The 114542-nt window shown below is 72.4% G+C and carries 97 protein-coding genes, 1 tRNA gene, 4 pseudogenes and 1 riboswitch (2 of these 103 cut by a window edge); of the genes and pseudogenes, 51 read left to right on the forward strand and 51 right to left on the reverse strand.

Annotated elements, in window-relative coordinates; all coding sequences use genetic code 11:
• Positions 1–270, reverse strand: partial view of a PAS domain-containing protein gene (locus tag ABEB03_RS12540; RefSeq protein WP_345646446.1) — the 5' portion only. 1113 nt of this gene lie to the left of the window's left edge; 270 of the gene's 1383 nt are visible here — the first part of the coding sequence; it begins with the start codon at positions 268–270; the stop codon falls past the left edge of the window.
• An 813-nt stretch (positions 271–1083) separates the two neighbouring features.
• On the opposite strand from ABEB03_RS12540, the gene ABEB03_RS12545 reads away from it, so the two are divergent.
• The gene (locus ABEB03_RS12545) at positions 1084–2139 is read left to right on the forward strand and encodes an isopenicillin N synthase family dioxygenase (protein ID WP_345646449.1); all 1056 of its coding nucleotides are present in this window, start codon (positions 1084–1086) and stop codon (positions 2137–2139) included.
• 31 nt (positions 2140–2170) lie between these two features.
• Here ABEB03_RS12545 and ABEB03_RS12550 read toward each other — a convergent pair whose 3' ends face one another.
• Positions 2171–3271, reverse strand: coding sequence for a citrate synthase 2 (locus ABEB03_RS12550; protein ID WP_345646453.1), 1101 nt, complete (start codon positions 3269–3271; stop codon positions 2171–2173).
• 502 nt (positions 3272–3773) lie between these two features.
• Between ABEB03_RS12550 and pdxH the strand changes: the two genes are divergently transcribed.
• Entirely contained in the window at positions 3774–4412 is a 639-nt protein-coding gene (pdxH, locus tag ABEB03_RS12555; RefSeq protein ID WP_345647003.1) for a pyridoxamine 5'-phosphate oxidase, read from the forward strand.
• A gap of 36 nt (positions 4413–4448) precedes the next feature.
• Here pdxH and ABEB03_RS12560 read toward each other — a convergent pair whose 3' ends face one another.
• The 8 genes from ABEB03_RS12560 to ABEB03_RS12595 all read right to left on the reverse strand — a co-directional run bounded on the left by ABEB03_RS12560 (position 4449) and on the right by ABEB03_RS12595 (position 14585).
• The gene (locus tag ABEB03_RS12560) at positions 4449–5066 is read right to left on the reverse strand and encodes a TetR/AcrR family transcriptional regulator (protein ID WP_345646458.1); all 618 of its coding nucleotides are present in this window, start codon (positions 5064–5066) and stop codon (positions 4449–4451) included.
• Positions 5054–5788: an enoyl-CoA hydratase family protein gene (locus ABEB03_RS12565; protein WP_345646461.1), complete on the reverse strand. Its 735-nt coding sequence runs from the start codon at positions 5786–5788 to the stop codon at positions 5054–5056. Before ABEB03_RS12565 ends, ABEB03_RS12560 begins: the two co-directional genes overlap by 13 nt.
• On the reverse strand, positions 5785–7350 hold the full coding sequence (locus tag ABEB03_RS12570) for a 4-coumarate--CoA ligase family protein (RefSeq protein WP_345646464.1): 1566 nt from the start codon (positions 7348–7350) through the stop codon (positions 5785–5787). Before ABEB03_RS12570 ends, ABEB03_RS12565 begins: the two co-directional genes overlap by 4 nt.
• A gap of 28 nt (positions 7351–7378) precedes the next feature.
• Positions 7379–8539, reverse strand: coding sequence for an acyl-CoA dehydrogenase family protein (locus ABEB03_RS12575; RefSeq protein ID WP_345646467.1), 1161 nt, complete (start codon positions 8537–8539; stop codon positions 7379–7381).
• A gap of 101 nt (positions 8540–8640) precedes the next feature.
• The gene (locus ABEB03_RS12580) at positions 8641–10500 is read right to left on the reverse strand and encodes an acetyl/propionyl/methylcrotonyl-CoA carboxylase subunit alpha (RefSeq protein WP_345646470.1); all 1860 of its coding nucleotides are present in this window, start codon (positions 10498–10500) and stop codon (positions 8641–8643) included.
• 10 nt (positions 10501–10510) lie between these two features.
• Complete coding sequence (locus tag ABEB03_RS12585) at positions 10511–12109, reverse strand: acyl-CoA carboxylase subunit beta (protein ID WP_095935063.1); 1599 nt, start codon at positions 12107–12109, stop codon at positions 10511–10513.
• Complete coding sequence (locus ABEB03_RS12590) at positions 12106–13794, reverse strand: acyclic terpene utilization AtuA family protein (protein ID WP_345646477.1); 1689 nt, start codon at positions 13792–13794, stop codon at positions 12106–12108. Before ABEB03_RS12590 ends, ABEB03_RS12585 begins: the two co-directional genes overlap by 4 nt.
• The gene (locus ABEB03_RS12595; protein ID WP_345646480.1) at positions 13791–14585 is read right to left on the reverse strand and encodes a TIGR03084 family metal-binding protein; all 795 of its coding nucleotides are present in this window, start codon (positions 14583–14585) and stop codon (positions 13791–13793) included. The genes ABEB03_RS12590 and ABEB03_RS12595 overlap by 4 nt, the downstream gene beginning before the upstream one ends.
• Positions 14586–14767: 182 nt before the next feature.
• On the opposite strand from ABEB03_RS12595, the gene ABEB03_RS12600 reads away from it, so the two are divergent.
• Entirely contained in the window at positions 14768–15397 is a 630-nt protein-coding gene (locus ABEB03_RS12600) for a hypothetical protein (RefSeq protein ID WP_345646483.1), read from the forward strand.
• Between the two features lie 20 nt (positions 15398–15417).
• Here the strand turns inward: ABEB03_RS12600 and ABEB03_RS12605 are convergent, their stop codons facing one another.
• Both ABEB03_RS12605 and ABEB03_RS12610 read right to left on the reverse strand, forming a co-directional pair.
• Positions 15418–16413 carry an EamA family transporter gene (locus ABEB03_RS12605; protein ID WP_345646485.1) on the reverse strand — a complete coding sequence of 332 codons (996 nt, stop codon included), beginning with the start codon at positions 16411–16413 and terminating at the stop codon, positions 15418–15420.
• A gap of 546 nt (positions 16414–16959) precedes the next feature.
• Positions 16960–20271, reverse strand: coding sequence for an FAD-binding and (Fe-S)-binding domain-containing protein (locus ABEB03_RS12610; protein WP_425589224.1), 3312 nt, complete (start codon positions 20269–20271; stop codon positions 16960–16962).
• Between the two features lie 207 nt (positions 20272–20478).
• Between ABEB03_RS12610 and ABEB03_RS12615 the strand changes: the two genes are divergently transcribed.
• The 7 genes from ABEB03_RS12615 to serC all read left to right on the forward strand — a co-directional run bounded on the left by ABEB03_RS12615 (position 20479) and on the right by serC (position 27348).
• A complete protein-coding gene (locus tag ABEB03_RS12615) occupies positions 20479–22173 on the forward strand; it encodes a sensor histidine kinase (RefSeq protein WP_345647009.1) in 1695 nt (564 codons plus the stop codon).
• A complete protein-coding gene (locus ABEB03_RS12620) occupies positions 22170–22577 on the forward strand; it encodes a roadblock/LC7 domain-containing protein (RefSeq protein ID WP_028802828.1) in 408 nt (135 codons plus the stop codon). Before ABEB03_RS12615 ends, ABEB03_RS12620 begins: the two co-directional genes overlap by 4 nt.
• Positions 22574–22930 (forward strand): DUF742 domain-containing protein, encoded by a 357-nt coding sequence (locus tag ABEB03_RS12625; protein WP_028802893.1) that lies wholly within the window; start codon positions 22574–22576, stop codon positions 22928–22930. Before ABEB03_RS12620 ends, ABEB03_RS12625 begins: the two co-directional genes overlap by 4 nt.
• A complete protein-coding gene (locus ABEB03_RS12630; protein ID WP_095935068.1) occupies positions 22911–23564 on the forward strand; it encodes a GTP-binding protein in 654 nt (217 codons plus the stop codon). Before ABEB03_RS12625 ends, ABEB03_RS12630 begins: the two co-directional genes overlap by 20 nt.
• Positions 23561–24769, forward strand: coding sequence for a cytochrome P450 (locus tag ABEB03_RS12635; protein WP_345646493.1), 1209 nt, complete (start codon positions 23561–23563; stop codon positions 24767–24769). The genes ABEB03_RS12630 and ABEB03_RS12635 overlap by 4 nt, the downstream gene beginning before the upstream one ends.
• A gap of 101 nt (positions 24770–24870) precedes the next feature.
• The gene (locus ABEB03_RS12640) at positions 24871–26091 is read left to right on the forward strand and encodes a cytochrome P450 family protein (RefSeq protein WP_345646496.1); all 1221 of its coding nucleotides are present in this window, start codon (positions 24871–24873) and stop codon (positions 26089–26091) included.
• A 138-nt stretch (positions 26092–26229) separates the two neighbouring features.
• The gene (gene serC, locus ABEB03_RS12645; RefSeq protein ID WP_345646499.1) at positions 26230–27348 is read left to right on the forward strand and encodes a phosphoserine transaminase; all 1119 of its coding nucleotides are present in this window, start codon (positions 26230–26232) and stop codon (positions 27346–27348) included.
• Between the two features lie 165 nt (positions 27349–27513).
• On the opposite strand, the gene ABEB03_RS12650 is transcribed toward serC, so the two are convergent.
• Both ABEB03_RS12650 and ABEB03_RS12655 read right to left on the reverse strand, forming a co-directional pair.
• Positions 27514–29010 carry a cellulase family glycosylhydrolase gene (locus ABEB03_RS12650; protein ID WP_345646502.1) on the reverse strand — a complete coding sequence of 499 codons (1497 nt, stop codon included), beginning with the start codon at positions 29008–29010 and terminating at the stop codon, positions 27514–27516.
• Positions 29011–29147: 137 nt separating this feature from the next.
• A complete protein-coding gene (locus tag ABEB03_RS12655) occupies positions 29148–30128 on the reverse strand; it encodes a WD40 repeat domain-containing protein (protein WP_345646505.1) in 981 nt (326 codons plus the stop codon).
• Positions 30129–30257: 129 nt separating this feature from the next.
• Between ABEB03_RS12655 and ABEB03_RS12660 the strand changes: the two genes are divergently transcribed.
• The 3 genes and pseudogenes from ABEB03_RS12660 to ABEB03_RS12670 all read left to right on the forward strand — a co-directional run bounded on the left by ABEB03_RS12660 (position 30258) and on the right by ABEB03_RS12670 (position 32690).
• On the forward strand, positions 30258–30941 hold the full coding sequence (locus tag ABEB03_RS12660) for a GDSL-type esterase/lipase family protein (protein ID WP_345646508.1): 684 nt from the start codon (positions 30258–30260) through the stop codon (positions 30939–30941).
• 113 nt (positions 30942–31054) lie between these two features.
• Positions 31055–31639, forward strand: a pseudogene (locus tag ABEB03_RS12665) (Uma2 family endonuclease).
• Between the two features lie 58 nt (positions 31640–31697).
• Entirely contained in the window at positions 31698–32690 is a 993-nt protein-coding gene (locus ABEB03_RS12670) for an aldo/keto reductase (RefSeq protein ID WP_345646511.1), read from the forward strand.
• Positions 32691–32822: 132 nt separating this feature from the next.
• Here ABEB03_RS12670 and thpR read toward each other — a convergent pair whose 3' ends face one another.
• The 3 genes from thpR to ABEB03_RS12685 all read right to left on the reverse strand — a co-directional run bounded on the left by thpR (position 32823) and on the right by ABEB03_RS12685 (position 35487).
• Complete coding sequence (gene thpR, locus ABEB03_RS12675) at positions 32823–33413, reverse strand: RNA 2',3'-cyclic phosphodiesterase (protein WP_345646514.1); 591 nt, start codon at positions 33411–33413, stop codon at positions 32823–32825.
• Positions 33414–33477: 64 nt separating this feature from the next.
• A complete protein-coding gene (locus ABEB03_RS12680) occupies positions 33478–34764 on the reverse strand; it encodes an MFS transporter (protein WP_345646516.1) in 1287 nt (428 codons plus the stop codon).
• Between the two features lie 285 nt (positions 34765–35049).
• Positions 35050–35487: a MarR family winged helix-turn-helix transcriptional regulator gene (locus tag ABEB03_RS12685; RefSeq protein WP_095935079.1), complete on the reverse strand. Its 438-nt coding sequence runs from the start codon at positions 35485–35487 to the stop codon at positions 35050–35052.
• A gap of 144 nt (positions 35488–35631) precedes the next feature.
• On the opposite strand from ABEB03_RS12685, the gene ABEB03_RS12690 reads away from it, so the two are divergent.
• Positions 35632–35814, forward strand: coding sequence for a hypothetical protein (locus ABEB03_RS12690; RefSeq protein WP_028802841.1), 183 nt, complete (start codon positions 35632–35634; stop codon positions 35812–35814).
• 48 nt (positions 35815–35862) lie between these two features.
• Here the strand turns inward: ABEB03_RS12690 and ABEB03_RS12695 are convergent, their stop codons facing one another.
• On the reverse strand, positions 35863–37314 hold the full coding sequence (locus tag ABEB03_RS12695) for an NCS2 family permease (RefSeq protein ID WP_345646526.1): 1452 nt from the start codon (positions 37312–37314) through the stop codon (positions 35863–35865).
• Between the two features lie 312 nt (positions 37315–37626).
• Between ABEB03_RS12695 and ABEB03_RS12700 the strand changes: the two genes are divergently transcribed.
• Together ABEB03_RS12700 and ABEB03_RS12705 are read left to right on the forward strand one after the other, a co-directional pair.
• The gene (locus tag ABEB03_RS12700; protein ID WP_345646529.1) at positions 37627–37926 is read left to right on the forward strand and encodes a DUF2530 domain-containing protein; all 300 of its coding nucleotides are present in this window, start codon (positions 37627–37629) and stop codon (positions 37924–37926) included.
• A 143-nt stretch (positions 37927–38069) separates the two neighbouring features.
• On the forward strand, positions 38070–40469 hold the full coding sequence (locus tag ABEB03_RS12705; protein WP_345646532.1) for a cation-translocating P-type ATPase: 2400 nt from the start codon (positions 38070–38072) through the stop codon (positions 40467–40469).
• A gap of 25 nt (positions 40470–40494) precedes the next feature.
• On the opposite strand, the pseudogene ABEB03_RS12710 reads toward ABEB03_RS12705, so the two are convergent.
• The 4 genes and pseudogenes from ABEB03_RS12710 to ABEB03_RS12725 form a co-directional block, all read right to left on the reverse strand.
• Positions 40495–40974 (reverse strand): annotated as a pseudogene (locus ABEB03_RS12710) (calcium-binding protein); the annotation flags it as partial.
• Between the two features lie 98 nt (positions 40975–41072).
• Positions 41073–42005, reverse strand: coding sequence for a hypothetical protein (locus tag ABEB03_RS12715; RefSeq protein ID WP_345646535.1), 933 nt, complete (start codon positions 42003–42005; stop codon positions 41073–41075).
• A gap of 221 nt (positions 42006–42226) precedes the next feature.
• A complete protein-coding gene (locus tag ABEB03_RS12720; protein ID WP_345646538.1) occupies positions 42227–45385 on the reverse strand; it encodes a sacsin N-terminal ATP-binding-like domain-containing protein in 3159 nt (1052 codons plus the stop codon).
• 722 nt (positions 45386–46107) lie between these two features.
• Entirely contained in the window at positions 46108–47034 is a 927-nt protein-coding gene (locus ABEB03_RS12725; protein ID WP_345646541.1) for a DUF3027 domain-containing protein, read from the reverse strand.
• A 530-nt stretch (positions 47035–47564) separates the two neighbouring features.
• Between ABEB03_RS12725 and ABEB03_RS12730 the strand changes: the two genes are divergently transcribed.
• The 4 genes from ABEB03_RS12730 to ABEB03_RS12745 all read left to right on the forward strand — a co-directional run bounded on the left by ABEB03_RS12730 (position 47565) and on the right by ABEB03_RS12745 (position 51160).
• Complete coding sequence (locus ABEB03_RS12730) at positions 47565–48989, forward strand: MFS transporter (protein WP_345646543.1); 1425 nt, start codon at positions 47565–47567, stop codon at positions 48987–48989.
• A gap of 83 nt (positions 48990–49072) precedes the next feature.
• Complete coding sequence (locus tag ABEB03_RS12735) at positions 49073–49564, forward strand: hypothetical protein (protein WP_051370938.1); 492 nt, start codon at positions 49073–49075, stop codon at positions 49562–49564.
• Positions 49528–50322: a futalosine hydrolase gene (locus tag ABEB03_RS12740; RefSeq protein WP_345646547.1), complete on the forward strand. Its 795-nt coding sequence runs from the start codon at positions 49528–49530 to the stop codon at positions 50320–50322. The genes ABEB03_RS12735 and ABEB03_RS12740 overlap by 37 nt, the downstream gene beginning before the upstream one ends.
• On the forward strand, positions 50306–51160 hold the full coding sequence (locus ABEB03_RS12745; protein ID WP_345646550.1) for a 1,4-dihydroxy-6-naphthoate synthase: 855 nt from the start codon (positions 50306–50308) through the stop codon (positions 51158–51160). The genes ABEB03_RS12740 and ABEB03_RS12745 overlap by 17 nt, the downstream gene beginning before the upstream one ends.
• Positions 51161–51197: 37 nt before the next feature.
• Here ABEB03_RS12745 and ABEB03_RS12750 read toward each other — a convergent pair whose 3' ends face one another.
• Complete coding sequence (locus ABEB03_RS12750) at positions 51198–51581, reverse strand: cold-shock protein (RefSeq protein ID WP_028802852.1); 384 nt, start codon at positions 51579–51581, stop codon at positions 51198–51200.
• Positions 51582–51777: 196 nt separating this feature from the next.
• Between ABEB03_RS12750 and ABEB03_RS12755 the strand changes: the two genes are divergently transcribed.
• Positions 51778–52029 carry a hypothetical protein gene (locus ABEB03_RS12755; RefSeq protein ID WP_028802853.1) on the forward strand — a complete coding sequence of 84 codons (252 nt, stop codon included), beginning with the start codon at positions 51778–51780 and terminating at the stop codon, positions 52027–52029.
• Positions 52030–52086: 57 nt separating this feature from the next.
• Here the strand turns inward: ABEB03_RS12755 and ABEB03_RS12760 are convergent, their stop codons facing one another.
• Both ABEB03_RS12760 and ABEB03_RS12765 read right to left on the reverse strand, forming a co-directional pair.
• Positions 52087–52713, reverse strand: a complete 627-nt coding sequence (locus ABEB03_RS12760; RefSeq protein ID WP_345646557.1) for an HAD family hydrolase — start codon at positions 52711–52713, stop codon at positions 52087–52089.
• 29 nt (positions 52714–52742) lie between these two features.
• Positions 52743–53750, reverse strand: a complete 1008-nt coding sequence (locus ABEB03_RS12765; protein ID WP_345646561.1) for a hypothetical protein — start codon at positions 53748–53750, stop codon at positions 52743–52745.
• A 300-nt stretch (positions 53751–54050) separates the two neighbouring features.
• On the opposite strand from ABEB03_RS12765, the gene ABEB03_RS12770 reads away from it, so the two are divergent.
• A complete protein-coding gene (locus tag ABEB03_RS12770; protein ID WP_345646564.1) occupies positions 54051–56594 on the forward strand; it encodes a helicase-associated domain-containing protein in 2544 nt (847 codons plus the stop codon).
• 92 nt (positions 56595–56686) lie between these two features.
• The gene (locus ABEB03_RS12775) at positions 56687–58330 is read left to right on the forward strand and encodes a DNA repair helicase XPB (RefSeq protein WP_095935095.1); all 1644 of its coding nucleotides are present in this window, start codon (positions 56687–56689) and stop codon (positions 58328–58330) included.
• Here the strand turns inward: ABEB03_RS12775 and ABEB03_RS12780 are convergent.
• Positions 58288–59343, reverse strand: coding sequence for a glycosyltransferase 87 family protein (locus tag ABEB03_RS12780; protein ID WP_345647012.1), 1056 nt, complete (start codon positions 59341–59343; stop codon positions 58288–58290). The genes ABEB03_RS12775 and ABEB03_RS12780 overlap by 43 nt on opposite strands.
• 515 nt (positions 59344–59858) lie before the next feature.
• Complete coding sequence (locus ABEB03_RS12785; RefSeq protein WP_028802859.1) at positions 59859–60053, reverse strand: hypothetical protein; 195 nt, start codon at positions 60051–60053, stop codon at positions 59859–59861.
• A 338-nt stretch (positions 60054–60391) separates the two neighbouring features.
• Here ABEB03_RS12785 and ABEB03_RS12790 point away from each other — a divergent pair, with 338 nt between their 5' ends.
• Positions 60392–62449 carry a HelD family protein gene (locus ABEB03_RS12790; RefSeq protein ID WP_345646570.1) on the forward strand — a complete coding sequence of 686 codons (2058 nt, stop codon included), beginning with the start codon at positions 60392–60394 and terminating at the stop codon, positions 62447–62449.
• 108 nt (positions 62450–62557) lie between these two features.
• Here ABEB03_RS12790 and ABEB03_RS12795 read toward each other — a convergent pair whose 3' ends face one another.
• The 3 genes from ABEB03_RS12795 to ABEB03_RS12805 form a co-directional block, all read right to left on the reverse strand.
• Entirely contained in the window at positions 62558–63772 is a 1215-nt protein-coding gene (locus ABEB03_RS12795) for a trypsin-like serine peptidase (RefSeq protein WP_345646572.1), read from the reverse strand.
• Positions 63773–63989: 217 nt separating this feature from the next.
• Positions 63990–64685 carry a copper homeostasis protein CutC gene (locus tag ABEB03_RS12800; protein ID WP_345646574.1) on the reverse strand — a complete coding sequence of 232 codons (696 nt, stop codon included), beginning with the start codon at positions 64683–64685 and terminating at the stop codon, positions 63990–63992.
• A 207-nt stretch (positions 64686–64892) separates the two neighbouring features.
• Complete coding sequence (locus ABEB03_RS12805; RefSeq protein ID WP_345646577.1) at positions 64893–65567, reverse strand: maleylpyruvate isomerase family mycothiol-dependent enzyme; 675 nt, start codon at positions 65565–65567, stop codon at positions 64893–64895.
• 123 nt (positions 65568–65690) lie between these two features.
• Between ABEB03_RS12805 and ABEB03_RS12810 the strand changes: the two genes are divergently transcribed.
• The 4 genes from ABEB03_RS12810 to ABEB03_RS12825 all read left to right on the forward strand — a co-directional run bounded on the left by ABEB03_RS12810 (position 65691) and on the right by ABEB03_RS12825 (position 69863).
• Complete coding sequence (locus tag ABEB03_RS12810; protein WP_345647015.1) at positions 65691–66380, forward strand: HD domain-containing protein; 690 nt, start codon at positions 65691–65693, stop codon at positions 66378–66380.
• A gap of 200 nt (positions 66381–66580) precedes the next feature.
• Positions 66581–67795, forward strand: coding sequence for a Cmx/CmrA family chloramphenicol efflux MFS transporter (locus ABEB03_RS12815; protein WP_345647018.1), 1215 nt, complete (start codon positions 66581–66583; stop codon positions 67793–67795).
• Positions 67796–67815: 20 nt separating this feature from the next.
• Positions 67816–68919, forward strand: coding sequence for a GNAT family N-acetyltransferase (locus ABEB03_RS12820; protein WP_345646580.1), 1104 nt, complete (start codon positions 67816–67818; stop codon positions 68917–68919).
• Positions 68920–69122: 203 nt separating this feature from the next.
• Positions 69123–69863: a hypothetical protein gene (locus ABEB03_RS12825; RefSeq protein ID WP_345646583.1), complete on the forward strand. Its 741-nt coding sequence runs from the start codon at positions 69123–69125 to the stop codon at positions 69861–69863.
• 36 nt (positions 69864–69899) lie between these two features.
• Here the strand turns inward: ABEB03_RS12825 and ABEB03_RS12830 are convergent, their stop codons facing one another.
• Both ABEB03_RS12830 and ABEB03_RS12835 read right to left on the reverse strand, forming a co-directional pair.
• Positions 69900–70163 (reverse strand): DUF4031 domain-containing protein, encoded by a 264-nt coding sequence (locus ABEB03_RS12830; protein WP_345646585.1) that lies wholly within the window; start codon positions 70161–70163, stop codon positions 69900–69902.
• Entirely contained in the window at positions 70160–70543 is a 384-nt protein-coding gene (locus ABEB03_RS12835; RefSeq protein ID WP_345646588.1) for a hypothetical protein, read from the reverse strand. Before ABEB03_RS12835 ends, ABEB03_RS12830 begins: the two co-directional genes overlap by 4 nt.
• Before the next feature lie 56 nt (positions 70544–70599).
• Here ABEB03_RS12835 and ABEB03_RS12840 point away from each other — a divergent pair, with 56 nt between their 5' ends.
• From ABEB03_RS12840 to ABEB03_RS12865, 6 genes are all read left to right on the forward strand, one after another.
• Positions 70600–71526 (forward strand): MurR/RpiR family transcriptional regulator, encoded by a 927-nt coding sequence (locus ABEB03_RS12840; protein ID WP_095935107.1) that lies wholly within the window; start codon positions 70600–70602, stop codon positions 71524–71526.
• Between the two features lie 116 nt (positions 71527–71642).
• The gene (gene murQ / locus ABEB03_RS12845) at positions 71643–72590 is read left to right on the forward strand and encodes an N-acetylmuramic acid 6-phosphate etherase (protein WP_345646594.1); all 948 of its coding nucleotides are present in this window, start codon (positions 71643–71645) and stop codon (positions 72588–72590) included.
• 16 nt (positions 72591–72606) lie between these two features.
• Positions 72607–74061 carry a PTS transporter subunit EIIC gene (locus ABEB03_RS12850; protein WP_345646597.1) on the forward strand — a complete coding sequence of 485 codons (1455 nt, stop codon included), beginning with the start codon at positions 72607–72609 and terminating at the stop codon, positions 74059–74061.
• Positions 74058–74645 carry a hypothetical protein gene (locus tag ABEB03_RS12855; RefSeq protein WP_345646600.1) on the forward strand — a complete coding sequence of 196 codons (588 nt, stop codon included), beginning with the start codon at positions 74058–74060 and terminating at the stop codon, positions 74643–74645. Before ABEB03_RS12850 ends, ABEB03_RS12855 begins: the two co-directional genes overlap by 4 nt.
• Before the next feature lie 128 nt (positions 74646–74773).
• The gene (locus tag ABEB03_RS12860) at positions 74774–75616 is read left to right on the forward strand and encodes a helix-turn-helix domain-containing protein (RefSeq protein ID WP_345646603.1); all 843 of its coding nucleotides are present in this window, start codon (positions 74774–74776) and stop codon (positions 75614–75616) included.
• Between the two features lie 13 nt (positions 75617–75629).
• Positions 75630–75809, forward strand: coding sequence for a DUF397 domain-containing protein (locus tag ABEB03_RS12865; RefSeq protein ID WP_425589225.1), 180 nt, complete (start codon positions 75630–75632; stop codon positions 75807–75809).
• 66 nt (positions 75810–75875) lie between these two features.
• Here ABEB03_RS12865 and ABEB03_RS12870 read toward each other — a convergent pair whose 3' ends face one another.
• The 5 genes from ABEB03_RS12870 to thrC all read right to left on the reverse strand — a co-directional run bounded on the left by ABEB03_RS12870 (position 75876) and on the right by thrC (position 81481).
• Entirely contained in the window at positions 75876–76997 is a 1122-nt protein-coding gene (locus ABEB03_RS12870) for an NADH:flavin oxidoreductase (protein ID WP_345646609.1), read from the reverse strand.
• A gap of 266 nt (positions 76998–77263) precedes the next feature.
• On the reverse strand, positions 77264–78886 hold the full coding sequence (groL, locus tag ABEB03_RS12875) for a chaperonin GroEL (RefSeq protein ID WP_345646612.1): 1623 nt from the start codon (positions 78884–78886) through the stop codon (positions 77264–77266).
• Positions 78887–79221: 335 nt separating this feature from the next.
• Entirely contained in the window at positions 79222–79428 is a 207-nt protein-coding gene (locus ABEB03_RS12880; RefSeq protein ID WP_005486335.1) for a cold-shock protein, read from the reverse strand.
• A gap of 494 nt (positions 79429–79922) precedes the next feature.
• Positions 79923–80198 carry a MoaD/ThiS family protein gene (locus ABEB03_RS12885; RefSeq protein ID WP_095935114.1) on the reverse strand — a complete coding sequence of 92 codons (276 nt, stop codon included), beginning with the start codon at positions 80196–80198 and terminating at the stop codon, positions 79923–79925.
• Complete coding sequence (gene thrC, locus ABEB03_RS12890) at positions 80195–81481, reverse strand: threonine synthase (protein WP_095935115.1); 1287 nt, start codon at positions 81479–81481, stop codon at positions 80195–80197. The genes ABEB03_RS12885 and thrC overlap by 4 nt, the downstream gene beginning before the upstream one ends.
• 17 nt (positions 81482–81498) lie before the next feature.
• A riboswitch (SAM riboswitch) is annotated at positions 81499–81657 on the reverse strand.
• 204 nt (positions 81658–81861) lie between these two features.
• Between thrC and ABEB03_RS12895 the strand changes: the two genes are divergently transcribed.
• Together ABEB03_RS12895 and ABEB03_RS12900 are read left to right on the forward strand one after the other, a co-directional pair.
• Positions 81862–82836: a glucosyl-3-phosphoglycerate synthase gene (locus ABEB03_RS12895; protein WP_345646619.1), complete on the forward strand. Its 975-nt coding sequence runs from the start codon at positions 81862–81864 to the stop codon at positions 82834–82836.
• A 108-nt stretch (positions 82837–82944) separates the two neighbouring features.
• Entirely contained in the window at positions 82945–84438 is a 1494-nt protein-coding gene (locus ABEB03_RS12900) for an alpha,alpha-trehalose-phosphate synthase (UDP-forming) (protein ID WP_345646622.1), read from the forward strand.
• Here the strand turns inward: ABEB03_RS12900 and otsB are convergent.
• The 3 genes from otsB to ABEB03_RS12915 all read right to left on the reverse strand — a co-directional run bounded on the left by otsB (position 84426) and on the right by ABEB03_RS12915 (position 87012).
• Positions 84426–85280 (reverse strand): trehalose-phosphatase, encoded by an 855-nt coding sequence (gene otsB, locus ABEB03_RS12905; RefSeq protein ID WP_345646625.1) that lies wholly within the window; start codon positions 85278–85280, stop codon positions 84426–84428. The genes ABEB03_RS12900 and otsB overlap by 13 nt on opposite strands.
• A 147-nt stretch (positions 85281–85427) precedes the next feature.
• The gene (locus ABEB03_RS12910; RefSeq protein ID WP_095935276.1) at positions 85428–85655 is read right to left on the reverse strand and encodes a DUF3263 domain-containing protein; all 228 of its coding nucleotides are present in this window, start codon (positions 85653–85655) and stop codon (positions 85428–85430) included.
• Positions 85656–85734: 79 nt separating this feature from the next.
• Positions 85735–87012 carry an ABC transporter substrate-binding protein gene (locus tag ABEB03_RS12915; protein ID WP_459115351.1) on the reverse strand — a complete coding sequence of 426 codons (1278 nt, stop codon included), beginning with the start codon at positions 87010–87012 and terminating at the stop codon, positions 85735–85737.
• 145 nt (positions 87013–87157) lie between these two features.
• On the opposite strand from ABEB03_RS12915, the gene ABEB03_RS12920 reads away from it, so the two are divergent.
• The 4 genes from ABEB03_RS12920 (at position 87158) to ABEB03_RS12935 (ending at position 90818) form a co-directional block, all read left to right on the forward strand.
• Entirely contained in the window at positions 87158–88117 is a 960-nt protein-coding gene (locus ABEB03_RS12920) for an ROK family protein (RefSeq protein ID WP_345646628.1), read from the forward strand.
• Complete coding sequence (gene nagA, locus ABEB03_RS12925) at positions 88117–89262, forward strand: N-acetylglucosamine-6-phosphate deacetylase (RefSeq protein WP_345646631.1); 1146 nt, start codon at positions 88117–88119, stop codon at positions 89260–89262. Before ABEB03_RS12920 ends, nagA begins: the two co-directional genes overlap by 1 nt.
• A 144-nt stretch (positions 89263–89406) precedes the next feature.
• Entirely contained in the window at positions 89407–90336 is a 930-nt protein-coding gene (locus ABEB03_RS12930) for a 1-phosphofructokinase family hexose kinase (protein ID WP_345646634.1), read from the forward strand.
• A 95-nt stretch (positions 90337–90431) separates the two neighbouring features.
• A complete protein-coding gene (locus ABEB03_RS12935) occupies positions 90432–90818 on the forward strand; it encodes an SH3 domain-containing protein (RefSeq protein WP_345646637.1) in 387 nt (128 codons plus the stop codon).
• A gap of 83 nt (positions 90819–90901) precedes the next feature.
• Here the strand turns inward: ABEB03_RS12935 and ABEB03_RS12940 are convergent, their stop codons facing one another.
• Together ABEB03_RS12940 and cdgB are read right to left on the reverse strand one after the other, a co-directional pair.
• On the reverse strand, positions 90902–91864 hold the full coding sequence (locus ABEB03_RS12940; protein WP_345646640.1) for a CBM35 domain-containing protein: 963 nt from the start codon (positions 91862–91864) through the stop codon (positions 90902–90904).
• Between the two features lie 105 nt (positions 91865–91969).
• Positions 91970–93706 carry a diguanylate cyclase CdgB gene (gene cdgB, locus ABEB03_RS12945; protein WP_345646643.1) on the reverse strand — a complete coding sequence of 579 codons (1737 nt, stop codon included), beginning with the start codon at positions 93704–93706 and terminating at the stop codon, positions 91970–91972.
• A 518-nt stretch (positions 93707–94224) separates the two neighbouring features.
• On the opposite strand from cdgB, the gene ABEB03_RS12950 reads away from it, so the two are divergent.
• Positions 94225–94707 (forward strand): flavin reductase family protein, encoded by a 483-nt coding sequence (locus tag ABEB03_RS12950; RefSeq protein ID WP_345647026.1) that lies wholly within the window; start codon positions 94225–94227, stop codon positions 94705–94707.
• Positions 94708–94754: 47 nt separating this feature from the next.
• Here ABEB03_RS12950 and ABEB03_RS12955 read toward each other — a convergent pair whose 3' ends face one another.
• Positions 94755–95678 (reverse strand): sigma-70 family RNA polymerase sigma factor, encoded by a 924-nt coding sequence (locus ABEB03_RS12955; RefSeq protein WP_345646646.1) that lies wholly within the window; start codon positions 95676–95678, stop codon positions 94755–94757.
• 101 nt (positions 95679–95779) lie between these two features.
• Positions 95780–96217, reverse strand: coding sequence for an alternative ribosome rescue aminoacyl-tRNA hydrolase ArfB (arfB, locus tag ABEB03_RS12960; RefSeq protein ID WP_028802890.1), 438 nt, complete (start codon positions 96215–96217; stop codon positions 95780–95782).
• A 217-nt stretch (positions 96218–96434) separates the two neighbouring features.
• Between arfB and ABEB03_RS12965 the strand changes: the two genes are divergently transcribed.
• Positions 96435–97010 carry a TerD family protein gene (locus ABEB03_RS12965; RefSeq protein ID WP_095935127.1) on the forward strand — a complete coding sequence of 192 codons (576 nt, stop codon included), beginning with the start codon at positions 96435–96437 and terminating at the stop codon, positions 97008–97010.
• A gap of 102 nt (positions 97011–97112) precedes the next feature.
• On the opposite strand, the gene ABEB03_RS12970 is transcribed toward ABEB03_RS12965, so the two are convergent.
• Entirely contained in the window at positions 97113–98627 is a 1515-nt protein-coding gene (locus ABEB03_RS12970; RefSeq protein WP_345646653.1) for an MFS transporter, read from the reverse strand.
• Positions 98628–98769: 142 nt separating this feature from the next.
• Here ABEB03_RS12970 and ABEB03_RS12975 point away from each other — a divergent pair, with 142 nt between their 5' ends.
• On the forward strand, positions 98770–99498 hold the full coding sequence (locus ABEB03_RS12975) for a TetR/AcrR family transcriptional regulator (RefSeq protein WP_345646656.1): 729 nt from the start codon (positions 98770–98772) through the stop codon (positions 99496–99498).
• Positions 99499–99578: 80 nt separating this feature from the next.
• On the opposite strand, the gene ABEB03_RS12980 is transcribed toward ABEB03_RS12975, so the two are convergent.
• A complete protein-coding gene (locus ABEB03_RS12980) occupies positions 99579–100985 on the reverse strand; it encodes a M1 family metallopeptidase (protein ID WP_345646659.1) in 1407 nt (468 codons plus the stop codon).
• Positions 100986–101284: 299 nt separating this feature from the next.
• Between ABEB03_RS12980 and ABEB03_RS12985 the strand changes: the two genes are divergently transcribed.
• Entirely contained in the window at positions 101285–101785 is a 501-nt protein-coding gene (locus ABEB03_RS12985; RefSeq protein ID WP_345646662.1) for a hypothetical protein, read from the forward strand.
• An 84-nt stretch (positions 101786–101869) separates the two neighbouring features.
• Here the strand turns inward: ABEB03_RS12985 and ABEB03_RS12990 are convergent, their stop codons facing one another.
• Complete coding sequence (locus ABEB03_RS12990; protein ID WP_345646664.1) at positions 101870–102592, reverse strand: pentapeptide repeat-containing protein; 723 nt, start codon at positions 102590–102592, stop codon at positions 101870–101872.
• 149 nt (positions 102593–102741) lie between these two features.
• Between ABEB03_RS12990 and ABEB03_RS12995 the strand changes: the two genes are divergently transcribed.
• The 3 genes from ABEB03_RS12995 to ABEB03_RS13005 all read left to right on the forward strand — a co-directional run bounded on the left by ABEB03_RS12995 (position 102742) and on the right by ABEB03_RS13005 (position 106521).
• Positions 102742–103908: an FAD-dependent oxidoreductase gene (locus ABEB03_RS12995; protein ID WP_345646667.1), complete on the forward strand. Its 1167-nt coding sequence runs from the start codon at positions 102742–102744 to the stop codon at positions 103906–103908.
• A gap of 70 nt (positions 103909–103978) precedes the next feature.
• Positions 103979–104959, forward strand: coding sequence for a zinc-binding dehydrogenase (locus ABEB03_RS13000; RefSeq protein ID WP_345646670.1), 981 nt, complete (start codon positions 103979–103981; stop codon positions 104957–104959).
• 53 nt (positions 104960–105012) lie between these two features.
• Complete coding sequence (locus ABEB03_RS13005; RefSeq protein WP_345646673.1) at positions 105013–106521, forward strand: MFS transporter; 1509 nt, start codon at positions 105013–105015, stop codon at positions 106519–106521.
• Between the two features lie 40 nt (positions 106522–106561).
• On the opposite strand, the gene ABEB03_RS13010 is transcribed toward ABEB03_RS13005, so the two are convergent.
• Both ABEB03_RS13010 and ABEB03_RS13015 read right to left on the reverse strand, forming a co-directional pair.
• Positions 106562–107968 (reverse strand): NAD(P)/FAD-dependent oxidoreductase, encoded by a 1407-nt coding sequence (locus tag ABEB03_RS13010; protein ID WP_345646676.1) that lies wholly within the window; start codon positions 107966–107968, stop codon positions 106562–106564.
• Positions 107969–107978: 10 nt separating this feature from the next.
• Positions 107979–108614 carry a rhomboid-like protein gene (locus ABEB03_RS13015; protein WP_345647029.1) on the reverse strand — a complete coding sequence of 212 codons (636 nt, stop codon included), beginning with the start codon at positions 108612–108614 and terminating at the stop codon, positions 107979–107981.
• 130 nt (positions 108615–108744) lie between these two features.
• On the opposite strand from ABEB03_RS13015, the pseudogene ABEB03_RS13020 reads away from it, so the two are divergent.
• Both ABEB03_RS13020 and ABEB03_RS13025 read left to right on the forward strand, forming a co-directional pair.
• Positions 108745–109672: pseudogene (locus ABEB03_RS13020) on the forward strand (aminoglycoside phosphotransferase family protein).
• 407 nt (positions 109673–110079) lie between these two features.
• Entirely contained in the window at positions 110080–110883 is an 804-nt protein-coding gene (locus tag ABEB03_RS13025) for a calcium-binding protein (RefSeq protein WP_345646679.1), read from the forward strand.
• 171 nt (positions 110884–111054) lie between these two features.
• Here the strand turns inward: ABEB03_RS13025 and ABEB03_RS13030 are convergent, their stop codons facing one another.
• Positions 111055–112311: a glycosyltransferase family 39 protein gene (locus ABEB03_RS13030; RefSeq protein ID WP_345646682.1), complete on the reverse strand. Its 1257-nt coding sequence runs from the start codon at positions 112309–112311 to the stop codon at positions 111055–111057.
• 807 nt (positions 112312–113118) lie between these two features.
• On the opposite strand from ABEB03_RS13030, the pseudogene ABEB03_RS13035 reads away from it, so the two are divergent.
• Positions 113119–113727 (forward strand): annotated as a pseudogene (locus tag ABEB03_RS13035) (site-specific integrase); the annotation flags it as partial.
• 78 nt (positions 113728–113805) lie between these two features.
• Here ABEB03_RS13035 and ABEB03_RS13040 read toward each other — a convergent pair.
• Positions 113806–113882, reverse strand: a tRNA-Thr gene (locus ABEB03_RS13040).
• 216 nt (positions 113883–114098) lie between these two features.
• Here ABEB03_RS13040 and ABEB03_RS13045 point away from each other — a divergent pair.
• Positions 114099–114542, forward strand: partial view of an ABC transporter ATP-binding protein gene (locus ABEB03_RS13045; RefSeq protein WP_345646685.1) — the 5' end (the start) only. Its footprint extends 693 nt past the window's final position; only the first 444 of its 1137 coding nucleotides appear in the window; it begins with the start codon at positions 114099–114101; its stop codon lies off the right edge, out of view.

Consider the following 114542-nt stretch of genomic DNA (forward strand, 5'->3'; position numbering starts at 1 on the left):
GGCGGACAGCAGCCGCGCCTCGACCTCCTCGGCGTCCGCGGTGCGCACGGCCCATCCGGCGAACCCGTGCCGGCCGACGGCTTCGGCGGCGGTCCAGCCCAGGATGCGCTCGGCCTCGCGGTTCCAGTGGGTGACGACGCCGTCGGCGTCGAAGGCACACAGCGCCGCGTCCATCCCGTCCAACAGCGCGGCAAGCAGATCCGAACCGTCCCGCTCGGGCTCGTCGGGCCCCAGCTCGTCGGTGGTCCCACTACGCCGGGAAGCACTCACCTGGACCCCCTGCAGGCTGTGTGTCCGCACGTACGGCGCGACAGTTCACTCACTGGCAATCATTCAACTCGAACGTGACCCAGCCCACATCGCCTTCCCCAAAGATTGGACGAAATCGTTGTACGCCGGATTTCCGTCCCGCCCGCCCCAGAAACCCATGACTTTCCCGGCCACCGCGCCAGGGCCTGCGGGAACACCCCGCACGGGCGCCGCGGATACTTTCCAAAAAAACGGTTGAAGCGTGCGGGATCGGTTCCTAGTGTGTGGTGCACACGAGAAGGGAGGTGGTTCGGCAGATGTATGGAAACCGGACGCGTGAGGTGGCTGCGGGCTAGCGGCCCGTCACCACATCCAGTGCGGTGCCGGACCAGCACGTGAATCGAGCGTGCAGCCGGCCCCAATCCCAAGCAGTCACCCGACCTGTGGGCTCGCCGGTACGTCCGGCCGGCTCCTCCGCCGCGAGGCGGAGGGACCCGAGCCCACAGGTCGTCTGCGTTTCACGGGGCGTTCCGCGCCCCGGCACCCGCGTCCGCCGGGTCGCCGGAGCCGCACTCCGCAGCCGCCCGCGGGCGATTGCACGGGGTGTGAGGCGGGACACACCCGTATCCGAAGGCCCGCAGTACTCTTGGGCCATGCTTCCGATGCTCGTTCGACGCCGCCACGTGGACTTCGTGCGCGTCACGAGCATGGGCTGTCGGCGCTCTGCCTGACCCAGCCCCTCTTCGCACGGCCTCCTCTTCCATTTGGCACCCGTGGCCCCCGCCCCACCCCCGGCGGCCGCCCGGGCACCCGTACACCCTGCGGACGCACCTCATGACGACGTACACGTCTTCCCCGAACCACCGCCTGCCCGGGCCGCAGCACGGCTCCCGGCAGCTCCCGATCATCGATCTGTCCGCGGCCGACCGCGGACCCCAGGCCCGTGCCCTGCTGCACGCGCAGCTGCACAGCGCAGCACACGACGTGGGCTTCTTCCAGCTCGTCGGGCACGGGGTGAGCGAGGAGGAGACCGGCGCGCTGCTGCGGGCGATGCACCGGTTCTTCGCCCTCCCCGAGGCCGACCGGCTCGCCCTCGACAACGTGAACTCGCCGCACTTCCGCGGCTACACCCGCACCGGCGACGAGCGCACGGGCGGCAGCCGGGACTGGCGCGACCAGCTGGACATAGGGGCTGAGCGGGCCCCGCACGTGCCGGGCCCCGGCGAGCCCGCCTACTGGTGGCTTCAGGGCCCGAACCAGTGGCCCGCCGCGCTGCCCGAGCTGCGCACCGCGGCGCTCGCCTGGATCGACCGGCTCAGCTCGGTCGCCGAGCGGCTGCTGCACGAGCTGCTGACCGCGATCGGGGCTCCGGCCTGCTTCTACGACCCGGTCTTCGGGGAGCGGGCGCATCCGCACCTGAAGCTCGTGCGCTACCCCGGGAGCGCCGGGGACGGTGCCGATCAGGGGGTCGGCGCGCACAAGGACTACGGCTTCCTGACGCTGCTGCTCCAGGACCAGGTCGGCGGGCTCCAGGTGCAGCGGGAGGACGGGCTGTTCCACGACGTGCCGCCGCTGCCGGGTGCCTTCGTCGTCAACCTCGGCGAGCTGCTGGAGGTGGCCACGAACGGGTACCTGCTGGCCACCAACCACCGGGTGGTGAGTCCCGCCGGGGCCACCGAGCGGTTCTCGGTGCCGTTCTTCTACAACCCCCGGCTGGACGCCCGGGTCGAGCCGCTGCACTTCCCGTACGCGTCCGCCGCCCCCGGTGTGACGACGGACCCGGACAACCCGCTCTTCGCGGAGTACGGCTTCAACGAGCTGAAGGGGAAGCTGCGCGCCCACCCGCTGGTCGCCGCCCGTCATCACGCGGAGCTGCTCAGCCCCGCGTGACGACCGGCGTGCGAGTGGGGCCCGGAGCCCCTCAGTGCGCGATGTCCTCGTACCCGACGATCTCCTGCGGGCCGCGCGCGGCGGGGCCCACGTAGCGCGCGGAGGGGCGTACCAGGCGGCCCGTGCGCTTCTGCTCCAGGATGTGCGCCGACCAGCCGGCGGTACGGGCGCACGTGAACATCGAGGTGAACATGTGCGCCGGGACCTCGGCGAAGTCGAGCATGATGGCCGCCCAGAACTCGACGTTCGTCGCCAGGACACGGTCCGGTCGGCGGGCGTGGAGCTCGGCGAGGGCGGCCTTCTCCAGAGCCTCGGCGATCTCGAAGCGCGGGGCACCGAGGTCGCGGGCGGTACGCCGGAGCACCCGCGCACGGGGGTCCTCGGCGCGGTACACCCGGTGGCCGAAGCCCATCAGGCGCTCGCCCTTGTCGAGGGCCCGCTTGACGTAGGCCTCGGCGTCCCCGGTGCGTTCGATCTCCTCGATCATGCCGAGGACGCGGGAGGGCGCGCCGCCGTGCAGCGGTCCGGACATCGCGCCGACCGCTCCGGAGAGCGCCGCCGCCACGTCCGCGCCGGTGGACGCGATGACGCGGGCCGTGAAGGTGGAGGCGTTCATGCCGTGCTCCGCCGCCGACGTCCAGTAGGCGTCCACGGCCGCGACGTGCTTGGGGTCGGGCTCGCCGCGCCAGCGGATCATGAACCGCTCGACCACGGAGTGCGCCTTGTCGATCTCGCTCTGCGGGACCATGGGCAGTCCCTGGCCGCGGGCGGACTGGGCGACGTACGACAGCGCCATGACGGCGGCGCGGGCGAGGTCGTCGCGGGCCTGCTCCTCGTCGATGTCGAGGAGGGGTTTGAGGCCCCAGACGGGGGCGAGCATCGCGAGCGCGGACTGCACGTCGACGCGGATGTCGCCGGAGTGGACGGGGATGGGGAACGGCTCGGCGGGCGGCAGGCCGGGGTTGAAGGCGCCGTCGACGAGGAGACCCCACACGTTCCCGAACGAGACGTGGCCGACCAGGTCCTCGATGTCGACGCCCCGGTACCGGAGTGCGCCGCCCTCCTTGTCCGGTTCGGCGATCTCCGTTTCGAACGCGACGACTCCTTCGAGTCCGGGTACGAAGTCGGACATCAGGCGGCTCCTCGTGACGTGTGCGACAGATGGCGTTGTGGGGGTGTACGGCACGTACGGGGTGTACGTGGGTTCGCGCGACCATGTGTCAGGCGTGGACGACAGGGCGACGGTCGATGGTCGTTCGACCGGCCGGTCCGGTTCCACGGTCGGCGGCGAAGACTCCGGGCAATTCCCGAAAGATCTCGGAAGTCGTCCGAACAGCCCTCTGCGACTCGCGGTCCGAAGCGGTCTCACCCCGGTGATGCCCCGTGCGGCTGGCGGTCATCCAACCGGAACGGCAGCAGCACGATATCCCCGGGTGCCACCTTTGGGGAGAGCGTGCGGCACTCAGTGCCACGCAGTGATGAACCACACTCCTCTCCGGGGAGGGCCGCGTATACGGCAAGATGACCGCGTGAACGATCGTTTCCCGGACGACTCCGCCGCCGAACCCCTCGTCCAGCGTGCCGCCGAAGCCGCAGATGCCGCCGAGGAGGAGCTGGCCGTCGATCCCGCCGCGATGCGCGCGCACTACCGCGCCGAGGGCCTTTTGGAGGACGGTCTCGCGGCGCACCCCATGGATCAGTTCGGCCACTGGTTCCGGCAGGCCGCGCAGGCGGCGGTGCACGGCTTCGTGCACGAACCGAACGCCATGGTCGTCTCCACGGCGGACGCCGACGGCCGGCCGAGCTCCCGCACCGTGCTGCTCAAGCAGTACGACGAGCAGGGCTTCGTCTTCTACACCAACTACGACTCGCGCAAGGCCCGCGAGCTGGCCGAGAACCCGTACGTCTCGCTGCTCTTCCCGTGGCACCCCATGGCGCGGCAGGTGATCGTCACCGGTACGGCGCGGCGCACCGCCCGGGACGAGACCGCGGCGTACTTCCGCACCCGCCCGCACGGCTCGCAGCTCGGCGCCTGGGCCAGCGAGCAGTCCTCGGTCATCGCCTCGCGGGACGAACTGGAGTCCTCCTACGCGCAGTTGAGCGCCCGGTACCCGGAGGGCGAACAGGTCCCGGTGCCGCCGAACTGGGGCGGTTTCCGCGTCGCCCCGCAGGCCGTCGAGTTCTGGCAGGGCCGTGAGAACCGGCTCCACGACCGGCTCCGCTACGTGGCCGAACCGGACGGCAGCTGGCGGGTGGAGCGCCTGAGCCCCTGAAGGGCGGGCCGGGGCCCGGCGCTCCGGCCCACGGCCTCAGTCCAGCGCCTCCTCCATCAGTGCTCCCCACTGCTCCACCACCCGCGCCCGCCGCGTCCCGTCGTCGGTGAGGAGATTGGCGAGGCCGAGACCGCGGGCCATGTCGAGCAGGCCCTGCACCGTCTCGCGCACGCCCGGCCGGGACTCGTCGGCGCCCAGCAGGTCGACCGCGATGCGATGGCTCTCACGGCCGACGCGGGCCTCCAGCTCGGTGACCCGCGTCCGCAGCTGGTCCTCGTTCGAGGCGGCGACCCACAGGTGCAGGGCGGCCCGGAAGAGCGGCCCGGTGTAGAGGTCGACGAGGGCGGCCACCACGACCCGGCGGTCGGCGGCGCCGTCCGGGAAGAGGGCGCGCAGGGCGGTGGATCGTTCCTCGGCGACGTACTCGACGGCCGCGGTGAACAGGTCCTCACGGGTGGGGAAGTGGTGCTGGGCGGCGCCCCGGGAGACACCGGCGCGCTCGGCGACGACGGAGACCGTCGAGCCCGCCCAGCCGTGTTCGGCGAGGCAGGCCACGGCGGCTTCCAGGAGCCGCTGCCGGGTGGCCCGGCTGCGGTCCTGCTTGGGGACATGCGGAAGACGCCCGACGTGCTCCGTCGTGCTCACACCACCCATGCGGCATCCCGTCGTTCGAGGAAGGCGGTCATCCCCTCGGCGGCCTGCGCGGAGGAGAACAGCCGGGCCGAGAGCGCGGTCAGCCCGGCCGCGTCCCGGTCGAAGGTCTCCAGCACCTTAGCCGTGAGCAGCGCCTTGGTCTCGGCGAGAGCCTGGGGCGAGGACCGGCGCACCCCGTCGAGGACCGGGGCGAGCACCTCGTCGGCGTCGGGGCCGGCGGCCGTCAGCAGACCGGTGCGGACCGCCTCGGCGGCGTCGAAGCGTTCGCCGGTGAGGTAGTGGCGGGCGAGGGCGCGCGGGTCGGTGCGGGGCAGCAGGGTGAGGGAGATCACGGCGGGCGCGACGCCGATGCGCACCTCCGTGAAGGCGAAGCTCGCCCCCTCCCCCGCGACCGCGATGTCGCAGGCCCCGAGCAGGCCCAGCCCGCCCGCCCGCACATGACCGGTCACCCGGGCCACCACGGGCTTGCGCAGCTCGACGATCTGCCGCAGCAGTCCGACCAGGGCGTCCGGGTGGGGCGGGTCGCGCAGGTCGGCGCCCGCGCAGAAGGTGTTCCCGGTGTGGGTGAGGACGACGGCGCGCACGCCGTCGTCCTTGCCGCACCGGGTGAGCGCGTCGGCGAGTTCGCCCACGAGGACGGCCGACAGGGCGTTGCGGTTGGCGGGCGAGTCGAGCGTCAGCGTGGTGACGGCGCGGTCGTGTGCCGCGTGCACGACGGTCATGAAAGGCTCCGCAGCTGACGGCGCAGGATCTTCCCGGAGGCGGCCCGGGGGACCCCGTGGACGAAGGTGACCATGCGGATCCGCTTGTACGGGGCGACGCGTTCGGCGACGTGCATCATGACCTCGCCCTCGGTGAGGTCCGGTGCGGACGGCTGGCGCACCACGAAGGCGTGCGGGACTTCGTTGTTGTCTTCGTTGTAGACCCCTATGACGGCGGCATCGGCGATGCCGGGGTGGGTGAGCAGCAGCGCCTCCAGTTCGGCGGGCGCGACCTGGAAGCCCTTGTACTTGATGAGTTCCTTGACACGGTCGACGACGAAGAGCCAGCCGTCGGCGTCGACATGGCCGACGTCCCCGGTGTGCAGCCAGCCGTCCGTGTCGATCATCGCGGCGGTGGCGTCGGGGCGCCCGAGGTAGCCCTTCATGACCTGGGGTCCGCGGATGGTGATCTCGCCGGCCTCGCCGACGCCCAGGTCCTTGGCGGGGTCGTCCAGGGAGACGATCCGCATCTCGGTGCCGGCTATCAGCTTGCCGACGGTCCCGGGCGGCGGGTTCTCGGCGTCCAGGGGGACGACGTGCGTGCCGGGCGACAGTTCCGTCATGCCGTACGCCTGGCCGACGGGCGGCAGTCCGAGCCGCTGCGAACAGGCGGCGGCCAGGGCGGCGTCCAGCGGCGCGGCCGAGCAGATGATGTATTTCAGGGACGACAGGTCGTACTGCGCGACGGCCGGGTGCTTGGCGAGGGCCAGGACGATCGGCGGGGCCACGTACAGACCGGTGATGTGGTGCTTCTGGATCGCCGCGAGGAAGGTGTCCAGGTCGAAGCGCGGCAGCACGACGACGGTGGCGCCCTGCCTCAGGGGCGCGTTCATGAGGGCGGTCAGCCCGTAGATGTGGAAGAAGGGCAGCACGGCGAGGATGCGGTCACCGGAGCCCATCGGCATGCACGGCGAGAGCTGCGCGAGGTTGGTGGCGATGGACCGGTGGGTGAGCATCACGCCCTTGGGGACACCCGTCGTGCCCGAGGAGTACGGCAGTGCCGCGACGTCCTCGACGGGGTCGATGTCCACCTGGGGCTCGGGCGCCGTGCTGCCGAGCAGCTCGATCAGCGAACGGTGCCCCGGCGCCTGGTCGCAGACGAAGATCTCCCTGACCCCGCCCGCGAGTTCGGCCGCCTGGCGGGCGGCCTGAAGGAGCGGGGACACGGTCACGATCCAGCTCGCCGCGCTGTCCCGCAGCTGCTTGGCGAACTCCTCGGCCGTGGCGAGCGGGTGCACGGTGGTGACCGAGGCCCCCGCCCGCGTGGCCGCGTAGAACGCCGTCGGGAAGGCGATGGTGTTGGGGCTGTGCAGGGCCAGCACGTCGCCCTTGCGGACGCCGGCCTCGGCGAACGCGGCGGCCAGTCGGCGGTGGAAGTGGTCGAGTTGGCCGTAGGTGAGCGTGGTGCCGTCGACGCCGTCGACGAGCGCGGGCGTGTCGCCGCGCTCGGCGGCCCCGCCGAGGACGGCCTCGTGGATGGGTTGCTCGACGGCCGGGACGTCTGCGTACTCGCTGCGGAACACGGTTCCTCCTAGAGCGGCTCGCCAGGTCCTAGTACGACTTGGGCAGACCCAGGGTCTGGTGGGAGATGTAGTTGAGAATCATCTCCCTGCTCACCGGCGCGATACGAGACACGCGCGAGGCCGTAATCAGGGAGGCGAGGCCGAACTCACGGGTGAGGCCGTTGCCGCCGAGGGTGTGCACGGCCTGGTCGACGGCCCGTACGCAGGCCTCACCGGCGGCGTACTTGGCCATGTTCGCCGCCTCTCCGGCCGCCACGTCGTCCCCGCGGTCGTAGAGGTGGGCCGCCTTCTGCATCATCAGGCGGGCCAGTTCGAGTTCGATGTGGGACTGCGCCAGGGGGTGTGCGATGGCCTGGTGGGCGCCGATGGGCGCCTTCCACACGGTGCGCTCGCGGGCGTACCCGACGGCCTTGGCGAGGGCGTACCGGCCCATGCCGATCGCGAACGCGGCCGTCATCACCCGCTCGGGGTTGAGGCCGGCGAAGAGCTGGAGCAGGCCGGCGTCCTCGTCACCGACGAGTGCGTCGGCGGGCAGCCGCACGTCGTCCAGGGTCAGCTCGAACTGCTTCTCCGCGCCGTGCAGTTCCATGTCGATGGGACGGCGGCCGAAGCCCTCGGCGTCCCGCGGCACGATGAACAGGCAGGGTTTCAGGCTGCCCGTCCGCGCGTCCTCCGTGCGGCCCACGATGAGCGTCGCGTCGGCGATGTCGACGCCCGAGATGAACACCTTCCGGCCGGTGAGGACCCAGTCGGTGCCGTCCCGGCGGGCCGTGGTGGTGATCCGGTGCGAGTTGGAGCCCGCGTCGGGCTCGGTGATGCCGAAGGCCATCGTGCGGGTGCCGTCGGCGAGTCCGGGCAGCCACTGCCGCTTCTGCTCCTCGGTGCCGAACCGTGCGATGACGGTGCCGCAGATGGCGGGCGAGACGACCATCATCAGCAGGGGGCAGCCGGCGGCGCCCAGCTCCTCCAGGACGATGGAGAGTTCGGCTATGCCACCGCCTCCGCCGCCGTACTCCTCGGGCAGGTTCACGCCGAGGTAGCCGAGCTTGGCCGCCTCGGACCAGAGTTCGTCCGGGTGCCCCCCGTCGGCGACGACCTTGGCAAGGTAGTCGCGGCCGTAGCGCGCGCCCAGGGCGGCGACGGCGGAACGGAGTGCCTTGTGCTCTTCGGTCTCGACGGCGGAACTCATGGAGCCTCCTGAAGACGGAAAGTACGGCTGGTTCATGACGGGTCGCGCGGTCCGGCCGGGGTCGCGCGCGGTGCGGCGGCACGGGCCGCCGCACCGGGGCGTTACGGGGTGTCGTCCTGCGGGGCCGGCTGCACGACCGCGAGCAGCGCGCCCACCTCGACCTGCCGGCCGGGGGCCGCGTGCAGGGCCGTGAGCGTGCCCGCGGCGGGCGCGGAGATCTTGTGCTCCATCTTCATCGCCTCCAGCCACAGCAGCGGCTCCCCGGCCCGTACAAAGGCGCCGACGGCCAGTCCCTCGGCGACGCGTACGACGGTTCCGGGCATGGGTGCGAGCAGCGATCCCGGGTCCTGCTGGGCGGTGGGGTCACCGAAGCGCGGCAGCGCGGTCAGCGCGGTGGCGTTCACGAAGACCTGGTCGCCGTGGCGCGCGATCGCGAAGTCGCGCCGCACGCCGTCGACTTCGAGGACGACGAGACAGGCGTCGGCGCGCACCACGCGCACCCCGTCGGCCGCGAGGCCCTCGCGGGTGTGGCGGTAGCGCGCCTCGTGCTCGGTGCCGGCCATCAGGTAGCGCTTGACCTGCGGCTGCGAGGCCACGTTGCGCCAGCCGCCGAACCGGGACCGGCCGTGCGCGTCGGCGAGGGCCGCGGCGAGCGGCGCGTACGGGTCGGGGGTGGGCTCGGTCAGCTCGTCCAGGTGACGGTCGTAGAACCCGGTGTCCATGCGGGCCTCGGCGAACTCCGGGTGCCGCAGGGAGCGGACGAGGAGGTCCCGGTTGGTGACCGGGCCGTGCACGGTCGCCCGCTCCAGGGCGCCCGCCAGTTTCCGCACGGCCTCGGCGCGCGTGGGGGCGTGGGCGACCGCCTTGGCGAGCATCGGGTCGTAGTGGATGCCGATCTCGGCGCCGTCGGCGTACCCGGTGTCCAGGCGGATGCCGTCCGGGACGGCGAGGCGGTGCAGGACCCCGGTCTGCGGGGCCCAGGAGCGTGCCGGGTCCTCCGCGTACAGGCGGGCCTCGACCGCGTGTCCCCGCGCCCGGGGCGGCTCGACCTCCAGGGCGCCGCCCTCGGCGACCCGGATCTGCAGCGCCACCAGGTCGATGCCGAACACGGCCTCCGTCACCGGGTGTTCCACCTGGAGGCGGGTGTTCATCTCCAGGAAGTGCGCCCGGCCGTCCGCGACCAGGAACTCGACCGTCCCGGCGCCCACGTAGTCGACGGCGCGGGCGGCGCGCACGGCCGAGGCGTGCAGCTCGGCGGCGAGCTCGTCGCCCAGGCCCGGCGCCGGCGCCTCCTCGACGACCTTCTGGTGACGGCGCTGGAGGGAGCAGTCGCGGGTGCCGAGCGCCCACACCGTGCCGTGCGTGTCGGCGAGGACCTGCACCTCGACGTGCCGGCCGCCCTCCACGTACGGCTCGACGAAGACCTCGCCGTCGCCGAACGCGCTCAGCGCCTCGGCGCGTGCCGCCGCCAGCTCGGCGTCCAGGTCGGCCAGGTCCCGCACGATCCGCATGCCGCGTCCGCCGCCGCCCGCGGCGGCCTTCACCAGCACGGGCAGGTCGCCGTCCGTCACCGACGCGAGGGGTTCGATGCCCATCAGCTGCTTGGCGCGGGTCTTGGAGGCCATCGCCTCGATCGCCCCGGGCGGCGGCCCGATCCACACGAGGCCGGCGTCGAGAACGGCGCGCGCGAAGTCGGCGTTCTCGGAGAGGAAGCCGTAGCCGGGGTGCACGGCGTCCGCGCCCGCGTTCAGCGCCGCCTTCACGATCAGGTCGGCGCGCAGATACGTCTCCGCCGGGGCGGCGCCCGGCAGCCGCACCGCCGCGTCCGCCATGCGTGTGTGCAGGGCGTTCTCGTCGGCGTCCGAGTACACGGCGACGGTCCGGATCCCGAGTTCGCCGCAGGTGCGGAAGACACGGCAGGCGATCTCGCCCCGGTTGGCGACAAGGACTGAGCTGATCACTGGAGGGACCTCACATCCGGAAGACGCCGAAACCACCGCGCACGCCCTCGTAGGGCGCCGTGTGGATCGCGGACAGGCACATGCCGAGGACGGTGCGGGTGTCGCGCGGGTCGATGACCCCGTCGTCGTACAGCCGGCCGGACAGGAACATCGGCAGCGACTCGGACTCGATCTGCTGCTCCACCATGGCGCGCAGCGCCGCGTCGGCCTCGTCGTCGTAGGGCCGTCCCTTCGCCGCGGCCGACTGCCGGGCGACGATGGACAGGACGCCCGCGAGCTGCTGCGGGCCCATGACCGCCGACTTGGCGCTCGGCCAGGCGAACAGGAAGCGCGGGTCGTAGGCGCGCCCGCACATGCCGTAGTGCCCGGCTCCGTACGACGCCCCCATGAGCACCGACAGGTGCGGGACCCGGGAGTTGCTCACCGCGTTGATCATCATGGCGCCGTGCTTGATGATGCCGCCCTGCTCGTACTCCTTGCCGACCATGTAGCCGGTGGTGTTGTGCAGGAACAGCAGCGGGATGTCGCGCTGGTTGGCGAGCTGGATGAACTGGGCGGCCTTCTGGGACTCGGCGCTGAAGAGCACGCCCTGGGCGTTGGCGAGGATGCCGACGGGGTACCCGTGCAGGGCGGCCCAGCCGGTCGTCAGGCTGGTCCCGTAGCGCGGCTTGAACTCGTCGAAGTCCGAGCCGTCGACGATCCGGGCGATCACCTCGCGCGGGTCGAAGGGGTGCTTGAGGTCGCCGGGGACGATCCCGAGCAGTTCGTCCTCGTCGTACTTGGGCGGGGCGGCCGGGCCCGGGTCGCCGTACGCCTTGCGGTGGTTGAGGCGGGCGACCACGCGCCGGGCCTGCCGCAGCGCGTCCTCCTCGTCGACCGCGAAGTAGTCCGCGAGTCCCGACACGCGCGCGTGCATCTCGGCGCCGCCCAGGGACTCGTCGTCGCTCTCCTCGCCCGTGGCCATCTTCACCAGCGGCGGCCCGCCGAGGAAGACCTTGGCCCGCTCCTTCACCATGATCACGTGGTCGGACATGCCGGGGACGTACGCGCCGCCCGCGGTGGAGTTCCCGAAGACGACCGCCACGGTGGGGATCCCCGCCGCCGACAGCCGGGTGAGGTCGCGGAAGATCGCGCCCCCGGGGATGAAGATCTCCTTCTGCGAGGGCAGATCGGCGCCGCCCGACTCGACGAGGCTGATGCAGGGCAGCCGGTTGGCGAGCGCGATGTCGTTGGCCCGCAGGGCCTTCTTCAGGCTCCACGGGTTGCTGGCGCCGCCGCGCACCGTCGGGTCGTTCGCCGTGATCAGGCACTCGACCCCCTCGACCACGCCGATGCCGGTGACGAGGGAGGCACCGACCGTGTACTCGCTGCCCCAGGCCGCCAGCGGCGACAGCTCCAGGAAGGGTGTGTCCGGGTCCAGCAGCAGTTCGATGCGCTCGCGTGCGAGCAGCTTGCCGCGCGCGCGGTGCCGGGCGACGTACTTCTCGCCCCCGCCGGCGAGGGCCTTGGCGTGCTCGCCCTCGAGTTCGGCGAGCTTGGCGGCCATCGTCTCGCGATGGGCCGCGTACTCGGGGCTCTTGGTGTCGAGCGCGGTGGGAAGGACGGTCACAGGAGGCTCTCCGGAATGTCCAGGTGACGGGAGCGGAGCCATTCGCCCAGGGCCTTGGCCTGGGGGTCGAAGCGGGCCTGGGAGGCGACGCCCTCGCCGAGGATCCCCTCGACGACGAAGTTGAGGGCGCGCAGGTTGGGCAGGACGTGCCGGACGACGGTCAGCGGGGCGCTCTCGGGCATCAGCTCCCGGAACCGGTCGGCCGTCAGCTCGTGGGCCAGCCAGCGCCAGGCGTCGTCCGTGCGGGCCCACACGCCCACGTTGGCGTTGCCGCCCTTGTCCCCGCTGCGGGCGCCCGCGACCCGGCCGAGCGGCGCGCGGCGCGTCGGCCCCGGCGGCAGGGGGTCGGGCAGGACGGGGTCCGGGACGTCGTCGAGGACGCGGGTGTCCGGCGCCCCGGGCACCGGGATCCTGCGTCCGTCGTCCAGGACGGCCGCGTGGGCGACAGCCGCCTGGGGGACGTGCACGGCCTCGAACACGCCGTAGGGCGCGCCCTTGCCGGGGGGCGCCACCACGTGGAAGCCGGGGTAGCTGGCGAGTGCCAGCTCGATGGCCGCGCCGCTCAGCGCGCGCCCGACGGTCTGCTGGTCGGGGTCCCGCACGACGAGCCGCAGCAGCGCGCTCGCCGTCTCCTCGGTGTCCGCGTCGGACCGGTCGGTGCGGGCCAGTTCCCACCGCACCTGGGCGGGCGGCGACTTGGCGAGCGCGTCCGTCATCTGCTCGCGGACCAGCGCGGCCTTGTCCTCGACGTCGAGTCCGGTGAGGACGAAGACGACCTCGTTGCGGAAGCCGCCGAGCTTGTTGAGGCCGACCTTGAGGGTCGGTGGCGGCGCCTCGCCGCGCACACCCTCGATCCGGACGCGGTCGGGGCCCTGACGGCCGAGCCGTACGGTGTCCAGCCGGGCCGTGACGTCGGGTCCCGCGTACCGGGCGCCGCCCGTCTCGTAGAGCAGTTGCGCGGTGACCGTGCCGACGTCGACGAAGCCGCCGGTGCCGTCGTGCTTGGTGATGACGCAGCTGCCGTCCTCGTGGAGTTCCGCCAGCGGGAAGCCGGGCCGGCGCACGTCGCCGTCCCGGAAGAACGCGTAGTTGCCGCCGGTGGCCTGGGTCCCGCACTCCAGCACGTGTCCGGCGACGACGGCGCCCGCGAGCCGGTCGTGGTCCGTGGGCCCCCACCCGAAGTGGGCGGCGGCGGGCCCGGTGACCAGGGCCGCGTCGGTCACCCGTCCGGTGACCACGACGTCCGCGCCCTCCCGCAGGCAGGCGGTGATGCCGAAGCCGCCGAGGTAGGCGTGCGCGGCCAGACTGCCGGGGTGTTCCGCGGTGAGGTCGTCGCCCTCGACGTGGGCGACGCGCACCGGGATGCCGAGCCGTTCCGCCAGCTTGCGCACGGCGGCGGCGAGTCCGGCGGGGTTGAGCCCTCCGGCGTTGGTGACGATGCGCACGCCGCGCTCGTGGGCGAGGCCGAGGCAGTCCTCCAACTGCCGCAGGAACGTGCGGGCATAGCCGGCGGCGGGGTCCTTGAGGCGGTCCCTGCCCAGGATGAGCATGGTCAGCTCGGCGAGGTAGTCGCCGGTCAGGACGTCCAGTTCGCCGCCGGTGAGCATCTCGCGCACGGCGTCGAAGCGGTCGCCGTAGAAGCCGGAGGCGTTGCCGATGCGGAGCGGGGCTGCCGGGGCGCTCACCGGGCCGTCTCCCGCGGCACGCGGCCGGTGCCGGGCGGGCCCGCGAAGGCCTGGGCGATGTCGAGCCAGCGGTCGGCGTCGGTGCCGTCGGCGCGCACGGCGAGGTCGGCGCGGTGGGCGCGCTGGGTGACCAGGAGGCAGAAGTCGAGCGCGGGACCGGTGACGCGCTGGGCCGCGTCCTCGGGGCCGTAGGTCCACAAGGCGCCGGAGGGGGCGGTGACTTCCACCCGGAACTCCTCGGCGGGTGCGGGGAGTCCGTGGGCGCCGAACGCGAAGTTCCGTGCCCGGACGCCGATGCGGACCACGTGCCGCAGCCGGTCGGTGGGGGCGCGGACCACGCCGAGCGCGTCGGAGACGTCCTGGCCGTGGGCCCAGGTCTCCATGAGCCGCCCGGTGGCCATGGAGGCGGTGGACATGGGTGGCCCGTACCAGGGGAAGCGGGCGCCGGCCGGGGCCTCGCGCAGGGCGCGGTCGAGCGCGGTCCGGCCGTCCCGCCACCGTGCGAGCAGGTCGGCGGGCGCGAGCCGGGCGCCGTCCTCGGCCCCCTGGTCCACGAACGAGTCGGGGGCCGCGAGCGCCTTCTCGACCAGGGCGTGGAAGGCGTCCGCGTCCGTGACGGCGAGCAGTGCGGAGTGGTCGGTCCAGGCGAGGTGGGCGATCTGGTGGGCGACGGTCCACCCTGCGGCGGGCGTGTCGAGCGCCCACCGATCCGCTTCCAACTCCCCGACCAGCCGGTCGAGTTCCTCGCTCTCCTGCTGCAGATCGTCGATCACTGACGACGCGTCGGACACGATGCGCTCCCTCGGGGCACGACGTTGTGTGCCCCGGAGCATGTCAGCGACCGCAGAAACAAGCAAGCATGCTTGCATTAATTCTCACGGCCACGGCCGGCGGACGCCCGAAGGGTGCGCGGGAATCCGCCACGAAGCGGGGAGTTTGTCGTGATCAGGTCACACGGTTAGGCTCTGCCGCCATGCCTTCCGCCCCCTCCCGTCCCGGTCCCGACGCCACCGTCCACCGCTTCGGCATGCGGCGGCTGCGGACCGGACTGCCCGGCACGCTGATCGCTCTCTGCCTCGCCCCGCTCCCCCTGGCCGTCACCGCGGCGCAGGACGGGGCGGGCGCCGGACGGTGGGTCTTCGCCGTGGTGTGGCTGCTGTTCTGGGGCGGCCTGGGGGCGCTGATGTCCTACGCGCTGTGGACGGGGCGCCGGACCCTGCTCGCCTTCGACGCCTACGGCGTCTGGTGGTGGCACAGTCCCGAGCGCTACGCGGCGGTGCCGTGGCAGTCGCTCGCCGGCGTCGGCCTCCACTGGGCGCACCAGGGCAGCGCGAGGGCGGGCCGGAAGGTCATGAGCCTCGAACTGTGCCCGTACGGCGACGTCGACGCCGACGACCCCGTGCTCCGGCCGCTCGTCGTGCGGGACGAGCCGCTGCGGCCAGGGCTGCCCGAGCGCCGCTACCGGATCGGGATCCCGACGTACCCCGGCCGCCGTTGGGGACGCGAACTGGCCGCGTCGGCCCATGCGCGGGCGCCGCACCTGTGGTTCGGCGAGCACGAGCGGCCGTACGGCCGTCCCGGTCCGGTGCGGCGCACCGGCTGAAGCGGCGCGCCGCGGGACGCTCAGCCCGCGGAACCCTCGGCCGCCGGCAGCGGCTCCCGCTCCAGCCCCTTGGCCCTGCCGCGGCCCACCTGCGTCCGTACCGCTCCCATGCTCGCCGCGATGACCAGGGCGATCGCCAGCGCCTGGGTGACCGACAGCGCCTGACCGAGGACGAGGAAGCCCGCGGTGGCGGCGACGGCCGGTTCGAGGCTCATGAGGATGGCGAAGGTGGAGGCGGGCAGCCGCCGCAGGGCGAGGAGTTCGAGGGTGTAGGGCAGGACCGAGGAGAGGACGGCCACCGCCGCGCCCAGCACCACCGTGGTGGGGACGAGGAGTTTCGAGCCGGACTCGGCGATACCCAGCGGCAGGAAGGCCACCGCCGCGACCACCATGGCGAGGGCGAGCCCGTCGGCCTGGGGGAAGCGCCTGCCCGTACGGGCGCTGAAGACGATGTACGCCGCCCACATGGCGCCGGCGCCGAGCGCGAAGGCCACACCGGCCGGGTCGAGGCTGCTGAACCCTCCGCCGCCGAGCAGGAAGACCCCGCCGAGCGCGAGGCCGGCCCAGACCAGGTTCACGGAGCGCCTGGAGGCGAGCACGGAGAGCGCGAGGGGGCCGAGCACTTCGAGCGTGACGGCGGGGCCCAGCGGGATCCGGTCGACCGCCTGGTAGAAGAGGCCGTTCATCGCGGCCATCGTCAGACCGAAGACGACGACGGTGCCCCAGTCGGCGCGCGAGTGCCCGCGCGTCCTGGGGCGGCAGACCGCGAGCAGCACGACCGCCGCCACCAGCAGCCGGAGGGTCACCACGCCGAGCGCGCCGGCCCGCGGCATCAGACTCACCGCGAGGGCGCCGCCGAACTGCACGGAGATTCCGCCGGCGAGGACCAGTCCCACGGGCCCGAGAGCGCCGCGTCGGCCCGGTCCGCCCGCCGTGGGCGCACCCGGCGCGGGGGCGGGAGCCATCGCGGGGGCGACCGAGGCCGGGGAGGACGGGACGGCGCTGGGGGTGTTCACGGGACCTTCCAGGGGATCGACGCGGAATTCGTTCATCATGCTGCACTTGCCAGTCCAGAGTAATGGACTTGGTCAGGCGTGTGAACCCATGACGGAACTGTCCCACGGTGCGGACGGCGACGCCCACCGGGCCCCGTGTCGGGCCGCGGACAGCGCCCGGCCGCGCCCCGGCCGCCGTCCGGTCCGGGGCGGCCCGGGGCGGCCCGGGGCGGGTTCGAAGGTGCCGGCATCGGGCCTCCGGGCGCGGGGGCCGAGCGGCCCGGGTCGGGAACCCGGGCCACTCGTAGCGGGATCAGGCCGACTCGGGTCGCGATCCGAGCGGCCCGCACGGGATCGCGGGTGCACAGGACCGGATCCTGGCCGACGCCGTTCCGCCCGTCCCCCGCCCTGGTCGGATCCGCGGTGGCCCGGGTCGGCTCCCCGCCGACCGGCGCCGGGTCCCGGCCGACCCGCGTCGGCCCGGATCCCGGCCGGCCCGCGTCGGGCTCCGGCGGCCCGCGTCGCCACCCGGACGACCCTCGTCGGATCCCGGGCGCCCGGGCCGGGTCACGGGTGGCCCGCGTCGGGCCCCGGGCCGCCCAGGTCTGGAGGAAACGCTGCGGCCGCGGGATCTCGGCCGGGGTCGGGCAGTGCGTCCGCCAGTGCCTCGGCGAGGTGCCGTGCCCCGCTGCCGGCCAGTTGGCGCATCTGGGTGCGGCAGGAGAAGCCGTCCGCGAGGAGCAGCGTGTCGTCCGTGGCCGCGCGCACCGCCGGGAGGAGCTGTTCCTCCGCGCAGGCCCTGGACACCTCGTAGTGGCCCTTCTCGAAGCCGAAGTTGCCGGCCAGGCCGCAGCAGCCGCCCGCGAGGGTGCCGGTCAGTCCGGCCGCCTCGCGCAGCCGGCGGTCGGCGGCGTCGCCGAGCACCGCGTGCTGGTGGCAATGGGTCTGGCCGGCGACCGGGCGGTCCAGCCGGGGCGGGGTCCAGTCCGGGGCGTGGCGCTCCAGGGCCTCGGCGAACGTCACCACCGCCGCCGCGAGCCGCGCCGCGCGGGGGTCGTCGTGCAGCAGTTCCGGGAGGTCGGTGCGCAGGGCGGCGGCGCAGCTGGGCTCCAGGACGACGACCGGGATGCCCTCCGCCTCCAGGTACGGCTCCATCAGGTCGAGGGAGCGGCGCATCACGGCACGGGCCCGGTCGAGCTGTCCGGTGGAGACGTACGTCAGCCCGCAGCAGACGCGGCTGCGGCGGCGTGCGAGGAGCAGCGCGAGGGCGGCCGGGCCGCGCGTCACCCCGTCGCCGACCGGCCCCCACCGGGTCCGGAGCCCGTCTCCGCTCGCGCCGGAACCGCCGGTCCACGGCCGGCCTCCGCTCCCGTTGGACTCCCCGGTCCCGAACCCACCGGCCCGCTCACTCCCACTGGTCTCCCCGGTCCCGAACCCTCCGGCCGGATCGCTGCCGCCGGACTCACCGTTCCCCCACCCTCCGGCCCGATCACTCCCACCGGACGCCACGGTCCTCGGCCCCCCGGGCCGACCGCTCGCGTCCGGCCGGTGCGGTCGGCGCATCCCGGCCGGACCGGGAGTCATCCGCTTCGTCGGTGGCAGCAGGACGGTCAGCCCGGCCGCCTCCAGGACACGGACGGCCGCCCGCCCCACGGACGGCGACAGGTGCTCGGTGAACGTGTCCGGCCAGAGCACCACGACGGTGCCGCCGAACCCCGGGAAGGCCGGTCGCGCCCCCGGCCGCCGCCGCGCGCGCACGAACGCCTTCACCCGGCCCCGGAACCGGCGTGTCCACCAGCGGCTGAACGTCTCCGCCGCCAGCCGCGGGATCTCCCGCTCGGGCGCGATCCCGGCCAGCCGCTTGGCGACGGCGGCCAGCGGGCGTACGGAGGCGAGGCCGTTGACCAGCCGGGCGGAACGCGTACGGGACACCGCGGCGAGCCACACGGGCAACCGGCCCATCGCGTAGTGCGCGGCGGGCCGGCGGCGCCCGGCGTAGTGGTGGTGGAGGAACTCCGCCTTGTACGTGGCCATGTCGACGCCGACCGGGCAGTCCGACCGGCAGCCCTTGCAGGACAGGCACAGGTCCAGCGCGTCGCGGACCTCCGTGGAACGCCATCCGTCGGTCACGACCTCGCCGGCGAGCATCTCGTGCAGCAGCCGGGCACGCCCGCGCGTCGAGTGCTCCTCCTCGCCGGTCGCCCGGAAGGAGGGGCACATGACGCCGGTCGCCGACGCCCCGGTCGTACGGCATTTGGCGACGCCCACGCAGCGGCGCACCGCCGCCGAGAAGTCCCCGCCGTCGGCCGGATAGCCGAACTCCACGTCCACGGGCCGGCCCGGCAGCGCCGCGAACCGCAGGTTCTCGTCGAGGCGGTGCGGCCGTACGAGCATGCCGGGGTTGAGCAGGCCGTCCGGGTCCCAGAGGTCCTTCGCCCGCTCGAAGAGACCGACCATGCCGGCGCCGTACATCCGGGGCAGCAGCTCCGCCCGCGCCTGTCCGTCGCCGTGCTCGCCGGAGAGGGAACCGCCGTGCGAGACGACCACCTCGGCCAGTTCCTGCGAGAAGCTCCGGAAGCGGGCCACCCCCGCCGTGCTGACGAGGTCGAAGTCGATGCGCACATGGATGCAGCCGTCGCCGAAGTGCCCGTACGGTGTGCCGCGCAGTCCGTACGCCGTCAGCAGGGCGCGGAAGTCGCGCAGGTACGCCCCGAGCCGGGCGGGCGGCACCGCGCAGTCCTCCCAGCCGGGCCAGGCCTCGCTGCCGTCCGGCATCCGGGTCGCGGTGCCGCTGGCGTCCTCGCGGATGCGCCACAGGGCACGCTGCCCGGCCGGGTCGGTGACCACGACGGCGTCCGTCACGTCGGCGGCCCGCACGATCGCGTCCGCCCGCGCGCGGGCCTCGCCGCCGGACACCCCGCCCGTCTCCACGAACAGCCAGGCCCCGCCGCGCGGCAGCCCGGCCCCGGCCGGCACCAGATCGGCGGCCATCCCCTCCACGGTCAGCGGCCCGTGCGGCAACAGCCCGGCCGCCGCCTCTGCGGCCGCGCTCTCGTCCGGGTAGGCGAGCACGGCCAGCGCCCGCGCGGGCGGGTCCTCCACGAGCCGTACGACGGCTTCGGTCAGCACCCCCCAGGTGCCCTCGGAGCCGCAGAAGGCGCGGGCGACGTCCGCGCCGCGCTCCGGCAGGAGGGCGTCCAGCGCGTAGCCGGAGATGCGGCGCGGCAGGTCCGGGAAGCCGGTGCGCAGGCGCGCGAGTTCACCGTCCACCAGGTCCCGGAGCCCGTCCGGCGCGCCCGCCCAGTCCCGGCCCAGCCTCAGGCGCGCGCCTCGCGCGGTGACCACCGACAGGTCCCGCACGCTGTCCGCGGTCGTGCCCCAGGCCACCGAGTGCGATCCGCACGAGTTGTTGCCGATCATTCCGCCGAGCGTGCAGCGGCCGTGCGTCGACGGGTCGGGGCCGAAGCGCAGGCCGTGCGGGGCGGCGGCCTCCTGGAGGCGGTCGAGGACGGCGCCGGGCTGGACCACGGCGGTCCGGGAGTCCGGGTCGAGCGAGACGATCGCGTTCATGTGCCGGGTGAAGTCGAGGACGACGCCGGTGCCCGTGGCCTGCCCTGCGATCGACGTGCCACCGCCGCGGGCCACGACGGGCACGCCGTGCGCGCGGCAGACGGCGAGCGCCGCCGTCACGTCGTCGGCGTCGCGCGGGGACACGACGCCGAGCGGGACGCGGCGGTAGTTGGACGCGTCCATGGTGGTCAGCGCCCGCGCGGTGGTGCCGAAGTCGACCTCGCCGCGGACCGCCCGGCGCAGCCCTTCCCGCAGTGCCCGGGCGTCGGTCGCCGGTACCGGTGTCCCCTGCTTCCCGAGATCCGTCATGCCTCCCAGGATGCCGCCGCACGTCGGTGCCACCGGCGCTCCCGGCAACCCGTTTTGCGCCCGGATCCTGAAACCGCTTCCAGAACCTTCCCAATGCGATCACGAACTCTCATATAGTGATCGCAAGTTGAGCACCAGGTGTCGCTTCTCGCCCAGGACACGACCGAGGACACGTTCTCGCCCCAGAAGACGACCGAGGACCGATTGATGACCCCGCCTCTCCCCCACGGCGAACGACCCACCTTCCGCGCCGTCGCGCCCGCTCCACTGATCACCGCCGTCCCGGCCGCCCTCGCGGTGGCCTGCGCGGTCGCCCTGGCACCCGACTCGGCACGCGCACCGCTCGCCTGGGGCACGGGCGCCGCCGCGATCCTGCTCTGCGCGGCCGTCGCGGTGGCCTCGTACGCCGTGCGGAGCGCGAAACTGGCACGCCGTCGCCTCGGCACCGTCACCGAGGACGCCGGACGGCTCCTCCAGGAAAGGGCCCGGCTGACCGAGGAGTTCAACCAGGAGCGGGCCCGCCTCGCCGACGACGCCGCACGCGAGCGGACCCGTCTCGCCGAGGCCGCCGCCCGCGAACGCGTCCGGCTGACCGAGGAGTTCGCGTCCGAGCGCGAGCAACTCGCCGAGCAGTTCGCCGCGGAACGCCGGCAACTGGCCGACGAGCAGGAACGGCTCACCGGCGAACGGGCCCGTCTCACCGAGGAGAACGCGCGGCTGGCGCAGCGCGCCCGGCAGGCCTCGGGCGACCGGGCCGCCGCGATCTCGGCGACCGCCAACGCGGCGGGCCGCATGCAGGCGCTGGCCACCGGCATGCTCGCCGACCTGCGCGGCATGGAGGAGAGGCACTCCGACGAGGACGTCCTCGCCGACCTCCTCCACCTCGACCACCGCACCGCCCAGGCGGGCCGGCTCGCCGACTCGGTCGCCGTCCTGACCGGCGCGCGCTCCGGCCGCCGCTGGGCCCGTCCGATCGTCATGGAGTCGATCCTGCGCGGCGCGATGGGCCGCATCAGCGGCTACCAGCGGGTGCGCGTGCACTCCGCGAGCGAGGCCGCCGTCGCCGGACACGCCGCCGAGGGCGTGATGCACGCACTCGCCGAACTCCTCGACAACGCGGCGAACTTCTCGCCGCCGACCGCAGAGGTCCATGTGTACGTCGAGGAGGTCCCGGCCGGCGTCATCGTCTCCGTCGAGGACAGCGGCCTGATCATGGGCGACGTCCAGCTGCGCCGCGCCGAACGCGCCGTGTCCGGCGACGTCGCCGAGCTCGGCGGCCTCACCGGTACCCGGCTCGGCCTCGCCGTGGTCGGCCGGCTCGCCCGCAAGCACGGCCTGACGGTGTCCTTCCGGCCCTCCGCGCGCGGCGGCACCGGCGTCCTGGTGCTCATCCCCCAGGACCTGCTGACCCAGCCGCCCGCACCGCTGCCCGCCGAACCCGCGCCGGCGTCGCGCCCCGCCGTCACCGCGCGCACCGAGGTGTCGTACGCCGCCGCCCGCGCCGTCGAGGACCTCGACCCGGACCCGGTCCCCACCCACGACTCGCCCCGGCACGAAGCGGCGGCCCCGTCGACCGGCGGCCTGCCCAAGCGCCGCCGCGGCCGGACCCTCGCGCACGCCGAGCGCAGCCGCTCGCACGCCACGCCCCCGGCCGCCGAGCCGAAGCCCCCTACCCCCGACGAGGCCAAGGCGCGGGCCGTCGCCCGCTTCGGCAGCTTCCGCGACGCGGTGCGCGGTGCGGCGGCAGGCGCCGCGGAGGCCGCCCGGCAGGACGACCCCGCGGCCGACGCACCGCCCGACGGGCCCGAGAACGCCGCACGCGACGAGACGGTCGCACCGACGGCGTCCCCCACCACTCACTCGACCCCGCACTCGCACCCGGAAGGCGACACCACCCCATGACCGGCACCACCACCGCCGACGAGAAGCTCTCCTGGCTCATCGAGGGCCTCCTTGAGCGCACCCCGGGCGCGCGGCACGCGCTCGTGCTCTCCCGCGACGGCCTGAAGCTGTGCCGCACCCCCGAGCTCTCGGTCGACCAGGCCGACCAGCTCGCCGCGATCGCCGCCGGCATCCAGTCGCTGTCCCACGGGGCGTCCGTCGAGTTCGGCGACGGCAGCGGCGGCGTGCGCTCGGCGATGGCCGAGTTCTACGGCGGGGTCCTGTTCATCGTGGAGGCGGGCGACGGCGCGCACCTCGCCGTGGTCACCGCCGAGGACGCCGACGCGGGTCTGGTCGGGCACAACATGAGCGAACTCGTGGAGCAACTCGGCGAACACCTGAGCGCGCAGCCCCGTACGTCATGAGCCGGCCCGGCAGGGACGACGCGCCCGACCGGCTGTACACCCTCACGGGAGGGCGCAGCCGGTCCGGGCCCGACACCCCCTTCGACCTCGTGACCCTGGTGGTCGCCGAGTGCGACCCGGTGGCGGGCATGCAGTCCGAGCACGCCGCGATCCTGCGGCTGTGCGAGCGGCCGACGGCGGTCGTCGAGATCGCCGCCGAGCTGCGGCTGCCGGTGTCCATCACCCGCATCCTGCTCGCCGACCTGCTCGCCGCGGGCCGGGTCAGCGCCCGCCATCCGCACGCGGCGGTCCCCTCAGGCCTCCCCGATCCCGACATCCTGGAGCAGGTGCTCGTTGGACTCCGTAACCTCTGACGCCCTCGCGCCCGCGAGCGCCCGTACACCCCTTCAGGCGTCGGCCGACAACGGCCTGAAGATCGTGATCGTCGGCGGCTTCGGCGTCGGCAAGACGACCCTGGTCCGCTCCGTCAGCGAGATCCGTCCCCTCAACACCGAGGAGACGATGACGCAGGCCGGTGCCGCCGTGGACGACATCAGCGAGGTGCGCGGCAAGTCCGCCACGACCGTCGCCTTCGACTTCGGCCGTATCACCCTGGACGCCCACAACGTGCTGTACCTGTTCGGCGCGCCCGGGCAGGAGCGCTTCTGGTTCCTCTGGGACCGGCTGTTCTCCGGCACGCTCGGCGCGGTCGTCCTCGTCGACACCAGGCGCATCGACGACTCCTGGTACGCCATCGACCGGCTGGAGCACCACGGCACCCCGTTCATCGTGGCCTGCAACGACTTCGGCGGGCCCACCCACACCCCCGCGCAGATCCGCGAGGCGCTCGACCTCGACCCGCACGTGCCGCTGATCGACTGCGACGCCCGCTCCCGGGAGTCCGCCAAGCGGGTGCTGATCACCCTGGTCGAGCACCTCGCCTCCCTGTACGCCCCTCACGGCGCCGCCGCGCAAGGCGCCCCGAACTCACCGGAGCCGGCACTGTGACCTCCGCCCCCGTGCCGCTGAGCGGCCCCCGGTTCCAGACCGAACCGGCCGAGCTGTACCGGGAGATGCGGCGCGACCACGGCGCGGTCGTACCCGTCGTGCTCGACGGCGACATCCCGGCGTGGCTGGTGCTGGGCTACCGCGAGCTGCACCAGGTCACCGGCGACCCGCAGCTGTTCAGCCGGGACTCCGAGCTGTGGAACCAGTGGGACCGCATCCCCGACGACTGGCCGCTGCTCCCGATGATCGGCCGCAGGCAGCCCTCCATCCTGTACACCGTCGGCGAGCGCCATCGCGAACGCGCCGCGATGATCAGCAACGCGCTCGAAGCCGTCGACGCCTTCGAACTGCGCAGCCACGCGGAGAAGTTCGCCGACGAGCTCATCGACGCGGTGTGCACGAAGGGCGAGACCGACATCGTCGAGGACTACGCCGCCCTGCTGCCGGTACGCGTCCTCGCGCGCCTGTACGGCTTCTCCGACGAACAGGGCCCCGGCCTCGTCACCGCCCTCAACGACATGGTCAACGGACGTGAGGGCGCACTCGCCGGACAGCAGCACCTGGCCACGTCGATGGCGCAGTTGCTGGCCGACCGCAAGGACGAGCCCGCGGACGACGTCGTCTCCCGGATGCTCGCCGACCCGTCCGGCTTCACGGACGAGGAGATCGTCCAGGACCTCATGGTCATGATGGCCGCGGGCCACCAGCCGACCGCCGACTGGATCGGCAACTCGCTGCGTCTGATGCTCACGGACGAACGTTTCGCAGCCTCCCTGTTCGGCGGCCGGCACAGCGTCGGCGAGGCCATGAACGAGGTCCTGTGGGAGGACACCCCGACCCAGAACGTGGCGGGCCGCTGGACCTCCCGCGACACCCAGCTCGGCGGCCGCCGGGTCCGCGCCGGCGACCTGCTGCTGCTCGGCCTGCAGGGCGCCAACGCCGACCCCCAGGTCCGCACCGACGGCTCCGCCCTCACCGGCGGCAACAGCGCCCACTTCTCCTTCGGCCACGGCGAGCACCGCTGCCCGTTCCCGGCTCAGGAGGTCGCCGAGGTCATCGCGCGGACCGGCATCGAGGTCGTGCTGGACCGGCTGCCGGACATCGACCTGGCCGTACCCGCCGAGTCGCTGACCAGGCGCCCCTCCCCCTGGCTGCGGGGCCTGACTCGGCTGCCGGTGACGTTCACCCCCGTACCCGCGCGCTGACACCTCGCGCGCACCCGGCCGACCTGCTCCCTCCGGCCGGGGTCCGGGGGCTGTCCCCGGGCACCACCGCATCCCACCCCGCCCCCTGGAGGCACCCCCGCATGACCACCGGCACCGAAGAGACCCGCATAGCCCTGGACCCCTTCGTCACCGACCTGGAGGCCGAGAGCGCCGCGCTGCGCGCCGCGGGCCCGCTCGCCGCCGTCGAACTGCCCGGCGGCGTACCGGTGTGGGCGGTCACGCACCACGCCGAGGCCAAGAAGCTGCTGACCGACCCCCGGCTGGTGAAGGACATCAACGTCTGGGGCGCCTGGCAGCGCGGCGAGATCGCCCCGGACTGGCCGCTGATCGGGCTCGCCAACCCCGGCCGTTCGATGCTCACCGTGGACGGCGCCGACCACCGGCGGATGCGCACGCTGGTCGCGCAGGCCCTCACCCCGCGCCGCGTGGAGCAGATGCGGGAGCGGATCACCAAGCTGACCGAAGGGCTGCTCGACGGGCTGGAGGGCGAGGTCGTCGACCTCAAGGCCGACTTCGCCTACCCGCTGCCGATGTACGTCGTGGCCGACCTCATGGGCATCGCGGAGGACCGGCTGCCGCGCCTGAAGGAGCTCTTCGAGAAGTTCTTCTCGACGCAGACCCCGCCCGCGGAGGTCATCGCCACGCTCACCGAGCTGGCCGGGATCATGGCGGACACGGTCGCCGCGAAGCGCGCCGAGCCGGGCGACGACCTCACCTCGGCGCTGATCCTCGCCTCCGAGGACGGCGACCACCTGACCGACGAGGAGATCGTCTCCACGCTCCAGCTGATGGTCGCGGCCGGCCACGAGACGACGATCTCGCTGATCGTCAACGCGGTGGTCAACCTCTCCACCCACCCGGAGCAGCGCGCCCTCGTCCTGTCGGGTGAGGCCGACTGGTCGGCGGTCGTCGAGGAGACGCTCCGCTGGTCCACCCCGACCTCCCACGTCCTGATCCGCTTCGCCACGGAGGACGTCCCGGTCGGCGACAAGGTCATTCCGGCAGGGGACGCGCTGATCGTCTCCTACGGCGCCCTCGGCCGCGACGAGCAGGCCCACGGTCCGACGGCGGGCGACTTCGACATCACCCGCACGGTCCAGAACCGGCACATCTCCTTCGGCCACGGCCCGCACGTGTGCCCCGGAGCGGCCCTGTCCCGTCTGGAGGCGGGCGTCGCCCTGCCCGCCCTGTACGCCCGTTTCCCGTCCCTCGACCTGGCCGTCCCCGCCGCCGACCTGCGCAACAAGCCGGTGGTCACCCAGAACGACCTGTTCGAGCTGCCGGTGCGGCTGAACCCGTAGGCCCCGTGGTCCCGGCCCCGCACGACCACGCGGGGCCGGGCCGTCTCGTAGGTCTCCACAAGTCCGCGGGCCGACGGGGTCGTCTCATCGAACGGACACGTTTCCGTCCGGTTTCTCCGAAGGGATACGCTCCGGCTCGTGGCTGACATCCAGATCCCCGCTGACATCAAGCCCGCCGACGGACGATTCGGCGCGGGCCCCTCCAAGGTGCGTACGGAGGCGCTGGACGCGCTGGCCGCGACCGGCAGCTCCCTGCTCGGCACGTCCCACCGCCAGGCCCCGGTCAAGAACCTGGTCGGCAAGGTGCGCGAAGGCGTGCGCGAGCTGTTCTCCCTGCCCGACGGGTACGAGGTCGTCCTCGGCAACGGCGGCTCCACCGCGTTCTGGGACGTCGCCACCCACGGCCTGATCGAGAACAAGTCGCAGCACCTCAACTTCGGCGAGTTCAGCTCGAAGTTCGCCAAGGCCGCCAAGCTCGCGCCCTGGCTGGCCGAGCCGACCGTCATCGCGAGCGACCCGGGCACCCACCCGGAGCCGCGGGCCGAGGCGGGCGTCGACGTGTACGCCTTCACCCACAACGAGACCTCCACCGGTGTCGCCGCCCCCGTCCGCCGGGTGCGGGGCGCCGACGAGGGCTCCCTCGTGCTGGTGGACGCCACCTCCGGCGCCGGCGGCCTCCCGGTCGACATCGCCGAGACCGACGTCTACTACTTCGCCCCGCAGAAGTCCTTCGCCTCCGACGGCGGCCTGTGGATCGGCGTCTTCTCACCGGCCGCTATCGAGCGGGCCGAGCGGATCCACGCCTCCGGCCGTCACGTCCCGGAGTTCTTCTCGCTGCCCACGGCGATCGACAACTCCCGCAAGAACCAGACGTACAACACCCCGGCCCTCGCCACGCTCTTCCTGCTCAACGAGCAGCTGGAGTGGATCAACGGCCAGGGCGGACTCGCCTGGTCCACGGCCCGCACCAAGGACTCGTCGACCCGCCTGTACGGCTGGGCCGAGGAGTCCAAGTACGCGACGCCGTTCGTCACCGACGCGGCGAAGCGGTCCCAGGTCATCGGCACGATCGACTTCGCCGACGAGATCGACGCCGCCGCCGTCGCCAAGGTGCTGCGCGCCAACGGCATCGTCGACACCGAGCCCTACCGCAAGCTCGGCCGCAACCAGCTGCGCATCGCGATGTTCCCGGCGATCGACCCGGCGGACGTCGAGGCGCTGACGAAGTGCATCGACCACGTCATCGAGAAGCTCTGACCGCTTCCCGCCCGTGAGCGGACAGGGAGCCCGGCGCGATGGACCGCGCCGGGCTCCTTCTCGTCCGCGGTCACGACGGCACGCCGGTCACGACGGCACGCCGGTCACGACGGCGCGCGGGTCACGACAGCGCGCCCCGGTCCGTGGACCGGTGCCGCCGTGCCTTCAGGTCGCCGTGCACGTGACCGCGGGCGTGCCACCGCCTCCCGGTGCCCCGCCGAAGCCGAAGCCCGCCGAACCGCCCACCGGGATCGCCCCGTTGTGGGCCGCGTTGACGGCACTCACGGTGGCCCCGTTCTGTGTGTACGTGGCGTTCCACATGCTGGTGACCCGCTGGCTGCCGCTCCATGTCCAGGTCACCTTCCAGGACGTGAGCGCGGTGGTGCCGGTGTTGGTCACCTTGACGTCGGCGTTGAAGCCGCCGCCCCAGTCGCTGCTGACCGTGTAGGCGGCGGCGCAGGCGGCCGTACCGCCACCGCCGCCCCCGCCGCCGTCCCCGGTCGACGGGAATCCCGGCGCCTTGACGCTCGCGAGGTAGCCGTCCTTCACGGTGTCCACGGTCGTCCAGTCGTCCTTGAGGATGCCGCCCGTGTCACCGGAGTTGGGGTTCCACGACCAGAAGGTCCAGGAGATGCTGTCGGCACCGTAGGTGCCGGTCGGGCGCAGGTAGGAGACGAGCGCGGCCAGCCACTTCTGGTCCACCGACGACTGGAGCGTCGTGCCGAACTCGCCGACCCACACCGGCGCGATGTTCTGCTTGAAGAGGTAGCCCCAGTACCTGTCCCACACCCCCGGCATGTTGGCCGGGAAGGACGGGTCGCTGAACCAGCTCTGCTGGGCCACGCTGGTGGCGTAGTCGTGGGCGGAGTAGACGACCCGGTTCGCCACGTCCAGCTGGACCGGGTACTGCCCGGCCCCCATCAGGTTGCCGCCCCACCAGCCCGAGACGCCGTTGTACGTCTGCACACCCTCGACGAAGACCAGCAGCCGTGAGTTGACGGACAGGACCGCGTTCCCGGCCCGCTGTGCGGCCAGCCGCCAGTCGACGGCCGTGTCGCCGCAGCCCCAGCAGGCCGGATCGTGCGGCTCGTTGTGCAGGTCGATCCCGATGACGGTGTCCTGACCCGCGTAACGCGCCGCCAGCGTCTTGAGGCCGGCGATCCACGTCGACTCGGGGACGGCCGCGGTGTACCAGAGGGCGGACTGCCCTCCCGAGTCGGGCCGGTGCCGGTCGAGGATCACCTTGAGGCCGTCCTGGCCGGCGTACGACACGATCCTGTCCATGACCTGGAGGGAGTCGAGCCCCTGGAGGTCGGCGTTCTTGCCACCGGAGAAGTCGATGCTGTCGGGCACGGTGCCCTTGAACAGGTCGTCGCTGTAGGGGAGCCGGACGGTGTTGTAGCCCAGCGACTTCATCTGGTCGATCATGCTCTTGTAGTCGCGCGACCAGAGGCCGTGGACGACGTGGTTGCCGGTCTCGAAGCCGAACCAGTTGATCCCGGCGATCCGGACGGGCCGGTCGGCGGAGTCGAGGATCTGCCGGCCGCTGGTGTGCCAGTACCCGGCGCCGGGGTCCGCCGCGCGGGCGGTCTGCGCACCCGCCAGCGGTAACAGCAGTGCGGCCGTCACGGCGCACAGCGCTCTTCGCAGGCTGCGGAACATAGGGATGGTTCCTCTCGGGGGGAGGCGCGGCCCCGGAACAGGATGGGAGCGCTCCCATGCGCCGCGCACCCCCCATGGAACGGATAGACCATGGACACGTCAATAGGCGCGACAGGGGTCGCGTCCCGCCGGGCCGCTCAGCTGCGGCGCAGCAGCCGCCTGAGCCCGAAGAGCACCGCGCAGGCCGCCGCGACCGCGAGGGCGCCGACCTTGAAGCCGCCGCCCAGCCCGCCGCCGTCACCCCCTCCGGCGGACGAACCCCCGCCGTTCGACGGGGACTTGGAATCGGACCCCGCGGAGCCGGGCGCGTCCTCCGGCTGCACGGCGCTGTCCGCGCCCTCGCTGCCGTACATGAGCTTCGAACCGTCCGGGCTGTACGTGACCGACTCGCCCTGCCCCTGGAGCGGGACGTTCAGCCGTCCCTCACGCTTGATCTTTCCGCCGTTCCACTCGTACGCGATCCCGCCGAAGTAGCCGCGGACGGCGAGCTGCCGGCCGTCGGGCGAGAAGGCGGCGTCGGTGGCCCACAGGTCGACGGGGGCGACGGGCCGGAAGACGTTCGTGCCGGACGCGGAGAGCCGGGAGGGGCCCTCGTAGAGGTGACCGCCGTCCTCGTTCTTGTCGACGACGTAGACCCGCCCGGTCTTCGGGTGCACCATCAGCGCCTCCGCGTTGCGGGGCCCGTCCGCGTACTTCACGACGTACTGCGTGGCGCGGACCGTCTGGTCCTTCAGCACTTTCGGCTCGGGCAGCCGGTAGATCCACACGTGGTCCCACTTGCCGCCGAGGTTGTCACCGATGTCGCCGACGTAGAGGTCGCCGTCGGGCCCGATGGAGATCGCCTCGACGTCCCGGGGAGCTCCGACCCCCGTCATGGTGACGGTGGCGACGGTCCGTCCCGTCCTGCTGTCGACCGCGTACAGGTACGCCCCGTCGTCGCTGTCGTTGTGGGTCCAGTAGACGCCCGGGTGCAGGTGCGAGGCGGCGAGGCCGCTGGACTCGGTGATCCGGGGGTCCTTGATCGTGAAGCCGTCGTCGCCACCGCTGTCGGCGACGGCCGGCGCCGACAGCACGACGACGAGGGCGGCTCCGGCGAGGAACGGAAGCGATCGGCGCATGGCCCCAAGCCTGCCATCCCGGCGGGCGGTTCAGGGCCGTCGGCACCACCGCCGGGCGTCCGGGACGGCGTGTCCAGCCTCACACCCGCACGGCCCGTGGCGGCACGGCCGATCGTCCATGATGAGCGGATGCTCAGGTTCATGCCCGTCGGCGACTCCATGACGATCGGTAGCGCGGGCGAACACACATGGCGGTACCGAATGTGGCGGCATCTGCGCGCGACGTACGGGGGCCCCTTCCAGATCGTCGGTCCGCGCGAGACGCTCTACGACAAGGCGACGGGCTCCCCCGACTCGTACGAGTACGCGGACCCGGAGTTCCCCCGCGCCCACCTGGCGGGCTGGGGCGAGGGCTGGCAGCACATGGCCCCCGTGATCCGCGAGGCGGTCCGTGCGCACCGGGTCGACGTGCTGCTGGTGTCGCTGGGCCTGATCGACCTCGGCTTCTACACGAACGCGGCGCAGACGGCCGCCAACGCCCGCGCCTTCGTCGCCGAGGCCCGCGCCGCCAACCCCCGCATACGCATGGCCCTGCTCCCGGTCATCCCGAACGTCCGCGCCGAGTCCGACGCCCCCTTCGCCGCCGACGTCGCCGCCTTCAACGAGCTCCTCGCCAAGGCCGTCGCCGACCTCGACGAGCCCCGCTCGCCGCTCCTGCTGGCCTCGCCGCCCGCCTCGTACGACATCCACCTCGACACCTACGACGGCACGCACCCGAACGCGAGCGGCGAGCACAAGATCGCCGAGGCCTTCGCGGAGGCCATGCACCAGGCCTGGGACCTGGGCTCCCCCTACCTGGCGGAATCCGCCTGACCGATTCCGGGCGCATCCCGGTCACCGTGCGTATCGTTGAACCGCGCGGCTGCGCTCGACCGGGGCACGACCGGGGAAGCTCGACCGGGGCACGACCGGGGAAGAGCGCCACGATGACCGTCCTCGAAGACAGGATCGCGATGGCCGACGACAACGGCGAGCTGACGCTGGACGCCCTGTTCGGGTCGCTCGAGCGGACCACCCCCGAGGGATACAAGGTCGACATCGTCGAGGGGACCGTCTTCATGTCGCCGCAGCGGGACACCCACTGGGAGATCATCCTGGACATCGTCGAGCAGCTGCGCACCAAGTACCCGCGCAGGCACGTGAAGTCCGACGTGCGCATCGACTACCCGGGCCACCTCAACGGGTTCGCCACCGACGTGACCCTCGTGTCGGAAGCGGCCGCGAAGGACTCCAAAGGCCTGTGGAGCTGCCGGGACGTCGAGTTCGTGGCGGAGGTCATCTCCAAAGGGACGGCGGCCAACTACTACGGCCCCAAGAAGACGGCGTAAGCGGACGCCGAGGTGCCCGTCTACCTGGTCGCCGACCCCTACCAGGGCAAGTGCCATCTCTTCACCCGGCCCAAGGCCGGCGACTACCTCACCGAGACCACCGTCGTCTTCGGCGGGGACGTCGACATGACGAACACCCTCGTCGGCCTGGTCCTGAAGACCGGCGAGTTCCCCCGCGACTAGGGCCTGTCGCCGGGCCGCCCTTGCCTAGAGCGCACTCCACGCCGTTGGCTGGGCAGTCATGAAGTACACGCAGCTCGGACGCACGGGACTCAAGGTCAGCCGCCTCGTCCTCGGCACCATGAACTTCGGTCCGCAGACCGACGAGACCGCCAGCCACGCCATCATGGACGCGGCACTGGACGCGGGGATCAACTACTTCGACACGGCGAACGTGTACGGCTGGGGCGAGAACAAGGGCCGTACCGAGGAGATCATCGGAAACTGGTTCGCCCGCGGTGGCGACCGCCGCGACAAGGTCGTCCTCGCCACCAAGGTGTACGGGAACATGGCCGCCGACGGCGAGGTGTGGCCCAACCACGACAAGCTTTCCGCGCTGAACATCCGGCGCGCGGTCGACGCCAGCCTCAAGCGCCTGCAGACCGACTACATCGACGTCTACCAGTTCCACCACATCGACCGCTCCACTCCCTTCGAGGAGATCTGGCAGGCGATCGACGTGCTGGTCCAGCAGGGCAAGATCCTCTACGCCGGGTCCAGCAACTTCCCCGGATACAAGATCGCCCAGGCCAACGAGACCGCCGCCCGGCGCGGCGGCACGATCGGCCTCGTCAGTGAGCAGTGCCTCTACAACCTGGCCGAGCGGCGCGCCGAGATGGAGGTCATCCCGGCCGCGCAGGAGTACGGGCTCGGGGTCATCCCCTGGTCGCCGCTGCACGGCGGCCTGCTGGGCGGTGTGATCAAGAAGGAGGTCGAGGGCGGCCGCCGGGCGAGCGGCCGGTCCGCCGACGCCCTCGCCAACACCAGCGTGCGCGCCCAGATCCAGGCGTACGAGGATCTGCTCGACAAGCACGGCCTGGAGCCCGGCGAGGCGGCGCTGGCGTGGCTGCTGACCCGGCCCGGCGTCACGGGCCCCATCGTCGGCCCGCGCACCGCACAGCAGCTGGAGTCGGCGCTGCGCGCCGTCGAGCTGGAACTGTCGGAGGAGGTTCTCGCCTCGCTCGACGAGATCTTCCCCGGTCCGGGGCCTTCCCCGGAGGCGTTCGCCTGGTAGCCCGCGAGGGCACGGCGGCGCGCGGCGGCGGTCGGCTACCTGACCGCCGCCGACAGCGCCACCACGACGAACATCAGCACGAGCACACCGGCCATGATCCGGTTACGGGTCTTCGGGTCCACGCATTCGAGGTTAACCGGCCTCGTCCCCGGCCCCGTCGCCCACCCCCAGCGGCCAGCTCGCCACCGTCTCGTAACGGGGCTGCTCACCCGGCACTCCGGACTTCGGCAGATTGCTGCGGACGAGACACAGCTCACCCACGGTCCACTCCCGCCCGGCGAAGCCGTCCAGGGCGGTGACGTACGGCGCGAAGCGCGCGGAGGTGCGGCTGCGGGCCACCGTCAGGTGCGGGTGGTAGGGGCGGTGCTCGTCCATGGGGATGCCCGCCCTGCGCGCCGCCGCCTCCGACCGGTCGGCCAGCAGCCGCATGGTGCGCAGGTCGCCGGCCACGCCCACCCACAGGGCTCGCCCGCCGAAGTGGCCGCCGCCGCGCAGGGACAGGGCGAAGGGGTCGGTGCGGCGGGCCCCCCGGGCCAGCCGTTCCGACAGGTCGGGGACGGTCTCCTCGGCCACCTCGCCGTAGAACGCGAGGGTGAAGTGCCAGCCGGGCCGGCCCGTCCAGCGCAGGGCGTCCGCCCCGGCCATCCGCTCCAACTCGTCCACTTCGACGGCGAGTTCACGGATCACGGGCTCCGGAGGCAGTACCGCCGCGAAAAGTCTCATGCCGTCACCCTCCCAGGGAACGGATCATCGGGCGACCCTCCCCGGAAGGGCGACGGAGGCGGCGTCAGGCCGCCGTGGCCAGTTGTTCCTCGCGCTGCTCCGTGCGCTCCTTCGGCACGAAGCGGACCCGGGGGTGGCCGTGGTGCCAGCCGAGGGCGAGGCGCAGGCCGCCGATCCGGGCCAGGATCAGCCCGATCGTGGTGGCGGCCACCACCGACACCAGGCCGCCGAGGGCGAAGCCGACGCGCGGGCCGTAGGCGTCGGTGACCCAGCCGACCAGCGGCGCGCCCAGCGGTGAGCCGCCCATGAAGACCATCATGAACAGCGCCATGACCCGGCCGCGCATGGCGGGGTCGGTGGCCATCTGGACCGAGGTGTTCGCGGTGACGTTCACGGTGAGGCCGAAGATGCCGATCGGCACCATGAGGAGCGCGAAGAGCCACAGGGACGGCGCCGTCGCCGCGACCACCTCCAGGGCGCCGAAGCCGATGGCCGCCGCGATCAGGACGCGCAGCCGGGCCGTGCCGCGGCGGGCGGCGAGCAGCGCACCGGCCAGCGAACCGATCGCCATCAGCGTGTTGAACAGGCTGTACGCGCCGGCGCCCGCGTGGAAGACGTCGTCCGCGTAGGCCGAGAGCCACACCGGGAAGTTGAAGCCGAAGGTGCCGATGAAGCCGACGAGGACGATCGGCCAGATCAGCTCGGGGCGGCCGGCGACATAGTTCAGCCCCTCACGGAGCTGGCCCTTGCCGCGCGGCGCCCGCTCGACCATGTGCAGTTCTCGGGCCCGCATCAGCAGCAGGCCGACGATGGGCGCCACGAACGACAGGCCGTTGAAGAGGAACGCCCAGCCCGTGCCGACCCCGGTGATCAGCACGCCCGCGACGGCAGGGCCGACCAGACGGGCCGACTGGAAGTTCGCCGAGTTCAGGCTGACCGCGTTCTGGAGCTGGCCCGGGCCGACCATCTCGGACACGAAGGACTGCCGGGCGGGGTTGTCGACGACCGTGGCGAGACCGACGGCGAAGGCCGCGAGGTAGACGTGCCAGACCTGGACGTGACCGGAGAGGGTCAGGAAGGCGAGCGCGAGGCCGGTGAGGCCCATGGCGGTCTGGGTGGCGAGAAGCGTCGGACGCTTGGGCAGCCGGTCGACGAGGACACCGCCGTACAGCCCGAACAGCAGCATCGGCAGGAACTGCAGGGCGGTCGTGATGCCGACCGCGGCGGACGAGCCGGTCAGGCTGAGCACCAGCCAGTCCTGGGCGATGCGCTGCATCCAGGTGCCGGTGTTGGAGACGACCTGGCCCAGGAAGAAGAGCCGGTAGTTGCGGATCCTCAGCGAGCTGAACATGGAGGAACGGGAGGATCCGGAGGGGCGCCGGGCGCCGGACGGGCGCTGCTCGACGGGCGTGCCCTGCGGGCCGGCCGGTTTCCGCGCGGCGGCCGGGTCCAAGGGACCGGACGCGTCGCTGCGGGGGGTGGACGGGGAGTCGTGGGTGGCTGGTGCGGGGGCGGAGTCTGCTCCGGATCCCGTACTCAAAAGGGCTCGCCTCCTCGGCATTCGTGGACGTCGGCGTCACGGGAGGGCGTCGGCGGTCTCTCGGGAGCGGCCCTCCGGAAGGAGGGCCGCGGATGGTCACAGGTGTGCGAGCTTTTCCAGCACGGGGGCGGCCTCGCGGAGCTTGGCCCACTCGTCCTCGTCGAGGGACTCGACCAGCCCGGCCAGGAACGCGTTCCGTTTGCGGCGGCTCTCTTCGAGCATCGTCTCCGCCTTGTCGGTCTGCGTCACGACCTTCTGGCGCCGGTCCTCGGGGTGCGGCTCCAGCCTGACCAGCCCCTTCGCTTCGAGCAGCGCGACGATGCGGGTCATCGAGGGCGGCTGCACATGCTCCTTGCGGGCGAGCTCGCCGGGCGTGGCGGTGCCACAGCGGGCGAGGGTGCCGAGCACCGACATCTCGGTGGGGCTCAGCGACTCGTCGACCCGCTGGTGCTTGAGTCGACGCGACAGGCGCATCACTGCGGAGCGCAAGGCGTTCACGGCGGCTTCGTCGTCGCCATGGGTGAGGTCAGGCATGTTCTTTAGCGTAACTCATTACTCTCGCTAAGGACCACCGGGGTGCCCGTGAACCGCGCCACTGAATCACGACATCACTCATATGAGTGAGCCCGCTGCGGAAAGTGACCCATCGCCCGCCCGGCTGCCGCGACCCTCGACTGCATGGGGACCAGCGTGCTCAGCCTGCGGATAGACGGGGAGCTGCTCAACCGGCTCCGGCATCACGCCGCCAAACGCGGAATGAGCGTCCAGGACTATGTCGTCCGGACGCTCATTCGCGATGACTTCGACGAGCGGTTCCAGACCGCGGTCGAGGAGACGGAGAAGTTCTACGGGGTCACATGAGCCCCCGCACGGCGGTACGCGACCCGGCGGGCCCCGTACATCGGACGCCTACGTCAGGCCCAGCGCCGGCATCAGGTAGTAGAAGGCGAAGACCGCCGACACCACGTACATCGCGACCGGGACCTCGCGGCCGCGGCCCGCGGCCAGGCGCAGCACCACGAAGGTGATGAAGCCCATCCCGATGCCGTTGGTGATCGAGTAGGTGAACGGCATCATCAGCATCGTCACGAAGGCCGGGATGGCGATCGTGTAGTCCGCCCAGTCGATCTCCTTGACCGAGCCGGACATGATCAGGAAGCCGACCGCGAGGAGCGCGGGCGTGGCGGCCTGGGACGGGACCATCGTGGCGACGGGCGTCAGGAACAGGGCCACGGCGAACAGCGCGCCCGTGACGACGTTCGCGAAGCCGGTGCGCGCACCCTCGCCGACGCCCGCCGTGGACTCCACGAAGCAGGTGGTGGCCGAGGAGGAGGTGGCACCGCCCGCGGCGACCGCGATGCCGTCGACGAAGAGAACCTTGTTGATGCCGGGCATGTTGCCCTGCGCGTCGGTCAGCTTGGCCTCGTCACTGATGCCCATGATCGTGCCCATCGCGTCGAAGAAGCACGACAGCAGGACCGTGAAGACGAAGAGCACGCCGGTCAGCACGCCGACCTTCTCGAAGCCGCCGAACAGGCTGACCTTGCCGACCAGGCCGAAGTCCGGGGTGGCGAGCGGGTTGCCCGGCCACTTCGGGGTGGTCAGACCCCAGGACGGGATCGTCGCGACGGAGTTGATGATCACCGCGACGACCGTCATCGCGACGATCGAGATCAGGATCGCGCCCGGCACCTTGCGCACGATCAGCGCGAGGGTGAGCAGCGTGCCGAGGATGAAGACCAGGACGGGCCAGCCGTTGAGGTGACCGTCGGCGCCGAGCTGGAGCGGGACCGTGGTCTGGGCGGCGTCCGGGATACGGGAGACGAAGCCGGAGTCGACCAGACCGATCAGCATGATGAACAGGCCGATGCCGATCGCGATGCCCTTGCGCAGCCCCAGCGGCACGGCGTTCATGACGCGCTCGCGCAGGCCGGTGGCGACCAGCAGCATCACCACGAAGCCGGCCAGCACCACCATGCCCATGGCGTCGGGCCACGACATCCGGGGGGCGAGCTGGAGGGCGACGACGGTGTTCACGCCGAGCCCGGCCGCCAGCGCGATCGGGACGTTGCCGATGACGCCCATGAGGAGCGTCGTGAAGGCCGCCGTGAGGGCCGTGGCGGTGACCAGCTGGCCGTTGTCCAGGTGGTTCCCGTACATGTCCTTCGCGCTGCCCAGGATGATCGGGTTCAGCACGATGATGTAGGCCATCGCGAAGAAGGTGGCGAAACCGCCGCGGATCTCGCGCGGGATGCTGGAGCCCCGCTCGGAGATCTTGAAGTAGCGGTCCAGGGCACCCTGCGCGGGGCGGGGCTCCGGCTGCTCCGGGGTGGGGGCCTTGGTGACGGCCGAGGTGGACATGCGTGACCTCATGAGTGCGGGGGCCTTGGTGGCCTTACGGGCGCCGGGCGATCGGGGGTCCCGCGCTCGGACGGGCCGAGAGCTGGGTAGGCGCCGGGCTGGGAACGTGATCGAGTCCGGCCCTCCAGTGATCACCAGCAGTTTCTTCGAAGCTTCTGTTGGTGTTTCATACGAAGAGAAAGAGCCAGACTCAGACCGTTTCAGTATGAACATATGAGTCCGAAATCGCTATCTCCGCGCGTAGACCGTTGCCGCGCAAGGCCACGCCCGGGCTCCGGCACCGCCCGCGGCACGGCCTCGTAAGCTGTGCACATGGCGAAGTGGACCCCCAAGCACGAGGCGCCGGAGCCCCTGGAGGGCCCCGTCGTCGCCACCATCACCGGCGGCACGATCCTCTGGTTCGTCCTCTTCCTGGTGCAGCTGCCCTTCTACGGCTGGTTCGAGGACCACGGACACCTCTGGTGGCTGTGGACCTGCCTGGCCGGCGCGGGACTCGGGCTCATCGGCATCTGGTACGTCCGTAAGCGCGACGCCGCGATCAAGCGGGACGCCGCCGGCCGGGACGCCTCCGCCGCGGCGACCGGAACACCCGGCGCCACCGCCGCGGAGTGACGGCGGCCTCCCCCACGCCGGGCCTCCGCCCGCATCCACACCTACACCCACGGCATCACACGCCCGCTTCCCCGTCCTCCCCTGGTCGGATCTTTGGGGCGCTCAGCGGGTGAAGCCGTATATCCGCACGTACCGTCGAATGCATGACGCACATCGACGCGGGCGCCGAACTCGACCCCGTTCACCCCGTGCCCATACCCGTCTCCAGGCGGGCGGACGGGCTGTCCGCCGCCGAAGTGGCCGAGCGGGTCGCCCGCGGCGAGGTCAACGACGTCCCCGTGCGCAGCAGCCGCTCCCTCAGGGAGATCGTCCGCGCCAACGTCTTCACCCGGTTCAACGCGATCATCGGTGCGCTCTGGCTGATCATGCTCGTCGTGGCGCCCTTCCAGGACAGCCTGTTCGGGTACGTGATCATCGCCAACACCGGGATCGGCATCATCCAGGAGTGGCGGGCCAAGAAGACCCTCGACTCGCTCGCCGTGATCGGCGAGGTGAAACCCACCGTCCGCAGGGACGGGGTGGCCGCCGAGGTCAGCACGTCGGAGATCGTGCTCGGGGATCTGATCGAGATCGGGCCGGGCGACAAGATCGTCGTCGACGGCTCCTGCGCCGAGGCCGACGGCCTGGAGATCGACGAGTCGCTGCTCACCGGTGAGGCCGACCCCGTGGTCAAGCACCCGGGCGACGAGGTGATGTCGGGCAGCTTCGTCGTCGCGGGCGGCGGCGCCTTCACCGCCACGAAGGTGGGCCGGGAGGCCTACGCGGCCCAGCTCGCCGAAGAGGCGTCACGCTTCACCCTCGTCCACTCCGAACTGCGCAGCGGCATCTCCACGATCCTGAAGTACGTGACGTGGATGATGATCCCGACCGCGATCGGCCTCGTCATCAGCCAGCTCGTCGTCAAGCAGCACGGCTTCAAGGACTCCGTCGCGCGGACCGTCGGCGGCATCGTCCCGATGGTCCCCGAGGGCCTGGTCCTGCTCACCTCCGTCGCCTTCGCCATCGGTGTGATCCGGCTCGGCCGGAAACAGTGCCTCGTGCAGGAGCTTCCGGCGATCGAGGGCCTCGCCCGCATCGACACCGTCTGCCTCGACAAGACGGGCACCCTCACCGAGGGCGGCATGGACGTCACCGAGCTGCGGACCCTCCAGGACGCCGACGAGGCGTACGCACGCAAGGCACTCGGCGCGCTCGGCGAATCGGACCCCCGGCCGAACGCCTCCCTCCAGGCGGTCATCGCCGCCTACCCGGACAGCGAGGAGTGGCGCTGCACCGAGTCGCTGCCCTTCTCCTCGGCCCGCAAGTACAGCGGCGCCTCCTTCAGCGAGGGCAACGGCGAGTCCAGCACCTGGCTCCTCGGCGCCCCCGACGTCCTGCTGCCCGACGGGGACCCGGCGCTCGACGAGACGGAGCGGCTCAACGAGGCGGGGCTGCGGGTGCTGCTGCTCGCCCGCGCCACCAAGGACCTCGACGATCCGCAGGTCGCGGCCGGCGCCCGGGCCACCGCCCTGGTCGTCCTGGAGCAGCGGCTGCGCCCGGACGCGGCGGACACCCTGCGCTACTTCTCCGAGCAGGACGTCAGGGCCAAGGTCATCTCCGGCGACAACGCGGTGTCGGTGGGCGCGGTGGCCGGAAAGCTCGGCCTGACCGGTTCGGTCGTGGACGCACGCCACCTCCCCGACGAGAAGGAGGAGATGGCGAAGTCGCTGGAGAAGGGCACGGTGTTCGGGCGGGTCACCCCGCAGCAGAAGCGGGACATGGTGGGCGCCCTCCAGTCGCGCGGGCACACGGTCGCGATGACGGGCGACGGCGTGAACGACGTCCTCGCGCTCAAGGACGCCGACATCGGCGTGTCGATGGGCTCGGGCTCGGAGGCGACCCGGGCCGTCGCCCAGATCGTCCTCCTCAACAACAGCTTCTCCACGCTGCCCTCGGTGGTCGGCGAGGGCCGCCGGGTCATCGGCAACATCACCAGGGTGGCGACCCTCTTCCTCGTGAAGACGGTCTACTCGGTCCTGCTGGCCGTGCTGGTGGTGTGCTGGCAGGTCGAGTACCCGTTCCTGCCCCGCCACCTGACCCTGCTGTCGACGCTGACCATCGGCGTCCCGGCGTTCTTCCTCGCCCTCGCCCCCAACAAGGAGCGGGCCAGGCCCAACTTCGTGCGGCGGGTGATGCGGTACTCGATCCCGGGCGGCACGGTCGCCGCGGTGGCCACCTTCGTCACCTATCTGCTGGCCCGCCACCACTACACGGGCGACGGCTCGCTGGACGCGGAGACCAGCGCCGCGACGCTGACGCTCTTCCTGATCTCGATGTGGGTCCTCGCGATCATCGCCCGGCCCTACACCTGGTGGCGGATCTGCCTCGTCGCCGCGATGGGCGGGGCGTTCCTGCTGGTGCTCGTGGTACCGGGGCTGCAGCACTTCTTCGCGCTGAAACTGGTCGGCGCCACGATGCCGTGGCTCGCGGTGGGCATCTCGGTGGTGGCGGCGGCCGTCCTGGAATTCCTGTGGAAGTGGGTCGACCGCCGCTTCCCCGCGTGATCCGGGTGCGTGTCCCGCGGGCCGGCTACTGCACGTCGACGCCGTCACCCGTGGCGTTGACGGCGGGGGTCGTGGTGGTGCCCGCGAAGCTGTAGCGGTAGTAGCCGTCGACCGTGGCCGTCGTGGTCGTCTTCAGGTTGCCCGTGCTGTCGGTCCTGACCGTCTTGAGCGTGGTGTACGTGCTGCTGTTCTTCTTGCGGAACTGGAGCTGCACCGGCTGGTTCGTGTAGCCGGCGTACTTGCTGGTCTCCCAGTTGGCGCGGGACAGCTTGCCCGTGACCGTGACGGTCCTGCCCTTCTTCACCGGCTCCGGCGAGGCGTTCACGGTCAGCTGCGAGGCCCGCTGGACCTTGAAGCTGCCCGCCTTCTCCTTCCAGATGAAGTTGGAGTCGTCGCCCTTGGCGTCCACCCACGCGTCGACGTACCAGGTGCCCGCCTGGTCGTTGAGGACGTCGAACATCCGCGGGTCCACGGTGAAGCTGCCGGAGCAGGTCGACGTGGTGGCGTCTGGCGGCGCTCCCCACGGCGCCGCCGGGACGTCACGATCCGGACGTACGGTGTCCCCGCGCCTCGTGACGGGACGCGGGGACACCGGACGAGCGACTACTGGACGTCGACGTAGTCACCCGTGGCCTTGACGGCCGGGGTGGTCGAGGTGCCCGCGAAGCTGTAGCGGTAGTAACCGTCGACGGAGGCCGTCGTGGTCGTCTTCAGGTTGCCCGTGCTGTCCGTCTTGATGGTCTTGACGGTGGTGTAGGTGTCGCTGCCCTTCTTGCGGAACTGCAGCTGCACGGACTGGCCGGTGTAGCCGTGGTAGAGGTTGTCCTCCCAGTTGGCGCGGGACAGCTTGCCCGTGACCGTGATGGTCTTGCCCTTCTTCACCGGCTCCGGCGAGGCGTTGACCGTCAGCTTGGAGTAGCGCTGGACGTTCGGGGAGGTGAAGCCGCCCTGGTCGGCGATGCCGACGTTGTCCCAGTTGATGTCGTCACTGGTCCAGTCCTCGCCGTTGTAGGCGATGGCCAGCGCCGCGGCGTGCCAGCTGCCGGCGTCCGAGTTGAGCAGCTCGCCCTCGGCCGGGTAGATGTCGATGTCGCCCTTGCAGGTGGCGACGGTCGACGAGGTGGCGGTGCAGGTCGCCGGGTCGTCGCCGAACAGCATGTTGTCCGGCGTGTCGAACGAGCCCTTGTAGATGTAGGGGCCGGTCAGGAAGTCGACGGCGTCGATGTCGACGTCGGCAGCGTGGGTCATGGTGTAGGTGACCGGGACGGTGACGTGGTTGCTGATGCCGACGGCGATCGCCTTGCCGCCGTTCACCTTGACGTTGGAGAAGGTGGCGTCGAGGGCGTACGGCGTGCCGGTGTCGGCAGCGGCGGAGGTGCTGAACGCGGCCTTGCCGTCCGCGCGGGCGGCTTCCTGCGCCTTGGTGACACCCGCGCGGTAGGAGGGCGCGGAGTCGGCGGCGTGGGCGCCCGGGACGGCGAAGGCGGTGAGGGCCAGGGCGCCGGAGACGGCGGCCACGGTGGCTCGTATGCGCATGCGTTCCCCAAGTGGAGAAAGGGGCCCCGACGGCTTTCGTTCCGTACGGCTCGTCTTCACACGGGGCCCAAGTGATCGTGGAGTCTGTTGACTCGAAGATCAGATCTGCGACCGCGGCGAAAGGTTGTACGGCAGATGAAGACTTTGTGCGCGTATTACCAACGCGGTGGCGACGTACGGGGAAACGCCACTCGGCGCTTCCCCGTCCCGGCCGTGCCGGCTCAGTCGAACCAGCGGTCCCGCGCGAGCTCTTCGGTGCGCGAGGGGTCCTCCAGCAGGGCCGCAACCTCGAAGCGGCGCGGCCACTGACCGGCCGCCCAGGCCAGCCCGGCCGCCACGCCCTCCAGGGTGGAGGCGTGCAGCACCCCGTCCCGTGTCCGCCGCCAGTCGAGCTCGACACCGTCGACGACGAGTTCCTCGTGCTCGACGTACGAGGTGGGCACCGACGGCCCCAGCAGGACCCGCACGGACTCCGGCACCTCGTGCTCGGCGCCCTCGGACGTCACCTCGCCCGTCACCGACTCGCTGAGCCGCCGCACCTGGAACAGCTCGGCGAGATCGGCGGCCCGCGACGGCCGTACCGGCAGCAGCGGGACACCGCCCGTGAAGGGCAGCAGATCGGGCGAGTCGACGACCACGGCGTCGGCCGCGTCCACGACCCGCACCTCTCCGTCCACGACGGCCCGCAACTCGTCCGGCAGCGTCACCTGTTCGGGGTCGAGATCCGCCAGCGCGCCGTACAGGGCGTGCAGCTGGGAGCCGGAGACCTCGCGGTCCGGATCGGCGAGCCGGTCGAGCAGCTCCGCGGCGCCGCCGGGTTCGTCGAGGAGGGCGGCCACCGAGGTACGGACGCCCAGCGCCCGCAGCACCTGTTCGTCGTCGAATCCGGTGGCGTCGGCCTCGTCGTACAGGCCGTGCAGCAGCGGATCGCCGCCGGCGGCCCGCAGTCCGGCCGGGCGCCGTCCGTCCAGGACGGGGTGCCCGCGCAGCCACCACGCGGTGTAGGGCCGGACGATCTCGTGCGTCCCGTCGGGCAGCAGGATGCGCACCGGCTGCGTCAGCGCGTCCCGCAGCGGCGGCTGCGAGAGCAGGGCCAGTGCCTGCGGCCACCGCTCGTCGTCCACCAGGTCCAGGTCCCGCACGGCGACGATCTCCGTGGCCACCGGCGGCACGGGCGTGTCGGGCAGCCGGTCGAGGACGTCCTCGCACCACACGTCGACGGCGTCGAGCAGCCCCGCGTCGTCGGGCTCGGCGAAGTCCCCGTCGCGCGGCTCCAGTTCGTCCGGGTCGAGGACGACGTCGGTGGCCCGCACGAGCGCGAAGTCGGCCAGCACGCCACAGGCCGCCAGCGGCTGCTCGCCCCAGCGCTCCGCCAACTCCGCGTCCACGAAGCCGACTTCCCCCTCACGCATGACCTGCGCGAACGGGCTGCCGGGCAGCACCAGCTCACCGGCGGGCGCCGGCTCCCCCTCGTCGTCCGGAAGGGCGAGCGCACCCAGCCAGGGCTCGTCACCCGGTTCCAGACCGGCGTCGCGGACCAGCGCGAGGACGGTGTCCGCCAGCTCCTCCGCGTCCGGAGCGTCCTCGTCCCACGCCACGCCCTCGTCGTCAAGCGAGGCGGCGACGGCGGCCCGCACCTGCGGGGTCGTGAGCACGGCACGCGGCGTCGCCGGGAGCGCGCCCAGCTTCTCCAGCAGCGGATGGGCGGCATCCGGATGGGCGACCTTCAGGCCGAGCCGGGCGAGGGCGTCCGGAGCGGCGGACCCCGTGCCGTCGGGCGTGGGCAGCAGGATCTGCCGGGGTCCGATCGTCGTCCGGCCGTCGGCGAGCGGCACCGGCAGCCCGGAGAGCCGGTCCGGGTCCACGCCCGCGAGGCTGTCGTACAGCCGGTGCCACCACGCCGGGTCCTTCTCCAGGCCCGCCAACCGGTCCACCGCCTCCGTCAGCGGCACCCGGGCGACGCCCAGGGTCCGCAGCTCCACCCGGCGTTCGAGCCCGGCGGGAAGCAGACTGGGCAGCACCTCGGCGAGCACCCGGACCGTCTCCGCGCCCGCTCCCTCGACCACCTCGGCGTCCCGGGGCCGCAGCGCGGCCGGATTCTCCGCCGCCGCGCCCTCCGGCCAGTCGGCCGGAACCTCGGGTGCCTGGTCGAGCGGGGCGGCCGGCGGCAGGAACGCGGTGCGCGGCAGCCGGTCCAGGATCGCCTGGCGCAACGCCCCGTCCAGTTCGCCCTTGCCCAGCGGGCCGGGCACCAGATCGATGATCCCGGTGTCCACCGGCCGCCAGGCCGCCAGCAGCTCCGCGTACGCGTCCGCCGCACGCTGCACCAGGAAGTCGGTCAGCGGGCCCGGAGCCGCGTGGCGCCGGGTCGTGTCCAGGGGGAGCGAGGCGATCAGCAGCGCCGGAACCCCCAGCGGCTCGTCGCTGGGCGTGGGCGCGTGCACGACCGGGCTGGTGCGGGGGCGGGCCGGCGAACCGTCGCCGTCGACCGGCACCGCCCAGGTCACCGACCAGTGCGGGCGCAGTCGCTCCTCGACCGGGCGGTCGGCGAGCAGCGACGCCTCCAGCGGGCCCTGGCGGGAGACGGTGCGGTAGCGGCTGGTGCCGTCCCGGGAGTCCTCGACCACGACACCGTCGCCCTCGGCGCGGCGCCGCAGGGTGCGGACCTCCTCGGCGCCGGCCTCGACGACCACCTCCTCCAGGCCCGGCAGGGCCAGCAGCAGGGCGTCGTCGACGTTCTTCAGCAGCCGCTCGGCCAGGGCCTCGGCCGCCGGGTCACGCAGCGGCAGGATCACGACCGTGTCGTACGGGTCCGGAGCGGTGCCCTCCGCCGCGAACGGGAGGCGCAGCAGGGGCACATGGCCGTCCCGGCGGCGGATCTCGTCGCCCAGTCCGGGGCTGTGCCGGGCCGTGTCGCCGGCCAGTTCCCGGGCCTCCGCGAGGGCCCAGCGGACACCGCCGTGCCGGCCGACCACGGCGGGCTCGTCGGTCACCGCGAGGACGGCCGCGAAGCCGACGCCGAACCGGCCGACCGCCGTGTCGGGCGCGTCCCGCTTCGCGGACGCGCGCAGCGTCGACAGCGACTCGACACCCGCCGCGTCGAGAGGAGCACCCGTGTTGGCCGCGACGAGCACGCCGTCGCGGAGGGTCAGCCGCAGCCGGCCGGGTACGCCCGCCCGGGCCGCCGCGTCCGCCGCGTTCTGCGCGAGCTCCACCACGAGCCGGTCGCGGTAACCGCCGAGGACCAGGTCCTCCTCCGCGTTGGCGTCCTCCCGGAACCGGGCCGGGCTCGTCGCCCAGGCGTCCAGTACGCCCCGTCGCAGGCGCGCCGTCCCGAACGGGTCCGCGCCCTCGGCTGCAGGCCGCACGAACTTGCTCACGGTTCACTCTCCCTCTCGGCTGGCGCGACCGCGAGTGCTGCGCCGCGCCCGGTCGCGGCACGAAGGTACCGCGCGACGGGGAGGGTCCTGGCCCCGCCGTCCCCTCGTCCCGGGGGCGGCGGCGCCGAGGAGGCCCCCCGGGGTCCGTCGCCCTGCGCGGGCCGGTGGGGGCTGGGCGCGCAGTTCCTCGCGCCCCTGGAGGTGCGTGGCTGAGGCCCCGCGATCCTGCGCGGGCACGTCTTCGCTGGGCCCGCAGTTCCCCGCGCCCCCGGGGTGCGTGGCTGAGGCCCCGCGGTCCTGTGCGGGTGCCCCGTGGCTGAGCGCGCAGTTCCCCGCGCCCCTGGAGGTGCGTGGCTCAGGCCCCGCGATCCTGCGCGCGTGCCCCGTGGCTGAGCGCGCAGTTCCCCGCGCCCCTGGAGGTGCGTCGCTGAGGCCTCGCGGTCCTGCGCGGGTGCGTCGTGGCTCGGCGCGCAGTTCCTCGCGCCCCTGGGCGGGCTCGGGCGGGCCCCGTCAGGGGCGCGGGGAACTGCGCGACCAGCCCCCACCGACCCGCAGCACACCACGAACCGGACCACCCACAGCCCCACCCACGAACCGGCACACTCAGCCGGGCCCCCTCAGGGGCGCGGGGAACTGCGCGACCAGCCCCGACGCACCCGCGGCGCACCACGGACCGGGACCAGGCACAGCCCCACCGCGTACCCGGCCGGGACGGCAACCCGCTAGGAGTGGCCCAGTTCCGCCGCCGACTCGTCCGAGGTGACCGACACCGAACCGGAATCCGGGGCCGGGCGCAGCGGGAACGGCTCGACCTTCGTCTCGTCGATCACCGGAGGCGCCGGCCGCGGAGGCTTCGGCATGACCGCCGCCTCCGAGTGGCCGCCACAGCCGTAGGCGAGGGACACGACCCGCCCGTCCGCCGGCGAGAACTCGTTGGCGCAGACACCGAACGCCTGCCCGAGCGAGCCGCCGATCGGATTGAGGAAGCCGCAGCTCATGCAGGTGGCGGGCGCGGCCTGCGCCATGGGCGTCTTCGGGCCGTACGCCTCTTCCCAGCGGTCCGCCGCCACATGCAGGCCGTAGCGGGACAGCACCCGGGCGCGCCGCATGCCGAGCTCCTCGGCGACCGCGCTGATCGACCCGCGCAGGGGTGCGACCGGCAGCGAGGCCGGCGGCCCGCCGGCGACCTCCGCGTCCTCGGCCTCCACCAGCTCGGCCATCTCCTCGGAGACCGCGGAGTTCGGCGGGGGCTCCTCCTCGCCCGAGAATCCGGGCTCCAGCCGCAGATCGTCGGCGTCCGTGGGCAACAGGTCGCCCGGGCCCATGTCCCCGGGGCGCAGCCGCTCGCTCCACGGCACCCACTCCGGCGCGAGCAACGCGTCGGAGCCGGGCAGGAGCACCGTCTCGTCGAGCGTCACGACCTTGGCGCGGGAGGCGCGGGCCACCGTCGTCGCCCAGCGCCAGCCGCGGTACCCGGGTTCCTTGCACTCGAAGAAGTGCGTGACAACGCGGTCCCCCTCGGAGACCAGCCCCACATGCTCACCGACGACGCCGGGTGCGGCGACCTCCTCGGCGGCGGCGCGGGCGAGGTCGACCGCCTCGGCGCACAGGCGGTCGGGGGTGCGGCTTCGCGTTGTCGCTGCGCTCACAGGTATCGCTTCTCTCCTACGCCGTCTCACGGGTGCGCCATTCCTCGGCGGGAGTGCGGACGGAGCGGACCGAAGGACCGCGTCGACGTCCGCGCCCGATCGCGCTCGGGCGCACCTACACCATCCATTCTGCGGGATGGCCGAGAGGCGCGCGGCCGAGAACTTTCGCCGTGGGCGCGTTACGCACGCTACCTTCTCCCGGCCCCTGGGCCCACACCGGCGGGCGTCTTCGGCGCTCCGCGCCGGGTTCTCGTGCTCGACGGCCGGACCCGGACCCGCCCCGCCGGACGTTCTCGACCGCCGCCACGGGCGGGCCAGGACGGCCGCGGGAGCGGCCCGGCATGGCGCAAAGACGTCCTCCCGTGCCCGTACTCCGGCACCTCCCCCGGCGCACGGGCACGCCGGCCGCCCCCGCCGCCGCACACCGGCGGCCTTTCCCCCCCCACTCGCACGGCCCTCCGGAACGCCACTCCGCGGGCATACGCGCGGTAACCCCGCTACGATCCGCCGACTCGGGGCACTATGACGGAGTGGCAGGCGCAAGGTCGCCCCAGGGAGCCACCGGGGTCGGTGGCACCAAGGGGAGCAGTCGAAGCGGCGGATCGGGCCGGGTGAGCGGCTCCGTCCGTGCGGTCGGGCGTGCCCTGCACCTCCCGGTCACGGGGACGGCGCGCGGCATCCGCAAGGCGACGCACGCACACGGCGCGGGCGAGTCGGGGCTCGGCAAACTGATCGAACTGCACGGGGTGAACGGCGCCGGAGACGTCATGATCACCGTCGCCCTCGCCTCCACGGTGTTCTTCTCCGTCCCGACGGACGAGGCCCGCGGTCGCGTGGCCCTGTATCTGGCGATCACGATGGCGCCGTTCACGCTGCTCGCCCCCGTGATCGGTCCGCTGCTGGACCGGCTGCCGCACGGCCGCCGGGCCGCGATGGCGGGCGCCATGCTCGCGCGGGCCCTGCTCGCGCTGCTGCTGTCCAGCGCGGTCGTGACCGGCGGCATCGAGCTGTACCCGGCCGCGCTCGGGGTGCTGGTCGCGTCGAGGGCGTACGGAGTGGTGCGCAGCGCGGTCGTGCCCCGGCTGCTGCCACCGAAGTTCTCCCTGGTGAAGGCGAACTCCCGGGTCACCCTCGGTGGTCTCCTCGCCACCGGCATCGCCGCGCCGATCGGCGCGGGCCTCCAGGCGCTGGGGCCCCGCTATCCGCTCTACGGCGCCTTCCTGATCTTCGTCGCGGGTACGTTCCTGTCGTTCTCGCTGCCGCCCAAGGTCGACTCGGCCAAGGGCGAGCACAAGGCGCTGCTGGCCGCGGACGCGGACCATCTGCACGGGCCGCACGCGAAGAAGGCGCCGCGCCCCGGACTGCGGACCGTCGGCACGGCCGTGACGCACGCGCTGGCCGCCAACGCGTCGCTGCGCTGTCTCTCCGGCTTCCTGATCTTCTTCCTGGCCTTCCTGCTGCGCGAGCACCCGCTGACCGGTGAGAGCGCGGCCGTCTCGCTCGGGATAGTGGGAGTCTCGGCGGGTGCCGGCAACGCGCTCGGGACCGCGGTCGGAGCCTGGCTGAAACAACGCGCCCCGGAGATCATCATCGTCACGGTCGTCGCGTTCGTGCTGGGCGCCGCGATCACGGCGGCGATCTTCTTCGGCGCCTTCCTGGTGGCGTGCCTCGCCGCGGTCGCCGGGTTCGCGCAGGCACTCGCCAAGCTGTCGCTGGACGCGCTGATCCAGCGGGACGTCCCGGAACTCGTCCGCACCTCGGCCTTCGCCCGCTCCGAGACCCTGCTCCAGATGGCCTGGGTGATCGGTGGCGGGATCGGCATCGCCCTGCCGCTCAACGGCACCCTCGGACTGTCGGTCGCGGCGGCGATCGTCGCCACGGGCTGGCTCACGACGGTGCGGGGCCTGCTGAGCGCGGCGCGCCGCGGCGGGCATGCCGGGCCCAGGGTGGCGTGAGCCGCAGGTCCGGGTGGGGGCCGGGGACGGCACGCCGTACCCCAGGTGGGGAGAGCGGTGCGGGTGCCCGATAGCCTTCGGCCATGACCTCCCTGCCCCGCGGCAGAGCCGCCAATGGACATCGCCGTCGCGCCGTTGCCGCTCTCGGCGCCGTTTCCGCCGGACTCCTCGTCCTGTCCGCCTGTGACAAGCCGACGCCGCTGACCACCGTCACGGTCGGCAGGAACTCGGTGAGCTCCGAGACCGACTGCTACAACGACGGCAACGCGGTGAAGACCGCGGACCTGGCGAAGTGCCTGAAGTCGAAGGACATCAAGTCCATCACGGTCGACCCCGACGAGACCGTCCGGTTCGGCGTGGACCCGGACGTCGCGGACCAGGGCTGGACGATCCTGATGAACGGTCAGCCGCTGACCGACTCCAGCAAGAAGACGTACCGCACCATCCCGGGCAGCGTGTTCTTCAACGCGCAGTACGGCGCCAGCGGCGACTCGACGCTCGTCTCCATCAAGGCGGGCGAGAAGGACGTGACCGGCCTGTGGTCCTTCAAGCTCAAGAAGGACAAGGACGCCTGATCGCCGTCACGGGGCCGCACGTTCTGGTGGCCACCGCGGTCCCGGCCGAGCGGGACGCGGTGGCCGGGGCGTTCGCGGCCCGGCCGCGCCAGGTGCGCCTGCCCGGGGCGGTCCTGGAGCGGCTGTCCCCCGAGGCCGGCGGTCCGGCCGACGCGGGTGTCACCCTCGATCTGCTCGCGGCGGGTGTCGGCCCCGCCCTCGCCGCCGCCTCCACCGCCGCCGCGCTGACCGCGGCGGCCCTCACCGGCACCCCCTACGACCTCGTCGTCTGCGCCGGCATCGCCGGCGGTTTCCAGCCCGAGGCACCCGTCGGGTCGCTCGTCGTCGCCGACGAGATCACCGTGGCCGACCTCGGCGCGGACACCGCGGACGGCTTCGTCCCGGTCACCGGCCTCGGCTTCGGCACCGTCAGCCACCGTCCGCCGGAATCACTCGTACGAGAGCTCACGGCGGCGACGGGTGGACGGTCCGGGACGGTGCTCACCGTCTCCACCGTGACCGGCAGCGCCGCCCGCGCCGCGGAACTGCGTGCCCGCCATCCCCGTGCCCTGGCGGAGGCGATGGAGGGCTTCGGGGTCGCCGAGGCCGCCGCGGCCCAGGGTGTGCCCGTCCTGGAGGTCCGCGCGGTGTCCAACCCCGTGGGCCCGCGCGACCGCGCCGCCTGGCGCATCGGCGACGCTCTCGCCGCCCTCGCCGAGGCCTTCGGGAAGCTCGCGCCCGTACTGGAGAGTTGGAACCGACATGACCGCACCGACTGAGTCCCTGCAGATCGCCTACTCGCCCTGCCCGAACGACACCTTCGTCTTCGACGCCTGGGCCCACGGCCGGGTGCCGGACGCGCCCGCGCTCGACGTCACCTTCGCCGACATCGACATCACCAACGGCATGGCCGAGCGTGGCGAGTTCGACGTGCTGAAGGTGTCGTACGCCGTGCTCCCGTACGTCCTGGACAAGTACGCGCTGCTGCCGTGCGGGGGCGCGCTGGGGCGGGGCTGCGGGCCGCTCGTGCTGACCCGCGAGGCCGACGCCGACCTCACCGGCCGCACCGTCGCCGTGCCGAGCGAGAGGTCGACCGCGTACCTGCTGTTCCGGCTGTGGGCGGCGGACACCGTCGCGGGCGGGGTCGGCGAGATCGTCGTCATGCCGTTCCACGAGATCATGCCGGCCGTGCGGGACGGGAAGGTCGACGCGGGACTCGTCATCCACGAGGCACGTTTCACCTACCAGAACTACGGGCTGCACAAGCTCGCCGACATGGGCGAGCACTGGGAGCGGACCACCGGGCTGCCCATCCCGCTCGGCGCGATCATCGCCAAGCGCTCGCTGGGCGACGAACGGCTCCAGGACCTGGCCCGGGCGGCGCGCGCCTCGGTCCGTGCCGCCTGGGACGACCCGGAGGCCTCCCGCCCCTACGTGCTGGAGCACGCCCAGGAGATGGACCCGAAGGTCGCGGACCAGCACATCGGCCTGTACGTCAACGAGTTCACGGCGGACCTCGGCGACGACGGCTACGCGGCGGTCCGCGGCCTCCTCACGCGCGCGGCGGCCGAGGGGCTCGTGCCGCCCCTCGGACCGGACTCGCTGGACTTCCCCTGACGGACCGCGGGCGGCCGCGGGGCGGGGCTCGCAAGGATCACACGTCGAGCTGGTCGGCGACCGCCCGCAGCAGGCCCGCGATCTTCTTGCCGGACGTCTTGTCGGGGTAACGGCCCTTCTCCAGCATCGGCGTGATGTTCTCCAGGAGGGTCGTCAGATCCTGGACGATGGAGGCGAGTTCGTCCGGCTTGCGGCGCTGCGCCGCCGCGACCGAGGGGGTCGGATCCAGCAGGGTCACCGAGAGCGCCTGATCGCCCCGCTGACCGGCGACGACACCGAACTCCACGCGCTGGCCCGGCTTGAGAGCATCGACTCCGGCGGGCAGGACCGAGGAATGAACGAAGACGTCGCCGCCGTCGTCGCGGGAGAGAAAGCCGAAGCCCTTCTCGCTGTTGAACCACTTGACCTTGCCGGTAGGCACGTCTGTCCTCGTCCTCGTACTCGTCGGAAACTGCTCGGGAAACTGCTCGGGCCGTCGCGAGTGCAACTGCCCGTAAACGGCTCTGGATAGCACTACAGCGGGTCGTCGGACCCGCCGGTACCAAGGCTAATGGTCCGGCGGCTGGTGACAAGACGTCGCTGGATTGTTCCTTCGCGCTGGGAACTACCCTGGTCGGGTGCGTGACAAAACCCAAGCGAATTCCGCCGAAGCCGGTGACCGGCTGATCCGTGTCGGTGCCATCGTCTTCTTCGTCGGAGCTTTGGCCACACTGGTCACCGTGGCCCCGCTACTGCTCGGAACGACTCCATTTCCGACCTACATGTTCGGATTGAGCATGCTCATGGGAGTCGGATTCCTGTTGGCCGGAGCCGGAGTGCTCCAGTCGATCGCCGCGGGCCGCCGCCGGGCACGCGCCGCGCGTTCCTGAGGCACACCGGACGACGGGGCGCCGCGCGGCGGCACCCCGGGCGGTGGTGTGCCCCCGTCACTGCCGGCGGTAGCTCTCCAGCCACGCCGGGAACTCCGTCAGGTCGGTGAGCACGACGTCCGCGCCCGCCGCACGCAGCTCCGCCGCGTCGCACGGCCCGGTGGTCACGGCGACGGAGTACGCGTCCGCCGTGCGGGCGCCGCGTACGTCTCCGGTGTGGTCGCCGACGTACACGCTCGCGCCGTACTCGCGCAGCGCCTGTGCCTTCTGCTCGGCCCACAGGTCGCCGACGACGGCGTCCGCCTCGATGCCCAGGTGCTCCAGGTGCATCTTGGCGTTGGGCTCCCACTTCGCGGTGACGACGAGGGCCCGGCCGCCCGCGGCCCGCACCGCCGCGATCGCCTCCAGGGCACCGGGCATCGCCGGTGTCCCGGTGATGGCGTGCGCGGGATACATCTCGCGGTAGAGGTCCGCGACGGCCGCGACCTCCTCGGCGGGGAACCAGTTGACGAGCTCTTCCTCCAGCGGCGGCCCGAGCCGTGTGATCACCAGATCGCAGTCGATGTAGGTGCCCGTGCGCGCGGAGAGCGCCCGGTAGCAGGCCTGGATACCGGGACGGGAGTCGATCAGGGTCATGTCGAGGTCGAAGCCGACGGTCGGCGCGGGGGAAGTCATATGGGCCATTGTGCCCACCGGCTCCGGGCGACCGGAGGTCAGCGTCGGCGCTGGGACCGCCACACCAGGTACAGGGCGGAGGCCACGGCCGCTGCGCGGACCACCCAGGGCCACGTCTCGGTGAGCGCGTCCTTCATGTGCCCCTCGGCGACGGGCTCGCCCCAGCGGCCGTTCGTACGGCCCCACAGCCACACGAGGCCGCCCGCGACCGACAGGCCGGGCATGACGAGGACCGCCCACTTCGACTCGGCGGGCGTCAGCCGGCGCGAGGCGTAGGCGATGAGCCAGCCCAGCGCCAGGGCGAACCAGTTGCCGAGGACGGCCCCGGCGACGAGGAGTCCCGCGGCGAGCAGCAGCAGCGGGTTGCTGTAGCCGCTCAGGCGGGGCAGCAGGCGGCGCCGGCCGGCCTCCTCCTCGGCGGGCTGCGCGGCCTTCTCGGCCTCCCCGGCCGCCACGGCGTCGCGGACCTCGGGCACCGCCTCCGCCGCGGGCTTCGCCGCCCCGTCGGCCTTCTCCCGGGGCGGCGGCTTGAGCAGCTCCGGGATCTCCACGCCCCCGACGAAACCCGGCACGCTCTCGCCGGGCCCGAACACGCTGCTGTCCACCCGCCACCAGTCGGGCTGCGTCGCGCTGTCGCCGAGCTCCGCCGCGCTCGCGAGGTGCGGCGGGGACGGGGCGTCGGCCCCGGTCGACTCCGGCTCCGCGGGGCGGGGTCGCGGCACGACGCGGCGCAGGCGGCCCCGGGGCCGCTCGTCCGGTTCGGCGGCGCGCTGGGTGGGGACGGCGGCGCGGGGCTCCGCGGCGGGGCCCGCACCGTCGCCACGCCCGGCCGCCGCGACGATCTCGTCCGGGGTGCCGAGACGGTCGAGGATGCGGCGGACGGCGGCGGGGCTGTCGACCGCGGCCTTCGACCGGCGCCGGTCGATCTCGTTGCGCAGCTCGGACACCAGGCGCATCCGTGTCGCGGACGGCAGCTGGCGCTGCTGGGCCAGGTCGCCGACCCGGCTCAGGTAGTCGAAGACGAGCTGGTCGCTCTCAATCCCCACGAAGTCCCCTCCGGGGTGGTCGCGTTGGGTGCCCGGTGGTGACGGTACCGGTTTTTCCGCCCCCTCCGCCCCTGCCCGTCCCGTACCCGGGGCTCCGCCCCGGACCCCGCTCCTCGATCGGCAAAGGGGCTGGACTGTGCCCTCCAGGGCCGGAGAGCCCCAGCCCGTCCGGCGATTGAGGACGAGGCCGTCCAGGCCGATACGGGGGCCCGGGGGCGGAGCCCCCGGGAACGAGGGACGGGCGAGGGCGGAGGGGGCGAACCGGCTCTGTGGCCGGAACCAACCGCTACCGTTGGCAGGATGAGCCCCGAGACGACCGCTCCGCGTTCCCTGGCGGAAGCCCTGCGCGCGCGGGACGACGTCTCGCTCTCCGCCCTCCTCCGCTCCCGCCCCGACCTGATCACGCCCGTCCCCACGGACCTGACCCAGCTGGCGACCCGCGCGGGCACCCGTGCCTCGGTGGTGCGGGCCCTGGAGCGCCTGGACCGGTTCGCGCTCCAGACCGCGGAGGCCCTCGCGGTGGCGGCGGACCCGGCGACGTACGACGAGCTGCTCGGCCTGATGGCGGGGGACGACGGCGATCCGACGGTCACCGCGGCGTTCCCGGGCGCGCTCGCCACGCTGCGCGAACAGGCGCTCGTCTGGGGCCCCGACGAGCGGCTCCGCCTCGTGCGCACGGCGCGGGAGCTGCTCGCGCCGTCCCCCCAGCACCCGTCGCCGACGGGCCTGGGCCCGACCGTCGCGGAGGCCACGGCCGGCATGTCGCCGGGGCGCATCCAGGAGATCGTGGCGGAGGCCGGACTCGCGACCACCCACGACTCCGTGTCGGCGGTCGCGTCACTGACCGACCTGTTCACCGACCGGGTCCGGATGTCGGCGCTCCTGGACGAGGCCCCCGCCGAGTCGGTGGACGTGCTGTCACGGCTGGTGTGGGGTCCGCCCTACGGGCAGGTGACGGCCGATCCGGCACGCCATCTGCGCTGGCTGACGGACCACGGACTGCTGCTGCCCACGGCGCCCGGCACGGTCGTGCTGCCCCGGGAGGTCGCCCTGCACCTGCGGGCGGGCCGCGCGCACCGGGTGACCGAGCCGCTGGCGCCGCCGGTCGAGGCCGCGGCGACGCATCGTCCACAGGTTGTGGACGCGGCGGCGGCCGGCCAGGCGTACACCGCGCTCGCGACCGTCGAGGAGCTGCTCAAGGACTGGCACGAGGGCGGACCCGCCGTGCTGCGGGCCGGCGGGCTGAGCGTCCGGGACCTGAAGCGGACGGCGGTGGCGCTGGACGTGGCCGAGCCGATGGCCGCGTTCTGGGTGGAACTCGCTTACGCGGCGGGCCTGTTGGCATCGGACGGCGAGGCCGACGAACGGTATGCGGCGACGCCCGCCTACGACGAGTGGCTGGAAATGCCCGCCGCCGAACGCTGGGCGGGGCTCGTCTCCGCCTGGCTGGCCGCGACCCGGACGGCGGGCCTGGTCGGCGGGCGGGACGCGAAGGACCGCGCGCTGTCGGCCCTCGGCCCCGGCCTGGACCGGTCGGCGGCGCCCGAGGTCCGCCGCCGGGTCCTCGCCCTTCTCGCCGGCCTCCCCGAGGGCGCGTCCCCCGCACCGGACTCGCTCCTCGGCCGGCTGCGCTGGGAGCGCCCGCTGCGCGGCGGCCAGTCCGCCACGGACGATCTGCGGGTCCGCCTGGCCCGGTGGACCCTGTCCGAGGCGGAGCTGCTGGGCGTCACGGGCCGCGGAGCGCTGTCCGCGGCCGGACGGGCGCTGCTCGGGCTGCCGACGCCCTCCTCGAAGGCCGGACAGCACGAACCCGCGGGGCCCGGCGACAAGCTTCCCGCGCACCGGCACCACCACCCCGCGCCCGCCGCGCCGCACTCCCCCGCCGACCAGGCCGCGGCGGCCTCCCGAGCCACACGGCTCCTCGCCCCGCTCCTGCCGGAGCCACTGGACCACGTCCTTCTCCAGGCGGACCTGACGGCGGTCGCTCCGGGCCCGCTGCAACGACCGCTGGCGGACACACTGGGCGTCCTCGCGGACGTGGAGTCCAAGGGCGGGGCGACGGTCTACCGGTTCACGCCCGGCTCGGTGCGCCGCGCGCTCGACGCGGGCCGCTCGGCGTCCGACCTGCACACCTTCCTCGCCGCCCACTCCCGGACACCGGTGCCGCAGCCGCTCGCCTATCTGATCGACGACGTGGCACGCCGGCACGGCCATCTGCGGATCGGCGCGGCCTCGGCGTACGTCCGCTGCGACGACGACGCGCTGCTGAGCGAGATCCTCGCCGACAAGCGCTCGCAGGGGCTGCGGCTGCGCCGTCTCGCCCCCACCGTCCTGGCCGCCCAGGCGGATCCCGCGGCGCTCCTCGAAGGCCTGCGGACCATGGGTTTCGCGCCCGCCGCCGAGTCCGCGGAGGGCGATGTCGTGATCACCCGGGCGCACGCCCACCGCACCCCGCCGCGCACCGCGCCCGAGCCCGTCCCGGACGGCCCCCCGGTCCCGGACGCCACCCTGATCGGCGCCGCGATCCGCGCGATCCGCGCCGGCGACATGGCGTCCACGACCCCGCGCAAGCAGACCGACCCGGCCGCCGACCACCCCGGCGGCGACCTGCCGCGCACCGGCTCAGCCGAGACCCTCGCGACCATGCAGGCGGCGGTCCTGACCGGCGAGTCCCTGTGGATCGGCTACGTCAACGCCGAGGGCGCGGCCAGCCAGCGCGTCATCGCCCCGATCCGCGTCGAGGGCGGCTTCGTGACGGCGTACGACCACACGGCCGACGAGGTGCGCACCTACCCGCTGCACCGGGTGACGGGCGTGGCGGAGCTGGCGGACGAGGAGGCCTGAGCGACGGCCCGGCATGATCGGCCGGAGGTGCGGCACACTGGACGTTTGGCCGGTCGTCCGCGCGGGACGCCGGCACGCAGAAAGGGACGGGCGTGAACGGACCCCTCATCGTCCAGAGCGACAAGACACTGCTGCTCGAAGTCGATCACGAACTGGCGGACGCCTGCCGCCGGGCCATCGCGCCGTTCGCCGAGCTGGAGCGCGCGCCCGAGCACATCCACACCTACCGGGTGACGCCGCTCGGGCTGTGGAACGCACGCGCCGCCGGGCACGACGCCGAGCAGGTCGTCGACGCGCTCGTGGAGTTCAGCCGCTACCCCGTGCCGCACGCCCTGCTGGTGGACATCGCGGAGACGATGGACCGCTACGGGCGGCTCACCCTGAGCAAGCACCCCGCCCACGGTCTCGTCCTGACCACCACCGACCGGCCGGTGCTGGAAGAGATCCTGCGGTCCAAGCGGATCATCCCGCTCGTCGGCGCCCGGATCGACCCGGACACCGTCGCCGTGCACCCGTCGGAGCGCGGGCAGATCAAGCAGACGCTGCTGAAGCTGGGCTGGCCGGCCGAGGACCTCGCCGGGTACGTCGACGGCGAGGCGCACCCCATCGAGCTCGCCGAGGACGGCTGGGCGCTGCGGCCCTACCAGAAGCAGGCCGTGGAGAACTTCTGGCACGGCGGCAGCGGCGTGGTCGTCCTGCCCTGCGGTGCCGGAAAGACGCTGGTCGGCGCCGGGTCCATGGCCCAGGCCAAGGCCACCACGCTCATCCTCGTGACCAACACGGTCTCCGCCCGCCAGTGGAAGCACGAACTGGTCAAGCGGACCTCGCTGACGGAGGACGAGATCGGCGAGTACAGCGGTACGCGCAAGGAGATCCGGCCGGTCACCATCGCGACGTACCAGGTGCTGACGACGAAGCGGAAGGGTGTCTACCCGCACCTCGAACTCTTCGACTCCCGCGACTGGGGCCTCATCGTCTACGACGAGGTGCACCTGCTGCCGGCGCCCGTCTTCAAGTTCACCGCCGACCTCCAGGCCCGGCGGCGCCTCGGCCTGACCGCGACGCTCGTCCGCGAGGACGGCCGCGAGTCGGACGTCTTCTCGCTGATCGGGCCCAAGCGGTTCGACGCGCCGTGGAAGGAGATCGAGGCGCAGGGGTACATCGCCCCGGCGGACTGTGTGGAGGTGCGGGTCAACCTCACCGAGTCGGAGCGGCTCGCGTACGCCACCGCCGAGACCGAGGAGAAGTACCGCTTCTGCGCGACGACGGCGACCAAGCGGAAGGTGACCGAGGCGCTGGTGCGCCGCTTCGCCGGGCAGCAGATCCTCGTCATCGGCCAGTACATCGACCAGCTCGACGAACTGGGCGAGCACCTGAACGCGCCGGTGATCAAGGGCGAGACGAGCAACGCGCAGCGGGAGAAGCTGTTCGACGCCTTCCGTGAGGGCGAGATCAGCGTGCTCGTCGTGTCGAAGGTCGCGAACTTCTCCATCGACCTGCCCGAGGCGACCGTCGCCATCCAGGTGTCGGGGACGTTCGGGTCGCGCCAGGAGGAGGCCCAGCGGCTGGGCCGCGTCCTGCGTCCGAAGGCCGACGGCCACCAGGCGCACTTCTACTCGGTCGTCGCCCGCGACACCATCGACCAGGACTTCGCCGCGCACCGGCAGCGGTTCCTGGCGGAGCAGGGGTACGCCTACCGGATCGTCGACGCGGACGAACTGCTCGCGGAGGGCTGAGCCGCCGCGGGGCGCGCCAGCAGGGCCAGCAGGACCAGAGCGAGCAGCGGGTAGGGCGAGGCGAGCGGCTGCTGCCACCAGGGGAGCCGGAGGTCCAGGTCCCCCCGGTGCGGCACCAGCCAGAGCGTGCGGGCCATGAAGACGGCGGCGACCGCGCCCGCCGCACGCGGGCCGTGCCCGGCGTACAGCACGGCGATCAGCGGGACGCACCACACCCAGTGGTGCGACCAGCTGATCGGGCAGATCAGCAGGGCGGTGAGCGCGGTGACGAGGACGCCGCGACGCTCGTCGCCGGTCCGGCGGGCCAGCCACAGTCCCGCCAGGGCGGCCGCCAGCGCGGGCACCGCCCACAGCGGGCCGGGCGCCGGGTCCCCGAGGGCGCGGGCGATCATCCCCTGGAGCGACTGGTTGTCGACGATCCACGCCCTGCCCACGCGGCCGGTCTCGAACAGGCGCCGGGTCCAGAAGCCGACGCTCGCGTCGGGCAGCACCAGCGCGCCCAGCAGGACCGTGCCGGCGAAGGCCGTCGCGGCGGTGGCCGCCTCCCGGTGGCGGCGGGTGAGGAGCAGGTGGACGACGAAGACGGCGGGGGTCAGTTTCACCCCGGCCGCGACGCCGAGCGCGATGCCCTTGCCCCGGGCGCCGGGGGGCCGTGTCAGGTCCCACAGGATCAGGCAGACGACGGCGAGGTTGACCTGCCCGAAGAGGACCGTCTGGAAGACGGGTTCCAGCCACAGGGCGAGCGCGGTGGCCGCGCCGAGCAGGGGCAGCCGCACCGGAAGCCCCGCGAGCCGGCAGGAGAGCCGCACCAGCACGGCCAGCAGCGCGAGGTTCCCGGCGACGAAGACCGCCTTGAGGACGCCGACGGGGAGCAGGGCGGCCGGGACGAACAGGAGCGCCGCGAAGGGCGGGTAGGTGGCGGGCAGCCGCCACTCGGTGACGGTGAACCCGTACAGGTCCCGGCCGCCCAGCACGGCCGCGCCCTCGGCCCGGTAGACCAGCACGTCGGCCATGGGGGCGTGCGTGCCGACGCACAGCAGACAGAAGGCGAGGACCGAGCAGCCGGCGAGAAGGCCGGCGAGGGGACCGGCGGTCAGGTGCGGGACGAGCCGGGCGCGCGGCTCGGTCCGCCGGGACCCGGCACCCACGGGCGTGCGAGCGGGCTCGGTGCCCCGCTCGGGCACCTCGGACGAGCGGGCGGGCACGGCGCCGGGGTGCGGGCGCGAGGGGACGGGACGCACGGCAGCGGGGCTCGGGTGCGTGGGGACGGGCTCGGGTTCCGCGGCGGCGGCTCCGGGCGGTCGTCGGGCGGTCACTTTCCGTAGCGGCACGAAGTGACCCTAGTGGGCAGAGGCCCCCGTCCCCGCCCGCGGCTCACCGCAACGGGCCACCCGCCTGCGGCCCGGCTCGCGTGGTGCACCGCGTCGCGGGTGCGAGCCCGCGGGCACGACCCCGCGCGCAGATCGCCGCACCGCGGGCAGGCCCCGCCCGCGGGTCATCTGCCGGGGGCACGGGTCCGCGCGGCGGGTCACCGCCGTCGTACACCCGCTTCCTCGCCGTACTCGCCGAGGAGCACCACTCCGAAGGCCGCCTCCGCGAACACCTTCACGGCGCGCAGGGCATCGCCGAGGCGGTGGCGGTGGTGGGCGCCGGAGGAGAGGGCGGTCGCGCCGCGGTGCGGACCGTGAGGACCGGAGGCTGGGTTGAAGGTCGCTGCGCTCATGTATCCATGGTGGGATCCCGGGCCCCGGATGGCCTCGGCCCATGGACCGAACCTGGACACCCCCCAGGTACACCCCCGGGGTACCCCTCGTACGCCTCGCGACGGACCCCGACCCCTAGGGACCCGGGGCCGGCACCCCTGAGGCCGCGGCGACCGGCCCCGTCACCGTGCCCGCGGGTCCCCGGAAAAGCATTGGCCCAGGCCGCGCCCCCTCGCCTACAATCTCCGCTCTTGCCCGCCTCCCGTCGTGGAGTGCCGCCGCCCGGCCGGAAACCGGACGGCACCCAGGAGTCACCCACGAGGTACCACTCACGCAGCAGGTTTCCGGAGGCATCGCCTTGTCCACCCCGTCCGACCAACCGCTCGGCTCCGACGACCCCCTCTCCCGCGAGCGAAGCCACCTGACCCGGTCCCGCGCCGCGCTGCGCGCGATGCGCGAGGACGTGGAGAACCTCGACATCAGCGACGTCACCGCGAACTGGGTGAACGCCGAGGTCCTGCACCGGCAGATCGACGAACGCATCAAGGCCCTCGCCGATCTCAGTCACACACCGCTGTTCTTCGGGCGGCTCGACTACCTGCACGCCCCGGGCGCCGACCGGGCGGAGGGCGCCGAGGGCGAGCGCTTCTACATCGGGCGACGGCACGTGCACGACGCCGACGGCGACCCGATGGTGATCGACTGGCGCGCGCCGGTGTCGCAGCCGTTCTACCGCGCCTCGAAGAACGACCCGATGGACGTCGGCCTGCGCCGTCGGTTCGGCTACACCGCCGGCGACCTCACCGCGTACGAGGACGAGCACCTCTCCGACCCGGCCGAGGCCGCGACCACCAGCAAGCTGCTCCAGCAGGAGATCGAGCGCCCGCGCGTCGGCCCGATGCGCGACATCGTGGCGACGATCCAGCCCGAGCAGGACGAGATCGTCCGCAGCGGGCTGTCGGGGTCGGTCTGCGTACAGGGAGGTCCCGGCACCGGGAAGACCGCGGTGGGCCTGCACCGGGTCGCCTACCTGCTGTACGCCCACCGGGAGCGGCTGGCCCGCACCGGCACCCTCGTCATCGGGCCGAACAAGTCCTTCCTGCACTACATCGAGCAGGTCCTCCCCGCCCTCGGCGAGCTGGAGGCGCGGCAGGCGACGGTCGACGACCTCGTCGCGCATGTCGAGGTGCGCGGGAGCGACGGCGCGGCGGCCGCCGTGATCAAGGGCGACGCCCGGATGGCCGAGGTGCTGCGCCGGGCCGTCCGCTCCCACGTGACCCTGCCGACGGAGCCGGTCGTGGTGGTGCGCGGCTCCCGGCGCTGGCGCCTTCCCGCGTACGAACTGGAGGAGATCGTCCGGGAGTTGCTGGACCGGGACATCCGGTACGGCGCCGCGCGGGAGGCCCTTCCGCAGCGGATCGCACACGCCGTGCTCGTCCAGATGGAGCGCTCGGGCGAGGCGCCGGACGACCGGGTGCAGGACGCGGTCGCCCGCAACACCGCCGTGAAGGCCGCGGTCAAGGCGGTGTGGCCGCCGGTCGACCCGGCCAAGCTGGTGCTGCGGCTGCTGTCGGACGCCGACTTCCTCGCCGCGCACGCGGAGGGGCTCCTCGACGAGGCGGAGCAGAAGGAGATCCTCTGGGAGAAGCCGGCGCGGAGCGTGAAGTCGGCCAAGTGGTCCCCGGCGGACGCGGTGCTGGTCGACGAGGCCACCGACCTCGTCGAGCGGACGCACTCCCTGGGGCATGTGGTGCTCGACGAGGCGCAGGACCTCTCCCCGATGCAGTACCGGGCCGTGGGGCGCCGCTGCACGACCGGTTCGGCGACGGTGCTCGGGGACCTCGCGCAGGGCACGACGCCCTGGGCGACGCGGAGTTGGGCCGAGGCGCTGCGCCACCTCGGCAAGCAGGAGGCCGCGATCGAGGAGCTGACGGCGGGCTTCCGTGTGCCGACGGAGGTCATCACCTACGCGTCCCGGCTGCTGCCGCACATCGCGCCCGGGCTGGCACCGGTGGCGTCGGTGCGTGAGAACCCGGGCTTCTTCGAGGTGCGGGCGAGTTCGGGTGACTCCGACGTCGTCCGGGCCGTCCGGGAGCTGCTCGGCCACGAGGGCTCGATCGGGCTGATCGCCGCCGACGCCCGGATTCCCTTCCTGGCCGAGGAGTTGGCGGCGGCGGGGCTCGGGTATCTCGGCCCGGGCGAGGAGACGACGGCCGAGACCCGGCTGACCCTGGTGCCGGCCTCGCTGGCCAAGGGCCTGGAGTACGACTACGTGGTGCTGGACGAGCCGCGGGCCGTCGTCGACGGGGAGCCGGACGAGCGGACGGGGCTGCGCCGGCTGTACGTGGCGCTGACCCGTGCGGTCTCGGGCCTGATCGTCACGCACGCGGCACCGCTGCCGCAGCAGCTGGGTTAGGGGGTTTCGTTCGGATCAGCCCGGATCCGACCTGATCCGAACGCCCCCTGGACACCGGTGGCCCCCGGCGAGACGCGCCGGGGGCCACCGAAATGCGTGCGGGTGCCGCTACTTGAACTTGCGGCTGGTCGCCAGGTAGACCTGCTTGGCGTTCTTGCCGAGGCGCGGCCCGGTGATGAACGACTTGCGGTCGCTGAGCGAGTTGTTGGAGACCAGATAGGTCCGGCCGTTGTGCGACATGAACCAGGGGCCGCCCGAGGCGCCGCCGTTCATCGTGCAGCCGATCATGAACTGGGCGGGGACGTTGCGCGCCAGCACGAAGCGCTTGGTCGCGCCCCGGCAGTCGTACATCTTCGATCCGTCGTACGGGGCCTCGGCGGGGTAGCCGCGGACCTTCATGTTCTTGACCTTGTTGGCCGCCGGGGCGTTGAACCAGACCGGCAGTGCCGAACCGAGGCGCTCCTGGAGGGACTTGCCGCCGTTCTCGGGCTTCACGTGCAGCACGGCGTAGTCGTAGCCGGCGGCCGCGTTGCCCTGGTGTCCGCCACCGGCGATCCACTGGGAGGACGTGGTCGCCCAGTTCGCCCACCAGATGCCGTACGGGGAGACGGACTTGGCGCGCGGGTCGGTGATCTGCCGGTTGCTCAGCCTCGCGCCGTTGTTGAAGGAGGGGACGAAGGCGATGTTGCGGTACCAGCCGCCGCCCTTGCCCGCGTGCACGCAGTGGCCGGCGGTCCACACCATGTTCGACTTGCCCGGGTGCGCCGGGTCGGTGACGACCGCGGCGGAGCACACCATGCTGCCCTGGGGCGAGGTGAAGAACAGCTTGCCGACCGGCGGGGCGTAGTGGTGGTAGGTCGCCTTCACCTTGGTGGCGGCCTTCCGCTTCACCTTGCCGTCGGGCAGGTACGAGGTGGCGCTGCTGCCGGAACCGGAACTGGTGCTGCCCGCCTGGGCGACCGGGATGCTGGCCTTCGCCTGCGCCATCCGCTCCGGCGTCCAGAAGTCCTTGATGTACGGGTTGGCGAAGTCCTCGGCCTTGGAGGCCCAGTCGCCGAAGTCCTTCCAGCCGCCGTTCTTCCACTTGTCCAGGGCGTCGCCGCTCAGGTCGGTGGGGATACCGGCGGGCAGCTTGTAGCCGCCGAGCGAGGTGGACCCGTCGTCGTCACCGGTGTCGACGTTCTTGTCCGCCTGGGCGGACGACGTGGGCTGCGAACCGGCCGCGTCGTCGTCCTTCTTGCTGTCACAGGCCGTGGTGGTGACCATGATGGCCGCGATCACGGCTGCGGCGGCCGCGAGCGAGCGGCTGCGTATGGATGGCATGGAGCCTTTCCCCCTGTTGCTGCGTGCGTCGTGTCGCGCGCACCCGTCCGGGCCGCGCGCCCCACGTACGTATTGTCATGACCCGGATCAGATCCGGGCGTCTTTACTATGCACGCACGGGCCCGCGCGGAGATCGCCGGGGAGCACTCAGCACACAACAACTACGCGGCGGATATGGATCCGTGACCTCGCACCGCCCGCCGGGAGCCGACGAGGGCTAGGCGTCCAGAACCGTCCGCCACTGCCGGACCGCGTCCACCGAGACGGGTCCGCTCCAGCCGCCCGGGCGCGCGGCACCGCCGATGTGGAAGGCGTCGATGCCGGCGGCGCGCAGCTGCGGCACATGGTCGAGGCGCAGCCCGCCACCGACCATGATCCGCGGCTCGTAGCCCGGTTCGCCGCTCCGCGCGGCCTCGACGACGAGCGTGGACAGTCCGTCGTCCACGCCCGCCGCGGAACCGGCGGTCAGATAGGCGTCCAGACCCGGCAGGTCCGCGAGCTGCTTGCGCAGGGCGTCACGGTCGGCGGCGCGGTCGATGGCGCGGTGGAAGGTCCAGCGGCAGCCGTCGAGTTCGGCGACGATCCGCTCCACGGCGGCCAGGTCGGCACTGCCGTGCTCGTCGAGGAAGCCGAGCACGAACTCGTCGGCACCCGCCGAGCGCATCTCACCGGCGACGCGTACGAGCGTGTCGACGTCGCCCGCCGCGAAGCCGTCCGCCAGGCGGAGCATCACGCGCAGCGAGATGTCGACGGAGGCGCGAATGCCGGCGAAGGTCTTCACCGGCGGGGTGAGTCCGTCGGCGGCCATGTCGGTGACCAGCTCCAGCCGGTCCGCGCCTCCCGCCTGGGCGGCGACCGCGTCCTCCACGCCGAGGGCGATCACCTCCAGGACTGCGCTCTTGCGCTCGCTCATCGGACCTCTTCCCTCAGGCGGCTACAGGTCTAGTCCAATCCCAGAGTACGCGTCCACGATGTTCTTCGTCCCCTCCGCCCCTGCCGAATCCCGGCCCGGCCCTTGACCGGACGCGCAGCGGGATCGGCGAGGGGCGGAGCCCGTGGGCCCGGTCCGGGACCGGAACCCCGGCGGGCCCGGCCGCGGAGACCGCGACGGCCGCCGGCGTCAGCCGAAGAGGTTCAGCTCCTCCTCCTTCGCGCCCGCCAGCTCGTACCGCGCCCCGTCGACCGGCCGACCGGAGCACAGCCGTACGAGCGTGGCGGAGTCGCCGAGATAGCGGGCCGGCGGCCGGTCCCCCGGCACGCTTCCCAGCCGCAGCGGCTCGTCGACGTCGTCGAGGTCGGCGTGCAGCGGCACGCGCTCCTTCTCCCGGCTGATCCGCACGAGCAGCGTCAGCGCGTACGGCAGCCCGGCGCCCCCGTAGGCCCCGGGTGCGCCGAGCGTCTCGCGCACGTCCCCGGCGTGCACCCACTCGCCGAGCGCGATGCCGTCGAGGACGCCCCCGGCCCCGGCGATCACCGGTCCGGCCTCGGTCATGCCCCGTTCCAGTTCGTCGACGACCTCGCCCGTGGACCAGCCGGCGCGGTCGGCGATGTCGCGGTCGTTGGACTCGGGACTGAACACCCCCGGCTCGAAGCGGCTCTCGACCACCCGCATCAGCACGGCCGAGCAGTGCGCGAGCAGCTCCCGCACGCTCCAGCCAGGACACGCGGCGGTCGGCAGCGCGAAGTCCGCGCCCGGGCGGGCGCGCAGCAGCGGCAGCAGCGCGTCGCGCTCGGCGAGCAGGAGCCGCCCGGGGAGTTCGGGGTCCCTCACGTCGTACGCATCTTCAGAAACCATGGCTCCACGCTAGGCACGGCACCCGCGCGACGGCGAGGACAATGACGACACGAACGGGCCGCGCCGGGACCGGCGAGGACCGGCACGACGGACAGGACCGAGGAGTGGGGCGGGTTGGACGCGATGGACGAGACGGCGGCCGGCGGGCGGCGGCACCCGGCCCACGAGGATCTGGAGAAGCGCTGGGAGGCGACGGTCCGGGCCGCCCGCGACACCGGGGAGCACGACGCCCTCGCCGCCCCCTCGCCGCACCCCTACGCGGCGAACCTGCTGGCCCGCTGGGCGGAACCCCAGCGCCGCTACCACACCACCGATCACCTCGTCGCGGTCCTCGACCACATCGACGTCCTGGAGGAGTACGCCGAGGACCCGGCCGCCGTGCGGCTGGCGGCCTGGTTCCACGACGCCGTCTACCTCCCCGACCGCTCGGAGAACGAGGAGCGGTCCGCCCGGCTCGCCGAGCGCGCCCTGCGCGAACTGGGCGTCGGCCCGGCCCGCACCGACGAGGTCGTCCGGCTCGTCCGGCTCACCGTCACCCACGCCCCCGCGCCCGACGACACCGACGGCGCCGTGCTGTGCGACGCCGACCTGGCCGTCCTGGCCGCTCCGCCGGAGGCGTACGCCGCGTACGCGGCGGCCGTGCGCGAGGAGTACGGCTTCGTCCCGGACGACGCGTTCCGCGCGGGCCGCTCCGACGTCCTGCGGCAGCTCCTGGCGCTCCCGAAGCTCTTCAGGACGCCCTACGGGGAACGTGAGTGGGAGGAGCGGGCGCGCCGGAACATCGGCGCCGAGCTGGAACGCCTGGGCGCGTGACCGCCCGTCCCACCGGGTCCGTCCCGCCCGGTCCGGCGGACCCGGCGGGACGGGGAGCGGAAAACCGGTTCGACGGTGAGCCCCGGACCACGTACGAAGGGGGCATGCCCCCGATACCCCGCCCGTCGGACCCCGAGCGGGCCGCCGCCTCCGCTCCCGTCCCCGCGTCCGGCCCGGCTCCCGCCGCCCGCCGGCCCCGCATGCCGCTGGCCGTGTACGTCCTCGGTCTCTCCGTCTTCGCCCTCGGTACCAGCGAGTTCATGCTCTCCGGTCTGCTGCCGCCGATCGCGGACGATCTGCACGTCACGATCCCGCGGGCGGGCCTGCTGATCTCCGCGTTCGCGATCGGCATGGTCGTGGGGGCGCCGCTGCTCGCGGTGGCGACGCTGCGGCTGCCCCGCCGCACCACCCTCGTCGGTCTCCTCGCGCTCTTCGGCCTGGGCCAGGTCGCGGGCGCGCTCGCGCCGACGTACGCGACGCTGTTCGTGTCGCGTGTCGTCAGCGCGCTCGCCTGCGCCGGGTTCTGGGCGGTCGGGGCGGCGGTGGCCGTCGCGATGGTCCCGCCGGACAGCCGGGCCCGTGCGCTCTCCGTGATGATCGGCGGGCTGTCGATAGCCAACGTGCTGGGCGTGCCGGCCGGCGCCTTCCTCGGGGGCGGCCTGGGCTGGCGGGCCGCCTTCTGGGCCGTGGCCGCCGCGTCGGCGATCGCCCTCGTGGGAGTCGTCACCCTCGTCCCGCGCATCCCGCTCCCCGAGCAGAGGCCGCGCCTGAGGCGGGAATTGCGGATCTTCCGCGACCGCCAGGTCTGGTTGTCCATCTGCATGATCGCGCTCGCCGCGGCGGCGGTCTTCTGCGCGTTCAGCTATCTCGCCCCGCTCCTCACCGATGTCGCCGGGCTGGACGACGGCTGGGTGCCGACCGTGCTGGCCCTCTTCGGGGTCGGCGCGTTCATCGGTACGGCGATCGGGGGCCGTCTCGCCGACGCGCACCTCTTCGGCGTCCTGCTCGCCGGCCTCGCGGCCGACACGGTGGTCCTCGTCGCGCTCGCCCTCCTCGGGCGGTGGGCGGTCGCCGCCGTCGTGCTCTCCTTCCTCCTCGGCATCGCCTGCTTCTGCACGGCGCCCGCGCTCAACGCCCGCATGTTCAACGTGGCCACGGCGGCCCCCACCCTGGCCGGTGCCACGACCACGGCCGCCTTCAACCTGGGCAACACCGGCGGTCCCTGGATCGGCGGCACGGTCATCGACGCGGGGTTCGGGTACGCGTCGACGGCGTGGGCGGGAGCGGCCCTGGCCGCGGCCGCCATCGGCGTGACCGCGCTCTCGCTGCGCCTGCACCGCCGCGCGGGGAACGGGAATTCACGGGTCGTGACCGCGGCCGGCACGGCGAACAATTCGGTACGTACGAAGGCGTGAGGGGACCTATCCTCGCCCGCATGGCAGACATGGGCGGGGATCAGGTGGCGGAGGCCGTCGAGGGAAGCGTGGCCGTGCTGCGCGCCGCGGCCGGGCTGGACTGGGAAGGGGCCCAGGCGGGCCGTCTCGCATGGAACTGCCGGCGGACGGCGGAGCACATCGCAGGTGATCTGATCGCGTACGCGGGGCAGTTGGCCGGGCGGGCCACCGAGGCGTACGTGCCCTTCGAGATCGTGATGGAGGACGGCACCGACCACGCGGGTGTCGTCGACGTGATCGGGACGACGGGCGCGCTGCTGGCCGCCGCCGTGCGCACCACGCCGCGCGAGGTGCGCGCGTTCCACCCGTACCCGTTCCGCAGCGCGAACCGCGAGGGCTTCGCCGCGATGGGCGTCGCCGAGGTCCTCCTGCACACCCATGACATCGCCGAGGGCCTCGGACTCGCCTACGAGCCCCCGGCCGCGCTGTGCGAGGCCGTGCTGACCCGGATCTTCCCGCACGTCCGGCCCGGCCCCGACCACTGGCGCACCCTGCTGTGGGCTACCGGCCGGGGCGACCTGCCGGGCCGCGCCCCGGTCACCGAGTGGCGCTGGAGCAACAATCTGGTGATCGGCACCGAGCGGCTCACCCTCCAGGGGGTCACCCCGGCCGCCGCGGCCGATCTGAGCACGGGCGGCACGGGCGGCTTCACGTGGATCGAGGGCGGTCCGTTCGAAGGCACCCGGGAGGCCGCCGGGATGGTCGTGAAGGCGTACGAGGGCGGGGTGCACCGGCCGGAGTGGGGCCTGTTCGTCCTGGTGCGGCGGGAGGACGGTCGTGCGGTCGGCGGCATGGGCTTCCACGGCGCACCCGACGAGGAGGGCCGTGCGGAGGTCGGCTACGACCTCGCGGAGCACGCCCGCGGCCACGGCTACGCGACCGAGGCGCTGCGTGCCCTGGCCGCCGAGGCCCTGGCCCGCGACGACGTCACGACCCTCTTCGCCGCCATCGACCGGGCCAACGCCCCCTCCCAGGGCGTGATCTCCCGTGCCGGGTTCACGCGGGTGAGCGAGGACGTCGAGCAGTACGCGTACGAACTGCGCGGCCTGGACCGCTCCTTGCGGCTCTACGCCCGCGAGAGCTGACCCGGCTCCGCGGCCCCGCCCGGGGCCGGTGCCGCCCGCACCCGCCCGCCGGGTCTGCGTCCATCGGCGCAGTCCCGTCCAGCGGAATGGCGTACCTCAGGCGGATCCGTGGCGTTCCGCACCCCCAGCGCCCGCGCCCGCTCCCGATAATGCCTTCACCGCGGCGTGCGCGCCGCGCCGTTGTCGTGGATCGGGGGAACACGATGAGCCGGCACGACCCGCAGCCGCAACCGCCCGGACCGCCCGCGCCCCCGGACCCCGGCCATCTGCTGGCCCGCACGGGGGTGCGGTGGACCATCATCGGCGTGCTGGTCAGCACCCTGCTGACGGTCGTCGGCCTGGTGGTGCAGGCGCGGCAGGGGCATGACGACACCGCCCGCGGGGGTTCGAGTACGGGCGCCTCCGGCACGAACGGCGGCCCCGGCCCGTCCGAGGTGACGCAGCCGGCGACGGCGCCGGCAACGTCACCGGTGGTCTCACCTCCCGACGACGGCAGCGGTCTGACGGCCGCCGAGCGCGCGCTGCGCGACTCGCTCAACAGCGACCAGTGGCGGCGCGAGAGCTGCGAGCGCGAGACGGCCCCCGGCGCGACGGCCGCACTGAAGTGCACGGTGACGACGTCCGACGCCGGCGCCGGGACCGTCACCACGAAGGCGGACATCGCGCTGTACCCGTCGAGGAGCAAGCTCCAGGAGGTGTACCGGAGTTATGCCGCGAACCTCCCGGAGGGCAACTGCGACCAGACCATGAACGTCCGCGGCACGTGGCACGAGAACGGTTCCTCCGCCCCCGCCGGGGACGTGGCCTGCTACACCGCCGACACCACCCGGTACGTCATCTTCTGCACGTACTACGACCGCCCGGCCCTGTTCCAGGTCACCGGTGCGGACCCCGCCGCGCTGACCAGCTGGTGGCACACGCTCGACCCGGTGTTCACGGACTGAGGCTCCGGCGGGCCCGGCCCGCCCCGGACTCCCCGGTCACTTGCGCCGCTTGCGCCGGCGCAGCCCCGCCGCGTGCAGCAGCCGCACCACCTCGCGGCTGCTGACCTGCACCGCGCCGGCCGCGACGGCGTCCGCGTAGCGGTGTTCGGGGATGTCGTAGTGGTCGCGTTCGAAGGCCCGCCGGGGTGCGCCCAACCCGTCCGCGAACGCGTGCAGTTCGTCGTAGGAGACGTCGCTGATCAGGTGGGACCACCATCGACCGTGCCCGGGCCAGGTGGGCGGGTCGATGTAGACCGTCACGAGGAGGGGCCTTCGCCCGTCGCCGCGCCCAGCGAGCCCACCGAGGCCACCTTCACGCCCACCTTGTGGCACACCCAGTGCGGGTCGGGCCCCAACTCGGGCTCCACGTCGAGGGCGTGCGGATCGCCGGAGCCGCACACCGGGCACAGCGGCCAGCGCCCGTACTTCTCCAGCAGCGCGTCCTGCACGTCCTGGGCGACCAGCCCCGCGACATAGCCCGCGCCCTCCGGCCACTGCTCGACCCACCAGCGGCGCTGCACCACCGACTCCTCCACGAGGCTGACGACGTCCGCCTCGGCGACCTCACCTGCGACCAGGTCGGCGAGTACGAGGGCGCGCGCGGCATGCAGGGCCTGCTCCAGGGGGCTGATGGGGTCCATGTCCCCATTGTGCGCACCCTTGACCGTATGCCCCAAAGGAAAATATCTTTCATCATGTGACCAATGACGTGAAGGAAATTTTCGCGGGGGAGGCACCGCCCGCCCCCGCCGCCCTCGCGGCCAAGGTGCGGACGCTCGCCCCCTCGATGACCCGCTCCATGCAGCGCGTCGCCGAGGCCGTCGCCGGCGACCCCGCCGGCTGCGCGGCCCTCACGGTCACGGGCCTCGCCGAGCTCACCGGCACCAGCGAGGCCACCGTCGTGCGCACCGCCCGTCTCCTGGGCTATCCCGGGTACCGGGACCTGCGGCTGGCACTCGCCGGCCTCGCCGCCCAGCAGCAGTCGGGCCGCGCGCCCGCCGTCACCGCCGACATCGCGGTCGACGACCCGATCGCCGACGTCGTCGCGAAACTGGCGTACGACGAGCAGCAGACCCTCGCCGACACCGCCGCCGGACTCGACACCGTCCAGCTCGGCGCCGCCGTCACCGCGCTCGCCGCGGCCCGCCGCGTCGACATCTACGGCGTCGGTGCCTCCGGCCTGGTCGCCCAGGACCTCGCCCAGAAGCTGCTGCGCATCGGGCTCATAGCCCACTCGCACAGCGATCCGCACCTCGCCGTCACCAACGCGGTGCAACTGCGGGCCAAGGACGTGGCGATCGCCATCACGCACTCCGGCTCCACCGGCGACGTCATAGAACCGCTCCGGGTCGCCTTCGAGCACGGGGCGACGACGGTCGCCGTCACCGGCCGACCGGGCGGACCCGTCACGCAGTACGCGGACCACATCCTCACCACCTCCACCGCCCGCGAGAGCGAACTGCGTCCGGCTGCGATGTCGTCGCGCACCAGCCAGCTCCTCGTGGTGGACTGCCTGTTCGTGGGCGTCGCACAACGGACGTACGAGAAGGCGGCACCGGCACTGTCCGCCTCGTACGAGGCGCTGGCGCACCGCCACACCCCTCGCGGCGGCGGATCCCGCTAGCCGGGGAGGGCCGGCCGCACCGGCGCCCGGCCGCCTCACCGCGCCTCTTGACCGACGGGGCCCTTCTTCACACAGCACCAGAAGTCGTCGTACCGCACTGGAAAGAGCCGCCCTCCATGACCTCAACCGCCGACGCCTCCTCCAACTACCGTGACCTGCGGGACCAGTTGGACTCGATGACCACCGAGGCGTTCCGCCCCGAACTCGCCGAGATCGACCAGCTGGCCACGCTGGAGATCGCCCGGATCATGAACGATGAGGACGCGACGGTGCCGACGGCCGTCGCGGCTCAGCTGCCGCTCATCGCCGCCGCCATCGACGACATCGCCGACCGCATGTCCCGCGGCGGCCGTCTCGTCTACGCGGGCGCGGGCACCGCGGGCCGCCTCGGCGTCCTGGACGCCTCCGAGTGCCCGCCCACCTTCAACACCGATCCGTCCGAGGTGGTCGGCCTGATCGCGGGCGGCCCGACCGCCATGGTGACCTCGATCGAGGGTGCGGAGGACTCCAGGGAACTGGCCGCGGCCGACCTGGAGGCACTGTCACTGACCCCCGACGACACGGTGGTCGGCGTCTCCGCCTCCGGCCGCACCCCGTACGCCGTCGGCGCGGTCGAGCACGCCCGCGCGCGGGGCGCCCTGACGGTCGGCCTGTCCTGCAACGCGGGCAGCCCGCTCGCGGCGGCGGCGGACCACGGCATCGAGGTCGTGGTGGGCCCCGAACTGCTGACCGGTTCGACGCGCCTGAAGTCGGGCACGGCCCAGAAGATCGTCCTGAACATGCTCTCGACGATCACGATGATCCGCCTGGGCAAGACCTACGGGAATCTGATGGTCGACGTACGCGCGTCGAACGAGAAGCTCCGGGCCCGCTCGCGCCGCATCGTCGCGCTGGCGACGGGCGCCCCGGACGAGGACATCGAGCGGGCGCTCGCCGCCACGGACGGCGAGGTGAAGAACGCGATCCTCACGATCCTCGGCGAGGTGGACGCTCCCACGGCGGCCCGCCTTCTGAAGGAGAGCAGCGGCCATCTGCGCGCCGCGCTGGCGGCCACGGCCGGCTGACCAGCACTCTCGGGGAGTGCGCACACCGGACAGCATCACCGCCGAAGCGATCCTGCCCCTCGTCGGCGGACCCGCGAACGTCGTCTCCGTCGCCCACTGCATGACCCGCCTCCGGCTGGGCCTGAGGGACCGGAGCCTGGTCCAGGAGGCGGCGCTGCGGGCGCTGCCCGCCGTGCTCGGCGTCGTCGCCGACGACGCCACCTACCAGATCGTCCTGGGCCCGGGGACGGTCGCCCGGGTCACCCCCGAGTTCGAGGCCCTGCTGACCGCGGCGCCGGCCGGCGCCCCCGGCCTCCTGGCCGGCGCCCCGGCCGGCCCTCCGGCGGACAGCACCGCCGGACGGCTGGCGGCCAGGGGCGCGGAGCTGAGGGCCGACCGGCGTCGGCGCAATTCCACACCGGTGCGGATCATGCTGCGCCGGATCGCGGACATCTTCGTCCCGCTGATCCCGGCCCTGATCGGCTGCGGAGTGGTCGCCGGCCTCAACGGCCTGCTGATCAACCTCGGATGGCTCCCGGGCATCACCCCGGCGCTGACCGCGATCGCCTCCGGCTTCATGGCGCTCATCCCTGTCTTCGTCGGCTACAACACGGCGAAGGAGTTCGGCGGGACGCCCGTCCTCGGCGGCGCGGTGGCGGCGATCGTGGTGTACGCGGGGGTGGCCAAGGTGACGGTGTCCGGCACGGCGCTGTCCCCCGGCCAGGGCGGCGTCCTGGGCGCCCTGGCCGCGGCGCTGCTGGGCACGTACGTGGAGAAGTGGATCCGCGGCCGGGTCCCGGACGCGCTGGACGTCCTCGTCACCCCGACGCTCACCGTCCTGATCACCGGTCTGGTGACGCTCTACGGCCTGATGTACGCGGCCGGTGAACTGGCCGCGGCCATCGGTACGGCGGCGAACTGGCTCCTCGACCACACGGGCGCCCTCGCGGGCCTGGTCCTGGGCGGCCTGTTCCTCCCCCTGGTGATGCTGGGCCTGCACCAGGCGCTGATCCCCATCCACACCACCCTCATCGAGCAGCAGGGCTACACGGTCCTGCTGCCCATCCTGGCGATGGCGGGCGCGGGCCAGGTCGGCGCGGCCCTCGCGGTCTACGTCCGGCTGCGTCACGACACGTCGCTGCGCACGACGATCAGGTCGGCCCTGCCCGCCGGCCTCCTCGGCGTCGGCGAACCCCTCATCTACGGCGTCTCCCTGCCGCTCGGCCGCCCCTTCGTCACGGCCTGCGCGGGCGGCGCCGCGGGCGGTGCCTTCGTCGGGTTCTTCTCGATGCTGGGCGACAAGGTCGGCTCCACGGCCATCGGCCCCTCGGGCTGGGCGCTGTTCCCGCTCCTGAACGGCAGCCGGGGCCCGGTCCTCGCCGCGGCGGTCTACGCGGGCGGCCTGCTCACGGGGTACGTCGTCGGCTTCGTGGCCACCTATTTCTACGGCCTCGCCGGATTGTCGGTGGCGCGTGCGAGGGTGGAGCCATGAACCACGCACAGCTGACCGCCCTCGGCCGGGCCCTTCGCCTGCTCGGCGAGCACGGCGACGCGCTCACCGCCGACACGCCCGACGCGAAGCTGCACGAGGTCAAGGCGGACCTGAAGCGGGCGCTGGACCTGCTCGACGAGACGGTGACGACCGCGGCGCCCGCGACGCGCTGCTCCGAGCATCCGAACGGGCCGGTGGACGAGGGCGCCCCCGATCTGTGCCTGCTCTGCGAGACCCGGCGCCGCACCGCCCGCCGCACCGAGGTCAACGACGCGTACGGACGCGCCCGCCGCCCCGGCCCCGACGAGTCCCCCGAGCGCGCCACCTCGCGTTACGGCGTGCGCGGCGACCGCCCCCAGCCCCAGCAGCGCTGGCTCCCGGAGGTGTGGAACGGCCAGGAATGGCAGCTGTGCGGCACCCCGCGCCGCGACCGCCACGAGGCCGAGCGCTATCTCGCCGCCGAGCGCAGGACGCCCCACCCGGGCATGGCCTACCGCCTGGTCCACGAGTTCACCGACTACGAGGTCCTGCGCATCTGGGGCACGCCCGTCCGGGTCGACATCGAGCCGATGGGGAATCTGTAGCCCTCGCCCGGCGGCACCGCTTTCCTTCACTCCGAGTATCGACGTTCGGCACACAGCGTGGCCGACCGCTCTCTAACCTGGCCGAAGACGGCACATCAACAACCCCTCCTGCGCGACAGGGAGTTGCCATGCCAGGACGCCCCAAGGACCTCGACCCGTCCGCGTCGCCCCGGGCCATGATCGGCGCGGAGCTGCGGCATGCCCGCGAGAACGCCGGCCTCAGCCAGGCCGAGCTGGGCGAACCGCTCTTCGTCAGCGGCTCTTTCATCGGCCAGCTGGAGGCCGGGACCCGCCGCCTCCACCTCGAATACGCCGTCCAGATAGACGAGATCCTCGGCACGAACGGCTTCTTCGCCCGCAACTGCAAGGCTCTCGCCAAGTCCAAGTACCCCGACCACTTCGCGGAGGCGGCGGAGGCGGAGGCGATCGCCACGGCGATCAGGGAGTATGCGCCCCTGTTGATCCCCGGGCTCTTACAGACAGACGGGTACGCGCGAGCCATGTTTCGCGGAGGTCGCCCGACCACCACAGAGGACACCATCGACGACTTGGTCGCCACTCGCCTGGAGCGGGCCCGTCTTCTCGACGATCCGACGACGCCCTTGCTGTGGGCGATTCTGGACGAGGCCGTACTACGCCGGAAGGTGGGCAGCGCACCGGTCATGGCCGAGGCGCTGCGCCACATCACGGGGCTCGCACGCAGGCACCGGATCATCGTGCAGGTGCTGCCGTTCACGGCGGGAGCCCACATGGCCATGGAGGGCCCCCTCAAGCTGATGACCTTCGAAGACGCACCCCCGCTCGCCTACCTCCAAGGGCTGGGCACAGGACGGTTGGAGGACGATCCGGCGTCAGTGGCCCACCACGACCTGACCTTCCACCTTCTCGGGGCAAGTGCACTCTCGGCGCAGGAATCCCTGGCCCTGGTCGACTCGGTGGCAGAGGATTACGCCCATGTGGAACAGCCCTGATAACGCCCTGAGCGTGGCCACTTGGCGCAAGTCGAGCTACAGCGGAGCAAGTGGCGGCGACTGCCTGGAGGTGGCCGACGGTCACTCCACCCTCGTACCGGTCCGGGATTCCAAGAACCCCGACGGCCCGGTGCTCGTCTTCCCCGCTCCGGCCTGGGCCGCCTTCGTCGGCGAGGTGAAGGCGCGTCACTGACCCACCGGGGCCCGACCGCCCGCGGCGGCCCCGGCGTCGTACGCCGGGGCCGCCGCGGAGCGGACCTCAGCTCAGCGAGCGCAGCGCCGACGCGTCGTACGGCGCCAGCTCCTCGAACCGTCCGTCGAGGACCTTCGCCGCCCACTCCGGGTCCTGGAGCAGCGCGCGGCCGACGGCGACGAGGTCGAACTCGTCGCGCTCCAGGCGGTCCAGCAGGTTGTCGAGGCCGGCCACCGGGGCGCCCTCGCCCTGGAACGCCTTGATGAAGTCGCCGTCCAGGCCCACCGAGCCGACGGTGATGGTGGGCCTGCCGGTCAGCTTCTTCGTCCAGCCGGCCAGGTTCAGGTCCGAGCCGTCGAACTCCGGGAGCCAGTAACGGCGGGTGGAGGCGTGGAAGGCGTCCACGCCGGCCGCGGCGAGCGGCGTGAGGATCGCGTCCAGCTCCTCCGGCGTCTCGGCGAGCCGCGCGTCGTACGCCTGCTGCTTCCACTGCGAGTAGCGGAAGATGACGGGGAAGTCCGGCGAGACCGCCGCGCGGACGGCGGCCACGATCTCGGCCGCGAACTTCGCGCGCGCCACCGGGTCGCCGCCGTAGGCGTCCGTGCGGCGGTTGGTGCCCTCCCACAGGAACTGGTCGATGAGGTAGCCGTGCGCGCCGTGCAGTTCGACGCCGTCGAAGCCGATGCGCTCCGCGGCGGCGGCGGACTCGGCGAACGCCTCGACGACGTCGTCGAGGTCCTGCTGGGTCATGGCCTTGCCGGTGACGTCCGCGCCGGCCGAGGTGAGTCCGGAGGGACCGACCGCGGGGGCGTCGGCGAACGGCGGCTCGCCCGCGTTGCGGACCATGCCGATGTGCCACAGCTGGGGCACGATCGTGCCGCCCGCCGCGTGCACGGCGTCGGCGACCTTCGTCCAGCCCTCCAGCTGCTCCGCACCGTGGAAGCGCGGCACCCGGTCGCTCTGCCCGGCCGAGTCGTGGCCCACGTAGGTGCCCTCGGTGACGATGAGGCCGACGCCCGCGGCGGCGCGGCGGGCGTAGTAGCCGATGACGTCCTCGCCCGGGATTCCACCGGGGGAGAACATGCGGGTCATCGGGGCCATCACGATCCGGTTGGGGACGGTCAGCCCGTTCAGGGAAACGGGCCGGGACAGGATCTCTGCGGCGCGGGAGGCGGCGGTGTCGCTCACGGAGCGGTCTCCTCGGGTGGGGTCGGAGAGGCGTCACTCTGACGCCGAGCGGGACATTCCGGGTGGTATGTGCACATGCATCAACCACCCCTCCACGACAACCCGCGAACCCCGGCCCCGCATTCCGCCGCGCCCGCACGACACCTGTGATCCCGACCACGCTCAGGCGGGGACACAGCCGGACCGCGCACCCGAAAACGCCCGAGGGCGGCACCCTTGAAAGGGTGCCGCCCTCGGAACGAAGGACGGTGATCGACCGGGGTCGATCAGAAGTCCATGTCACCGCCCGGCATGCCGCCCGGAGCGGCCGCGGCGGCCTTCTCCGGCTTGTCGGCGATGACGGCCTCGGTGGTGAGGAACAGCGCGGCGATGGAGGCGGCGTTCTGCAGGGCAGAGCGGGTCACCTTCGCCGGGTCGATGATGCCCTCGGCGATCATGTCGACGTACTCGCCGGTCGCGGCGTTCAGACCGTGGCCGACGGCCAGGTTGCGCACCTTCTCGACGACGACGCCGCCCTCGAGGCCGCCGTTGACGGCGATCTGCTTGAGCGGGGCCTCCAGCGCGAGCTTCACGGCGTTGGCGCCGGTCGCCTCGTCACCGTCGAGCTCCAGCTTCTCGAACACCTGGGAGGCCTGGAGCAGGGCCACGCCACCACCGGCGACGATGCCCTCCTCGACGGCCGCCTTCGCGTTGCGAACGGCGTCCTCGATGCGGTGCTTGCGCTCCTTGAGCTCGACCTCGGTGGCGGCACCGGCCTTGATGACGGCCACGCCGCCGGCCAGCTTCGCCAGACGCTCCTGGAGCTTCTCGCGGTCGTAGTCCGAGTCGGAGTTCTCGATCTCGGCACGGATCTGGTTGACCCGGCCGGCGACCTGGTCGGCAGAGCCGGCGCCGTCGACGATCGTGGTCTCGTCCTTGGTGATGACGACCTTGCGGGCACGGCCCAGCAGGTCCAGACCCGCGTTCTCCAGCTTGAGGCCGACCTCCTCGGAGATGACCTCGCCGCCCGTGAGGATGGCGATGTCGCCGAGCATGGCCTTGCGGCGGTCACCGAAGCCCGGAGCCTTGACGGCGACGGACTTGAAGGTGCCACGGATCTTGTTGACGACCAGGGTCGACAGGGCCTCGCCCTCGACGTCCTCGGCGATGATCAGCAGCGGCTTGCCGGACTGCATGACCTTCTCGAGGAGCGGCAGCAGGTCCTTGACGTTGCTGATCTTCGAGTTGGCGATCAGGATGTACGGGTCGTCGAGGACGGCCTCCATACGCTCCATGTCGGTGGCGAAGTACGCCGAGATGTAGCCCTTGTCGAAGCGCATACCCTCGGTGAGCTCCAGCTCCAGACCGAAGGTCTGGGACTCCTCGACGGTGATGACGCCTTCCTTGCCGACCTTGTCCATCGCCTCGGCGATGAGCTCGCCGATCTGGGTGTCGGCGGCGGAGATGGAGGCCGTGGAAGCGATCTGCTCCTTGGTCTCGACATCCTTCGCCTGCTCGAGCAGCGCACCGGAGACGGCCTCGACGGCCTTCTCGATGCCGCGCTTGAGGGCCATCGGGTTGGCGCCGGCGGCGACGTTGCGCAGGCCCTCGCGGACCAGGGCCTGGGCGAGGACGGTCGCGGTCGTCGTACCGTCACCGGCGACGTCGTCGGTCTTCTTCGCGACTTCCTTGACCAGCTCGGCGCCGATCTTCTCGTACGGGTCCTCCAGCTCGATCTCCTTGGCGATGGACACACCATCGTTGGTGATCGTGGGGGCGCCCCACTTCTTCTCAAGGACGACGTTGCGGCCCTTGGGGCCGAGGGTCACCTTGACGGCGTCGGCGAGCTGGTTCATACCGCGCTCAAGGCCGCGCCGTGCCTCCTCGTCGAACGCGATGATCTTGGCCATGTGAAGTGGTCCTCCCGGACTGGGGTGGAAAGCTCACAGGACCGCGCTGGCGCCCGCGACGGACGGCCTGCATGCCTCGTGGTTCCTTGCCCCACCCGGCCTGCGGGCCTCACCGACCCGGTCCTTCGTTGTCACTCTCACCTTCAGAGTGCTAACGCCAATGATTAGCACTCGCCCCTGTCGAGTGCAAGCGGCTCCAGCGGATCCCCAGGTGAACACAGGGGCGCACGGGAGCGGACCACGGGACGGCCCCCGCGCCGCGGACAGACCGAAGGGCCCGTACCCCATGGGGATACGAGCCCTTCGTCACGTCGAACAATCAGTCGGCGCGTGCTTCAGCCGGCAGCCAAACGGACCATGTCCGCCTGCGGCCCCTTCTGACCCTGCGAGATCTCGAACTCGACCCGCTGGCCCTCTTCAAGGGTGCGGTAGCCGTCCATCTGAATCGCGCTGTAGTGGACGAATACATCCGCACCACCGTCGACCGCGATGAAGCCGTACCCCTTCTCCGCGTTGAACCACTTGACGGTGCCCTGAGCCATGCCTAACTCCCCTATTACTGGCCCTTGCACAGATCCACACTTCGCGGATCCGGGTCAGACCTCACCCCCCAACGGTTGGGGGTGTGCGCCGGAACGCGTCGACCGCGGCTGAATGTATCTGCCCAACTGCCGTCTGCAACAGGTCAATCGGACGAGAATTCTGGGCACGGCCGATCGGGAATATGCGGAGAATGTGCGAAGATTCAGGGCAAGTCGGGCCCCGTAAATGCCATAAACGGCTCAAAAAGGCGGGGCACTTTGGCTACTTCTTGTCGGGTGCCGCACAGGTACTCATATGCGTCCGGCATGAAATGCCAAGCGGGTTCCCCAACTGTACCGTGCTCAACCATGCAGAATTGCCCCCTCCGTTTCTCTCACGGAGGGGGCAATTCGATGAACTCTCGGTGATGGGCATTACCCTCGGTAACGATCTCACTCTCGGTGACGTCCGTCCGCGGGCCTCGCGCCCAGGCCGGCATGTCACCGCTCGGGGGTCAGCCTCCGGCGACGGCCGGGATGATCGACACGCCCGCACCGTCAGGCGTCGCCGTCTCGAGACCCTGCTCGAACCGCACGTCGTCGTCGTTGACATAGACGTTGACGAAGCGGCGCAGCTTGCCCTGGTCGTCCAGGACGCGCGCGGAGATGCCCGTGTGGTTCTTCTCCAGGTCGGCGATGACCTCGGCGAGGGTCGCGCCCTCGGCGCTCACCTCGGCCAGGCCGCCGGTGTAGGTGCGCAGGATGGTGGGGATGCGGACGTTGACGCTCATGATGCGAGGCCAGCCTCTCGGAAGGAGTCCAGGTTCGGGCGGATGGTCGCGGTCAGGCCGGTGTCCGAGGCCACCGCGTCCAGGGTCTTGAGGCCGTCGCCGGTGTTCAGCACGACCGTGGTCAGGGCCGGGTCGAGCAGACCGTTCTCGATCAGCTTGCGGGTGACGCCGACGGTCACACCACCGGCCGTCTCCGCGAAGATGCCCTCGGTGCGCGCCAGCAGCTTGATCGCGTCGACGATCTGCTCGTCGTTCACGTCCTCCACCGCACCGCCGGTGCGCCGCGCGATGTCGAGCACGTACGGACCGTCGGCCGGGTTGCCGATGGCCAGCGACTTGGCGATGGTGTCCGGCTTCTGCGGGCGGACGACGTCCTGCCCGGCCTTGTAGGCGACGGAGACCGGCGAGCAGCCCTCGGCCTGGGCGCCGAAGATCTTGTACGGCTTGTCCTCGACGAGGCCGAGCTTGATCAGCTCCTGGAGACCCTTGTCGATCTTCGTGAGCTGGGAGCCGGAGGCGATCGGGACGACCAGCTGGTCCGGGAGCTTCCAGCCGAGCTGCTCGCAGATCTCGTAGGCGAGGGTCTTGGAGCCCTCCGCGTAGTACGGGCGCAGGTTGACGTTGACGAAGCCCCAGCCCTCGCCGGCCGGGTCGCCGATCAGCTCGGAGCAGAAGCGGTTCACGTCGTCGTAGTTGCCCTGGATGCCGACGAGTTCGCCGCCGTAGACCGCGGCCATGACGACCTTGCCCTGCTCCAGGTCGTGCGGGATGAACACGCAGGAGCGGAAGCCGGCGCGGGCCGCGGCGGCGCCGACGGCGCCGGCGAGGTTGCCGGTGGAGGAGCAGGACAGGGTGGTGAAGCCGAAGGCGCGGGCGGCCTCCAGGGCCTGCGCGACGACGCGGTCCTTGAAGGAGTGCGTCGGGTTGCCGGAGTCGTCCTTCACGTACAGGCCGCCGGTCACGCCCAGTTCGCGGGCGAGGTTGTCGGCCTTGACGAGCTTGGTCCAGCCGGGGTTGATGTTCGGCTTCTCGGCGACGTCCGCGGGGACGGGCAGCAGGGGCGCGTAGCGCCAGATGTTCGCGGGGCCCGCTTCGATGCGCTTGCGGAGTTCCTCGGTGTCGTAGGCCGAGTAGTCGTACGCGATCTCCAGCGGGCCGAAACACTCCTCGCAGGCGAAGACCGGGCCGAGGGGCACGCGGTGGCCGCACTCCCGGCACGAGAGGGCGGCGGCGGGACCGAGGTCGACGGAGTTCGTGGTGGTTGCAACTGTCTGCGCAGCCATGGAGGCGAGGCCCTTTCTCCTCATCTTCCTCACGACGCATCTCGCCGTGAGACGGATTTGGCACCTTCCCAAGCCGGGAGCCTCGCGGTGCGATCGAGACGTCGATCGGTACGAGACCGGCTGGAGGGTTGCCGGGGCTTCATCGGGCCGTATCCCTCTGCCCCTCTGGATGAGCGGTATTTGATTGTTTGACTATTGAACTGCTTACGCGCCGACGATCCAGGACATGCGATGGTCACCCGCGTTGTTCAAGACTGTAACCGACGGCCAGGACAGTTGAACCTGTCGTCCGAACCGCGAGACGGCCCTAGCCGATCAGCCGCTGCCACGGCGGGCATGCCGATGAGAGCATGTGATCAAACAGTGAGGAGCCGCAGACTGTGCTGGAAGAAGTTGAGCGCTGGCTGGGCACACGCTCCTGGTCCGTGTCCGATCGCCCGCTCCACAAGCTCATGGCCGCGAAACGCGCCACCGGTTCGACGGTCAGCGTGGTCCTGCCCGCCCTCGACGAGGAGGAGACGGTCGGCGACATCGTCGCGATCATCCGCCACGACCTGATGGAACAGGTCCCCCTCGTCGACGAGATCGTCGTCGTCGACTCCGGCTCCACGGACCGCACGTCCGAGGTCGCCGCCGCCGCGGGCGCGCGGGTCGTGCACCGCGACGACATCCTGCCGCGCATCCCGGCCGTGCCCGGCAAGGGCGAGGTGCTGTGGCGGTCGCTGCTCGTGACGAGCGGGGACGTCATCTGCTTCATCGACGCCGATCTGAAGGAGTTCTCCTCGGACTTCGTCACCGGGATCGTCGGCCCGCTGCTCACCGAACCGGGTGTGGACCTCGTCAAGGCCATGTACGACCGGCCGCTGACCGTGTCCGACGGTTCCGCGTCCGGAGCGACGGCGGCGGCCGGCCAGGGCGGCCGTGTCACCGAGCTCATGGCCCGTCCCCTGCTCAACATGCACTGGCCGCAACTCGCGGGCTTCGTCCAGCCGCTGGGCGGCGAGTACGCGGCCCGCCGCTCCCTGCTCGAACAGCTGCCGTTCCCCGTCGGGTACGGCGTCGAACTGGGCATGCTCGTCGACGCGCTGCACCTGGTGGGCCTCGACGCCCTCGCCCAGGTCGACGTCGGCGTCCGCAAGCACCGTCACCAGGACGGCCAGGCGCTCGGCCGGATGGCCGCCGCCATCTACCGCACCGCACAGCTCCGGCTGGCCCGCGGGCACCTCGTCCGCCCGGCCCTCACCCAGTTCGAGCGGGGCGAGGACGGCTTCGAGCCGCGCACCTACTCCGTCGACACGGAGGAGCGGCCACCGATGGCGGACATCGCCGAATACCAGTCACGCAAAGTGGCATAGCCCCGGTCTGCGAAAACACGGAGTGACCGACTCCGCCGGTCGTATACGGCCTGTTCGTACCGTCGTCCGTACGTTTGAGCGTTTCCGGGCCGGGCTAGGTTGAGGCGTATGGCTTCCACGGCTTCTGCGCAGGGCGCTGCCCACCGCATTCTCGTCGCGTCCAACCGCGGCCCGGTCTCGTACGAGGTGCGCGAGGACGGTTCGCTGCACGCCAGGCGGGGAGGCGGCGGGCTGGTCTCCGGCCTCTCCGCGATCGGTCCGGACGCGGGCGCCCTGTGGGTGTGCTCGGCGCTCGGCGACGGCGACCGCGAGGCGGTGCGCCGCGGGGTCGCCGAGGAGGGCGTACGCATGCTCGACATCGACGCCGAGGTGCACGCCGACGCCTACAACGGCATCGCGAACTCGGTCCTCTGGTTCGTGCACCACATGCTCTACCAGACGCCCCTGGAGCCGGTCTTCGACGCGGAGTTCCGGCGCCGGTGGGCCGCCTACGAGACGTACAACCGCGCGTTCGCCGAGGCGCTGGCCGACACCGCGGCCGAGGGTGCCGTGGTGATCGTGCAGGACTACCACCTGTGTCTGGTGCCCGGCATGCTGCGCGAGCTGCGCCCGGACCTCAGGATCGGCCACTTCTCGCACACGCCCTGGGCCCCGCCCGAGTACTTCCGGATGCTGCCGGACGACATCCGCGCCCAGCTGGTGTGGGGCATGCTCGGCGCCGACCGGCTCGGCTTCCTCACCTGGCGCTGGGCACACGCCTTCATGATCTGCGCCGGACAGACCGACGGTGAGCGGATCTTCCCCAGCTGGCCGAGCGGCGACCCGCGCAGGGCCGTCGATCACACCCCGACCGGCGGCCCCCCGCTGAGGTCCACCGAGATCGGTGTGCACGGCCTCGGCGCGGACGCGGACTTCCTGCGCCGGCGCGCGCACGAGCCCGACGTCGACGAGCGGATGGCCGCGCTGCGCGAGCAGATCGGTGAGGGCCGCAGGACCATCGTGCGGGTCGACCGGACCGAACTGTCGAAGAACATCGTGCGCGGACTGCTGGCGTACCGGCAGCTGCTCGACGACCACCCCGAATGGCACGAGCGCGTCGTGCACGTCGCCTTCGCGTACCCCTCGCGCCAGGACCTGGCCGTCTACCGCGACTACACCGCGGAGGTGCAGCGGCTCGCCGAGGAGATCAACTCCCGGTACGGGACGCCCGGATGGACCCCGGTCGTGCTGCACGTCAAGGACGACTTCGCCCGGTCGCTGGCCGCCTACCGGCTCGCCGACGTGGCCCTCGTCAACCCGATCCGCGACGGCATGAACCTCGTCGCCAAGGAGGTCCCCGTCGTCTCCGACGAGGGCTGCGCGCTGGTGTTGTCCCGGGAGGCCGGCGCCTTCGAGGAGCTGCACGAGGACGCGATCGAGATCAATCCGTTCGACGTGACCGGCACCGCGCGGGCGCTGCACGAGGCACTGACCATGCCGGCCCACGAGCGGGCGGAGCGCACCAAGCGGCTGGCCGCCGCGGCGACCGCGCTGCCGCCCTCCCGGTGGTTCCTGGAGCAGCTGCACGCGCTGGAGGCACTCGACGGCACTCAGCCGAGCTGAGCCGCCAGCGCCGCGAGCAGACGTACGACGCCGCCCGGGCCGTCCACCACCGTGTCGGACCGGTCGGCCAGTTCGGCGACCTCGGAACTGCCGCTGCACACGAGAAGGCCGGGGACGCCGTCGGAGCGGAGCTTGTCGACCGCGGCGAACGCCGGCAGGTCGCCCAGGTCGTCGCCCGCGTACAGCACGGACTCGGCGCCGATCTCCCGGGCGTACTCCAGGAGCGCGACGCCCTTGTCCATGCCCGGCGGGCGCAACTCCAGGACCATGCGGCCCGGTTCGACGATCAGGCCGTGCCGGGTCGCCAGGTCGGTCAGCGGCTCGCGCAGGGCCTCGAAGGCGGCCTGCGGATCGCTCGCGCGGCGGGTGTGCACGGCGACGGCGCGGCCCTTCTCCTCGATCCAGGTGCCCTGCCAGGCGCCGACGCGGTCGAGCACCCCGGGCAGCTCGGCCCGGACGGCGGCGACGCCGGGGTGCGGTGCGGGGGCGGTGACCGTGCCGCTCACCGCGTCCCAGCGCTCCGCGCCGTAGTGGCCGAGGACCACCAGGTGCTCCAGTCCCGGCACGTCCGCGAAGCCGCCCTTGCGGACCGCGACCCCGGCCGGGCGGCCCGTGATCACGGCGACGGAGGCGACCTTGGGGGCGAGCGCCGCGAGCGCGGGAACCGCGTCCGGGTGGGCGCGGGCCTGGTCCGGGTCGGGGACGATCGGGGCGAGCGTCCCGTCGAAGTCGAGGGCGATCACGGCCCGGCCGGGCCGGGCGAGGATGGCGTCGAGGCCGTCGCGTCCCGCGGGGGTCGCGGGCGTCGGCAAGGAGTCCGGGGATTCCGTAGGGCTGCCCATGGGACGACCCTATCCACGGACGGGCGGGCTCACCCATGGCTGATCGCGACACGTCCGTCCCGGGCCCGGCCGACGCGCCCCGGCCCACGACCGCCCGCGGACCAGGAGCCCCACCCTCGGGGTCCCGTCCGGGCAGCGCCCGCGGGGTCAGCGCTCCGAGCGACGGGAATCGCGCACCCGGCGGAGCCGGTTCACCGTGACCGGGTCGTGGGCCAGGGCGCGGGGGTCGTCCAGGAGGGCGTTGAGCAGCTGGTAGTAGCGGACCGGGGCCAGGCCCAGCTGCTCCCGCACCGCCCGCTCCTTGGCGCCGGGACCGGAGAAACCGCGCCGTTCCATGGCGAGAATTCCCCGCTCGCGGGCGCTGAGCTCGTCCATGCCGTCCATGCACAGCACCGTAGCCCCCGACACCGACACCGACGCCGAGACCGAGGCCGAGGCCGACAGGGGATCTCCCTCAGCCCTGGCTCTGCGCCGCGCTGTCGGCCGTGGTCGCGGCGATCTGGAGCGAGCCGAGGATTCCGGCCGGGCTGCCCCCGGGGCTCACGGCCTTGGCGATCTGCTTCTTCACATCGGCGCTGACACCGGCCCAGGAGGTCTTGCCGACCGGGTAGAGCACGGCGGTGGGAAGCTCCTCCAGGAAGGGGGCGAGATCCGCGTCGTCCTTGTCGGCGGCCATGGCGTCGGACGCGGACGAGGTCACCGGCAGCAGGTCGTACTCGTGGGAGAAGGCCAGCACGTTCTTGTCGTCGTAGACGTAGTCGAGGAAGTCGCCGACCTGCTCGCCGTGGCCGTTCTTCTTGAAGGCCATCATCCAGTCGGCGACGCCCATGGTGGCCTTGGCCCTGCCGTCGACGCCGGGCATCGGCACCATGCCGAACTTCACGCCCTTCGCGGCGGCCGTCTTCATCAGCGTGGGGTGCCCGCTGAGCATGCCGACCTCACCGCGGGTGAAGGCCGCGAACGCGTCCGCGCGGTTCAACTTGGCAGGTGCGACGGGTCCGGTCAGGCCCTTGCCGACCAGTTCGTCCTTGAGCCAGTCGAACGTGTCGACGTTCTGCTGGGAGTCGATGGAGTACGTGCCGACGTCGTCGGTGTAGCCGTCGCCGCCGCTCAGCAGCCACTGCATCGTCTCGGCCTGCGCCTCCTCGGGGCCGAGGGGCAGCGCGTACGGGAACTTCACGCCCTTGGCCTTGAGCGCCCTCGCGTCGGCCGCGAGCTCGTCCCAGGTCTCCGGGGGCGTGAGGCCGGCCTGCGAGAACAGCGTCTTGTTGAAGAAGAGCAGGCGTGTGGAGGCCGCGAAGGGCATGCCGTACTGGGTCCGGTCCATCTCGCCCGCGTCGGTGAGCTGCGACTCGAAGTTGGCCTGGACGGGTATGGAGAGCACGTCGTCGACCTTGTACAGCTGGCCCTTGGCGGCGTAGTCGGCGTACGCGCCGATCTGTGCCATGTCGGGTGCGTGGCCCGCCGCGACCATCTCCTTGACCTTGCGGTCCACGTCGGTCCAGGGGTAGACGCTCACCTCCACGTCGACCCCAGGGTGGTCCGCCTCGTACGCGTCGACCAGCTTGTCCCAGTACTTCTGGGAACTGTTGGCCTTGGAGTCGCCGTAGTCGGCGGCCACCAGTCTGAGCGTGACGTCCGAGGAGTCACCCGGGCCGCCGCAGCCCGCGAGGGTCGCCGTCATGCCCAGGGCGGACGCCACCGCGATCAGTCCTGTCCTACGCCGCTGCACTGCGTTGCTCTCCCCAACCCCGGGACCGTCTCCGGCCCTCGCTTTGCTTCTGCGTCCGTTGCATCCGTCTCGGAATGCGGATACAAGGTCTACACCACGTGAGTGGACTAGACCTCTCCTGGGGTAAGGGGCGACACTGTCCCCCGTGAGACACGTCATCGCCCTCGATGTGGGCGGCACCGGGATGAAGGCCGCCCTCGTCGGCGCGGACGGCGAGCTGCTCCACCAGGCCCGCCGCGCGACCGGCCGGGAACGCGGTCCGGAGGCGGTCGTCGAGTCGATCCTCGGCTTCGCCGCCGAACTGCGCGCCCACGGCGAGGAGCAGTTCGGCGAACCCGCGGTGGCCGCCGGAGTCGCCGTCCCCGGCATCGTCGACGCCGACAACGGCATCGCCGCCTACTCCGCGAACCTCGGCTGGCGCGACGTGCCGCTGCGCCGTCTGCTCGGCGACCGCCTCGGCGGCGTGCCCGTCGCCCTCGGACACGACGTACGCACCGGCGGACTCGCGGAGGGACGCATCGGCGCGGGCCAGGGCGCCGACCGTTTCTTCTTCGTCCCGCTGGGCACCGGCATCGCCGGGGCCATCGGCATCGACGGCGGCGTCGAGGAGGGAGCGCACGGCTTCGCGGGCGAGATCGGCCACATCGTCGTACGCCCCGGAGGGACCCCGTGTCCGTGCGGGCAGCGCGGCTGCCTGGAACGGTTCGCCTCCGCGGCGGCCGTCAGCCAGGCCTGGGCCGAGGCGTCGGACGACCCGTCGGCGGACGCCGCCGGCTGCGCGAAGGCCGTGGAGGCGGGCGACGCCAGGGCGGTCGCCGTGTGGCAGGAGGCGGTCGACGCACTCGCCGACGGCCTCGTCACCGCGCTCACCCTCCTGGACCCGCGCACACTGATCATCGGTGGCGGGCTCGCGGAGGCGGGGGAAACCTTGTTCACACCGCTGCGTGCCGCCGTCGAACAGCGCGTCACCTTCCAGAAACTGCCGTCCATCGTCCCGGCGGCCCTCGGCGACACCGCAGGCTGCCTGGGCGCGGGCCTGCTGGCCTGGGATCTCCTCGCCACCGGCACGACCGACACCATCGACCGCTCGGAGGTAACCACCTGATGGCCCCTAGCAAGGTTCTCGTCGGCGCCCGGGTGGTACTGCCCACCGGGATCGTGGACGGCGGCCGCGTGATCGTGGACGGCGCGCGGATCGCCGGGAGCGCTCCCCCGCAGCACGAGCACCTGGACCTGTCCGGTCACTGGCTGGTCCCCGGCTTCGTCGACATCCACAACCACGGCGGCGGCGGCGCGTCCTTCACCTCGGGGACGGTCGAGGAGGTCCTCCGGGGCGTGCACACGCACCGCCTGCACGGCACCACGACGGTCGTCGCCTCGACCGTCACCGGTGACATGCACGGCCTCGCCCAGCGCGCCGGGATGCTGTCCGAACTGGCGGAGCAGGGCGACATCGCCGGCATCCACTTCGAGGGCCCGTTCATCTCCCCGTGCCGCAAGGGCGCGCACTCCGAGGAACTGCTGCGCGACCCGGACCCCGCGGAGGTCCGCAAGCTGATCGACGCGGCGCGCGGCCGGGCGAAGATGGTCACCCTCGCCACCGAGCTCCCGGGCGGCATCGACTCCGTACGCCTGCTGGCCGAGCACGGGGTGATCGCGGCGATCGGGCACACGGACGCGACGTACGAGCAGACGCGGGACGCCATCGACGCGGGCGCGACCGTGGCGACGCACCTGTTCAACGCGATGCCCGCACTCGGCCACCGGTCGCCGGGCCCGATCGCGGCGCTCCTGGAGGACGAGCGGATCACGGTCGAGCTCATCAACGACGGCGTGCACCTGCACCCCGCCTCGCTGGAGCTGGCGTTCCATCACGCGGGCGCCGACCGGGTCGCGTTCATCACCGACGCGATGGACGCGGCGGGCTTCGGCGACGGCCGCTACATGCTCGGCCCGCTGGAGGTCGAGGTCGCCGACGGCGTCGCCCGTCTCGTGGAGGGCGGCTCGATCGCGGGCTCGACCCTCACCCTCGACCGCGCCTTCCAGCGCGCCGTCACGGTCGACGGGCTGCCCGTCGAGGGCGTCGTGGCGGCCCTGTCCGCCAACCCCGCCCGCCTGCTCGGCATGTACGACAAGGTGGGCTCGCTGGAGCCGGGCAAGGACGCCGACCTGGTCGTCCTGGACTCCGACTTCGCCCTCAAGGGCGTCATGCGCAGGGGCGAATGGGTGGTCGATCCCCAACTGGGATGATTCACGACGTCGTTGTCGCACGGCGGTTGGCCCGGGGGTCTGGGCCGACCGCCGTTGTCTTTGGCATGATCGAACCGCCGGAACAACCGGCGGGCGCCCGGTCGGCGTCCATTCCATGAATTTCTTCGGGGGAGGTCGTCCCAGGTGATCCTCACGGTCACGCTGAACACCGCTCTCGACATCACCTATCGCGTGCCCTCCCTGCGACCGCACTCCTCGCACCGGGTGACCGAGGTGACCGAACGGCCCGGCGGCAAGGGCCTGAACGTGGCGCGGGTGCTCGCCGCTCTCGGCCACGAGGTGACGGTCACGGGCTTCGCCGGCGGCGCCACGGGCCGCACGGTGCGCGAACTGCTCTCGCGGACGGCGGGTGCGGTGGACGCGCTCCTGCCGGTGACCGGCTCGACCCGCCGCACGATAGCCGTGGTCGACGCCGCCACCGGCGACACGACCCAGCTCAACGAACCCGGCCCGGCGATCACCCCCGCCGAGTGGTCGGCCTTCCAGGCGGCGTACGAGCAACTGCTGCGCTCCGCCTCCGCGGTGGCCCTGTGCGGCAGCCTGCCGCCCGGAGTGCCCGTCGGGGCGTACGCCCAACTCGTCCGCACCGCACGCGCGCTGGCGGTCCCGGTGCTGCTGGACACCGGCGGCGAGCCGCTGCGCCGCGGGGTCGCCGCCCGGCCCGACATAGTCAAGCCGAACGCCGACGAGCTCGCCGAACTCACCGGCTCCCACGAGCCGTTGCGCGCGACCCGGGACGCCCGTCGCCGCGGCGCCCACGCGGTGGTCGCCTCTCTCGGCCCGGACGGACTGCTCGCCCACACCCCGGACGGCCACTGGCGGGCGGCCCCGCCGGTCCGCGCCCGCGGCAACCCGACCGGTGCGGGCGACTCGGCCGTCGCCGGCCTCCTGTCGGGCCTCGTCGAGGGCCTGCCCTGGCCGGCCCGGCTGAGCCGGGCCGTCGCCCTGTCCACGGCGACCGTGACGGCGCCCACGGCGGGCGATTTCGACCGTGCGGTCTTCGAGGACCTGCTCGGCCGGGTCACCGTGACCCCCGAGGTCAGCGCGGCGTAATCACCCCATATTCCGCAGACGATCACGTGTTCGTTAAGATCGGCGGCGACCACGGATCACCTGACCAGTGATCCGCTTCCACATGGGGGTAATTCATGCACAGCGCACGGAAGTTCGCCCGCCTCGCGGCCATCGGCGCCGCCTCGGTGGGCCTCGCCGTCTCGATGAGCTCCGCGGCGACCGCGGACACGGGCGACGGCGCCACGCGCGCCACGGCCGCCCAGGAATGGGGCGGCGGCTGGAACAACACCCGGGACACCACCATCCGGGAGAAGCCCAGCACCACGGCCCGCAAGGTGGGCACGCTCAAGAAGGGCAAGATCGTGAAGTGCTGGGTCGCCGGATGCAGCGGCACGCACAACGGCGGCGCCTACAAGTGCACCAGCAGCTCACCGACCGAGAAGGACTGGCACGAGGTCCAGTGGAACGGCAAGAAGGCCTGGGCCGCGAGCCGTTGCCTTGAGTGGGGCCGCGTGGAGTGACCTGACCGGGTCGACGGACGGCGGCCGTGTCCCGCTCTCGCGGGGCGCGGCAGCCGCTTCATGTCACGTGCCGGAGAAGGGCCTCACTTGTCGAGCGACAGCTGATCCAGGACGGCATCGCACTGGTTGCCCTGGTTGCAGGCGATCTCGATGACGTTGGTGCCCTTGTTGAGGTTGACCGGGGCCCAGGTCGTCTGCCAGCCCTTCTCCCAGTCACCCTTCGGGGCCTGCGCGCCGATGAAGTTCGCCATCTTCAGCGGGTTGGTGTTCGCCTTGCCGTTCACGACGAGCGTCGCGTTGGCGTCCACACCCGGGATGCCGTAGCGCACGTTCAGGCGGTAGGAGCCGCTCTTCTGGATGCCGTTGACGGTCCAGGTCACCTTCGCGCCGACCTGGTTGAATCCGGCGACGTAGACCCCGCCGTCGGACTTGGCGCCCTTGAAGTCCGAGGAGACCGTGGCCCCGCCGTCCAGCCGCAGCGCCTTGGCGTCGATCTTCGGCAGCTCGCCGGTGCCGGGCACGGAGCTGGTGCTCGACGGCGTCGGGGACGCGTCCTGCGAGGACGACCCCGCCGGGGCGCCGCCGCCGTCACCCTTGGCGTCGTCGTTCGAGTCGCCGCCCATCATGGCGATGCCGATGCCGATGACGACGGCCGCTACCACGGCGATCGCGCCGATGAGCAGGCCCTTGGTGTTGGGGCCGCGGCCACGCCCGCCGCCGTCGCCGGGCAGCGGCGTCCGGGTGGTGGGCGCGCCGCCGGGGACGGTCTCGGGGGCCGCGTAGTGCGGGTTCGGCTGGCCGTAGCCCTGCTGCTGCGGGACCTGGCCGTACTGCGCGGTCGCGGCCTGCTGGCCGTACTGCGCGGTCGGTGCCTGCTGCCCGTACTGGCGCTGGCCCACCGGTCGCGTCCGGTTGACCGAGCCCGGGTAGCCGTAGCCGCCGCCCCCGGTGGGCGGGGTGGCTCCGTTGGCCTGACCGTCGGCGTACAGGTAGCCGAACGGGTCGTCGTCCTCGGGCGTGCTCGCGCCGTTGTCGCCGGGCGTCATCCCTTGGTCTCCTCAGCAGATGCGGTACACGGTGAATGGCGAGCCTACCCGCTCTCGCTGGACCAAACGGGGGGTCTTCACCGCATCAACCCACTGACCTGGGTTTTATCCGGCACGCCGATGTTGTTTGGGACGAGACCGTTTCTCGACGTACATCCGTTCGTCAGCGGATTTCAACACCTCGTCCGCCGTCATCCCGCAGTGTGCCCATCCGATGCCGAAACTGGCGCCCACACGGACGGCCCGCCCGTCGATCCGGATCGGCGGGATGATCGCGTTCCGCAGCCGTACGGCGAGGTCCTGCGCGTCCGCCCGGCCGAGCCCGTCGGCGAGCACCACGAACTCGTCACCGCCGAGCCGGGCGACCGTGTCACCGTCGCGGACGCCGCTGGTGAGCCGCCGCGCCACCTCGATGAGCACCGCGTCGCCCGCGTTGTGCCCGAACCGGTCGTTGATCGACTTGAAGCCGTCGAGGTCGCAGAAGAGCACCGCGAGCCCCTTGGTGCCGTCGTCGGTCTCGCCCTCGGGCGCCACCGTGTGCACATGGTGGTCGAAGGCGTCGTAGGCCTCGGGGCCGGAGCGGAAGTCGAAACCGTGGCCGTTGCCCTCGTAGGCGGGGTGGGCGTGCCCGTCGAAGGCGCCGTTGCCGTCGTAGCCGCCGTTCGCGACGGCCGGCAGCTCCGTGTACTGGCCGTGCCCGTACGCCGCGTCCAGGGAGGCGACGGCGCCGGGCGGCAGGGACTGCGGGCGCTGGCAGAGACGGGCGCCGAGCCGGGAACGCAGCTCCGCGGAGTTGGGCAGGCCGGTCAGCGCGTCGTGCGAGGCGCGGTGGGCGAGCTGGAGCTCGCGGCGCTTGCGGTCCTCGATGTCCTCGACGTGGGTGAGCAGGAAGCGGGGGCCGTCGGCGGCGTCCGCGACGACGGAGTTGCGCAGGTGGACCCAGACGTACGTGCCGTCGCGGCGGCCGAGGCGCAGCTCGGCCCGGCCGCCCTCGGCGGACGTCCTGAGCAGGGTGCCGATGTCCTCGGGGTGCACGAGGTCGGAGAAGGAGTAGCGGCGCATCGCGGAGGCCGGGCGGCCCAGCAGACGGCACAGCGCGTCGTTGGTGCGCAGGATGCGGCCGTGCTGGTCGCCGCCCATCTCGGCGATCGCCATGCCGCTGGGCGCGTACTCGAAGGCCTGGCGGAAGGACTCCTCGCTGGCGCGCAGGGCCTGCTGCTCACGCTCCAGGCGGACCAGGGCGCGCTGCATGTTCGCCCGCAGCCGGGCGTTGCTGATCGCGATGGCGGCCTGGAAGGCGTACATCTGGAGCGCCTCGCGCCCCCAGGCGCCGGGGCGCCGGCCGTTGCGCGGCCGGTCCACGGACAGCACGCCGATCAGTTCGCCGCCGCCGGTGGAGCCGGAGGCGCCGGGCGAGTACATCGGCGCGAAGAGACGGTCGGAGGGGTGCCACTCGTCCTCGAAGCGGGGCGCGGGTCCGTCGGTGTACCACTGCGGGACGTCGTCCTCGTCCAGGACCCAGCCCTCGGTGTGCGGTATGAACCGGAGGTCGCCCCAGGCCTCGCCCATGGTGAGCCGGCGGTCCCAGGAGGCGCGGGACCCGACACGGCCGGTGATCAGGGCCTCGGCGGCGGAGTTCCCGGCGAGCGCGGCGACGACCAGGTCACCGTCCTGGCGCACGAGGTTGACGCACGCGAGCTCGAAGCCGAGACCGGTGACCACGCCGTCCGCGACGGTCTGCAGCGTGTCGGCCAGGCTGCGGGCGGTGTTCATGTCCGCCATCACCTGATGCAGCTGCCGCAGGGTCGCCAGACGGACGTAGGGCTCCGACTCGGTCTCCATTCGCCCTCCCCCCTCGTCGAGACCTCGCAGCAACTCCAGGGTTCTCTCGGCGTACCAGGTGCTCTTCGTGCTCTCGCGCTTACGACTGGGTGTACCGCTCGGTGGACTGCCGGGTGCTTTCCCACGTACTGCTTGGTAGCTTCGTGCTCAGCTTCCCCGCCACTGAATCACAGCGCGCTCCCCACTCGGTACACAGGGTCAACAAAATATGGCCCCTGTGACTCAAGTCACAGCTGAAGATGAACAATTGAGTGGGGTTTCTGCATTTTCATCGTGCGTTTACTGAACGCATGGTGGGGAGCTGTGCGGACACTGTGAGCGATTGTGGCCGGACGCCACGCGAACGTGTGCGGTCGCGATCTCCGTCTCCGGTCCTAGGACCCGTCTCGGGCCGGGGGCCGATGCGCCGCCCGGGAAGCGGAGACTAGCGTTTCGGCGTGCTGAAGACTTCCCCTGCCGCTCCACCCTCCGCATCCGGGCATGCTGAGGGGGTGAGCAACGACGAGTTCCGCGCCGCCATGACCCGGCTGGCCGCGGGCGTGGTCCTGGTGACCGCCCACGAGCCCGCACTGGACCCGGACGGGCCGGGCGGCGAGGACGTGGGCATGACCGCGACGGCCTTCATGTCCGTCTCGCTGGACCCGCCCCTGGTCCTGGTCAGCCTGCGCGAGGGCTCCCGCATGGACGACCTGCTCGCCGAACAGCCCCTGTGGGCCGTCTCCGTGCTCTCCGAGAGCCAGCGCCACATCGCCGGCCGCTTCGCGATGAAGGGCCGCATCAGCGACCGGCTGCTCTTCGAGGACATCCCGTACGTGCGCGGCAAGGAGGCCGGGGCACCTCTGGTGGGCGGCGCCCTGGCGACCCTGGAGTGCCGCACCGAGCAGCGGGTGGCCGCCGGGGACCACACCCTCGTCATCGGCCGGGTGCTCACGGCCGAGGTGCCGAGCGCCGACGGAGGACCCCTGACGTACTTCAAGGGCCGCTACCGGCAGCTGGGTTAGCGCCCGCACGGCGGACGGCGGCGGCGCCCCCCGCACGGGCGGGCCGGTCAGCGCTCCAGGACGGTGACGTCGAGCGCGGCCAGCCGCTCCGGGTCGTTGAGGATGTCGATCACGGCGATCCGGCCGTGTACGACTGTGAAGGCGAGAACACTGGTCAGGTGCCCGTCGGTGATGCCCACGACGCCCGCGACACCGTTGACGAGGGCCGGCCGCGCGGAGTGCGCGAGATGGGCGAAACCGATGGCGCCCGAGGCCACGGCGACCGCACCGGTCGTCACACCGCCCTCCGACCGCGCCACGACGTCCGGGTCGAGCACCGCGACGAGCGCGTCGAAGTCGCCCCCGCGCGCCGCCGCCAGGAACGCGTCGACGGCCTCCCGCTGCTGCGCGAGATCGGCGTCGGGCGCGGGCGCCCCGCCCTGCACCCGTCGCCGGGCCCGGCTGGCGAGCTGCCGGGACGCCGCCGGCGTACGGCCCACGAGGAGCGCGATCTCCTCGAACGGCACCGCGAACAGGTCGTGCAGCACGAAGGCGAGCCGCTCGGCCGGCGTCAGCGTCTCCAGCACCACCAGCAGGGCGATGCCCACCGAGTCGGCGATCAGCGCCTGCTGTTCCGGGTCGACGCCGCTGACGGGGCTGAGCACCGGCTCCGGCATGCGCACCCCGGGCCGGTCCTCCAGGGGCTCCTCGCCGCGGGCCCTGCGGGAGCGCAGCATGTCCAGGCAGACCCGTCCGACGACGGTCGTCAGCCAGCCGCCGAGGTTGTCGACGTGGCTCGCGTCGGCCCGGCTGAGCTTCAGCCAGGCCTCCTGCACGGCGTCGTCGGCCTCGGTGAGCGAGCCGAGCATGCGGTAGGCGACCGCGCGCAGATGACCGCGGTGCGCCTCGAACCGCTCGGCGAGGAACTCGTTCCCTCCGGGGGCCGGCCCGGTCGGCCCCGTCGGCCGGCCGGATTCGCTCGTCTCGCTCATGGGTCCCATCTCCTCGTCGCGGTCCGTCACAGCCATGACGGATCGCGGGACGCGAATGTGACGCGGGCCGTCGGGCCGTGCGTCCGGGACCCGGCGGGGGGTCAGGACCAGTCGCGCCCGGAGCGCCCGCGCTTGGTGTCCGAGCGCTGCTTCTTCTCGCGCAGCCGCCGCTCGTTGATGCCGCGGGGGATGCGGGTGGCGCGGCGGGGCCGGGGCGGCGGAGCGGTGGCCTCGGCGAGGAGGGCCGCGAGCCGCACGGCGGCGGCCTCGCGGTTGCGCCACTGGGACCGGTGCTCGGAGGCCCGGACGCTGACGACCCCGTCGACGAGCCGCCCCGCCAGCCTGGCGAGGGCGCGCTCCTTCCACACGGGCGGCAGCGCCTCGGTCCTGGCCAGGTCGAAACGCAGCTCGACCTGCGAGTCACTGGTGTTGACGTGCTGTCCTCCGGGCCCGCCGGAGCGCGAGAAACGCCACATGAGCTCGGCCTCGGGAAGGGAGACGGAGCCGCGGACGACATAGGGACCGGACATGAGGTTCATGGTCGCGCGGATGTCCGGTCCGCGTCACCCGTTTTTCCGCTCGACTGCGCCGTCGGAGCGAATCGAAGGTAAAGAAAGTAAAGAGAGCTGGAACCTTCCGTACCCCTCTCGGCGTTCATAGGGGTAGCTGTAGCTTCGTGACCGTACGAAGCCGTTCGAAGCCCATACGTACGAGGCACAAGCACCGCGTACGCAACGAGGGAAGGGACTCCCAACAATGGCTGTAAGCCTGTCCAAGGGTGGCAACGTCTCGCTCACCAAGGAGGCTCCGGGCCTGACCGCCGTCACCGTGGGCCTCGGCTGGGACGTCCGCACCACCACGGGTACCGACTTCGACCTCGACGCCTCGGCCATCGCGGTCAACACGCAGGGCAAGGTCTACTCGGACGCCCACTTCGTGTTCTTCAACAACAAGCAGACCCCGGACAACACCATCGTCCACACCGGCGACAACCGCACGGGCGAGGGCGCCGGCGACGACGAGGCGATCAACGTCAACCTGGCGGCTCTCCCCGCCGACATCGACAAGATCGTCTTCCCGGTCTCGATCTACGACGCCGAGACCCGTACGCAGAACTTCGGCCAGGTCCGCAACGCGTACATCCGCATCATCAACCAGGCCGGCGGCGCCGAGATCGCGCGCTACGACCTCTCCGAGGACGCCGCGACCGAGACCGCGATGGTCTTCGGCGAGCTCTACCGCAACGGCGCCGAGTGGAAGTTCCGCGCCGTGGGCCAGGGTTACGCCTCGGGCCTCGTCGGCATCGCCCAGGACTTCGGCGTCAACGTCTGATCCGCCGTCTCCCGCACCACCTGACGGAGCCCCCGGCCCATTCGGGCCGGGGGCTCCGTCAGGTGCTCCTCCTCGTCACGTCCGGGCGGCTCCTCGCCCGGCTCAGGCGGCGAGTTCCGCGTCCTCGGCCGCGGTCCCGGCCGCCGGTGCCGTGGCGGCCCGTGCCCGCCCGCCGCGCATGACCACCGTGGCCAGCAGCGCCGCGGCGAGGACACCGATCGCGCTGACGGTGAAGGTGGTCGCCATCGAGGCGGTGAAGGCCTCACGGGCGGCTCGCACCAGATGGCTGTCCCCGTGAGCGACGGCCAGCGCTCCGGCGATCGAGTGCCTGGCCTCCTCGGGGGCGCCGGCGGGCATCTCCCGGGCGAAGCCGCTCGACAGGAGCGAGCCGAGGATCGCGATGCCGAGTGCGGTTCCGGCCTGCTGGATGGTGTCGTTCAGGGCGGAGCCGACGCCCGCCTTCTCCGGCGGGATGGTCCCCATCAGCGCGCCGACCGCGGCCGGCATCGCGAGACCGGCGCCGAGGCCGAGCAGACCGAGCGCGACCGCAGGGACCGTGAAGCCCGAGTCGGCGGAGACGGTGGTCAGCAGGGCGAAGCAGGCGACCATCACGAGCATCCCGGCGAGGACCAGGAAGCGGTGTCCGACCTTCGCGGTGAGCGCGGCTCCGGCGAAGTTGCCGATCAGCGCGGTGACGGCGAGGGGCACGAAGGCGAGGCCCGCCTTGACCGGCGAACAGCCGAGCACGAACTGCAGGTACTGGGTGAGGACCAGCAGCAGACCGCCGTTGCCGATCTGCACGAGGGACAGCGAGAGCGAACCGCCGCTGAAGTCGCGGTGCTTGAACAGCACCAGCGGGACCATCGGTGCGGGGGTGACGTTCTCCCAGATCACGAACCCGGTCAGGGCGACGGCCGCGACGGCCAGGGTGACCGTGGAACGCCCGCCGAAGGCGCCGTGCTGCGGAAGCTCGATGATCCACCAGACCAGGGCGGTCATACCGACGGCGGACAGCACCGCACCGAGCGGATCGGGCTTCTGCCAGGGCCCCTTGGACTCCGGCATGAGCGTGAGACCCGCGACGATCGCCAGCGCGACGACCGGCACATTGATGAGGAAGATCGAGTGCCAGGAGAAGTGGTCGATCAGCACACCGCCGAGCACGGGGCTGCCGACCAGCCCGAGCATCGAGACCGAACTCCACGCCGCCATCGCCCGGCCGCGCTCCTCCTCGTCGAAGACGGTGATGAGGATGGACAGGGTCGAAGGCATGACCAGCGCTCCGCCGACGCCCATCGCGACGCGTACGGCGATGACCTCGCCGGGATCGGTGCACACGGTCGCGGCCAGTGACGCGAGTCCGAAGAACAGCAGGCCGACGATCATGACCTTCCGGCGCCCGAACCGGTCGCCGAGGCTGCCGGAGGTGAGCAGGAGACCGGCGAAGACCAGGATGTAGGAGTCCAGGATCCACTGGGTGTCCTGGGCGTTCGCACCGATGTCCTCGGTCATCCGAGGCACCGCGACGGTCAGCGCCATGCTGTCGACCACCAGGACCAGCGAGCTGAGGCACAGCACGATCAGGATCCACCAGCGGCGTGGATTGCGGCTTTCCATGGGAGTTTCCCTTCGGCTGCGCACACTGTTTCTTCAATGCGAACACTGTACGCACGACGGAACAGTGTGCGCAATCCCCTTTCCTGTACGCTCGATGAGAACGATGTACGCAGGACGCACTGACGCAGCATCAAGGAGCGCCATGGCCGCCAAGGCGAAGACGAATCCGATCCCGTCCGTGTGGGCCCGGCAGCAGCGCGAGCCCGCCCAGCCGGCGCTGAGCCAGGCCGCGATCGTCGGCGAGGCCGTCGCCATGCTGGACGCCGAGGGCATCGAGGCGCTCAGCATGCGCAAGCTCGGCGCCCGGCTGAACGCCGGCGCGACCTCGCTCTACCGGCACGTGGCGACCAAGGACGAGCTGATGGAGCTCGCGGTCGACGCGGTCGCGGCGGAGATCGTGGTCCCGCCGGCCGACAGCCCGGACTGGCGTGCGGCCGTCACCGAGGCCGCCGGCTCGTTCCGTGCCACGGCCCTGCGGCACCCCTGGCTGTCCTCGGTCCTCGGGCAGGCGGGCCTCGCCTACCTCGGCCCCAACCTCATGTCGTTCTCCGAGCGCCTGGCCGCCCTGTTCACGGCCGCCGGCTTCCCCGAGCCGAGCGGCGCGATCGACACCGTGCTGTCGTACGTCATCGGCATGAGCACCACGGAGGCCGCCTGGCTCACCACGGTCGCGCGCTCCGGCGAGACCGAGGCCGGCTTCATCGCCCGGCTCATGCCCGCGGCCCAGCAGGCCGCGGCCGGCCACGAGCACCTGGCCGACGCCTATGCCGCCGGTGCCGAGGACATCGACCCCGTACGGATCCGGGACGACAAGTTCGCCTACGGTCTCGACGTCGTCCTCGACGGGCTGTCCCTGCGGCTCCCGCGCTGACGGACCGGGCTCCCGGCCTCCTCGTCACGGCTTCGCGGGCTTGCCCGACCCTTCACGGCTTCGCGGTCCCGGCTCCCCCGTCACGGCTTCGCGGGCTTGCCCTCGCCGTACAACCAGTCCTTCCAGATGACGCCGAAGTCCTCGTCCGGCGCCTGCTTCTCGACGAAGGCGGTGAACTCGTCGGTGTCCGCGTTGCCGTGACGGTGGGCGGCGGCCCAGCCCTGGACGATGTCGTAGAAGGTGTCGTCGCCGACCTTCTGCCGGATCTTGTGCAGCACCATGGCGCCGCGGTCGTAGACGGGCGGGTCGGAGATCTTCGCGGCACTCGGGGGATCGCCCGGTGGGAACGCCCAGAGGGCCTCGTTGCCCGCGCCGCTCTTGTAGTAGTCGCCCGCGTAGAGGGCGTCGAAGACGTCCTGGGCGCTGTCCCCGCCGTCGTCCTCCTGCCACAGCCACTCCGCATAGGTCGCGAAGCCCTCGTTGAGCCACATGTCCCGCCAGGACTTCGGGGTCACGGAGTCGCCGAACCACTGGTGCGCCAGTTCGTGGACGAGGATCCGGGTGTCGGTGGTGCCCGGGAAGACGGGGCGGTTCTGGGTCTCCAGCGCATACCCCGCGTCGCCGGGGCGCTCGACGATCGCGCCGGTGGAGGAGAAGGGGTACGGGCCGAAGTTGTACTCCGCCCAGTCGAGGATCTCCGCGATCCTGTCCGGCACCTTCTTGCCCGCCTCCGCCTGCGTGGGGTCGACGGCGACGTACACCGGCAGGCCCTTCCCGGTCGTCGAGCGCGAGATGTCGTACCTGCCGATCGCGACCGTCGCCACATAACTGGCCATCGGCTCGGCGGTGTGCCACGCGAACGTCGTACGGCCGTTCTTGGTCGTCTCGCTCGTCAACTCCCCGTTGGAGACCGCGTGCAGGCCCTTCGGCACGGTGACCGTGATGTCGTAGGACGCCTTGTCGGAGGGGTGGTTGTTGCCGGGGAACCACGTCATCGAGCCGGTCGGCTCGCCCAGCGCGAGCGAGCCGTCCGCGGTGCGCATCCAGCCCTCCTGCGAGCCGTCCACGTCGGTGAGCGTCTCGGGGGTGCCCGAGTAGCGGACCGTCACGCGGAACGTCTCCCCCGCGTCGAGGCCGTCCCGCGGGTGCACGGTCAGCTCCTGGCCCGCGCGGTTCCAGCGGGCCTCCCGGCCCTCGACGGTGACGCCGTGCACCTCCAGCCCCTTCAGGTCGAGGTCGAAGGCGCTGAGGTCCGAGGTGGCCCGGGCCGTGATCACCGCCGTCCCCCGCAGCTGCCGGCCGGACGGCTCGTAGTCGAGGGTCAGGCCGTAGTGCGTGACGTCGTAGCCGCCGTTGCCCAGCTTCGGGAAGTACGGGTCGCGGACACCGGCCGCTCCGGGCTTCCCGTGCACCCCGCTCCCGTCGCATCCGGCCAGGACGAGGGCGAACGCGAGAGCAAAGGGGACGGCGACGGAAGATCGGGACACATCCACGATCCTACGAGCCGATGACGTCACCCGGACGCGATCGCCCGAGCCCCGCCACACGCTCCACCCGCACCCGGCGCCCCGGCCTGCTCGGTCCCGGCGACAGGCCGCGCCCGCCGGCATCGATCCCGGCTCCGATCCGCGCCCCGGCAGACCTCGGTCCCGGCGACCGGCCGCGCCCCATGCCGGCCCCGCCCGCCGTGGCCCGGCGCCGTCGGCGGGAGCGGACCCGCGAGGCGGCCGCGCGGTGCGCGACCGTCGCGCGTCGGCCGGGTCGGCGGCGTGACACCATCAGCTACGTGCTCGACATCGGCTACGCCCTCTCCAACCGCTTCCCCGACCCCCCGCAGACCGACTACCGCGGCGCGGACGTGCACGCGCTGCGGCACGACCTCTTCTGCGGGGACGTCTACCTCGCCGACACCAAGGCCGACCGGGAGCTGTCGACGGCCTGGGGCTGGGTGCCGGTCCTGGACTTCGCGTGGGCGCTGTGCGACATCGTGGAGCAGCTCGACCGGGACCCGCTCGGCAGCCGGGCCTCCCGCCCCCAGCAGGCCGAACTGGACTTCACCGAGTCGAGCGACCGCATGCTCTTCGAGCGCCGCTTCGGCTGGGTGGACATCGAGGCCGACTGGATGCCCGGCGACGAGGAGCCCCTGACCTTCTCGCACTCCGAACTGCGCCGCGAGGCCCGCGACTTCCTGCACGATCTGATCGCCGACCTCACCGACCTGCACGACGATCTCGCCGAGAACCCGGCGATCTGGACGCTCCGGGCCCGCTTCCCCCGCGTCTCGTAGCCGGAGCCCACGCCCGGCACCGACCAGGCGCAGGCGCGGCAGACCGGCGCGCCACTCCCCCGGCTCCCGCCGCTCCCGGGGCCCTCAGCCCTCCACCGCCCCGCCGTCCACCCGGATTCCCCTCTCGGCCGCCAGCGCCGGTGCCAGATCGAGCAGTTGGGCCGGGCTGATCACCGCGCCCGACAGCCGGTCCACGCCCCGCGCGATGTCCAGCTCGGCCGCCGCGCGCAGGTCCACGTCCACGAGGGTCGCCCCCGTGAGGTCCGCCCCCTTCAGGACGCAGTCCACGAACTCCACCCGCTCCAGGCGGGCGCCCCCGAAGTCCGGCTCCACCAGCACGCAGCCCTGGAAGACGACGTCCTTGAGGCGCGCCGTGCGCAGATTCAGATAGTCGATCTTGCCGCCGCGGACCAGGACCCGCTCCAGGACGGCTCCGTGCAGCTGCACCCCGCCCAGGCGGGCGTCCACCACCTCGACGTCGCGCAGCGTCGACTCGGCGAGATCCGTGCCCACACCCCGGGCGCCCGTCAGGACCGAGTCCAGCACGCGCGCGTGGTGCAGCCGGGTCTCGTCCAGCGCGCAGCCCGTCAGCGCGCAGTCCATGAAACGAGCGCCCCCGCCGTCCTGACCGGCGAAGTCGGCCTGGCGGAACTCCAGCCCGTCGTAGTCCCCGTCGGGCTCCAACTCCCCGCCGCCGAAAGGCTCCAGCGGGGGCAGCCGGACCTCCGGCCGCCGCGCCGCCTTCACCCCGGCCCCCCCGCCGGCCCCCCGTGTCCCGCCCTTGCCGCCCGTCGCTCTCCTCGCCATGGCCCCATCCTGCACGGCACCACTGACAATCGCCCTGACCTGCGAAGACGCCACCCATGTCACATTCCGGGGTGCTCGATCGGTCGTATGCCCAGAAGAGGAGCACCGGACAGCCGGCAGCGGACGACGACGCGAGGGAGACCCCAGTCATGCATCACATCACCGTCATCGGCGGCGGCTTCGCCGGACTCACCGCCGCCATCACCGCCGCCGAGGCGGGCGCCAAGGTCACCGTGTACGAGGCCCATCACACGCTCGGCGGCCGGGCCCGCACCGCAGAGGGCCCGTACCGGACCAACGAGGGGCCGCACGCCCTCTACAGCGGCGGCCCGCACTGGACCTGGCTCAAGCAGCGCGACCTGATCGGGCCGCTCGCGCCGATCCCGCCCCTGGAGGCCGCGCGGCTGCGACTGCACCACAGGGGAGCCCTGCGGCGCACCCCGCCGTTCGCGATGCTCAAGCTGCTCCGCCGCGCCTCTCGGCAGGCGCCCGTGGACGTCGACTTCATGACCTGGGCCACGGCGGAGGCGGGCGAGGAGGGCGCGCGGGCCGCCGCGAACTACTCCGCCGTGGCCCTCTTCCACCACGACCCCGGAGCGCTGTCCGCCGCGTTCGTGCAGGAGCGGCTGCGCCGCGCCATGAGGCTGCCCCCGGAGGCGCACTACCCGCGCGGCGGCTGGGCGAGCGTCATCGACCGGATGGCGGCGCGGGCGTGGAACCTCGGTGTGCGCATGGAGACGCTGTCCCGCGTCGACGAGGTCCCCGTGAACCGTGGTCCGGTCGTCGTCGCCACCTCCCTCGACGCGGCGCGGCGCCTCCTCGGCGACCCGTCGTTGACCTGGACCGGCGGTCGTACCGCGCTCGTCGACCTGGCCCTGCGCACGCGCCGCGGCGACGCGTTCGCGGTCTCCGACCTGGACGCGCCCGGCTGGATCGAGCGGTTCACCGCGCAGGACCGCACTCTCGCCCCGGCCGGCGAGCAGCTGATCCAGGGGCAGATCCCCATCGCACCGCACGAGTCCAGGGCCGACGGCGTGGCCCGCGCCGAGCACCTGCTCGACCTCGCCTTCGACGGCTGGCGCGAGCGGCTCGTGTGGCGGCGCGAGGCCGTGGCGAACGGCCGGACCGGCGCGGTGGATCTGCCCGGGACCAGCTGGCGCGACCGGCCGCGGATCGACCGCGGCGACGGCGTGTACCTGGCGGGCGACCAGGTCGCGGCGCCCGGGGTGCTCTCGGAGGTGTCCTTCAACAGTGCCCTCGAAGCCGTGGCTCTCGCCCTGCGGATCCGGCAGCGCCTTGACCTCAAGCATGCTTGAGGTTGAAGGCTGGCGCGTACAGAAACCGACGCGGGGCGCCCGACGACGAGGCGCCCGGGAGGAGCCCACCATGCACGCCGTCCGCCTGTACGCCTTCGGTCCGGCCGAGAACCTCACCTACGAGAAGGCCGAGGACCCCGAGCCGGGCCCCGGCCAGGTCCGTATCGCCGTCGCCGCGGCGGGTGTCCACCTCCTCGACGCCGCCCTGCGCGAAGGCGTGCGGGGCCCTGCCCCCGAGCCCACCCCACTGCCGACGATCCCGGGCCGCGAGGTCGCGGGCACCGTCGAGTCCATCGGCGAGGGCGTCGCCGCGCTCTGGCTGGGCAGGCGCGTCGTCGCCCACCTCGGCTTCGCACCCGGCGGCTACGCGGAGCTCGCCGTCACGGACGTCGACCGCCTCCACGAGATCCCGCGGAACCTGGACTTCGCCGAGGCAGTCGCCATGATCGGAACGGGCCGCACGGCCATGGGGATCGTGCAGTTCACCGACCTCGGCCCCGGTTCCGTGGCCGTCGTGCCCGCGGCGGCGGGCGGCATCGGCACCCTCCTCGTGCAGTACGCCCGGCACGCGGGAGCCACCGTGATCGGCCTCGCGGGCGGGCCCGAGAAGGTGGCCCGGGTCCGTGCGAACGGCGCCGACCTGGCCGTCGACTACACGGACGCCGCCTGGCCAGGACACGTGCGCGACTTCCTCGGCACCCGCACGGCGACGGTCGTCTTCGACGGGGTCGGCGGCGACGTCGCCCGCGCCGCCGTAGCCCTCCTCGGCCCGGGCGGCCGGCACATCGTCTTCGGCTGGTCCGGCGAAGGGATCAAGGACGGCTCCGCCCATCTCGTCGACGGCGTCTCCGAACAGGTCCTCGGCCCGGCGATGCTGCGAAAGGCGGGTGGTCCCAGCCCCGTACGCACCCTGGAACTGCGCGCCCTCGCCGAAGCCGCCGCGGGCCGCCTCGCCCCGGCCGTCACCCGCTTCCCGCTCGCCGAGGCGGCCGCCGCGCACCGGGCCCTGGAGTCCCGGGGCACGATCGGGAAGGTGGTGCTGGAGCCGTGATCAAGCACCGGACCGGAGATGCGACCCCTACCGATCCATGGTCTTCTGGGCAAGTGAGCCGCACCCGAACAGGTGAATCCGCCGCTCCCACAGGTGCCCCGGGCACCGACCCCCACCGCTGGTGGGGCCTGGTGATCATCGCCCTCGCACAGCTGATGGTGGTGCTGGACGCCACCATCGTGAACATCGCACTCCCCTCCGCACAGCGCGACCTGGGCATGTCCGACGGCAACAGGCAGTGGGTCATCACGGCGTACACCCTGGCCTTCGGTGGTCTGCTGCTCCTCGGCGGCCGGATCGCGGACCTGGCCGGCCGCAAACGCACCTTCGTCATCGGACTCATCGGCTTCGCGGGCGCGTCCGCGCTGGGCGGCGCCGCCACCGGCCCCGGCATGCTCTTCGGCGCCCGCGCGCTCCAGGGCGCCTTCGCCGCCGTGCTGGCCCCCTCGGCGCTCAGCCTGCTGACCACCACGTTCACCGACCCGAGGGAACGCGGGAAGGCCTTCGGCATCTACGGCGCGCTGGCGGGTTCGGGCTCGGCGATCGGCTTCATCGCGGGCGGCCTGCTGACCGAGTACCTGAACTGGCGCTGGTGCCTGTACGTCAACATCCCGATCGCCGTCGCCGCGGTCCTCGGCGCCCACGCGCTGCTGCGCGACAGCCCGGCGCAGAAGGGCGCCCGGCTCGACGTCCTCGGCGCGGTGCTCGGCTGCGGCGGGCTGGTCTCCCTCGTCTACGGCTTCAGCGAGGCGGAACCGCGCGGCTGGGCGGACCCGCTGGTGCTGTCGCTGTTCGCGCTCGCCGTCGTGCTGCTGGCCGCCTTCGTGCGCTGGCAGACGAGGGCCCCGAGCCCGCTGCTGCCGCTGCACATCGTCAAGGACCGCAACCGCGCCGGCTGCTTCCTGACGATGACCCTCGCCGTCATCGGCATGTTCGGCATGTTCCTGTTCCTGACCTACTACCTCCAGGTCGTCCTGGGCTACTCGCCCGTGCGGACGGGCCTGGCCTTCCTGCCCCTGACGATCGCGATCATCGTCGGCTCGACGCAGATATCGGCCCGGCTGCTGCCCCGTGCGGCGCCCCGCGTGCTGATGGTCCCCGGCACGGTCCTCGCGGCCGGGGGCATGTTCGTCTTCACCCGCATCACGGTCGACTCCGCGTACGCGAGCCGGCTGCTGCCGGGACTGGTCCTGATGGGCCTCGGCATGGGCCTGATCTTCATGCCGGTCTTCGCCACCGCGACCGCCGGGGTGGCCCCGCGGGACTCCGGCGTGACCTCCGCGACCGTCAACACCTCTCAGCAGGTCGGCGGTTCGATCGGCACCGCGCTGCTGAACACCATCGCCACCACCAGCGGCACGGCGTTCGTCGCCGCCCACCTCGGCGATGCCGCACACCGGGAGCTGGTCGTGCGGGAGGGCATCGTGCACGGCTACACCGTCGCCATCTGGTGGGCCGTCGGCATCATGCTCCTGGCCGGGCTGGTCGCGGGCCTCATGGTGACCGCGAAGCCCTCCGCACGCCTCCCCTCGAACGCGCCGGTGCCGGAATCGGTGGGGTGACGGCACCCCGGCGGGGCGGCCGCGGCCCGGCTCCGGCCGGTCAGTGCCGCCCGGCCAGCCGGTCCGCCACCTGCGCCAGACGCGACGACCGCGCGCTGTGCGTGGTCAGTTCGCGGCGGTCCGCCGTGCGGTAGGTCGCGTACATCCCGTGCACACCGATCCAGCGCAGCGGCTCCGGCTCCCACTTGCGGACCTTGTGGCCGACCCACGGCAGCCCGGTCAGGTCGGTCGCGCCCGACTGGCCCGAGTCCTGCTGGACCAGGTCGCGCAGGGTGCGCGCGGCGAGGTTGGTGGTGGCGACCCCGGAGCCGACGTAGCCGCCGGCCCAGCCGAGGCCCGTGGAGCGGTCCAGGGTCACGGTGGCGCACCAGTCGCGGGGCACGCCGAGCACCCCCGACCAGGCGTGCTCCACCCGCACGCCCGCCAGCGAGGGGAAGAAGCGCACGAGGATCTCGCGCAGCGCCTCGGCGGTCGCCGGCTGGGTGCGCCCGTCGTTGTCGGTGCGCGAGCCGAAGCGGTACGGGACCCCACGCCCGCCCAGCGCGATGCGGTCGTCGGCGGTGCGCTGCGCGTACATGTACGCGTGCGCCATGTCGCCGAGCGTCTCGCGGCCCTCCCAGCCGATGGCCTCCCACTGCTCCGGCGCCAATCGTTCCGTCGCGATCATCGAGGAGTTCATGGGCAGCCAGGTGCGCTTCTGGCCCCTGAGGCTCGCGGTGAAGCCCTCCGTGCAGCGCAGCACGTACGGGGCCCGGACGGTCCCGTACGGCGTCACCGCGTGCCCCGGTCGGATCTCCGTCACGGGCGTCTGCTCGTGGACGGTGACCCCGAGCTCCTCGACGGCCGCCGCGAGCCCCTTCACCAGCTTCACCGGGTGCAGCCGGGCCCCGTGCGGGGTCCAAGTCGAGCCGACCGCGTCCGCGACCCGCACCCGCGCGGCGGTCTCCCGGGCGCCGTACAGTTCTCGGTCCTTCTCGCCGTACGACAGCTCGTGCTCGTGGAAGGCCTTCAGCCGTGCCAGCTGGGCGGGCGTGTAGGCCACTTCGAGGACGCCGCCCTGGTGGATGTCGGCGTCGATGCCCTCCTCCGCGGCGACGCGCACCACCTCGGCGACGGTGTCGTTCATCGCCCGCTGCAGGCGTACGGCCGCCTCGTGACCGTGCAGCTTCGCGTACCGGTCGCGGCCCGCGATGCCGTTGTAGAGCCAGCCGCCGTTGCGCCCCGAGGCCCCGTACCCGCAGAACTTCTGCTCCAGCACGGTGACGCGGAGGAAGGGCGCCGCCTTCTTCAGGTAGTACGCGGTCCACAGGCCCGTGTATCCGCCGCCGACGATGACGACGTCGGCGGTCGCGTCACCGGGGAGGGGCTCCCGCGTCACGGGGAGGCCGTCGTCCGCGTACCAGAAGGAGATGCCGCCGTTGACGACACCGCTGACTGCGCTGCTCATGGCCGGGACGTTAACGCCTGAGCGCGGCCAGTGTCTCCTTCGGATTCCATGCTTTTCCGCGGCCCACGGTCAGCGGCCGGCAGGCCAGACCGATCAGCACCGCGATGAAATGCCCGAAATCGGTGAAGGTGGGGTCGACCGTGAGCGGAGCGGCGTAGCCGAGCAGGACGACACCCGCGTACACGTACCGCCACGGCGGGGCGATCCGGTACGTCAGGACGGCGATCACCCCCGCCAGCGCGTAACTCACCCCGATGTCGAGCGTGTTGAGCGACGAGTACGGGGCGATCCCCTCGTTGACCGCCCGCAGCAGGGCGCCCTCGCTGGCGAGCGTCGCCAGGACGTGCGCGACGACGCACACGACGAGCCAGCGCGCGGTGCCCAGCCAGCGTTCGGCCTGCGCGTGGAAGACCGTGTAGAGGGCGGCGTACGGCAGCCAGTGCCCGCTGTCGATCCACATCGCGCTGGAGATCAGCACCCGCAGCGGATCGTTCGACAGCTCGTGGATGTTCGTCGAGCGCTGCCGCAGGAAGTCCTCCTCGAAATCCGGCGACATGCGGTGCAGGGCGACCGTGGTGACGAACAGGACCAGCAGCCAGATGTACGTCCCCGGGGCGCTGCGGACATAGGCGTGCGCTCTCCCCATGCCGGTGCGGACGTGGGCGCGCACTCGTCCCAGGCCACTCCGGACGTGGGCGCGCGCTCCCACCGGGCCGCCCCGTTCCGCGCCACGGCCCCGGCTCCTCGTGCGCGCGACCCGGTTCACACCAGCAAGTATGGTCGGCAAGGTGATCGACGTGCCCGGCGAGCCGGCGGCCGCGCAGGAGAAGTTCAACGGCGCCGCGGGCCGCGCGTTCGTCGCCGGCCTGCCCCGGCGGGCGGCCCACTTCCTCGGCCTGTGGGGTCTGAGCATCGACGGACCCGCCATGCACGGGGTGAGCGCGCTGGTCCTTCCGGTGGTACGCCACGGGGTCCCTCCCGGGCGGGCGGCACGGCGGTCCGGCACGGGCCGCGCTCACGCTCCAGCTCCTCGACGAGGAGAGCGCCGGCGAGCCCGTCGCCCTGCGCCTGCGGGACGGCGACGGATCGGTGCGGCTCCCGGAGCACGACGCGTCCACCTGCACGCTCCTGCTCGAACGGCTCGAACGGCTCGACGAGACACGGCTGCCGGCCGGCCTTCCGGACGCCCGCGAGGCCGTCCTCGTCATCGCCGGACTTCTCGCCCGCCTCACCGCCGTACCCGCCCCCGCCGGACTGCGCCGACCGGGGGACATCGCCCACGCGATGCTGGAACAGGTCCCGTGGGCGCTGGCACGCGTCCCCGACCCGGCCGACCGCCGGCCGGTCCGGGACTGCGCCGCCGCGGTGCGCGAGGTGCTGCCCGAGCCCGGCGACCGGCTCCCGCACCGGGACCTGCACTTCGACAACGCCGTCGGCTCCGACCGCGCCGACCGGCCGGCCATCGACCCGAAACCGCTGGCGGGCGACCCGGGCTTCGACCTCCTGCCGGCCCTCGACAACCGCTACGACCCCGGCGAGGTGCGCCGGCGCTTCGACGCCCTGACCGGCGTCCTCGGCCTCGACCGCGAGCGCGCCCGCGCCTGGACGCTGGCCCGGGTTCTGCAGAACTGCCGGTGGGAGATCGAGGACGGGCGCCCGCTGGACGCCGTGCAGCTGGAGATCGGGCGCCTGCTGCGCCGGTGACGCCGTGACGCAGACCTGACCACTCCGACGCTCGTCCGTACCGCATGTGACGTTCGAGCATGCAGGTGCGCTGGGCACTAGGGGCCGCCTGTGTGACGGCTGTGCCCACGTCACGGGAATGAACAGGGGATGAGGGTGGCTCCGCGTGCAGCACGTCACCGGCGTGCGGTGCAGCGTCGTGTTCTTGCCGACGTTTCTGTCGCCGCGGCGGCCGGGATCGCCGTCACGGCGACGCCGGCCATGAACGCCGAGGCGGCGTGGACGCCGGCGTGGAACGAGTCGGCCGCCGGCCGGACCCCTGACGGCCCCCGTACACGATCAAGTCGGTCACCGGTCCCCGACCGGCTTCGACTGCCCCGCCGCTCCCGCCCGGCGGGTTCCCGCTCTTCCCTCCGTGAAGGAGATACATGCGCAAGCGCGCTGCCTTTGCTCTGTTCAGTGCCGTCGCCGCGCTGGCCGGCTTCGCCACCCCCGGTGCCTTCGGGGACGAGACTCGGACCGACGTCCAGATCAGCAACGTGACCTTCGACGGCGGCAAGAACATCGTGGTCGGTCTCTACGCCAAGACGATCACGGTTTCAGGGACCTTCACCCACCCGTCGGGCATCCAGGACGCGGACTTCGTCCTGTGGCGTGGACCGGATGGTGCGAACCCCTACGAGACCTACGACGACCGCATCGTGTCGAACCAGTACTACTCCCATGCGGACTGCGTCGCCTCGAGTGCCACCACCTCCATCTGCTCGCAGACGATCTCCCTCGAACCGGACTGGAAGTACGGCGGCACCGCGCTCACCGACGCCCACGCCGGCACCTGGAAGGTCAGTGCGCAGGGGGTGGCCAATGACGACAGCTGGACCCAATCGGCGAGCTACACCACGACCCGTCTGCAGCGGGACTCCAAACTCACCGTGAACGCGGGCCCCGAACCGATTGCCAAGGGAAAGACCCTCACCGTCACCGGCAGGCTCACCCGGGCCGACTGGGACAACCTCGATTACCTGGGCTACACCAACCAGCCGGCCAAGCTCCAGTTCCGCAAGGCCGGCACGACGACCTACACGACCATCAAGACCGTGTACACCTCCAGCACCGGCAACCTGACGACCACGGTCCCCGCGTCCGAAGACGGTTACTGGCGCTGGAACTTCGCAGGCACCTCCACCACCCCGGCCGCCAAGGCGACCGGCGACTTCGTGGACGTCCAATAGCCCGGACGTCACTCCCGACAGCTCACGCTCGCACCGCGATGTCTTTCTGCGGGGGCCGGTCGTCGGAATGCCAGCGGCTGCGGCGTGCCTCTTCCGAGGCCGTCGCGAAATCCGTCGGCCAAGGCACAACCAGCCCGATGAACACGCAGTTCACCGTGCGGCAGGCCGCTGCTACGGGGCGCCACCGAATTCGAACATCGCGAATCCGGCGAACCAGCCGGAGGCGAGAGCGCAGGTGCCGAGGACAGTTACCAGAGCAGGTCCGCGAAGCCTGCTCAGGGCGATCGCCAGCGGGATGAGCAACGGGAAGGCGGGCAGGAGAAAGCGCGCGACATTGCAGAACATCTGGTGGCTGCCGAGCACAGTGGCAATGGTGAGCAGCGTGTGGACCATCAGAACGGCGGGCGGGCGCAGCCGCACCAACAGGACGATCAGGATCGGCAACGCCATGATGATCAGCGCCGCCAGCAGATCGGGGATGAGCGCGGCGAAGAGATCATCGTCGTGGCCGAGCAGGATGCCCCGCATCACGGTGACATTGTGCTGGCCCCAGTCGAAGAAGTGCAGCCAGGCTCCCCTCTGGAGCTTGAAGTAGCCGCCCCAGTCACCCATACGCCAGTTCACCCAGCCCAGATACCCGAACAGCCCGAGCGGAGCCAGCGCCATCGCGGCGAGAGGGCGCCTGGTTCCGTCCGTGCGCCGCAGAAGTGCGGCGAGCGCCGCCAGGCACACCGCTGCGATCAGCGTCGCCGAGGTCGGCCGGTTGAGTCCGGCCACCAGGGCGAGCAGTCCGGCAGCGATCCACCGTCGGGTCATCACGGCGTAGCAGGACCACGCGGCGAGCGCGATGAAGGTGGAGTCCGAGTAGACCGCCCACTCCGCGCCGGATCCCGGGACGACCGCCCAGAGGCCCGCCGCGATCACACCAGTCCGGACCCCGCCGAGCCGCTCCGCGACGGCGAAGATACCGGCCGCGGCGCACAGCGAAGCGACCACCGACACCAGCATCCCGGCGCCGTACAGGCCGAGACCGGTGAACTCCGAGACCATGCGCATCAGGCCCGGGTAGAGCGGGAAGAACGCGGCCGAATTCGCCTGGAACGTGTACCAGGGGGAACCGATGATCGGCACCAGTTGGGGGTCGTACCCGAACTCCGCGACCTGTTGGTACCACCAGCCGTCAAAGGAACCGAGCACGTCCCACGGGTGGGCACCGCCGCCCAGGCGCGCTTGCTTCGTGAGGTGGTAGCCGGAGTAGTCGACCAGCCACATGAAGACCCCGAAGCCGACCAGCTTCAGTACCGCGTAGCACCCGACCGCCGGCCCATAGCGCCGTACCAGCCTGCGCGACTGCTCGTGCAGGTCGACCGGCGCGGCCGGGGGTGTGCTGTCGTGTTGTGCGGGCTCGGCACAGACATCAGTCGGCATCGCGCTCATCGGTCGGAGTCACCCCGTCGTCATGGACGATCGTTCGCCGAACCCTTACAGCCGTACAGGTCAGGGACACGCAGACACGCCACACCGCTGTGCCATGGTCCTCGGAACACCCTCCGCCGCAGTAGCACGACCCGTCTGTTGGCGACGGTGTTCGCCCGCGCCGTCCGTGCCCCCTGCTCGGCTTGAAGCCGAGCAGGGGGCACGGACTCTTCTCGGGAGAGCCTCAGTCAGTGATCGGCAGGGCACAAGAGCGGGACCCGTACAGCCTGTTGACGCTCCACGGTGGACTCCCACCCAAGTGAAGAGCCCCGCCGGTGCGGGGCTTGCGGTCCTGGACAAGGTCCAGCCGGGGCCCTTGAAGTCGAGCCTGGGACTGTTGAAATCCAGGGCTCGACACGACCAGGAAAAACCCGACGATAACTCCGGGTTTATTGCGACTTGGACCATTGCGACTACCTCGACCGACTCCTCCGAAGGTCTCGTCCCAGCCAAGGGCTGTCCGCGGAGGGGTGTCGTCTACGGCGTAGACCGTGAACCAGTCGGGGACGCCTGCCGGTTGACCTGCCGGAGCGCGCCGGCCGAGGGGACTTCTCTCGGCCGGCTCCGCCGGCAGAGCTGTCTACGGCTCGATCAACTCCGCCTGGAGCTGCGGAGCCAGGGGGGCTGCTGCAGCTGTGGGGACCGACGCGGCACGGTCCGGTGGCGCGGGGGATGCCCTGCGGGCCGGTTGCACCGGGGTCGCCCTTGGGGCCGGTTGCACCGGTGGCGCCCCGGGGCCCGGTCGGCCCGGTCACGCCGCTCCCGCCCCGGTTGCAGTGCCTGGAGCAGGCCCGCCGCGATCCGCTGTACGCCGCCTTCGTCCTGGCGGCCTCCATGGGCCTGCGGCGCGGCGAGGTCCTGGGGCTTCGCTGGTCGGACGTGGATCTCGAACATCGCGTGCTCCGGGTCAGCAAGCAGGTGCAGCGCGTGGGTGGGGTGCTCTACGAGGACACCACCAAGAGTGGCCGGGCGCGCCCCCTGCCTCCCCCTCTGATCTGCCTTGCGGCACTCCGGTGGCACCGGATGCGGCAGACAGATGCGGCACGGCTCCGGGGAGTCGAGCTGTCCCCGTCCTCGCACATCACCACCCGCACCGGCCGCCCGATCGACCCGCAGAACGTCAACCGGTCGTTCTTCCGCATCACCGCCGCAGCGGGCCTTCGGCGCATCCGTCTGCACGACGCCCGGCATGGGTGCGCCACGCTGCTCACGGCGGCCGGCGTCGCGCCCCGCGTCGTCATGGAGATCTTGGGTCACAGCCGGATCAGCATCACGACGGACGTCTACACGCACGTGACATCGGACACGCAGCGCGAGGCCATCGGTCACATGGACCGCCTGCTCAGGCGCCGCCTCGACCGTGGGTGACCGCCCCGGTTGATGTCACCTGTGGATGTCGAACGCCCCGGACCGATCATCGGCCGGGGCGTTTGCGCTGTTAAGCGGTGGAGCCCCCTGTCGGATTCGAACCGACGACCTTCGCTTTACAAGAGCGGCGCTCTGACCAGCTGAGCTAAGGAGGCCTGCACGCGCGCCCACCGCGGGCGTGCCCGTGCAGTGTACCCACCTCCCCGCCGGGCCCCGTCGAAAATTTCCGCGAAGTTCACAGGGCTCCGGGTGCTGACAGACCACGTGAACGCCAGGTAGCGTCCTGACCCAGTTCACCCTTGTGGACTACACCACCACCTTTACAACGGATCGTCCGGCACGTTCCTGCCGGTGAAGGGGGCCCATTCACCATGGCCACTGTTTCGTTCGACAAGGCGACCCGGATCTACCCGGGTTCCGAGAAGCCCGCCGTCGACGGCCTGGACATCGAGATCGCCGACGGCGAGTTCCTCGTCCTCGTCGGTCCGTCCGGCTGCGGCAAGTCCACCTCGCTCCGCATGCTCGCGGGGCTCGAGGACGTCAACGGCGGATCCATCCGCATCGGCGACCGCGACGTCACGCACCTGCCGCCCAAGGACCGGGACATCGCGATGGTGTTCCAGAACTACGCGCTCTACCCGCACATGACGGTCGCCGACAACATGGGCTTCGCGCTCAAGATCGCCGGCGTGCCGAAGGCGGAGATCCGCCAGAAGGTCGAGGACGCGGCGAAGATCCTCGACCTCACCGAGTACCTCGGCCGCAAGCCGAAGGCCCTCTCCGGCGGTCAGCGCCAGCGTGTCGCCATGGGTCGC

The sequence above is a fragment of the Streptomyces siamensis genome (assembly GCF_039543605.1).
Lineage (GTDB): Bacteria > Actinomycetota > Actinomycetes > Streptomycetales > Streptomycetaceae > Streptomyces > Streptomyces siamensis.

Coding starts and splice junctions, on each gene's coding strand:
- ABEB03_RS12545 (WP_345646449.1), top strand. CDS start 1,084: ATGACGACGTACACGTCTTCCCCGAACCACCGCCTGCCCGGGCCGCAG.
- ABEB03_RS12550 (WP_345646453.1), bottom strand. CDS start 3,271: ATGTCCGACTTCGTACCCGGACTCGAAGGAGTCGTCGCGTTCGAAACG.
- pdxH (WP_345647003.1), top strand. CDS start 3,774: ATGCGCGCGCACTACCGCGCCGAGGGCCTTTTGGAGGACGGTCTCGCG.
- ABEB03_RS12560 (WP_345646458.1), bottom strand. CDS start 5,066: ATGGGTGGTGTGAGCACGACGGAGCACGTCGGGCGTCTTCCGCATGTC.
- ABEB03_RS12565 (WP_345646461.1), bottom strand. CDS start 5,788: ATGACCGTCGTGCACGCGGCACACGACCGCGCCGTCACCACGCTGACG.
- ABEB03_RS12575 (WP_345646467.1), bottom strand. CDS start 8,539: ATGAGTTCCGCCGTCGAGACCGAAGAGCACAAGGCACTCCGTTCCGCC.
- ABEB03_RS12600 (WP_345646483.1), top strand. CDS start 14,768: ATGCCTTCCGCCCCCTCCCGTCCCGGTCCCGACGCCACCGTCCACCGC.
- ABEB03_RS12610 (WP_425589224.1), bottom strand. CDS start 20,271: ATGACGGATCTCGGGAAGCAGGGGACACCGGTACCGGCGACCGACGCC.
- ABEB03_RS12615 (WP_345647009.1), top strand. CDS start 20,479: ATGACCCCGCCTCTCCCCCACGGCGAACGACCCACCTTCCGCGCCGTC.
- ABEB03_RS12620 (WP_028802828.1), top strand. CDS start 22,170: ATGACCGGCACCACCACCGCCGACGAGAAGCTCTCCTGGCTCATCGAG.
- ABEB03_RS12625 (WP_028802893.1), top strand. CDS start 22,574: ATGAGCCGGCCCGGCAGGGACGACGCGCCCGACCGGCTGTACACCCTC.
- ABEB03_RS12640 (WP_345646496.1), top strand. CDS start 24,871: ATGACCACCGGCACCGAAGAGACCCGCATAGCCCTGGACCCCTTCGTC.
- ABEB03_RS12650 (WP_345646502.1), bottom strand. CDS start 29,010: ATGTTCCGCAGCCTGCGAAGAGCGCTGTGCGCCGTGACGGCCGCACTG.
- ABEB03_RS12655 (WP_345646505.1), bottom strand. CDS start 30,128: ATGCGCCGATCGCTTCCGTTCCTCGCCGGAGCCGCCCTCGTCGTCGTG.
- ABEB03_RS12660 (WP_345646508.1), top strand. CDS start 30,258: ATGCTCAGGTTCATGCCCGTCGGCGACTCCATGACGATCGGTAGCGCG.
- ABEB03_RS12670 (WP_345646511.1), top strand. CDS start 31,698: ATGAAGTACACGCAGCTCGGACGCACGGGACTCAAGGTCAGCCGCCTC.
- thpR (WP_345646514.1), bottom strand. CDS start 33,413: ATGAGACTTTTCGCGGCGGTACTGCCTCCGGAGCCCGTGATCCGTGAA.
- ABEB03_RS12680 (WP_345646516.1), bottom strand. CDS start 34,764: ATGTTCAGCTCGCTGAGGATCCGCAACTACCGGCTCTTCTTCCTGGGC.
- ABEB03_RS12685 (WP_095935079.1), bottom strand. CDS start 35,487: ATGCCTGACCTCACCCATGGCGACGACGAAGCCGCCGTGAACGCCTTG.
- ABEB03_RS12690 (WP_028802841.1), top strand. CDS start 35,632: ATGGGGACCAGCGTGCTCAGCCTGCGGATAGACGGGGAGCTGCTCAAC.
- ABEB03_RS12695 (WP_345646526.1), bottom strand. CDS start 37,314: ATGTCCACCTCGGCCGTCACCAAGGCCCCCACCCCGGAGCAGCCGGAG.
- ABEB03_RS12700 (WP_345646529.1), top strand. CDS start 37,627: ATGGCGAAGTGGACCCCCAAGCACGAGGCGCCGGAGCCCCTGGAGGGC.
- ABEB03_RS12705 (WP_345646532.1), top strand. CDS start 38,070: ATGACGCACATCGACGCGGGCGCCGAACTCGACCCCGTTCACCCCGTG.
- ABEB03_RS12715 (WP_345646535.1), bottom strand. CDS start 42,005: ATGCGCATACGAGCCACCGTGGCCGCCGTCTCCGGCGCCCTGGCCCTC.
- ABEB03_RS12735 (WP_051370938.1), top strand. CDS start 49,073: ATGACCTCCCTGCCCCGCGGCAGAGCCGCCAATGGACATCGCCGTCGC.
- ABEB03_RS12745 (WP_345646550.1), top strand. CDS start 50,306: ATGACCGCACCGACTGAGTCCCTGCAGATCGCCTACTCGCCCTGCCCG.
- ABEB03_RS12760 (WP_345646557.1), bottom strand. CDS start 52,713: ATGGCCCATATGACTTCCCCCGCGCCGACCGTCGGCTTCGACCTCGAC.
- ABEB03_RS12770 (WP_345646564.1), top strand. CDS start 54,051: ATGAGCCCCGAGACGACCGCTCCGCGTTCCCTGGCGGAAGCCCTGCGC.
- ABEB03_RS12780 (WP_345647012.1), bottom strand. CDS start 59,343: ATGGCCGACGTGCTGGTCTACCGGGCCGAGGGCGCGGCCGTGCTGGGC.
- ABEB03_RS12785 (WP_028802859.1), bottom strand. CDS start 60,053: ATGAGCGCAGCGACCTTCAACCCAGCCTCCGGTCCTCACGGTCCGCAC.
- ABEB03_RS12795 (WP_345646572.1), bottom strand. CDS start 63,772: ATGCCATCCATACGCAGCCGCTCGCTCGCGGCCGCCGCAGCCGTGATC.
- ABEB03_RS12800 (WP_345646574.1), bottom strand. CDS start 64,685: ATGAGCGAGCGCAAGAGCGCAGTCCTGGAGGTGATCGCCCTCGGCGTG.
- ABEB03_RS12805 (WP_345646577.1), bottom strand. CDS start 65,567: ATGGTTTCTGAAGATGCGTACGACGTGAGGGACCCCGAACTCCCCGGG.
- ABEB03_RS12810 (WP_345647015.1), top strand. CDS start 65,691: ATGGACGAGACGGCGGCCGGCGGGCGGCGGCACCCGGCCCACGAGGAT.
- ABEB03_RS12815 (WP_345647018.1), top strand. CDS start 66,581: ATGCCGCTGGCCGTGTACGTCCTCGGTCTCTCCGTCTTCGCCCTCGGT.
- ABEB03_RS12820 (WP_345646580.1), top strand. CDS start 67,816: ATGGCAGACATGGGCGGGGATCAGGTGGCGGAGGCCGTCGAGGGAAGC.
- ABEB03_RS12825 (WP_345646583.1), top strand. CDS start 69,123: ATGAGCCGGCACGACCCGCAGCCGCAACCGCCCGGACCGCCCGCGCCC.
- ABEB03_RS12835 (WP_345646588.1), bottom strand. CDS start 70,543: ATGGACCCCATCAGCCCCCTGGAGCAGGCCCTGCATGCCGCGCGCGCC.
- murQ (WP_345646594.1), top strand. CDS start 71,643: ATGACCTCAACCGCCGACGCCTCCTCCAACTACCGTGACCTGCGGGAC.
- ABEB03_RS12855 (WP_345646600.1), top strand. CDS start 74,058: ATGAACCACGCACAGCTGACCGCCCTCGGCCGGGCCCTTCGCCTGCTC.
- ABEB03_RS12860 (WP_345646603.1), top strand. CDS start 74,774: ATGCCAGGACGCCCCAAGGACCTCGACCCGTCCGCGTCGCCCCGGGCC.
- groL (WP_345646612.1), bottom strand. CDS start 78,886: ATGGCCAAGATCATCGCGTTCGACGAGGAGGCACGGCGCGGCCTTGAG.
- ABEB03_RS12880 (WP_005486335.1), bottom strand. CDS start 79,428: ATGGCTCAGGGCACCGTCAAGTGGTTCAACGCGGAGAAGGGGTACGGC.
- ABEB03_RS12885 (WP_095935114.1), bottom strand. CDS start 80,198: ATGAGCGTCAACGTCCGCATCCCCACCATCCTGCGCACCTACACCGGC.
- thrC (WP_095935115.1), bottom strand. CDS start 81,481: ATGGCTGCGCAGACAGTTGCAACCACCACGAACTCCGTCGACCTCGGT.
- ABEB03_RS12900 (WP_345646622.1), top strand. CDS start 82,945: ATGGCTTCCACGGCTTCTGCGCAGGGCGCTGCCCACCGCATTCTCGTC.
- otsB (WP_345646625.1), bottom strand. CDS start 85,280: ATGGGCAGCCCTACGGAATCCCCGGACTCCTTGCCGACGCCCGCGACC.
- ABEB03_RS12910 (WP_095935276.1), bottom strand. CDS start 85,655: ATGGACGAGCTCAGCGCCCGCGAGCGGGGAATTCTCGCCATGGAACGG.
- nagA (WP_345646631.1), top strand. CDS start 88,117: ATGGCCCCTAGCAAGGTTCTCGTCGGCGCCCGGGTGGTACTGCCCACC.
- ABEB03_RS12935 (WP_345646637.1), top strand. CDS start 90,432: ATGCACAGCGCACGGAAGTTCGCCCGCCTCGCGGCCATCGGCGCCGCC.
- ABEB03_RS12940 (WP_345646640.1), bottom strand. CDS start 91,864: ATGACGCCCGGCGACAACGGCGCGAGCACGCCCGAGGACGACGACCCG.
- cdgB (WP_345646643.1), bottom strand. CDS start 93,706: ATGGAGACCGAGTCGGAGCCCTACGTCCGTCTGGCGACCCTGCGGCAG.
- ABEB03_RS12950 (WP_345647026.1), top strand. CDS start 94,225: ATGACCCGGCTGGCCGCGGGCGTGGTCCTGGTGACCGCCCACGAGCCC.
- ABEB03_RS12955 (WP_345646646.1), bottom strand. CDS start 95,678: ATGAGCGAGACGAGCGAATCCGGCCGGCCGACGGGGCCGACCGGGCCG.
- arfB (WP_028802890.1), bottom strand. CDS start 96,217: ATGAACCTCATGTCCGGTCCCTATGTCGTCCGCGGCTCCGTCTCCCTT.
- ABEB03_RS12965 (WP_095935127.1), top strand. CDS start 96,435: ATGGCTGTAAGCCTGTCCAAGGGTGGCAACGTCTCGCTCACCAAGGAG.
- ABEB03_RS12970 (WP_345646653.1), bottom strand. CDS start 98,627: ATGGAAAGCCGCAATCCACGCCGCTGGTGGATCCTGATCGTGCTGTGC.
- ABEB03_RS12975 (WP_345646656.1), top strand. CDS start 98,770: ATGGCCGCCAAGGCGAAGACGAATCCGATCCCGTCCGTGTGGGCCCGG.
- ABEB03_RS12990 (WP_345646664.1), bottom strand. CDS start 102,592: ATGGCGAGGAGAGCGACGGGCGGCAAGGGCGGGACACGGGGGGCCGGC.
- ABEB03_RS12995 (WP_345646667.1), top strand. CDS start 102,742: ATGCATCACATCACCGTCATCGGCGGCGGCTTCGCCGGACTCACCGCC.
- ABEB03_RS13000 (WP_345646670.1), top strand. CDS start 103,979: ATGCACGCCGTCCGCCTGTACGCCTTCGGTCCGGCCGAGAACCTCACC.
- ABEB03_RS13010 (WP_345646676.1), bottom strand. CDS start 107,968: ATGAGCAGCGCAGTCAGCGGTGTCGTCAACGGCGGCATCTCCTTCTGG.
- ABEB03_RS13015 (WP_345647029.1), bottom strand. CDS start 108,614: ATGGGGAGAGCGCACGCCTATGTCCGCAGCGCCCCGGGGACGTACATC.
- ABEB03_RS13025 (WP_345646679.1), top strand. CDS start 110,080: ATGCGCAAGCGCGCTGCCTTTGCTCTGTTCAGTGCCGTCGCCGCGCTG.
- ABEB03_RS13030 (WP_345646682.1), bottom strand. CDS start 112,311: ATGCCGACTGATGTCTGTGCCGAGCCCGCACAACACGACAGCACACCC.